Origin of the sequence: Falsirhodobacter sp. 20TX0035 (assembly GCF_028307215.1) — a bacterium.
In the GTDB taxonomy this organism is placed as follows: Bacteria; Pseudomonadota; Alphaproteobacteria; order Rhodobacterales; family Rhodobacteraceae; genus Falsirhodobacter.
In genome coordinates, this window is record NZ_JAQMHV010000007.1 from 1 (window position 1) to 108293 (window position 108293).

Below are 108293 nucleotides of genomic sequence, written 5' to 3' on the forward strand. Positions count from 1 at the left end.
CCCTGACGGTTCAGGGCGACACGATCCGCACCTTCGACAGCTCCGACTGGGGTGAACGTGCCTTTTGCGGCACCTGCCGCCGTCAGGGCGGCGTCGGCTTTGCCCTGATGGTGAAGGCCGGTGCCCTGACGGTTCAGGGCGACACGATCCGCACCTTCGACAGCTCCGACTGGGGTGAACGTGCCTTTTGCGGCACCTGCGGGACGGCGCTCTGGTTCCACGCCAAGGGGGCCGACGAATACGCCCTGTCGCCCGGCCTGCTGGACGACTGGACCGGGCTGCGGATCGCGGACGAGATCTTCATCGACCAGAAGCCCGACACCTATGATTTCGCCGGAAACAGGCCCCGCCTGACCGGCGACGAATTCTTTGCCACGCTTTCCGCTGGAGGCCAGCCATGACCATCTACGACGAACACTGGGTTGCCGCCGAGGAAGCCAAGCGCCAGTTCATGAACGACCACGGCCTGTTCCGTTTCGAGGACGAGAAGTCGTCCTGCGGCGTGGGGCTTGTGGTGTCGATGAACGGCCAGCCCGCGCGGCGGGTGGTGCAGGCCGGCATCGACGCGCTGAAGGCGATCTGGCACCGCGGCGCGGTCGACGCCGACGGCAAGACGGGCGACGGCGCGGGCATCCATGTGCAGATCCCGGTGCCCTTCTTCTACGATCAGGTGCGCCGCACGGGGCACGAACCGGACACGGCGAAGCGCATCGCCGTGGGACAGGTCTTCCTGCCGCGCACCGATTTCGCCGCGCAGGAGCGCTGCCGGACCATCGTGGAGACGGAAGTCCTGCGCATGGGCCACTACATCTACGGCTGGCGGCACGTGCCGGTGGACATCTCGGTCCTGGGCGACAAGGCCAACGCGACCCGCCCCGAGATCGAGCAGATCCTGATCCGCTGCGACAAGGACATCGACGAGGAGCAGTTCGAGCGCGAGCTGTACATCATCCGCCGCCGGATCGAGAAGGCGGCGCTGGAAGCCAACATCACCACCCTCTACATCTGCTCCTTGTCGTGCCGCTCGCTCATCTACAAGGGGATGATGCTGGCCGAACAGGTGGCCGTGTTCTATCCGGACCTGATGGACGACCGTTTTGAGTCGGCCTTCGCCATCTACCACCAGCGGTATTCCACCAACACCTTCCCGCAATGGTCGCTGGCCCAGCCCTTCCGCATGCTGGCCCACAACGGCGAGATCAACACGCTGAAGGGCAACGTCAACTGGATGAAGAGCCATGAGATCCGCATGGCCTCGTCCACCTTTGGCGACGCGGCGGGCGACATCAAGCCGATCATCCCGGCGGGCACGTCGGATTCTGGCGCGCTGGACGCCGTGTTCGAGGTTCTGGTGCGTGGCGGCCGCAACGCCCCCATGACCAAGACGATGCTGGTCCCCGAAGCGTGGTCCAAGCAGACCGGAGAGATGCCGAAGGCGTGGCAGGACATGTACGCCTATTGCAACGCGGTGATGGAGCCGTGGGACGGCCCCGCCGCGCTGGCCATGACCGATGGCCGCTGGGTGTGCGGCGGTCTGGACCGCAACGGGCTGCGTCCAATGCGCTATGTCGTGACGGGCGACGGGCTGCTGATCGCGGGCTCCGAAGCCGGCATGGTCCCGGTGGACGAGGCCACGATCCGCGAAAAAGGCGCGCTGGGGCCGGGGCAGATGATCGCCGTGGACATGGCCGAGGGGCGTCTTTACCACGATCAGGAACTGAAGGACAAACTGGCCGCCGACCGTCCCTTCGGCGACTGGATCGAAAAGGTCGTGGACCTGTCTGTCCTGCTGCACGACGTGCCGGAAACCCCGCGTTTCGCGGGCGCCGAGCTGCGCCGCCGCCAGATCGCCGCCGGCTATTCGCTGGAGGAGCTGGAGCAGGTTCTGGCCCCCATGGCCGAGGACGGCAAGGAAATGGTCGCCTCCATGGGCGACGACACGCCGGCGGCCGTTCTGTCGTCGGTGTATCGCCCGCTGTCGCACTTCTTCCGGCAGGCGTTCAGCCAGGTCACCAACCCGCCCATCGACTCGCTTCGCGAAGCGCGGGTGATGAGCCTGAAGACCCGGTTCGGCAACCTCAAAAACGTGCTGGACGAAAACTCGGGCCAGACCGAGATCCTGGTCCTGGAATCGCCCTTCGTCGCGAACGCCGAATTCGAGGTGATGCTGAAGCAGTTCGGCGATCAGGTCGCGGTGATCGACTGCACCTTCCCCGTGGGCGCCGACATGGCCGAGGCGTTGACCCGCATCCGGGCCGAGGCCGAGGATGCCGTGCGTTCGGGCGCGGGCCATCTGGTGCTGACGGACGAACACCAGTCCGGCAGCCGCGTGCCGCTGCCGATGATCCTGGCCACCAGCGCCGTGCATTCGTGGCTGACGCGCAAGGGGCTGCGCACCTTCTGTTCGGTCAACGTGCGCTCGGCCGAATGCATCGACCCGCATTACTTCGCGGTGCTGATCGGCTGCGGGGCCACCACGGTGAACGCCTATCTGGCGCAGGATTCCATCGCCGACCGGATCGACCGGGGCCTGATCGACGGCAGCCTGACCGACGCGATGCGCCGCTACCGCGACGCCATCGACGCGGGCCTGCTGAAGATCATGGCGAAGATGGGGATCTCCGTCGTCTCCTCGTATCGCGGGGGCCTGAACTTCGAGGCGGTGGGCCTGTCCCGCGCGCTGGTGGCCGAATTCTTCCCCGGCATGCAGTCGCGCATTTCCGGCATCGGCCTGCACGGCCTTCAGCGCAAGGTCGAAGAGGTGCACGCCCGCGGCTGGCTGACGGGCCATGACATCCTGCCCATCGGCGGCTTCTACAAGGCGCGCCGCGCCGGGGAAAAGCACGCCTGGGAAGCGCAGACGATGCACATGCTGCAAGCGGCCTGCGACCGCGCCAGCTTCGACATCTGGAAGCAGTATTCGGCCGCCCTTCAGGCGAACCCGCCGATCCACCTGCGCGACCTGCTGGCGATCAAGCCCCTGGGCAAGCCCGTGCCGATCGAGGAGGTGGAGAGCATCACCTCCATCCGCAAGCGCTTCATCACGCCGGGCATGTCGCTGGGGGCCCTGGGCCCGGAGGCGCACAAGACGCTGAACATTGCGATGAACCGGATCGGGGCCAAGTCCGACTCGGGCGAGGGTGGCGAGGATCCGGCGCACTTCCTGCCCGACGCCAACGGCGACAACCCGTCGGCGAAGATCAAGCAGGTCGCCTCGGGCCGCTTCGGCGTCACGGCCGAATACCTGAACGCCTGCGAGGAGCTGGAGATCAAGGTCGCCCAAGGTGCCAAACCCGGCGAGGGTGGCCAGCTTCCGGGCATGAAGGTGACCGAACTGATCGCGCGGCTGCGGCATTCCACGAAGGGCGTGACGCTGATCTCGCCCCCGCCGCATCACGACATCTATTCGATCGAAGACCTCGCGCAGCTGATCTACGACCTGAAGCAGATCAACCCGCGCGCCAAGGTGACGGTGAAGCTGGTGTCGTCCTCGGGCGTGGGCACGATTGCGGCCGGCGTGGCGAAGGCCAAGGCCGACATCATCCTGATCTCGGGCCACAACGGCGGCACGGGGGCCAGCCCCGGCACGTCCATCAAGTATGCGGGCCTGCCGTGGGAGATGGGCCTGACCGAGGCGCATCAGGTCCTTGCCATGAACAACCTGCGCGAGCGGGTGACGCTGCGGACCGACGGGGGCCTTCGCACGGGCCGCGACGTGGTGATGGCGGCGATGATGGGAGCCGAGGAATACGGCATCGGCACCGCCGCCCTGATCGCGATGGGCTGCATCATGGTGCGCCAGTGCCAGTCGAACACCTGCCCGGTGGGCGTCTGCACGCAGGACGAGGCGTTGCGCCAGAAGTTCACGGGCACGGCCGACAAGGTCGTGAACCTGATCACCTTCTATGCGCAGGAGGTGCGGGAAATCCTCGCCTCCATCGGGGCGCGGTCCATCGACGAGATCATCGGGCGCGCGGACCTGCTGAGCCAGGTCAGCCGCGGTTCGGCGCATCTGGACGATCTGGACCTGAACCCCCTCCTCATCACCGTGGACGGGGCCAGCCGGATCACCTACGACCGGTCGAAGCCCCGAAACCACGCGATGGACACGCTGGATGCGGAGATCGTGAAGGACGGCGCCCGCTTCTTCGAGGAGGGGGAGAAGATGCAGCTCTCCTACGCGGTGCGGAACACGCTGCGGACCATCGGGACGCGCGCGTCGAGCCACATCGTGAAGAAGTTCGGGATGCGCAACAACCTTCAGGCGGACCACCTGTCGCTGAAGCTGTCGGGCAGCGCCGGGCAGTCCTTGGGCGCCTTCGCGGTGCGCGGGTTGAAGATCGAGGTGCAGGGCGACGCCAACGACTACGTCGGCAAGGGCCTGTCGGGCGGCACCATTGTGGTGCGTCCGGCGATGGGCAGCCCGCTGGTGGCCGAGAACAACACCATCATCGGCAACACGGTCCTTTACGGCGCCACGGACGGCTTCCTGTTCGCGGCCGGCCGTGCGGGTGAACGCTTCGCGGTCCGCAACTCGGGCGCGACGGTGGTGATCGAGGGCTGCGGCACCAACGGCTGCGAATACATGACCGGCGGCGTGGCGGTGATCCTCGGCTCCATTGGCGCGAACTTCGGCGCGGGGATGACGGGCGGGATGGCCTATCTTTACGATCCCGACGGCGTGGCCGAGGATGTGATGAACTTGGAAACGCTGGTGACCTGCGCCGTGTCGCATCCGCACTGGGAAGCGCAGCTGCGCGGTCTGGTCGAACAGCACGCGCGCGAAACCGGCAGCCAGAAGGCCAACCGCATCCTGCGCCACTGGGAGGCGGAGCGGTCGAACTTCCTTCAGGTCTGCCCGAAGGAGATGCTGATCCATCTGAAGCATCCCCTGTCCGAAGAACCGCAGGCGATGCCCGCCGAATAAGGAAAGGCCCGCGAAAGCGGGCCTTTTTCATTGACCGGCGGCGGGGCTTCGTGGCTAAAGGCCCGCATGGCCAGAAAGCGTTCCACTTCCCGATCCCGCTTCCCGGCGCTGCCCCCCATGCGCCCATGGCTGCGCCGGATCGGCGTGGGGCTGCTGGCGGCGCTGGCCGCGCTGATCCTGCTCTACAGCGCCGTCACCCCGCCCTTCACGCCCTACATGCTGGCCGAACGCGCGCGTCTGGGCGGCATCGCCCACCAGACGGTGGACATGGACGACATAGCCCCCGTGATGGCCCGCAGCGTCGTCGCGGCCGAGGATGCGAATTTCTGCCGCCACTGGGGTTTCGACATGCGGGCCATCCGGTCGGCGGTGGCGGCGGGTTCGAATCGCGGTGCCTCCACCCTGTCGCAGCAGGTGGCCAAGAACGTGTTCCTGTGGCAGGGGCGCAGCTGGGTGCGCAAGGCGCTGGAGGCCGTGCTGACCCCGGCCGTGGAACTGGTCTGGACCAAGCGGCACCTTCTGGAAGTCTATCTGAACGTGGCCGAATTCGGCGAAGGCGTGTTCGGGGTGCAGGCGGCGGCGCAGCATTATTTCGGCGTGGACGCGGCGGACCTGACATCGCGTCAGGCCGCGCGGCTGGCGGCCATCCTGCCCGATCCGAAGCGGCGCGACCCGGTGCGGCCCACGGCCTTCGTGGACGGGCGCGCCCGTGCGGCGGCCTCGGGGGCGGCGACGATCCGCGCAGACGGACGTTCCGACTGTTTCGAGGGTTGAGCGGGTTGCATCAACCCGCCCTTCGCGGCATGTCATGGGGCACACCAAACCGGATGCCACGATGAATCGCCTGTATCATTTCCCGCTGTCGCCCTTTTGCCGCAAGGTCCGCCTGACGCTGGCGGAAAAGAGGATCGAGGTGGAGCTGGTGGAGGAGCGTTTCTGGGAGCAGAACCCCGACTTCCTGCGCCGCAACCCGGCCGGGAAGGTGCCGGTCCTGCGCGTGGACGGCCGTTTCCTGTCGGAAAGCCAGGCGATCTGCGAATGGCTGGAGGAAACAGTGCCGACCCCGCCGCTGATGCCCCGCGACGCGGAAGGCCGCTACGAGGTGCGCCGCCTGTGCGCCTGGTTCGACGGCAAGTTCCACGAGGAGGTCACCTCCAAGCTGGTCTATGAACGCCTGAAGATCGGCGGCCGGGTGCCGGAGGCCAAGAACATCAAGTTCGGTTCCCAGCGCATCAAGTTCCACCTGGATTACATGGCGTGGCTTCTGGACCAGCGCCGCTGGCTGGCGGGCGACAGCCTGACGCTGGCCGATTTCGCGGCCGCGGCCCACATCTCGGCGCTGGATTACGTGTCGGACGTGGATTGGAACCGCCACGCGGTGCTGAAGGACTGGTACGCCAAGATCAAGTCGCGCCCGGCCTTCCGGGGCATCCTGTCGGATCAGATTCCCGGCCAGTCCCCCGCGCGGCATTATTCGGATCTGGACTTCTAGGGCTTCCCTTCCGGCCCCGTCGCCCTATGTTGCGGTCCAGTCGAGGGAGGGCCGCGCCATGAGCGATGACAGCCGACTGAAACGCTACACCGAGATCGCGAAGACCCAGGGGGAGGAGGGAAGCCACCCTTCCACCGTGGCCGTGCACCGCCGGCCGGCGGAACGGGGCGACGGCACCCGCCGCACCGAACATTTCGCCCGCATCGAACGCGGACGCGAGGCATGAAGAAGGGGGCCGAAGCCCCCTTTTCGCGTCAGGCGCGGACCAGCGCCTCATAGGCCGTGGTGACGTCCTTCGTCAGCTGGCCCACTTCGAAGCTGTACTCCCCGATCTGGCTGACGGGGGTGCATTCGGCCGCCGTGCCGGTCAGCCAGCACTGCTCGAAGCCTTCCAGCTCCTCGGGCAGGATGTGGCGCTCGTGGACGGTCACACCCTTGTCCTTCAGCATCGCGATCACGGTCTGACGGGTCAGGCCGTTCAGGAAGCAGTCGGCCAGCGGCGTGTGCACTTCCCCGTTCTTCACGAAGAAGACGTTCGCGCCCGTGGCTTCGGCCACATAGCCGCGGTAATCCATCATCAGCGCGTCCGAGAAGCCCTTGGCCTCGGCCTCGTGCTTGGACATCGTGCAGATCATGTAAAGGCCGGCGGCCTTGGCCTGCGACGGGATCGTTTCGGGCGACGGACGCTTCCACTTGGAGATGCCGAGCTTCGCGCCCTTCATCTTGGCGTCGCCGTAGTAGTTGCCCCATTCCCAGCCCGCGACGACCAGCTGCACCTTGTTGCGCGCGGCGGACACGCCCATGTCCTCGCCCGCGCCGCGGAAGGCGACGGCGCGGACATAGGCGTCCGTCCAGCCATTGGCCTTCAGCATGGCGTATTTCGCCTCCTCGATCTGGTCGACCGTGTAGGGGATCGGCATGTCCAGAAGCTCGCCCGATTTCAGCAGGCGTTCGGAATGTTCCCGGCTCTTGAAGATCTTGCCGTTGTAGCAGCGTTCGCCTTCGAAGACGGAGGACGCGTAGTGCAGCGCATGCGTCAGGACGTGAACCTTCGCGTCGCGCCAGTCCACCAGCGTGCCATCCATCCAGATCTTGCCGTCGCGGTCGTCATAGGACCCAGCCATTTTCGCTCTCCTTAGCGATATTGCTTTCAATCTTCCTGTTCGGACATAAAATTGCGCCAAACGTGACTTTTCGCTAACGGTTGCATATTGGAATGTCAACGACCCTGCCGTAAAATGTGATCAGGACAAGGGAGTGGGCATGGCAAGCGGACCTGTGGGCGGCGAACAGCTGCTGTTTCTGACGGACGACCAGGTGCGCAAGGGCATCGAGGCGATGTTCTTCGCCTATCGCGGGTTCACCGCCGATCCCGACCGGATCCTTGAGGAATACGGCTATGGCCGCGCCCATCACCGGGCGATCCACTTCATCCACCGCGCGCCGGGAATCACCGTCACGCGTCTGCTGACGGTGCTGGGCGTGACGAAGCAAAGCCTGAACCGCATCCTGCGCGTGTTGCTGGAGGACGGGCTGGTGGAGGCGCGCGTGGGCCGCAAGGACAAGCGCGAACGCCTGCTGCACCTGACCGAAACCGGTGAGGCGCTGGAGCGGGAGCTGTCGGACGCCCAGCGGGCGCGGATGCGCGCGGCCTATCGCGCCGCCGGTCCCGCCGCCGTGCAGGGCTTCCGCCAGGTGCTGGAGGCGATGATGGACCCCGAACTTCTTCGCCAGTATCACGACCTGAAGGAGAAGAGATGATGAACGACGCACCGCATCTTCTGGTCGTGGACGACGACGAACGCATCCGCGGGCTGCTGAAGAAGTTCCTTGTCCGCAACGGCTTCCTCGTCTCCACCGCCCGGGACGCGGCGCAGGCCCGCAAGCTGTTGTCGGGGCTGGAATTCGACATGCTGGTCCTGGATGTGATGATGCCGGGGGAGGATGGCGTGTCCCTGACCCGGTCCCTGCGCGACCACATGATGACGCCGATCCTGCTGCTGACCGCGCGGAGCGAGACGCAAAGCCGGATCGAGGGGCTGGAGGCGGGGGCCGACGACTATCTGCCGAAACCGTTCGAGCCGAAGGAGCTCTTGCTGCGGATCAACGCCATCCTGCGCCGCGTGCCGCATGTGAAGCCGCAGGCCGGGCCCAAGATGCTGCATCTGGGCGACGTGCGCTACGATATGGAGCGGGGGGAGCTGTGGCGCGGCCCCGACCTTGTTCGGCTGACGGCGACGGAGGCCGCGCTGATGCGCGTCTTCGCCGCGGCCCCCCACGAACCCGTGGGCCGCGACCGCCTGATCGGCGATCTGTCCGAAGAGGCGACGGACACGCAGGAACGCGCCGTGGACGTGCAGATCACCCGCCTGCGCCGCAAGATCGAGGCCGATCCCCGCCAGCCGCGCTATCTTCAGACGGTGCGCGGCTCGGGCTACATGCTGGCGCCCGACTAGACTTTCCTTGGCCCCGACGTGCCGCTATGGTCGCCGGGACATACGAAAGGAAGGCCGCATGCAGATCGCCGAGATGAGCTTTGAAGACGCCATGGCCGAGCTGGAGCGTGTCGTGGCCGCGCTGGAAAAGGGCGACGTGCCGCTGGAACAGTCAATCGCACTGTATGAACGCGGGGCGGCGCTGAAGGCCCATTGCGCCACGAAACTGAAGGCCGCCGAGGAGAAGGTGGAGATGATCCGCGCGCAGGAAGGCCGCGCCACCGGCACCACCCCGGCGGAGGGGCTGTGACCTTTCCCGACCAACTGGCCCGCGCCGCCCGCGACACCGAACAGCACCTGATGGCCACCCTTGCCGCGCGCGCCGACGTGCCCGTGGTGGAGGCGATGCGCTACGCCCTGCGGGGCGGCAAGCGCCTTCGAGCGTTCCTTGTGCTGGAATCGGCGCGGCTGCACGGCGTGGGCGAGCGTGCCATGCCCGTCGCCGCGGCGGTGGAGGCGCTGCACGCCTATTCGCTGGTGCACGACGACCTGCCTTGCATGGACGACGACGACCTGCGCCGTGGCCAGCCCACCGTGCATGTGAAGTGGGACGAGGCGACGGCGGTTCTGGCGGGGGACGCCCTGCAGACGCTGGCTTTCGAATGCCTGGCCGATCCCGTCATCGGCGCGGCCGACCGTCGGATCGCGCTGGTGCTGGCCCTGGCCAAGGCTTCGGGGGCCGAAGGGATGGTTCTGGGGCAGGCGTTGGACATCGCCGCCGAAACCGCCGCCGCCCCCCTGACGCTGGAGGAGATCACCCGCCTTCAGGCCGGAAAAACCGGCGCCCTGATCGGCTTTTCCGCCGAAGCGGGGGCCTTGATCGCCGGGGCCGATCCCGCGCCCCTGCGCGCTTATGCCCGCGCGCTGGGCCTTGCCTTCCAGATCGCCGACGACATCTTGGACGTGGAAGGCGACGCGACCAAGGCGGGTAAGCGGCTGAACAAGGACGCCGAAGCGGGCAAGGCCACCTTTGTCAGCCTTCTGGGCCTGCAGGGCGCCAAGACCCGCGCCGCCGATCTGGTGGGGGAGGCCTGCGCCGCCCTTGCCCCCTACGGTGACGACGCCGCCATCCTGTGCGAAGCCGCGCGCTTCGTCATCTCGCGGGAAAGCTGAGAAGAACATGACACGACCCGAGACCCCGATCCTTGACCGCGTGACGATCCCTGCCGACATGAAGCGGCTGACCGATCGCGAACTGCGCCAACTGGCCGACGAATTGCGGGCCGAGACGATCGATGCCGTGTCCACCACCGGCGGGCATCTGGGCGCGGGGCTGGGCGTGGTCGAGCTGACCGTGGCGCTGCACGCCGTGTTCGACACGCCGAAGGACAAGCTGGTCTGGGACGTGGGCCACCAGTGCTATCCCCACAAGATCCTGACCGGGCGGCGCGACCGCATCCGCACCCTGCGCATGGAAAACGGCCTGTCGGGCTTCACCAAGCGGAGCGAGAGCGAATACGACCCCTTCGGTGCGGCGCATTCCTCCACCTCCATCAGCGCGGCGCTGGGCTTCGCGGCGGCGCGGGATCTGGGCGGCCAGCCGGGCGATGCGATCGCCGTGATCGGCGACGGATCGATGTCCGCCGGCATGGCGTTTGAGGCGATGAACAACGCGGGCCATCTGGACAAGCGTCTGTTCGTGATCCTGAACGACAACGAGATGTCGATCGCGCCCCCCGTCGGCGCCCTGTCGGCCTATCTGTCGCGCCTGTATGGCAACGCGAAGTTCCACGAGTTGAAATCGGCCGCCAAGGGGGCCGTCAGCCTGCTGCCCGAACCGCTTCAGGAAGGCGCCCGCCGCGCGAAGGAGATGCTGAAGGGCATGGCCTTCGGCGGCACCCTGTTTGAGGAGTTGGGCTTTTCCTACATCGGCCCGGTGGACGGGCACGATCTGGACGCGCTGCTGCCCGTGCTGCGCACGGTGAAGGCCAAGGCGACCGGTCCCGTCCTGATCCACGTGATCACCAAGAAGGGCAAGGGTTACGCCCCCGCCGAACGCGCCGTCGACAAGGGGCATGCAACATCGAAGTTCGACGTGCAGACCTTCGCGCAGGCCAAGGCGTCGTCGAACCTGCCCAGCTACACCAAGGTGTTCGCGCAGGCCCTGGTGGACGAGGCGGAGCGGGATTCGAAGATTGTCGCCGTCACGGCCGCCATGCCCGACGGCACCGGCCTGAACCTGTTCAACGGCCGCTTCCCCGACCGCTGCTTCGACGTGGGCATCGCCGAACAGCACGCCGTCACCTTTGCCGCCGGGATGGCGGCGGGCGGGCTGAAGCCCTTCTGCGCGATCTATTCCACCTTCCTGCAACGCGGCTACGACCAGGTGGTGCATGACGTGGCGATCCAGCGCCTGCCCGTGCGCTTTGCCATCGACCGGGCGGGGCTGGTCGGCGCCGATGGCGCGACCCATGCGGGCAGCTTCGACGTGGCGTTCCTTGCGAACCTTCCCGGCTTTGTCGTGATGGCCGCCGCGGACGAGGCGGAACTGGTCCACATGGTGGCGACAGCGGCCGCCCATGACGACGGCCCCATCGCCTTCCGCTATCCGCGCGGCGAAGGCACGGGCGCGCCGCTGCCCCTGCACGGCACCCCGCTGGAGATCGGCAAGGGCCGCGTGATCCGCGACGGCAGCCGCGTCGCCCTTCTGTCCTTCGGCACGCGCCTGTTCGAAGCGGAAAAGGCGGCCGAGGCGCTGGACGCGCGCGGCATCTCCACCACCGTGGCGGATGCGCGCTTTGCAAAGCCCCTGGACCGCGACCTGATCCTGACGCTTGCCCGCACGCATGAGGCGCTGATCACGCTGGAAGAAGGCGCGGTGGGGGGCTTCGGCTCCCACGTCGCGCAGCTTCTGGCCGAGGAGGGGGCCTTCGACACCGGCCTCAGGTTCCGGTCGATGGTGCTGCCCGACACCTTCATCGATCAGGCGAGCCCGGCCGCGATGTATCACATCGCGGGTCTCGACGCCGCCCAGATCGAGGCGAAGGCGCTGGAAGCGCTGGGCATCTCCACCCTGCAGAAACGGGCCTGAACCGCTTCAGCCATGCACATTGTGCATGGCTGCCATGGTCGGACCATCAGGGGCTTGGCTTCCCCGCCGCTTTGTGGCGCATGGATGCAAACCACGCCAGGAAAGAGAACGACCTTGTCGGACACCAGCACCCTCCGCCGGGCGGAAACGCATCCCGGGATCGTCCATTTTGCCTTGGCGGTGGGCGGCTTTGCCATCGGCACCTCGGAATTCGCGGCTATGGCGCTGATTCCCTACTTCTCGCCCTCGCTCGGCATCGCGGAAACGACGGCCAGCCACGTGATCTCGGCCTATGCGCTGGGCGTGGTGGTGGGCGCGCCGGTGCTGGCGGTGCTGGGCGCGCGCTGGCCGCGCCGCACGCTTCTGGTGGCGCTGATGATCGTCTACGCGCTGGCCCATGTCGCCTCGGCCTTCGCGCAGACCTATCACGGGATGCTCGTCTACCGCTTCATCTCGGGCCTGCCGCATGGCGCGTATTTCGGCGTGGCGGCGCTGGTCGCGGCCAGCGTCGTCCCGCGCGAGGACCGGTCCAAGGCCGTGGCCCGCGTGATGACGGGCCTGACCGTGGCCACGGTTCTGGGCGTGCCCTTCGCCAACGTGCTGGGCCAGACGGTGGGCTGGCGCTGGGGCTTTGGCATCGTGGCGGTGCTGGCGCTGTTGTGCGTGACGCTGGTCTGGACCTATGCCCCGAAGGACGAGGTGCGGTCCCAAGGCTCGCCCCTGCGGGAACTGTCGGCGCTGGGCAACCGGCAGGTGCTGCTGACCCTTCTGACGGGCGCGGTGGGCTTTGGCGGCTTCTTTGCCGTCTACAGCTATGTCGCCTCCACCGTCATCAACGTCACGCAGGCCGGAGAGGCGGCGGTGCCCTTTGTGCTGGCGGCCATGGGCGTCGGCATGGTGGTCGGCACGCTGGTCGTGGGCCGGATCGCGGACCGCCGGCCCACCGCGGCGCCCTTTGTCATCATGGCCATCGGCGGCCTTCTGATGCTGTGCTACGGGCCCGCGACGGCGTCGCTGGTCACGCTGATCCCGCTGGTCTTCCTGATCGGCATGTCGGGGGCGCTGTCCATTCCGCTGCAGTCGCGCCTGATGGACGTGGCCGGTGAGGCGCAAACCCTTGCCGCTGCCCTGAACCATTCCGCCTTCAACATCGCCAACGCCATCGGGCCGGCCGTGGCGGCGGCGGCGATCTCGGCGGGCTACGGCTTCCAGGCGTCGGGCTATGTGGGGGCGCTGTTGTCGGTGGCGGGGATCGTCTGCTTCGCCGTCACCGTGGCCGACGCCAGAAGGTCGGCCAACCCGGCACGGTAATCGGGAAAGGCAAGGCGTACGCCCAGCGCCTTGATCCGGTCGTTCCGCACGCGTTTCGATTCGGCATAGAAGCTGCGCGCCATCGGCGACAGGTCCGCCTGATCGAAGGGGATCGCGGGCGGCACGGGCAGGCCCAGAAGGCGCGCGGCCTCAGCGATCACATCCTCGGGCGGGGCGGGATCGTCGTCGCAGACGTTGTAGATCCCGGGCGCGGGCCGGCGGATGGACGCCTCCAGAACCTGCGCGATGTCCTCCACATGGATGCGGCTGAAGACCTGCCCCGGCTTGATGATCCGCCGCGCCGTGCCGTCCTTCACCTTTTCGAACGGCCCGCGTCCGGGGCCGTAGATCCCGGCCAGCCGGAAGATGTGGACGGGCCGGCAGGCTTGCCATTGCCGCTCTGCCAGCAGGCGCCACGTGCCGCGTCGGGTGGTGGGGGCGGGGGGCGTGTCCTCATCCACCCAGCCGCCGGCATGGTCGCCATAAACCCCGGTGGTGGACAGATACCCGGCCCATTCCAGCGGAAGGGCCGCGATCGCGTCGGCATGGGTCGCCAGGAACGGATCCCCTTCTTCGTCCGGCGCGGCCGAGACCAGAAGATGCGTCACGCCTTCCGGCAGGGGGGCGGGCCAGACAAGGCGTTCCACCCCCGGCAAATCCTTGGCGGGATCGCGCGTGGTGCCGATGATGCGCCAGCCCTGCGGCCGAAGCCTGCGGGCCAGCGCCTGCGCCGAATATCCATGACCGAGGGAAAGCAGTGTGGGCATGGCCGAAGGGTGGGCCAGCCGCGCCCGCGTGTCAACGCAGCCCGGCTACCAGCGCGGCGGTCAGAATGTCATCGGCGGGTGCCATGTCCATCCGCATCCCCGGAGCGACGAGGGCGGCGGCCCATGGTTCGGCCAAACCCTCCACCTGCCCCTCGGTCGGCATCCCGGCCCAGACCGGCAGGACCGTCCCGACCGAGGCGGTCTGGATCCGCTGCCCCGTGATGCGGTCCAGCGGCAGATACCGCCCGCCCTGCATCAGCCCGTCCATCGCCGCGCGGGCCCGTTCCGCGATCAGGCGGTTGCCGTCCGCCAGCTCGGGTTCGTCCAGCGCGTCGGCGAGGGTGGCCAGATCCTCGCAGCTGCGGATCAGAAGCGCGTTCGCGCCCGGGTCCACCACGCGGAAGGGGGAATTGTCGTGCAACTCCGGCGTTTCCCAGCCCAGCGAGCGGAAGCGTTCGATCAGCCACACCGTCCGCGCCTGCGCGGGGGACGCCCCGGCGGGAAGGTAGGCGTCCACCCCTTCGGTCGGCACGCGGGCAAAGGCGGCCGCCCATTCCGGCGCGCCGGGGCGTCCCGACTCCCACGGATGCAGAAGGGCGAACAGGCCCGTGCCCTTCGGATCGCGATGCGTGCCGAACCAGCCGTGCCAGCGGTCGATCACCCGCAATGCGGCGCGGGCGCGGGCGGCGTCGGGCGCCGTGTCGTGCAGCCGCCGCAGCACATGCCCCAGGATCGGCAGCGCCGTCAGGCCGGAGGTGGTGACGGGCCGCCCCGTGACCCAAAGCCCGCTGGCGGGAAAGACGTCCGTGGGCTGATGATAGACCAGATGCGGCACCATCCCGTCCGGCCATTGCGCCGCCAGCAGCGACTCCAGTTCCGTCCACGCCCGGTCGGGATGCGCCACCGACAGCGCCAGCGCCACAAAGGCGGAGGTCAGCGCCTCTTGCGGTGCGCCCTCCGCGGCCGTCCACGCGCCCTGGTCGGCGGCGGACAGGACGTCCATGGCTTGAGCGATGTTCAGGGTCATGACAACCTCCGCATTCCGTGTCGGGATCAATTCGTGAAAAAGGCGGGGGTTCCGCGACGGAGGTGGCGCGCGCCGCCGTATCACCCCATATAGCCGGCATGAAAACGGATGGACGAATGGCACGACGCAGGTTGTGGATGCCCGCGCTGGCGGTGGCGGCTGCGCTGGGCGGGGCGGTGTATCTTTGGCAGGACGGATCGGGCGACGCCGCGATCCCGCCCGCGACCTATGCGGTGAAGCGCGGCGACGTGTCGGTGAACGTGCTGGCCTCGGGGCAGATCGAAAGCTCCTCGCTCGTCAGCGTGGGCGCGCGCGTGTCGGGCGAGGTGGAGGAGCTGGCCGTGACGCTGGGCCAGACCGTTCAGGCCGGCGACCTGATCGCCCGCATCGACAGCCGCGACCAACAGAACGCCGTGGCGCGGGCCAAGGCCACGCTGGCGGGGATCGAGGCGCAGATCGCCTCGGCCGAGGCGACGCTGGTGCAGGCCCAGCAGACCTATGACCGCAGCGCCCGCCTGTCGCGCGGCGGCAGCCTGACGGTGGAAACGTTTGAACAGGCCTCGGCTGATCTGGCGATCGCGAAGGCGTCGCTGGACCAGTTGCAGGCCAGCCGCGACGACGCGGCCATTGCCGTGTCCGACGCCGAGGTGGAGCTGGAACGCACCCGCATCACCGCCCCCATGGCCGGAACCGTGGTCGCCGTGGTCACCAAGGCCGGCCAGACGGTGAACGCCAACCAGTCCACCCCCACCATCGTGAAGCTGGCCGATCTGGAGAACATGGTCGTCAACGCCGAGATCTCGGAGGCGGACGTGGTCCGCGTAGCGCCGGGGCAGGACGTGACCTTCACCATCCTCGGCGCGCCGGACCGGACGTTTCAGGCCACCGTGCGCCAGATCGAACCCGCCCCCGCGGGGATCGAGGAGAGCGACACCATCTCCTCGGACGAGGCGATCTATTACAACGGGCTGTTCGACGTGGAAAACCCCGACGGCGTGCTGCGCATCGGCATGACGGCCGAGGTGCGGATCGCCCTGCAGGGCGTGCAGGACGTGCTGACCCTGCCGTCGGCAGCTCTTGGCCAGCGTGCTCAGGATGGAACTTACACCGTTCAGGTGCAGGACGGGCCGGGCTTTGTCCCGCGTCCGGTGACGGTGGGCCTGAACGACAACGTCACGGCCGAGATCACGGGCGGCGTGAAGGAAGGCGACCGCATCCTCGCCTCCGGCGCGGCGGAAGGGCTGTCGCGCGGCACGGGCGGCGGGCGTCGCGGGCCGATGGGCTTCTGATGGAGCCGCTGATCCGCATCCGGGGCATCCGGCGCGAATACGCGGCGGGCGACCAGCGCATCGCCGTTCTGAAGGACGTGGATCTGGACATCCACGCCGGAGAGATGCTGGCCATCGTCGGCCAGTCCGGTTCCGGCAAGTCGACGCTGATGAACATCCTCGGCTTCCTCGACCGTCCGAACGCCGGCACCTACACGTTCGCGGGGCGAAAGATCGGCGATCTGGCCCCCGACGACCTGGCGGAACTGCGGCGCGAGCATTTCGGCTTCATCTTCCAGCGCTACCAGCTTCTGGGCGATCTGGACGCGGTGGGCAACGTGGAGGTTCCGGCCATCTACAAGGGCGTGGCGCGTGGCGCCCGCCGCGACCGGGCGCGGGCCCTGCTGACGCGGCTGGGCCTGGGCGAACGTCTGGACCATCGGCCCGGAGAGCTGTCGGGCGGCCAGCAGCAGCGGGTGTCCGTCGCCCGCGCCCTGATGAACGGAGGCGAGGTGATCCTTGCCGACGAACCCACGGGCGCACTCGACACCGCCTCGGGGGCGGAACTGATGCGGCTGTTGCAGGAACTGCACGCCGAAGGGCACACCATCGTCATCGTGACCCACGATCCCGGCATCGCCGCCCAATGCGACCGGATCGTGGAGATGCGGGACGGCGTGATCGTGTCGGACAGCGCGGCGGGCGCCACGGCCGCCCCGCGCGCCGCCGCCCCGTCGCGCCGCGCGCTGGCCCCCGGCCTTGACCGTTTGCGCGAGGCGTTCGGCATGGCGGTGAAGGCCATGGCCGCCCACCGGATGCGCAGCTTCCTGACCATGCTGGGCATCATCATCGGCATCGCCTCGGTTGTGTCGGTGGTGGCGCTGGGCTCGGGCAGCCAGCAGCAAGTGCTGGCCAACATCTCCAACATCGGGTCGAACACGATCGACATCCGCAACGGGTCGGGCTTCGGGGACCGCAGCGCCAACCGCATCCGCGCCCTGACGGCTGAGGATGCGGAGGCGCTGGCCGTCCAGCCCTACGCCGCGGGCGTGTCGCCGACCGTGTCGGCCAGCGCCACGATCCGGTTCGGCGCCACGGAACTGTCGGCCAGCGTGACGGGCGTGGGCGTGGAATACTTCGCCGCCCGCGCCTTCCGGACGGTGGGCGGCGCCACCTTCGACACGGCCGCCGTGCGCAATCACGCGCAAGAGGCGGTGATCGACACCGACGGCGCCACCGCCCTGTTCGGCGCGGCCGATCCCGTGGGGCAGGTCGTGATGATGGGTCGCGTGCCGGTGCGGATCCTCGGCGTGGTGGAAGCCTCGGGCACCAGTTTCGGCCCCCAGTCGGCGCTGAACCTGTTCATCCCCTACACCACCGCCATGGCACGCCTGTCGGGGCAGGATTACGTCAACTCCATCTCGGTCCGCGTGGCGGACGATTTCGACATGGACACGGCCGAGGCGCTGATCACCCAGCTTCTGACCACGCGGCACGGCAAGCAGGACTTTTTCCTGACCAACACCGACACGATCCGCGAGGCCATCACCTCCACCACCCGGACGCTGACGATGCTGATCGCGGGGATCGCCGTCATCTCGCTGTTCGTGGGCGGGGTGGGGGTGATGAACATCATGCTGGTGTCCGTCACCGAACGCACGAAGGAGATCGGCGTCCGCATCGCGGTAGGGGCGCGGCGGGCCGACATCATCACCCAGTTCCTGATCGAGGCGGTGCTGGTCTGCCTTCTGGGCGGCGTGCTGGGCATCGCGCTGGCGCTGGGCCTTGGCTGGGCCCTTCAGGCCGCCATCCCACAAATGAGCCTGATCTACTCCTCCACCTCCATCATCGCGGCGGTGGTGTCGTCCAGCGTGATCGGCGTGACCTTCGGCTTCCTGCCGGCGCGCGCCGCGTCGCGCCTTGATCCGGTGGAGGCGCTGACGCGGGAATGAGGCTGGCCAATTCCCCACCAAAACCGTAGGGGAAGGGGGTCAGACCGGAGGCCCCCATGCTGCGCGAATTCTTCTCCTACTACCGGCCATGGATGCCGCTGTTCTTTCTGGATTTCGGCTGCGCGATCCTGTCGGGCGTGCTGGAGCTGGCCTTCCCGCTGGCCATCAAGGGCTTCATCGACATCCTGCTGCCGCGGGGCGACCTGGCGCTGACGATCTTCGCGGCCGTGGGGCTGCTGGTCGTCTACCTCTTCAACTCGGGCCTGATGGCGATCGTGACCTATTGGGGCCACATGCTGGGCATCAACATCGAGACGGAGATGCGCCGCCGCGCGTTCGAGCATCTGCAGAAGCTGTCCTTCAGCTATTACGACAACCAGCGCACCGGCAAGCTGGTGGCCCGCGTCACCCGTGACCTGGAGGAGATCGGAGAGGTCGCCCATCACGGCCCCGAGGATCTGGTCATCGCCATCATGACCTTTGTCGGCGCCTTCGCCCTGATGGCGATGATCCATCTGGAACTGGCGCTGCTGACGGCGGTGATCGTGCCGGTCACGGTCGGCCTCGTGATCTATTTCGGCGGGCGGATGACGAAGACTTTCCGCGCCATCTATTCCCGCGTGGCCGACTTCAACGTCCGGCTGGAGGAGAACGTGGGCGGCATCCGCGTGGTGAAGGCCTTCGCCAACGAGGAGCACGAGAAGACGCTTTTCGCGCGCGACAACTCGGCCTATCGCGACACGAAGCTGGCGGCCTACCGCGTGATGGCGCAGACGGTGTCGCTGAACTACATGGGGATGCGCGCGGTGCAGGTCATCGCGATGGTGTCGGGCGCGTGGTTCGTGCTGGGGGGAGAGTTGTCGGCCGGGGGTTTCGTGGCCTTCCTGCTGCTGGTCGGGGTGTTCTTCCGCCCCCTAGAGAAGATCGCCTCGGTGATCGAGATCTATCCCCGCGGCATCGCGGGCTTTGCCCGTTACAAGGAACTGATGGACATCGAGCCGGAGATCGCGGACGCGCCCCACGCCCGTCCCGCCGGCACCCTGTCGGGCGCGATCCGGTTCGAGGGGCTGGAGTTCGGCTATGACAAGGGCCGCCAGATCCTGAAGGGCGTGGACATCGCGGTGCGGCCGGGCGAGACGCTGGCCTTCGTCGGCCCCTCGGGCGCGGGCAAGACAACGCTTCTGGCGCTGGTGCCGCGCTTCTACGACCCCACGGCGGGCCGCATCACCATCGACGGCACCGACATCCGCGATCTGACGATCGACAGCCTGCGCCGCCAGATCGGCATCGTCAGCCAAGACGTGTTCCTGTTTGGCGGCACGCTGCGCGAGAACATCGCCTATGGCGACCTGACCGCGACCGAGGAGCAGATCGTGGAAGCCGCCCGCCGCGCGCAGCTGGCCCCCATGATCGCGGCCCTTCCGGCCGGGCTCGACACGGTGGTGGGCGAACGCGGCGTGATGCTGTCGGGCGGGCAGAAGCAGCGCGTGGCCATCGCCCGCGCCTTTCTGAAGAACCCGCCGATCCTGATCCTGGACGAGGCGACCTCCGCCCTCGACACCGAAACCGAACGCGAGATCCAGGCCGCGCTGGACGCCCTGTCCGTCGGACGCACCACGCTGATCATCGCGCACCGTCTGGCCACAATCCGCCACGCCGACCGGATCGTGGTGATGGAAGAAGGGCGCGTGACCGAAACCGGCACCCATGCGCAGCTGGAAGCCTCGGGCGGCCGCTACGCCCGCCTGTCGGCGGCATGACGCCCTTCGGGGCCTATGACATCCGGGGGCGGCTGGGCGTCGATCTGGACGCGGACTTTGCCGCCCGGCTGGGGCGCGCCTTTGTGCGGCATCTGGGGGCGCGCTGCCTCGTGGTGGGGCGGGACAACCGGCCCTCCTCCCCCGCGCTGGCGCAGGCGGTGATCGGGGCCGCCACGGCCGAAGGCGCGGAGGTTCTGGACCTTGGACTTTGCGGGACTGAGGAGATGTATCACGCCACCGCCCATTCCGGGGCCGGGGGTGGGATCATGGTCACCGCCTCGCACAATCCGGCGGATTACAACGGGATGAAGTTGGTGGGGCCGGGGGCCGCGCCGCTGGCTAATCTGGAGCCGATCCACGCGCTGATGGATGTGGCGCCCTCCAACCGCGACGCCCCGGTCCGCGATGTTGCGGCCAAGGCGCGGGCGGCGTGGGTCCGGACGGTTCTGGGCTTCGTGGACCGGAACGCGCTGCGCCCGCTGACCATCCTTGTGAACGCGGGGCATGGCGCGGCGGGGCCCAGCTTCGACGCCGTCGCGCAGGGGCTGGAGGGGACGGGGCTGCGCTTCCTGCGCCTGCATCACGATCCGGACGAACGCTTCCCGCAGGGGATCCCGAACCCCCTGCTGCCGCAGAACCGCGCCGTGACGGCGGACGCCGTGCGCGCGGCGGGGGCCGATCTGGGCGTGGCGTGGGACGGCGATTTTGACCGCTGCTTCCTGTTCGACGGCACCGGCGCCTTTGTGGACGGCGAATACGTGGTGGGCCTGCTGGCCGAGGCGTTCCTGCAAAAGGAACCGGGGGCGACCATCGTGCACGACCCCCGCGTGATCTGGAACACGCAGGACGTGGTGACGCGCGCCGGGGGCCGCGCGGTCGCGTCCCGCACGGGCCATGCCTTCCTGAAACGGACCATGCGCGACACCGGCGCCGTCTATGGAGGGGAAATGTCGGCCCATCACTACTTCCGCGACTTCCATCACTGCGACAGCGGGATGATCCCCTGGCTTCTGGTGGCCGAGGTCATGGGCCGCACCGGACGCAGCCTTGCCGATCTGGTGGCGGCGCGGCGGGCGGCCTTCCCCTCCTCGGGCGAGGTCAACTTCCGCGTCGCCGACGTTCCGGCGGCCTTGTCCCGCGTCCGCGCCGCGTTCGACGGGGTGGAGGATGATCTGGACGGCCTCAGCCTCGACATGGGAAACTGGCGGTTCAACCTGCGCGCCTCCAACACCGAACCGCTGGTGCGGCTGAATGTGGAATCGCGGGGGGACGCGGGTCTTGTGGCGCGGCAGGTGGCGGCGATCGCCGCCCACATTTGCCCAAAGGGCTGACGCGTCCCATATCCCCCTCAAAGGATACCGCCAACATGCCAGACCTCATCGTCGCCTCCTACAACATCCACAAGGGGATCGGGATCGATCGCCGCCGCGATCTGGGCCGCATCGCCCATGTGATCGAGGAGCTGGACGCCGACGTCGTCGCCCTGCAGGAGGCCGACGCCCGGTTTGGCGCGCGTCAGGGCCTTCTGGATCTGGACCGGCTGGCCGCCATGGGCCTGAAGCGGGTGGAGGTGCGGGGCCTGCGCGAACGTTCGCACGGGTGGCACGGCAACGTGATGCTGGTGCGCCGCGACACCGAGGTGGAGGGGGTGGAGCGTCTGGCCCTTCCGGGGCTGGAACCGCGCGGCGCCATCGTGGCGGATCTGGTGGTGAAGAGTGCACCGGTGCGGGTGATCGGCACGCATCTGGCCCTGCTGGGGCAGTCGCGCATCAAGCAGGTGGCCATGGTTCTGGACCGGCTGGCGGCCTTGTCCGACCGCCCGACCGTCCTGATGGGCGACACCAACGAATGGCGGCGGGGCGAGGCGACGCTGAAAGGCTTCCTGCCGCATTTCCCGCACGGCGCCCGCGCCCCCAGCTTTCCGGCACCCTTTCCCATCCTTCCCTTGGACCGCGTGATGCTGAGCCATGGGCGGATCGAGGAGTTCACGGTCCACGTCTCCGCCCTGTCGCGGCGGGCGTCGGACCACCTGCCGGTGCGGGCGCGGCTGGTTCTGCCGGAATGAAGAACGCCGGCCCAAAAGGGGCCGGCGCTGTTATATCAAAAGAGGCCGACCTCAGTTCGGCAGGTTGTCCACCACGGCGGCGGCGAAGGTCTTCACGACCGCCTGATAAACCGCGTCGCTGGACACGTCGACCACGGTGATGTCCTGGTTGCCCGGAACGTAGGGCATGATCTGGTTCATCGCGACGGCCAGGTCGAACTTGCGCTGGCTGCCCGCGCTGCCCTGATCGGCGACGCTGACCGTGCCGGCCATCACGCCTGTGGTCGGGCCGGGGGTTCCGGCGAAGGGTGCGGCCAGCGCCACCTCGTCCAGATCCACCGTGATCTTGGCCCCGCCCTTGGCATTGTCCGGCTTCGCGGCCAGTGCTTCGGCGATCGCGGCGGTCAGGTCGGCGTCCACCGTGGCATAGCGCTGGGCGGCGGCGGCGCTGGTGATCTCGCTGGCCGTGACGCCCACGTCGATCGAATCGGCCCACTGCTGGGCGTGGACGGGCAGGGCGAAGGGCATCGCCAGAACGGTGGCCAGGGTGACGGAGGGCAGGAATTTCGAAGGCATGGACATCTTCTCCTGAAAAGGGTCGCGAAAGATCGCGACGATGCCCCCAGAACGTGGGGAAAGGGCGCCAGGTTCCCCTGACGCCCTTGTGGAACATGCGCGGCGCCTTGGGGTTAGACCTGCATGACACAAGACATCACCCCATCCCCATCAGGCGAGAAGCGTCTCGGTCGAGGAGAAGAACATCGCCTGGCTCACCGCCGAGCGTACCTGATCCTCGTGGTACGGCTTGGTGATCAGGAAGGCCGGCTCGTGCTTCTGGCCCGTCAGGAGCCGTTCGGGGAAAGCCGTGATGAAGATCACCGGCACGTCGTCGAACTGCTTGAGGATGTCGTTCACCGCGTCGATCCCCGACGAGTTGTCGGCCAGCTGGATATCAGCCAGGATCAGGTCGGGGCGTTCCGAGGAGGCGAGGGCCACGGCCTCGGTCCGGGTGCGGGCGATGCCGGTGATGGTGTGTCCCATCTCCTTGACGATGGCCGAGATGTCCATGGCAATGATGGCCTCGTCCTCGATGATCATGACCTTGCCGGCGATGGCATTGGCCATTTCGCGCTGCGCGATCTCGATCAGTTCGGAAGCCTCGCCCGCCTCGATCTGCATGATTGCGCCAATCTCTTCCTGCGTGAAGCCTTCGATGGCGTGCAGAAGAAGAGCCTCGCGCGTGTTCGGCGTCAGATGCGCCATGTGGTTCTGGGCCTTCTCGGACAACCGGTTGTCCGGCTCTCCCAGGGGGGCGCCGGCGCTGGCCCAGACCAGGTGGAAGGCGTGGAACAGGGCCACCTTGGCGTTGCCCGTCCGGTTGAAGATCGAGGTGTCTTCTAGGATGGCTTCAAGCGTGGCCGCCGCAAAGGCGTCGCCCGTCGACTGGCTGCCGGTCAACGCCCGGGCATAGCGGCGAAGGTACGGAAGGTTCGCCGCTATGACGGAAGACAGGTCGGCAGTGGCGTCTGACGGCATTGAATGTTCCCTTCAAGCTCATTTTCTCGGGAACCAAACTCTTGTCCTCGCGTTCGGTTCCCAACAAGATTGCAAAATCGGAAGTGGCGAGATTTGGACCAGATGGCAAAAGAGCGCGATCGACCCGTACCCTACAAGCAGATCGACGACAATTTGAAGCGGGTGTATGAGGAAGCGCTGGAACAGGATGTGCCTGACCGGTTCACGCAGTTGCTGGCGCAGCTGCGCGAGAAAGGCCCCCAAACATGACCAGCCCGCAGGTTCTGCCCAAAGGTGTCCGCGATCCGCGCGACGAATTGCCCGATCATCTTCCGGCCTTGCGGGCCTTTGCCATTTCCCTGACCCGCAACGTGTCGGTGGCGGACGATCTGGTGCAGGACACCATCGTGAAGGCATGGACGAATTTCGACAAGTTCACCGCGGGCACCAACCTGCGGGCGTGGCTGTTCACGATCCTGCGCAACACCTTCTATTCCGACAAGCGCAAGACGCGTCGCGAGGTGCCCGATCCCGAAGGCGCCCACGCCGCGACGCTGTTCGTGAAGCCCGACCATGACGGCCGCATGGCCTTCACCGAATTCAGCGCCGCCTTCGACAAGTTGACGCCCGAACACCGCGAGGTCCTGATCCTTGTCGGCGCCTCGGGCTTTTCCTATGAGGATGCGGCCGACATGATGGGCGTTGCGGTGGGCACGGTGAAAAGCCGCGCAAACCGCGCCCGCACGCGTCTGGCCGAGCTTCTTCATCTTGACGACGGCGAGCAAGTGTTCTCCGGTGTGGACGGGGCCACGATGGCCGTGATGTCGAAATCGGGTGTGAACGCCGCATGACCACTTGGAAGGCCAGGTTCGGGAACCTGACGGGAACGTTGGGTTTCAGGCTGGCCTTTCTTCTGGCCATCGCCCTGCTGCCCCTTGGCGTCGTGTCGGCGTTGCAATCGGCCGAGATGCTGAAGGAAAGCCGCGCCCGCTCCGAAGCCGCGCTTCTGGGCGAGACGATGCGCGCCGCCCAATCGGATCTTCTGGTGGTCCAGCAGGCGCGGGGGGCGGTGTCCGCCTTGGCCGACGTGATCCGCCCGCTGCTTCAGGATCCCGCCGCCTGTTCCGTCGCCCTTGAAGCGCTGGTGGAGGAGTCGGACTTCTACACGCTGGCGGGCTTCACCGACACGCAGGGCCGGATGATCTGCGCCTCTTCCTCCACCGGCGCCGATGTCAGCAAGAGCTTGTCCTTCCGCCGCGCCATCGCCAATGTCCGGCCCTGGATCCTTCTGGTGCCCCGGGGAATGCTGTCGGGGCAGCCCGTCATCATCGTGGGCCAGCCGGTGCTGGAGGACGACGGGTCGCTGCGCGGCTTCATCTCCCTGTCCCTGGCGCATGACGCGCTGGCCGACCGGTCGGTCACGGGTGGCGGCAGCGGACCTCGGCCGGAACTGCTGACCTTCAACAATGAGGGGAGCGTCCTGACCTCCACCGTGCCGCCCGAACAGCGTGACACGGTTCTGCCCAAATCCTATCCGCTGAAGGATCTGGCCACGGAGGAACGGGACCTGTCCTTCACGGCGCGGACGATGGACGGGGCGCAGCGCGCCTATGCGGTGATCCCGATCGTGCCGGGCATGCTGTATGCCTTGGGCAGCTGGCCGTCCGAAGGGCAGGCGGTGTGGTATCTGCGGGCGCTGCCGTCGATCACGCTGCCGCTGGTGATGTGGATCTGCTGCCTTCTGGTGGCCTTCCTGTCGGTGGAACGGCTGGTCACGCGGCATGTGCGGGTGCTGCGGTCGGCCATGCTGGGCTTTGGCGACGGCAAGCGCATCATCGGCAAGATGGACATGACCACCGCCCCGACCGAGATCCGCGATCTGGCCGAGACGTTCGAGCACATGACCGATACCATCCTGCACGACGAGGCGGAGATGGAGGACATGATCCACCAGAAGGAGGTTCTTCTGCGCGAGGTGCATCACCGCGTGAAGAACAACCTTCAGCTGATCGCGTCCATCATGAACATGCAGATGCGGCAGGCCCGTTCGGCCGAGGCGAAGACCCTGATGAAGGGCCTTCAAGAACGGGTCATGAGCCTGGCGACCATCCATCGCGGCCTGTACCAGACCAGCGGCCTGACCGACATCCGCGCGGACGAACTGCTGGTGGAGATCACGCGCCAGGTGGTCCAGATCGCCACGGGGCCGGGGCGGCAGATCGGGCTGGAGCACAGCTTCGCCGATGTCCGTCTGACCCCGGACCAGGCTGTGCCCCTGTCCCTGCTGCTGACCGAGGCGCTGGCGAATGCGCTGAAATACGCAGGCTCCCACGATGGCAACCCGCGGCTTTGGGTGTCGATGTGGCGCGAAGGCGGCACACAGGCGGTGCTGGAGGTGAAGAATACCATGGGTCCGCGCCCCGTTTCGGCCCATCCGGTCGAAGGCACCGGCCTTGGCGCCCAATTGCTGAGCGCGTTTTCACAACAGGTCGGCGGACGAGTCGACATTTCCCAGAACGACGATAATTATACCCTGCGCGTGACCTTCGATGTGCGCCCCCTGAACGAGGGGGAGGCCCGCATCTCCGGAGGGGCCGTACGATAGAAGTCGGGCCGCCGGACACAAGGCGCGGTGTTCGGAAAGGCAAGGCGGGCAGGGACCGTGAGGGACATCAGGCGAACCTCGACGCAGGTTTTCATCACCGGGTCGGAAGCGTTCCCGGCGCTGGAACGCGCGTTCCTGGACGCGCGGGTGGAAATCCGGGCCAGCTTCCGCATCTTCGACCTGCGCACCCGCCTGCGATCCCCCGAGGGGCTGGCCGTGGGTCAGACCTGGTTCGACCTGATCGTCCATATTTTGCGCAAGGGCATCGCCCTGCACATCTGCATCACGGATTTCGACCCGATCGCCCGGTCGGCCCTGCACCGCGGCACGTGGCGTAGCGTCCGCATGCTGCACGCCGCCGCCGAACTGGCCGGTCCCGGTGCACGGCTCGAGGCGATCGCCGCCATGCATCCGGCGCGGACGGGGCTTTTGGTCCGGCTGGCCTTCTGGCCTGTGGTTCAACGCCGGATGGACCGCATCTGCCGCTGGCTGAACCGTTTGGATCCGGCCACCCGCGCCGCCGCCATGCGGGACATGCCCGGTCTGGGGCGCCGGCTGTGGCAGAAGGCCGACGGCACGTTCCACACCCGCCGCTTCCGCGTGCCGCGCCTGTATCCCGCGACGCATCACCAGAAGCTGGCCGTGTTCGACCGCAAGACGCTGTATATCGGCGGGCTGGATCTGGACGAACGGCGCTACGACACCCCCCAGCACGACCGCCCCGCGAACGAGACGTGGCACGACGTGCAGGTGATGATGGAAGGCCCCGTCGTGGCCGAGGCGCAGAATCATCTGGAAACCTTCCGCGCGGTGACGGAGGGGCGGATGACGCCGTCGCCCCAGCGCCGGCTGCTGCGCACCTTGTCGCGGCGCAAGCGGCTGAAGATCTGGAACTATGGGCCCGAAACGGTGGCCCATGAACTTCAGCAGGGGCATGAGGCGCTGGCTGACCGGGCGCAGCGGCTGATCTATCTGGAAACGCAGTTCTTCCGCAGCCTGTCCCTGGCCCGCCGGCTGGCACGCGCGGCGCAGGCCAATCCGAAGCTGACGCTGATCCTGATCCTGCCCGCCGCCCCCGAGGATGTAGCCTTCGAGAATCATTCGGGGCTGGACGCGCGATACGGCGAATATCTTCAGGCCCGCGCGCTGCGGATCCTGCGCAAGGGGTTCGGGTCACGCATGTTCGTCGGCGGGGCCGCCCAGCCCTGCCGGGCCAAACGGCGCACGAAGCTGGACCGGGACCGCTTGAAGGACGCGCCCATCATCTACATCCACGCCAAGGTGTCGGTTTTCGACGACACGGCGGCCATCGTGTCCTCGGCCAACCTGAACGGCCGCAGCCTGCGCTGGGACACCGAGGCGGGTGTCTACCTGAACGTTCCGCGGGACGTGGAGGAGTTGCGCCGCCGCGCCATGGCCCACTGGCTGCCGCTGAACGCCGGGGCCCGCTTCTTCCACCCCGACACGGCGGCACAAGCCTGGGCACGCCTTGCGGTGCAGAACCTGAATCTCCCGCCTGAGGAACGGCAGGGCTTCATCCTGCCCTATGACCTGCGCATCCCCGAGGATTTCGGCCAGCAGGTGCCGCTGCCCGAAGAAATGGTCTGACCGAAAGAAAAGGCCCGCGCGATGGCGGGCCTTTCGGGTGTCAGCCGCGACGGGCCTTGTGGCGGCGCCAGCGGGTGCGGGCCTCGTCCTCCACGGCGTCCGCCGCATCCTCCAGATCGTCGGCCACACGGTCCGCCGTGCTGCGGCGCCCGCGATAGACGGCCGTTCCGATGGCGGTGCCCAGTGCCAGCACCACGGCGGCGGAGACCATCGGGTGATCCTCCACCACGCGCTTGGCTTCACGGCCGCTTTTGCCAAGGGCTTCCTGCGCCTTCAGGCGGGCGGCATAGGCCTCTTCCCGTGCCCTGATGATGCGTTCCCGCGCCGTGGCCGAGAATTCGTCCAGACCGTCAGCGAAACGCTCGCGCAGATCTTCGGCCAGATCGGACAGAATGGCCGCGCGTTCGGCCACGAAATCGCGCATCTCGTCGGCCTTCCCGCTCAGTCCGGCGGCCAGATCGTCCTTGTAGGCGGCGGCGTCTTCTTCCAGTTCCCGCAGGTGGATGGAGGCGCGGGCGCGCAGACGGTCCATGGCGTCGGCCCAGGCGCTGTCCTCCACGGCCTCGACCTCTTCCTCGGCAAAGCGGCGGGCGCGGCGGCCGGTGCGGCGCAGGTCGTCCTTCACCTCCTCGACGTCATCCTCCACCTTGGTCTTGCGGGTGCTGCCGAACAGCATCCAGGCCAGACCCAGACCGACCACGCCCACGGCCATCGGGTTGCGACGGATCACGGCCTCGGCCGTCTCACGCGCGCCGCCGTTGGCGCGCATGGTGTGCATCGCCTCGCGCATCAGCAGGTCCATGGTGGAACGGTTGAAGAGGTTGTCGAAGATCGATCCCAACTGGGCGCGGTCCTGGTCCAGATCGTCCTCGATGTCGCGGAAGTTACGTTTGCGGGTCATGGGTCATCATCTCCTTGATCATGTGAAGGTCGCGGCGCAGGCGCGCGGCGGTTCGGATGGGCATCAGATGCGCGGTGCGCAGGGACAGCACGGCCCAGAGGATCAGCCCCGCCGCCAGAAGCAGAAGAACGCCCCCCACCAGCGCGGGCGCCAGAACCGGGTGCACCCCGGCCAAGGCCAGCGCCGCCGCGGCCGATCCGGCCAGCATGTGCAGCGCCACAAGCAGCAGCACCGCCGCCGCCATCAGGAACACGACGCCCCCCACCAGCCTGCGGAAGCCCTGCGCCATCTCGGCCCGGGCCAAGGCCACCTCGTCCCCGACCATGCGGCCCAGAACGGTGGCCAGATCGGCAAGGGAGGCGGCGGTCTGCGGGGGGCGTCCGGGTGTCATTTTCCGCGCCGCAGGGCGGTGGCCAGCACGGCCCCGGTCACCAGCGCCCCCGCGACCACCGACAGCGGATGGCGGCGGGTGAAGTCACGGGCCTCGTCCAGATAGGTTTCGGCCTTTTTCGGCGGAAGGTCGTCCTTCACGCGCGCGGCGCTGCGGCGCGCGCGCTGGCGCAGCCGGTCGGCCGCGTCCGAGGCGTGACGGCGGGCGTCCCGGCCGGCCCGGGCGATCGCCTCGTCCATCTCGCAGACATGCTTTTTGCGGGTGAAGGGCATCGTGATCTCCGTCGTCATCCTGTTGTGCCGGGAAAACGAGGGAGCGGCGGGGCCGGTTCCGCCACGGTGCGACCTTGGCTGGAACAAACGCGTGAAACGGCGGTTTTCAGGGATGGAGTCTGCGCTTTGCGCGGCACGGAAACGGGAGACGTTCATGCTCGGTTGGCCCCTGACCTTTGTCATAAGCGCCATGCTGGCGGCCGCTTTCGGCTTCACCGGCATCGACGGCATGGCCGAAACCATAGGTCAGGTCCTGTTCGCCGTCTTCCTGACGCTGTTCCTGCTGGCGGTGTGCCTGCGGACCGCCAAGGGAAAACCGCCCGTTTGAACGGGCGGCCCGGTTTACCTAGTCCAGCTCCATCTCGATGTCGAAGGGATAGCTGCCTTCTGTCAAGCCGGCCGGCGCGGCCGGGAAGCCTGAAGCCGCCGAGCGTGTCGCCTGCAGGATGCGCTGATCTACGGCGGGATTACCGGACGAGCGCACCAGAGTCACGTTCGTCATCTGCCCTGACAGGGTGACGTTCAGTCTGATAAACGCGACGCCTTTGCCCTTCGCGCCTTTTAAACGCCGCTCTATCCGCGATCTGATCTGCGCGCCCCACCGTTGCCGGAGGTTCTCAGCCGCACCGGCCGAGATCTGCCGCTGCGCCTGACCTTGCGTCCGGGACGGGGCGGGCGGAGCCGCGTTCTGCGGCGGCGGGGCCGCGCGTTCGCGCTTCGGCTCCTCGCGCACCACACGTTCGGGACGCTCCGGGCGTTGCGCCGGGCGGACCTTCGGCGGCGGCGGGGGCGGAGGCGCATCCGGCAGGGCGATCTCGTCCGGCTCCGGGGGCGGCAGCTCCTCCAGCGGTTCCGGCTCCGGCAAAGGCGTGTCTGCGGCCAGCAACTCCGGCGGCGGAGCGGTTTCTTCGATCAGTTCCGGCGCCTCGGGGGCGTCGGTCTGCGGCACTTCGGGCGCGGGGGTGGACACGGCCTGCGCCGGGGGGGCAGGGGGCGGCGGTTCGAGGTTGACGAGGATCGCCTTGGCGTCCCGTTGGCCATCGCGGTCGGTGTGCATCGCGATGGCCGTCGTGGCCGCCACAGCCATGGCCACGGCCGCCGCGGCACCCACCCAGCCCAGACGTTCGCGTCGCTGTTCGGCGCGCGTCATCTGGGACAGCCAGTCGGCGCCGTTCGCGGTCATGGCGCGCCCCCTTCCAGCCCCACAAGGGCGACCTTCAGATAGCCTGCATCGCGCAGCTGGTTCATCACGCCCATCAGCTGGCCGTAGGGCACCGCCTCGTCCGCGCGCAGGAAGATGCGCTGTTCCTTGTCGCCCCCTGTCCGACCGTCCAGCGTGGCGGCCAGCGCCCCCGCCGGCACCGGCGCATTGCCGAGATTCAATGTCAGGTCCTGCTGCACGGTCAGATAGACCGGTTCCTGCGGGCGCTGCTGCGGAGCGGCGTTGGAACTGGGAAGGTCCACCGCCACATCCACGGTGGAGATTGGGGCCGCCACCATGAAGATGATCAGCAGCACCAGCATCACGTCGATGAAGGGCGTGACGTTGATCTCGTGCGATTCTTCCAGGTCGTCGTCGTCGCGGATGCCGCCGGCCATGAGGTTACTCCGTCGCGGGGGAAGGGTGGGGGGCGTGGCGGAAGTCCAGATCGCGGCTCAGCAACCGCTCCACCCCCGCGCCGGCGTCGCCCAGCGCCTGCTTGTAGCCAGCGATGCGGCGGGCGAAGGTGTTGTAGATCACCACCGCCGGGATGGCCGCCACAAGGCCGATGGCCGTGGCCAGAAGCGCCTCGGCGATGCCGGGGGCCACGACGGCCAGGTTCGTGGTGTTGCTTTCCGCAATCCCGATGAACGCGTTCATGATGCCCCAGACCGTGCCGAACAGGCCGACGAACGGCCCGACGGACCCGACGGAGGCGAGAATCCCCGTGCCCTTGCGCATCCGGCGCCCGGCCTGCGCCTCGATCCGCTCCACGATCGACCGGACGCGTTCCTTCACGCCTGCGACGCCCGCCACGTCTAGCGCGGCGTCAGAGCGGCGCAGTTCGTCCAGCGCGGCGTGCACCATGAAGCTGGCGGGATCGCGCCGCCCGTCCAGCGCCTTGGCGACGGAGGCAAGGGTCACCCCCTCGCGGATCTGGCGGGAGGAGTGGCGCAGCCGGCTTTTCGCGCCCGCAAACAGCACTGTCTTGAACAGGAACACCGTCCATGTGGCAAAGCAGGCCGCCAGAAGCAGCAGCATCACGGCCTTCACCACCCAGTCGGCCTGCCGGTACATGCCCATGACCGACAGGTCATGCGCGGGCAGGATCGGTTCGGCCGCAGGCACCGGCGCTTCGGCTGCGGGGGCCGGGGCGTTCTGCGCCTGCGCCTCGGGTGTGGGGGTGGCTTCGGCCGCCGGCGCATCGACGGGGGTTTCAGCCGCTGGGACCGAAGCGGGTTCGGTCACCGGCACGGACGGGGCCGCGGGTGCGGTCTGCGCGGCGGGGGCTTCGGGGGCAACGGGCGGCGGTGCGTCCTGCGCCCCGGCCGCTGTCGCCAGAAGCAAGCCTGCCCATACCACGGCGCCAGCGCGAACCCTCATGTCACCATCCTTTTTCATGACCCTCCCAGCGGCCTTAGGATTATTGACTGAAACAGTCAAGTTTCAATCCCTCGTAGAATGGTCAACAAATAGGGCGTGCGGTCATTAAACCCCCCTTCAGGATTGTCCTTTACCCGTGATGAACAAAGGAGCCGCGCCATGACCGACCGAAACCGCCCCATCATCATCAAACGCAAGAAGGTGGTCGCGGGCGGGGGCCATCATGGCGGCGCGTGGAAGGTCGCCTATGCCGACTTCGTCACGGCGATGATGGCGTTCTTCCTGCTGATGTGGCTGCTGAACGCCACCACGGAAAAGCAGCGCAAGGGCCTGGCCGACTTCTTCAACCCCACGATCCCGATCAACCGCATTTCAGGCGGCGGGGCGGGGATGTTCGGCGGCGACAGCGTCTATTCCGAGGAGGAGATGGCCCAGAACGGGGCCGGCGCCTCGCAGGTCCTGCCGACGGAGGTGAACCGCGCGCGGGGCGACGCGGGCCGCGGCGACAAGGGGATGGAAGAGCAGCAGAACGACATCGAAAGCCTTCTGCGCGCCCGGGGCGGCGAAAGCATGACGATGCAGAACGCGCTGCGCCATGTGGTCACCCGTGTCACCGACGAAGGCCTGGTGATCGAGGTGTTCGACCTGCCGGAGGTGCCGCTGTTCGACGGCGACACGGCCCTGCCGCGCCCGGTGATGCGCGACATCGCCTGGGTGCTGGCCGACGTGCTGGCGCTGACCAAAAATGGCCTGTCGGTGTCGGGGCATGTGCGAACCTATCCCGTGACGCTGAAGAACAACCCGGTCTGGGATCTTTCGGCCGACCGGGCGCAGGTGCTGCGCGGGCTTCTGGCCGATCTGGGCCTGCCGCAAGCGCGGATCGACCGGGTCGAAGGGCATGCCGACCGCGACCCCGTCACCGCCAATCCCATGGCCGTGCGCAACAACCGCATCGAAGTGACCCTGCTGCGGGACAACCGTTAGGGCGATGTTAAGCCGACTCGGCGACTCTGCTGGGGTTGCATCAGAAAGGCGCGATTTTCCATGTCGATCACCTCTTCCATGAATGCCGGCGTGGCGGGACTGAACGCCAACTCCTCGCGTCTGGCCACGATTTCCGACAACATCGCCAACTCCGGCACCTACGGGTACAAGCGGGTCGACACCTCCTTCTTCGAGATGGTGAACGCCGGCAGTTCCAGCGGCGGCAACTACGCGGCCGGGGGCGTGCGCACCACCTCCTCGCGCGATATCGGGCAAAGCGGGGCGCTGATCGGCACCTCCAACGCCACCGACATCGCGGTCAGCGGCCGCGGCTTCATTCCCGTGACGGCGGACGGCAACAGCACGGTCCTGACCACGACCGGATCCTTCAGCACGGACGCCAACGGCTTTCTGGTCACCGATTCGGGGCTGACGCTTATGGGCTGGGCGGCGGGGGCGGACGGAAAGATCCCGGGCGTGGCGCGCGAATCCATGGCCGCGTTGCAGCCGGTCCAGATCAGCCTGAACCAGGCCATGTCCAACCCCACGACGGAAATGTCCATGGCGGTGAACCTGCCCGCCACCTCCACCCGCCCCGGCGCAACGGGGGAGGCGCTGACCCAGACGATGGAATATTTCGACACGATGGGCACGTCCCAGTCGCTGACCGCCACCTTCACCCCGGTGGAGGCGACGGGCACCGACGCATCGAACCAGTGGACGATGGAACTGCGCGACGACGCCTCGGGCGAGGTGATGGGCACCTACCAGCTGACCTTCGACACCACGCAGGCGGCGGGTGGCACCCTGTCGAACGTCCAGACGCTGTCCGGCGGGGCCTATGACACCGAAAGCGGCGCGATCGGCCTGACGCTGGGCGGCACATCGGTCAGCTTCGACATCGGCACCTATGGCGCCCGCGACGGCATGACGCAGCTGTCGGACACCTACACACCCTCCGCGATCCAGAAGAACGGCTCCGCCATCGGCAGCCTGAAATCGGTGGAGATCGACCAGAACGGCTATGTGATCGCGATCTACAACCAGGGCTTCAGCCGCACGATCTATCAGGTGCCAGTGGTAGACGTGCCCAATCCCGAAGGGCTGAAGACGCTGAACAATCAGACCTATCAGCTGACGAACGAGGCGGGTGCCTTCTATCTGTGGGACGCGGGCACGGGCCCCGTGGGCACGACCGAGGGCTACACGCTGGAGGAATCGACCACGGATGTCGCGCATGAGCTGACGACCCTGATCCAGACACAGCACGCCTATTCCTCCAACGCCAAGATCATCCAGACGGTGGACGAGATGTTGCAGGAAACCACCGATCTGAAGCGTTGAGGACAGCATGTCGCTTGGTTCCGCCCTTTCCATCGCGCAGTCCGGCCTGAACGCGGCGTCGCGGTCGGCCGATCTGACCTCGCAGAACATCGCGAACGCCCTGAACGAAGGGTATGCGCGGCGCGAGATGTCGCTGACCACGCGCGCCACCGGCGGCGTGGTGGTGACGGGCGTCACGCGCTTCGTGGACCAAGCGGTGACGGCGGATCGCCGGACGGCCGAGGCGGGCAGTGCGGGCAGCACCGCCCGCGCGGGGTTTCTGGGCGATCTTGAAGGCGCCATCGGGGTGGCGGGGGCGACAGGATCGCTTGGCTCGCTGGTGGCAGGGCTGGAAGGGGCGCTGATCGATGCGGCGAGCCAGCCGCAATCCCCCACGGCGCTGGGCACGGCGGTGCGGGCGGCGGACACGCTGGCGGAACGGGTCAACACCTTGGGCGACACGGTTCAGGCCGCCCGGCTGAAGGCCGACGGCCAGATCGCGACCACCGTTCGCGGCCTGAACACGGCCCTGAAGCAGGTGGAAGCGCTGAACACCCAGATCGCCGGTCTGGGCGGGTCGGGCACCGACGTCACGACCCTGCAGGACCAGCGTCAGGCCCTGGTGGACACCATCGCCCGCCAGATCCCCGTGCGCGAGGTGACGCGGGACGATGGCCGCATCGCCCTCGTGACGCAGAACGGTGCCACGCTTCTGGACGGCAAGGCCGCGACGCTGTCCTTTTCCCCGGCCAACGCGATGACGGCCGGGATGACGAGGGAGTCGGGCGCCCTGTCCGGGCTGACGCTGAACGGTCATCCCCTGACCAAGCTGGGCGACGGGGAGCTGGCGGCCCAGTTCGACATCCGCGACACGCTGGGGGTGGCGGCGCAGGCCGATCTGGACGCGGTGGCGCAGGATCTGACCGCCCGCTTCGCCGACAGCGGCCTGATGGAGGCAGGGGCGGACGGGCTTCAGGTCAACGCCGCGCTGGCCGACGAGCCTTGGCGCCTGCGCGACGGGCTGGATGCGGTGGCGGAAGGGGCAAAGGGCGACGCCACCCGCCTCAGCGCGCTCGTGGCGTCCATGGGCGACGGTCGGGGTGCCGAAGGTGTGGCGAAGGATCTCCTGTCCTCCGTCTCCTCGGCCCGCATCGCGACCGAGGACGAGGCCAGCTTCCGCACCGCTCAGTACGACACCCTGCGCACCGCCGAACTGGCGAACGGCGTCGACACGGACACCGAGATGACGAACCTGCTGGTGATCCAGCAGGCCTATTCCGCCAACGCAAAGGTCATCCAGGCCGTGGATGCGATGATGAACACCCTGCTGGAGTTGTGACATGGCTTCCATAACGCTGGCCGACATGGCCCAGAATTTCGCCCTGCGCCGCCACAACACCTCGCTTCAATCCGATCTCCAGCGTCTGTCGCAGGAAACGGTCACGGGGCTGGCCGCCGACACCGGGCGCGCGGTGGGGGGCGACTTCACCGAACTTTCTGCGATCACCGGCAGCCTGTCGCGGCTGGAGGCTTATGGCACCGCGGTCACGCTGGCGGCCACGCTGACCGCCGGCACGCAAGGTGCCTTGGCGGCGATCGACAACGCCATCGGCGGCCTAGGAACCGAAATGTCGAACCCGACGATGACGGGCACCGCCTCCTCGGTCGACACGCTGGGCAAGACGGCCCTGCACGCGTTTCAGGCCACCGTCTCCGCACTGAACACCGGGGTGAGCGGGCAGAGCCTGTTCGGGGGCACGGAGGTGAATCGGCCCGCGCTGGCCGACGCGGAGACCATCCTGTCGGCCCTGCAGAACGCAACCGCCACAGCCGGCACGGCCGAGGAACTGGAGGCGGCGGTGAACGACTGGTTCGCCTCCGATTTCACCATGGTCGCCTACAAGGGCGGCGCGGAACGCGCGCCCTATACGGTGGGGGAAAACGACCGGGTTCAGGCGTCGGTCACCGCGACCGATCCCGCGCTTGTGCAGACGCTGAAGGGTCTGGCCATGGGCGCGCTTCTGTCGCGGGGCGCGCTGGCGGGGCAGACGGAGGAACGTCAGGATCTGGCGCAACGCGCGGGCGGCGCGATCCTGAAGGGCGGGGACGAGCGGACGGACCTGATGGCCCGCATCGGCGCGGGCGAAGCGCGGCTGTCCAACATCCAGACACGCAACACGGCGCAGATCGCGGCGCTGGAACTGGCCCGCACCGACATCCTGTCGGTGGACAACTACGAAAGCGCCGTCCGGCTGGAGGCGACGCAGACGCAGATCGAGACGCTGTATTCCGTGACGGCGCGGCTGTCGCAGATGTCGCTGGCGGACTTCCTGTGATGTGGCGGCTGGTCCTGTTCCTGATCTGCTTCGCGCTTCCCGTGGCGGCGGCCCCGATCCGCATCAAGGATCTGGTGGATTACGACGGCGTGCGGGGCAACGACCTTGTGGGTTACGGCCTTGTGGTGGGTCTGAACGGCACGGGCGACAGCCTGCGCAATTCCCCCTTCACCGAAGAGATCATGGCCAACCTGCTGGAACGGCTGGGCGTGAACGTCACGGGCGAGATGCTGCGCCCTAAGAACGTGGCGGCCGTGTTCGTGACGGCCAGCCTGCCGGCCTTCGCACGGTCGGGCAGCCAGATCGACGTCACCATCTCGGCCATCGGGGATGCCAAAAGCCTTCTGGGCGGCACGCTGGTGATGACCCCCCTGAACGGCGCGGACGGAGAGATCTATGCCGTCGCGCAGGGCACCATCATCGCGGCCGGCATCTCGGCCGAAGGGCAGGCGGCGCGGGTGGTGCAGGGGGTTCCCACCTCGGGCAGCATTCCCCGTGGGGCCCGGGTGGAGCGGGAGGTGGAGTTCGACTTCAACGGGCTGCAAACCCTGCGTCTGGCCCTGCGCAATCCCGATTTCACCACCGCCGCGCGGATTGAGGCGACGGTGAACCAGGCCTTCGGGCGCATCGCCACGCTGCAGGATTCAGGCACGGTGCAGCTGAACCTGCGGGGGCAATCGCCCGCCCACCTTCTGGCCAACCTTGAAAACCTGCTGGTGGAGCCGGAAACCCGCGCCCGCGTGGTGGTCGACCAGCGGTCGGGCACCATCGTCATGGGCGAGGACGTGCGCATCAGCCGCGTGGCCGTGGCGCAGGGCAACCTGACCCTGCGGATCGAGGAAGCGCCGCAGGTCGTGCAGCCCAACCCCTTCTCCCCGGGGGAATCGATCGTGGTGCCGCGCACGGGGGTGCGGATGCAGCAGGACCCAGGCACCGGACTGGCCGAGGTGGAAGGCTCCACCAGCCTGTCGCAGGTGGTGGCGGGCCTGAACGCGCTGGGCGTGGCGCCCTACGACATGATCGACATCCTGAAAAGCATCGACGCCGCAGGTGCGCTGCACGCGGAATTCCTGGTGCGCTAGCGCCGCCCGAACAGCCGCTCGATGTCGTGCAGGGCCAGTTCCACATAGGTGGGGCGGCCATGGTTGCACTGGCCGGACCGGGGCGTCGCCTCCATCTCGCGAAGAAGGGCGTTCATCTCCTCGGCCCGCATCTGGCGGCCGGACCGCACCGATCCATGGCAGGCCATGCGTGACAGGATGGCGTCCATCCGCGCCTGAAGCGTGGTGCTGTCGCCTTCGGCCAGTTCGTCCAGGATGTCGCGCAGCAGGGCCGCCGCGTCGACACGGCCCAGGATGGCGGGCGTTTCCCGCACCGCCACCGCCCCCGGGCCGAACCCTTCCAGCGTCAGGCCCAGCCGGGCCAGATCCTCGGCCATGTCCAGAAGCTGCGCGGCGTCGGGCGGAGACAGTTCCACGATCTCGGGGATCAGCAGGGCCTGGGCGGCCACGCCCGCCGCGTCGCGCTGCGTCTTCAGGCGTTCGTAGACCAGCCGTTCATGCGCCGCGTGCTGGTCCACGATGACCATGCCGCGCGCGGTCTGGGCGATGATGTAGTTGCCGTGCACCTGCCCGCGCGCCGCGCCCAGGGGAAGGCTTTCATTCGCCGCGACCGCTTCCTCCACCCGGGCCGAGGGGGCTTCGGCAAAGCCCAGCGGCGCCTGCCACGTCGTGCTGCGCGCCAGCACCGGCTGCGAGGGGCGGTCCATCTGGTAGACGCGCGGCGGCTCCGGCCGCATCGCCTCCAGCGTCTCGCTCGCCACGGTGGTGGAGGCGCGGTGCCCCGCGCCCGCCAGCACCTGCCGCAGCCCCGACACGATCAGCGCGCGAGCGGCGGCGGGGTCGCGAAAGCGCACCTCGGTCTTGGCAGGATGCACGTTCACGTCCACCAGTTGCGGATCGCAGGTGATCCCCAGCACCGCCGCCGCGTGCCGGTCGCGCGACAGCACGTCCATGTAGGCCGCGCGCAAGGCGCCGGTCAGCATCCGGTCCAGCACCGGACGCCCGTTCACGAACAGGAACTGCTGCGTCCCGGACCCGCGCGAATAGGTGGGCAGGGCGGCATAGCCCGTCAGCCGCAGCCCGTCGCGTTCCAGATCCACGGGCAGGGCGTTGGTCACGAAATCGGGGCCGAGGATGCGGCCCAGCCGTCCCGCCAGCGCGTCGAAGAAGTCCCCCGGCTCCGGGTCGGTGCGGAAGATCACCCGCACGCTGCCCGCATCCGTCAGGGTGAAGCCCACGGTTGGTTCGGCCATGGCGAGGCGGCGGATCACGTCGGCAATCGCCTGCGCCTCGGCCCGGTCTGACCGCAGGAACTTCAGCCGGGCGGGCGTGGCGAAGAACAGATCGCGCAGCTCCACCACGGTGCCGTTGCGCGCGGCGGCGGGACGCACGGGTTCGGCCCGCCCGCCCGCCACGGCGATGACCGCGCCTTCCGTCCCTTCGCAGCGCGAGGTGATGGACAGGCGCCCCACCGCGCCCAGCGAGGGCAGCGCCTCGCCCCGGAAGCCAAAGGTGTGGATGGCCAGAAGGTCGCTGCCGTCGATCTTCGACGTGGCGTGCCGCGTCAGGGCCAGCGGCAGGTCGTCCGGGCCCATGCCGCAACCGTCATCCGTCACGCGGATCAGGGTCTTGCCGCCGTCCACGTAATCCACCGCGATGCGGCGCGCGCCGGCGTCCAGCGCATTTTCCACCAGCTCCTTCACGGCCGAGGCGGGACGCTCCACAACCTCGCCCGCGGCGATGCGGTTGATGGCGGATTCGTCCAGCTGGCGGATGACGGGGCGGGGCGGGAGTGTGTGGGGCATGATGGCCCCGGAATAGCATGGATACGGGGCGGCTGACCACCGCCCCGTCCGGGGGTCAGTGCGCGTCCAGCCCGGTGGGGCGGCCCACCACGACGAAGTGCAGCTTCGCCGGATCGTAAAGCTCCGCGGCCACGCGGTTCACATCGTCCAGCGTCAGCGCCTCGATCAGGGCGTTGCGGTTCTTGGGATAGTCGATGGGGAAGCCCTGCATCTGCATTCCGACCAGAATGCTCGCGATCGGGCCGTTGCCGTCGAACCGCAGCGGATAGGCCCCGGTCAGGTAGGTCTTTGCCGCATCCAGCTCGGGCTGCGTCACGCCGTCCTTCGCGATCTTCGCCCACTGGTCGCGCACGAGGCCCACCGCCTCGGCCGTCTTGTCGTTGTCCGAGGCGAACTGGCCCGCCACGAAATCGGCCAGATCCATCGTGGCCAGCTGGCTGTAGGCGCCATAGGTCAGGCCGCGCTTGCTGCGCAACTCGTCCATCAGGCGGGCGGTGAAGCGGCCGCCGCCCAGGATCTCGTTCGCGACAAAGGCGGCCATGAAGTCGGGGTCCTGCACGTCCAGCCCCGGCTGGCCGAAGCGCACCACGGCCTGCGGCGTGGGGAAGTCCACCACATGCGTGCCGCGATCGGCCTGCCATGTCGCGGCGCCGGGCGGGGCGGTCGCGGTGGCGGGCAGGTCGCCCAGCAGCGTGTCCAGAAGTGCGCCCAGCTGTTCGGGCGTGATGTCGCCCGCGGCCGCCACATAGACGTTGTCGCGGGCCATCGCCGCCTTGTGCACGGCGGCCAGCTGTTCCGGCGTCAGCGCCTTCACGCTGTCCAGGGTGCCCGACGAATCGGTGCCGTAGGGATGATCGCCATAGGCGTCGTGCTGGAAGGTCAGCGCCGCGATGCTTTCGGGATCCTGCGCCGCCGAGGCGAGGTTCGACAGCACCTGCCCCCGCACCCGGTTCACGGCGTTCGGATCGAACGTCGGGTCCACCAGCGCGCTGCGCAGAAGGTCCACCGCCTGATCGCGGTTTTCCGTCAGCATCTGCGCCGACACGGCGATGGCGTCGGCCGAGGAGTCGAAGCCGAAGCGCGCCGCCAACGCATCGCGGGCCTGCGCGAAGCCTTGCGCGTCCAGATCGCCCGCGCCTTCCTCCAGCGTGGCGGTCATCAGGTTCACGGCGCCGCGCTGGCCTTCGGGGTCCAGCGCCGTACCGCCGCGGAACCGCAGTTCCAGCGCGGTGAAGGGGATGTTGTGATCCTCCACCAGCCAGGCGGTGATCCCGCCGGGGGAGGTGACCTCGTGGATGTCGGTGGCGGCGTGGGCCGGAAGCGCCAGGGCGATCAGGGCGGCGGTAGTACGCAGGATCTTCATGGCGTCGTCTCCTCTTGCTCCAGCCAGCCCGTAACGGACTGACGGCGGTCCAGAACCTTGCGGGCGGCGGCCAGGACCTGTTCGGCCGTCACGTCCTGAAGGGCGCGGGGCCAGTCCTGCACGTCCTGCACGGTCAGCCCCACGGCCAGGGCCGCGCCGTATTCGTTGGCAAGGCCGCCGGAATCGTCCCGGTTGTAGATGTCGCTGGCGCGCAGCTGGGTCTTGATCCGGTCCAGCTGCGCGGCGTCCACGCCGTCCTTCAGGAAGTCGGCAAGAACCTTGTCCATCGCATCCTCCGCCTCCTGAAGCGTGACGCCATCGGCCGGGACCACGCCCAGCGTGAAGGTGGACGGATCGACCGAGGTCCCGTCATACCCGGCCATGGTGTAGATCGCGGTCGGATTTTCCCCGAACTGCATCTTCTGCGCCAGGACCGAGGTGGTGGGATCCCCGCCCAGAAGGGCGGCCAGAACCGCCAGCGCCGCAGCCTCGGACTGATCGCCGGCGTTGCGTTCGGGGGCAAGGTAGGACCGGGTCACGTAGGGCTGCGCCACCCGTTCGTCGTGGAAGGTCAGGCGGCGTTCGGCCAGTTGCGGCGGTTCCTGCGGGCGGGCGCGGGGCGGCAGGGTGTCGGACGGCTTCAGCGGGCCGAAATGCTCCTCCGCCATGGCGCGCACGGCGTCGGGTTCCACGTCGCCCGCCACCACCAAGATGGCGTTGTTGGGCGCATAGAAGGTGCGGTAGTGGTCCAGCGCGTCCTCGCGGCTCAGCGCCTCCATCTCGGCCCGCCAGCCGATCACGGGGCGGCGGTAGGGGCTGTTCATGTATTGCGCGGCGTTCATCTGTTCCTGGAACTGGGCCTGCGGATTGGAATCGGTCCGCTGGCTGCGTTCTTCCAGGATCACGTTGCGTTCGTTGTCCACGATGGGCTGCGACAGATCAAGGTTGACCATCCGGTCCGCCTCCATCGACAGCATCAGGTCCAGCTTGTCGGCCGCCACCCGTTCGTAATAGGCGGTGTAGTCGTACGAGGTGAAGGCGTTGTTGGATCCGCCCAGCGCCGACACGGTGGCCGCGAAGTCGCCGGGTTCGGTGGTGGCGGTCCCCTGGAACATCAGGTGCTCCAGAAAATGCGCGACGCCGGATTCGCCGGTCTTTTCGTCCGCCGATCCGGTGCGGTACCAGACCATGCTGGTGACGACGGGGGCGCGGTGATCCTCGATCACGACGATGTCGAGGCCGTTGTCCAGCCGGAACTCCGTCACGTCCTGGGCCAGGGCGGGGGTGGCGCACAGGCACAGGGCCAGCGCGGCTGGCAAGCGGTGGGGCATGGGGATCCTCCTTGCGGTTCGGGGCAAGGTGACCTCAGCCCCGCCCGAAGGGCAAGCCGTCCTACGCGGTTGTGATCGTCAGTTGGCGGGCGGTGCCGCCGGCGTGCGCAGGCCCTGCTGCTGCCAGCGGGCCGCTTCGCTGCGCGGATCCAGCGTCTGGCCCGAATAGGCCTGGTAATAGGTCGTGTTGCTGAACACGCGGTTCAGCAGGCGGCCGCGGTTGTCGTCGCGGAAGGATTCGTCGGCCACGGCCAGTTCGCCCCGCACGTTCGGCTGGGTGCCGTAGCGGTTCGTGGCGGTCAGAAGCGCGCGGTCCCCGGCGGTTCCGGCGTTGGGATTGCCGCCCAGCGCCACGATCGCCTGCGCCTGCGGGTTCGGTTCGGTCCGGTTGGTGCCGCCCGGCGTCGGGGGCGGCAGGTCGTTCAGCGACGGGGGCATTTCCAGCGGACGTTGCGGCACAACGGAAAATTCGTCCGGACCGTTGCCCGTGGACCGAAGGCGGATCAGGTTCGGGTCATCGCTTCCCCCGCAGGCCGAGAGCGTGAGGAACGCCGCGCCCGCGATTGCCAGTGCTGCCCGCATGTCCAACTCCTTCGTCGTTCGGGTTTCGTTTAGCGCAAAGGCCCCGTCACGTCACGCGGTCTTTGACGGAGCGTCCTTCGGGGGGCTTCGGCTCCCCCGTGAACAGCACGAGGCCGATGGCGCCGGCGAAGATCGCGATGTCGGCCACGTTGAACGCATAGGGATTGTCGAACCCGCAGCAGGACATGTTCAGGAAATCCGCCACCGCGCCATACAGGATCCGGTCGATGACGTTGCCCATCGCGCCGCCGATCAGCAGCCCGCCCGACACCTGCGCCAGCCGCGAATGGCCGGGCCGGCGCATCCACCACACGACCCAGCCCGAGATGGCGACCGCCACCACGATCAGCAGCCATTTCGTGGTCACGGCGTCGCCCGCGAAAAGGCCGAAGTTCATCCCTTGGTTCCAAGCCATCTGGAAGGTCAGAAAGGGGGGGATCACCTCGATCCGGCCCAGATGGATCAGGCCCAGACCGTGCACCACGGCCAGCTTGGTCATCTGGTCCAGCGCGAAGGTCAGGGCGGCGGTCAGGGCGACGGCGCGCATGTCAGTGCCGGAAATGGCGCTGGCCGGTGAAGATCATGGCCAGACCCAGACGGTCGGCGGCCTCGATCACCTCGGCGTCGCGCATGGAGCCGCCGGGCTGGATCACGCAGGTCGCGCCCACGGATGCCAGAACCTCCACCCCGTCCGCGAAGGGGAAGAACGCGTCCGAGGCGGCGGCGCAGCCCTTGGTCAGCGGGGCGGACAGGCCCATGGCCTCGGCCGCGTCCTCGGCCTTGCGGGCGGCGATGCGGGTGCTGTCCACACGGCTCATCTGGCCCGCGCCGATGCCGACGGTGGCGGCGTCCTTGACATAGACGATGGCGTTGGACTTCACGTGCTTGGCCACCTTCCACGCGATCAGGGCGTCGGCCATCTCGGCCTCGGTCGGCTGGCGCTTGGTCACCACGCGCAACTCGGGCAGGGCCGCCGTGTCCTTGTCCTGCACCAGGAAACCACCCGACACCTGCTTGAACGCAAGGCCGGGGGCCTTCGGGTCGGGCAGGTTCAGCGTGGTCAGAAGGCGCAGGTTCTTCTTGGCCGCGAACACGGCCTTGGCCGCGTCGTCCGCGCCGGGGGCAATCACCACCTCGGTGAAGATCTCGGCGATTTTTTCGGCGGTGGGGCCGTCCAGCGGCTGGTTCAGCGCCACAATCCCCCCGAAGGCCGAGGTGCGGTCGCAGTCGAAGGCCCGGGCATAGGCCTCGGCCAGCGTGGCACCGCGGGCCACGCCGCAGGGGTTGGCGTGCTTGATGATCGCGACGGCGGGGCCGCCCTCAGGCGCGAACTCGGCCACCAGCTCGAACGCGGCGTCGGTGTCGTTGATGTTGTTGTAGGACAGTTCCTTGCCCTGCCACTGCTTGGCCGTGGCCACGCCGGCGCGGGCCGTCCCGTCGGTGTAGAAGGCCGCGTTCTGGTGCGGATTTTCGCCATAGCGCAACGACGACGCCAGCGTGCCCGCGAAGGTGCGGTAGCGCGGCGTTTCGCCCAGCGTCTGCGCCATCCAGCCCGACACGGCAGCGTCATAGGCGGCGGTGCGGGCATAGGCGGTCAGCGCCAGCTTCTGACGGAACGCGAGGCTGGTGGCCCCGTCATGCGCGTCCAGTTCGGCCAGCAGCGTCGGATAATCCTGCACATCCGTCACCACGTTCACGAAGCGGTGGTTCTTCGACGCGGCGCGGATCATGGCCGGGCCGCCGATGTCGATGTTCTCGATGCAGTCGTCGTAATCGCCGCCGCGGGCCACCGTCGCCTCGAACGGATACAGGTTCACGACCAGCAGGTCGATCGGCTCGATCCCGTGGGCGGCCATGGCCACCAGATGTTCGTCGTCGTCGCGCAGGGCCAGAAGGCCGCCATGGACGTTGGGATGCAGCGTCTTCACGCGGCCGTCCATCATTTCCGGGAAGCCCGTGATCTCGGCCACGTCCCGGACCGGAAGGCCGTCGCCGCGCAGCGCGCTGGCCGTGCCGCCGGTGGAGATCAGCTCGATCCCCCGGCCATGCAGCGCGCGGGCGAGGTCGAGAAGCCCCGTCTTGTCCGAAACGGACAGCAGCGCGCGTCCGATATACACGAGGTCGGTCATGGTCAGGCTCCTGTCGGCAGATCGCGGATGGTCAGCGGAGTAGCGTCGGATTTGGCAAAGGTCCAGTCGATGCGCGCGGGAAAGCGCGGAACCGCGTGGGGAAGGACGATGGTGTGGCCCCCGTGCAAACGGGCACCGTCCGCCGTGAACCGCCAGACCGTTCCGTCGGGCAGTGTCAGGCGCAACGCGTCCGGTTCCTGTTCGGCGCGGATGTCGGGATGCAGGGGAAAGGTCAGCATCATCTCCACCGGGCGGGGGCGGCGGGCACGGGGTTCCAGCCGGTCGCTGCCCGTCAGGCCGTGGCCGTCGGGCGTCAGCGACAGGCTGCGGGTGCAGAGCATCCCCTTCCACCCGTCATGCCCCGCCACCAGATCCGTCGGCCCGTGCTGGGCCGTGATGTGCGGGCGGGCGGCCTTGGCCCCCAACACCTGAAGCCCCGCGCGGCGGTTGGTCGCCGCGATCACAATGGGGCAACGGCCCGCCGTCAGTTCGAAGGCGAAGTCCGGCGCCGACACGTCCATCAGGACGGAGCTTCGGCCCCGCATCAGCCGCATCAGCCCCATCCCCTGCGGCGGCACCGGCCCGCGCACCCTCGACGCCACGAGCGCCGCGTCCAGCTGCACGGGATCGCTGTCCGCACCGCTCCGAAGCCCCGTCACCCGGCCATCCGCATGCCGCATCATCCGCAGAGTGCCGGTGGCGTCCTCGATCACCGACAGTGCGGCCTCGGGCCACGTGTCGCGCAGGGCCACCAGCAGGATCAGCGCCTGCAACAGGTCATCCGGGCGGCGCGGCAGCGGGGGCAGCGGGGGCAGGGCGGGCCGGATCCCCGGCCGTTCCAAAGCGAGTGCGGCGGCTGACAGGCCCGCCAGCGCCGCGATCCGCGGCCAGCCGGGCGCTGCGCCCTGCCAGCGGTCCGCGAGATAGGCGGACTGACGGCACAGCGCGTCCATCACGGGGGCGGGCACGCCCCGGGGATACAGGAAGCGGGCATGGGTCAGCCAACGCAGAAGGCGCAGGCCCGTCGCCTCGGGCGTCCAGCCGCGGCCCGTGCCGAAGGTGGTGACCCAGTCGCCGGCCATGCGGGCGGCAAAGCGGCCGGTGCGTTCGTCGCCCAGCGCGGCCAGGTCGTCCAGCCAGCCGAAGGCCATCGCGTCGGGCGCGCCCCAGACCGTATCCTGCGCCAGAAGCGCCTCGGCCCGGTCGGGGTTGCCGGTCAGGGGCAGGGGGGGCATGGGCAGCAGACGCTCGGCCGGAACGGTGTTCTTGCTGCGCCATGCGGCAATCCGGTCGCCCAGCCTTGTGCCTGTCATCGTGTCCCCGTCCCTTTGGCCAAGGATAACCGACGCTTGGCGTCCTGTCATCGGCGACGATGACAGGATCGTGACCTATTTGCGCAAGGACACCATGAAGAAGCCGTCCATGCCGCCGATGTCGGCCCAGTGGTCGGGGCGCAGGCGCAGGCCGCCGCCCTCCGTCACCCAAGTCGGGTCCACGCCCTCCAGCTGCGGCGGCAGGACGGTCAGGCCGGGATGACGCTCCAGCGCGGCGGCCAGTTGCGCCTCCCCTTCCTCGGGGAAAAGCGAGCAGGTGCAGAACACCAGCCGTCCGCCGGGTTTCAGAAGGCCCAGCGCGTGATCCAGCATCTTCGCCTGAAGGTCGACAAGGCCCGCGACCTCCTCTCCCGTCTTGACGAAGGGCAGGTCGGGGTGGCGGCGAACCGTGCCCGTGGCGGAACAGGGGGCGTCCAGCAGGATCGCGTCGAAGGGTTCGTCCGTCCAGGTCAGCACGTCGGCGGTGACCACGGTCGCCGTCAGCCCGGTGCGGGCCAGATTCTCGGCCAGCCGCTTCAGCCGGGGGGCGGAGATGTCGACGGCCGTGACCTTGGCCCCGGCATCGGCCAGTTGCAGCGTCTTGCCGCCGGGGGCCGCGCACAGATCGGCGATCCGTTCGCCCGCCTGCGGGGCCAGAAGCCGCACGGCCAGCGCCGCGGCGGCGTCCTGCACCCACCACTGCCCTTCGGCAAAGCCGGGCAGGGCGGAGATCTGGGTCCCTTCGGTCAGGCGCAGGCTGCCCGTGGGCAGGGCCGTGGCGTCGGGCAGGGTGGTGGCGTCGCGGCGGGGCGTCAGGTCCACGGGCGGGGTGCGGGCCTGCACCTCCTCCATCGCGGCCACGGCCTCGCGCCCATAAGTGCGGACCAGCGGTTGGCGCAGCCAGCGCGGCAGGCGCTGGGGGGGAAGGTCGGCAAAGGCGTCGGGCGTGTCGGCCACCTTGCGCAGCACGGCGTTGACGAAGCCCGCCTGATGCGCCGTCTTGCGGCCATGGCGTACGATGTCCACGGCGGCGTTCACGGCCCCATAGGCGGCGGTGCCGCCCACGGCCATTTCCACCACCGCCAGACGCAGAGCGTTCTGGACCAGCCGCGGCGGGGCGCGGCGGACATGGGGCTCCAGCACCCGGTCGGCTTGTTCCAGGTGCCGCAGCACCATGGACACCAGCCGCTGCGCGCGGGCGCGTTCCGCGGGGGGCAGGCCGTCCAGCGGACCGTTCGGCTGAACCGTCAGTTGCGCCAAAAGCTGCCCTTCGGACAGGATCGCCCCCAGCGAATGAACGGCGGCAAGCCGTGTGCGAAACCCCTCGACCGCCATGCAGCCCCCTTGTTACTTTGGCTTCCAGCGGTATATCAGCCGCACCCCTTTCACAAGGAGACGCCCATGACCGAGCGTTCCGAACTGCCCCCCGCCGCCCTGCGCGCCTTGGCCGAAGCCGAAGAACGCCGCCAGCAGGCCGCGCAGGACCTGCCGACCGAATTGGGCGGCCGCGACGGGCCCGAACCCGTGCGCTATGGCGACTGGGAGAAGAAGGGCCTCGCCATCGACTTCTAGGGGCGTCTACAGCCCCAGCACGTCCATCATGGAATAAACGCCGGGCTTCTTGTCCTGCCCCCAGAGCGCGGCCTTCAAGCCGCCGCGCGCGAAGATCCCGCGATCGCTGGCGATGTGGGAGAGGGTGATGCGCTCGCCCTCGCCGGCGAAGATCACGTCATGTTCGCCTACGATGGACCCGCCACGGATGGACGAAAATCCGATGTCGCCCGGCTTCCGTTCGCCGGTGATGCCGTCGCGGCCGGAATCGCGCACATCGGCCAGTGTCACGCCGCGCCCTTGGGCGGCGGCCTCGCCCAGCATCAGCGCGGCGCCCGAGGGTGCGTCGACCTTCATGCGGTGATGGGCTTCCACGATCTCGATGTCCCAGTCGGCGTCCAGCGCGGCGGCGACCTTGCGCGTCAGCCCCAGCAGCAGGTTCAGCCCGAGGCTGGTGTTGCCCGACCGCACGATCACGGCGTGACGGGCGGCGGCTTCGATCTTGGCCAGATGATGCGGTTCGAACCCCGTCGATCCGCACACATGCACGGCGCGGGCCTGAGCGGCAAGGCCTGCGAACTCCACGGACGCGTCGGGGGTGGTGAAGTCCAGCACCCCTTGGGCGCGGGCGAACGCCTCCAAGGGATCGTCGGTGGCCACGCAGCCCACGGGCGCGCCGCCCATGGCCACGCCCACGTCCTGACCCACCCACGCATGCCCCGGCCGCACCACGCAGCCCGCCAGTCGCGCCTTGTCCGAGGCCAGCACCGCCCCGATCAGCAGCCGGCCCATGCGGCCCGCGGCGCCCGTCACGACCATTCCGGGAAGTTCCGTCATCGCATCCTCCGTTTTTCGGGGTGATAACGCGGAAAGGCCGGATTGCGAAGGGCACGCGAAACCACTACATCGCGCAACATGGCAAGCAACAGTTTCTCCGCGGGCAAAGGCCCATCGCAACGTCAGCTTCGCGTCGGCGAACTGATCCGCCGCGTCATGTCCGACGTCCTGAACCGGGGAGAGATCCACGATCCGGATCTGGAGAACGCCTCCATCACGGTGGGCGAGGTGGTTCTGTCCAACGATCTGAAGATCGCGACCGTCTACGTCATGCCGCTGGGCGGGGGCGACGTGCAGGCGATCATCGCCGCGCTGGCCCGCAACAAGGGCGAACTGCGCCACCGCGTCGCCAAGGAGATGACGCTGAAATACGCGCCCGACCTGCGCTTCCGCCCGGACGAGACGTTTGACCGTCTGGACGAGACGCGGCGCCTGTTTGCCGACGAAAAGGTGCAGCGCGACCTACGGGCCGATGACGCCGACGATGCGGAATAGCCTGCTGGGCGCGTTGGCCGCGCTGTTTCTGCCCGTCGCGGGCCAGGCCTGCGAGGCGATCAGCTATCGCGGTCAGGGCTATGTGCTGTGCGAGGCGACGTCCGCCGACGATCTGCGCATCTTCCAGACGGGGGCGGACGGCCGCACCTATGGCAGCTTCACCCGCGTGAACAACGCCCTGCGGGATGAGGGCAAGCGGCTGGGCTTTGCCATGAACGCCGGCATGTATCACCCCGACCGCAGCCCCGTGGGCCTGATGATCGAGGATGGGGTCACCCGCAAGGATCTGGTCGTGGGCCCTTCCGAAGGCAATTTCGGGCTGGAGCCGAACGGCGTCTTCTGCATCGGCGAGCGTTTCCGCGTGGTGGAAACCCGCGCCTTTGCCGCCGATCCGCCGTCCTGCCGCTTTGCCACCCAGTCCGGGCCGATGCTGGTCATCGACGGAGAGCTGCATCCGCGCTTTCTGGTGAACAGCGACAGCCGCTACATCCGCAACGGTGTGGGCGTGTCCGGGGACGGGGCGACGGCGTATTTCGTGATTTCCACCGATCCGGTGACGTTTCACGAGTTCGGCAGCCTGTTCCGCGACGCGCTGAAGGTGCCGGACGCGCTGTTCTTCGACGGCTCCATCTCGCGTCTCCATGCGCCGGAACTGGGGCGGGACGACATCGGGTTTCCGCTGGGGCCGATCGTCGGGACGGTCGTGGACCGCTGACCCGCAGGCGCACGGGGATGTTGACCCGAAGGGCCTGCGCGGTGTAGCAGGCCGCTTCTTCAACGGAGGTGACGTGATGGGACGCAAGCGCAAAGGCCGTGCGGTATCGGGCTGGCTGGTCGTGGACAAGCCGGCGGGCATCACCTCCACCTCGGTCGTGAACAAGGTGCGCTGGGCGTTCGACGCGCAGAAGGCGGGCCATGCGGGCACGCTGGACCCGGCCGCGACGGGCGTTCTGGCCATCGCGCTGGGCGAGGCGACGAAGACCGTGCCCTACATCACCGACGCGCTGAAATGCTACCGCTTCATGGTGCGGTTGGGGCAGGCCACGACGACCGATGACGCCGAAGGGACGGTGATCGCCGAATCCCCCGACCGTCCGGACGACGCGGCCATCACCGCCGCGCTGGCGCCGTTCCGGGGCGACATCATGCAGGTCCCGCCGCAGTTTTCCGCCGTGAAGGTGGACGGCGAACGCGCCTACGACATCGCCCGCGCGGGCGAGGAGATGGATCTGGCCGCCCGCCCCCTGTTCGTGGAGAGCCTGATCCTGCTGTCGCGTCCCGACGCCGACCATGTTGAGTTAGAGATGGTGTGCGGAAAGGGCGGCTATGTCCGCTCCATCGCGCGGGATCTGGGCGCGGCCTTGGGCTGCCACGGCCATGTGCAATGGCTGCGCCGCACCTGGTCCGGCCCCTTCACCGCCGAGGAAGGGATCAGCGTCGAGGAGATTGACCGGATGGCCAAAACGGAAGAACTGGACACCCATCTGAAACCGCTGGAGATGGGGCTGGCCGACCTGCCCGAACTTCAGGCGACGCCCGAAGGCGCGGCGCGGCTGAAGAACGGCAATCCCGGCATGGTGCTGACCGGTGCCGATTATGGTGACGAAGCGTGGGCTTCGTATCAGGGGCGCGCCGTGGCCGTCGGCGTCTACAAGGGCGGCGAGCTGCACCCGAGCCGCGTGTTCGTCGAATGATCGAACGCACGCATGTGAAGGGGGACGCCCCCTCCACCGCCGTCTATTCGGACGATGAGCGGTACCGTTTCCTGCTGACCCGGACGTGGGACCCAGCGGGAAAGAAGGCGCTGTTCATCATGCTGAACCCTTCCACCGCGACCGAATACCAGAACGACCCCACGGTGGAGCGGTGCGAGCGGCGGGCGCGGACGCTGGGCTTTGGCGCGTTCCGCGTGTGCAACATCTTCGCTTGGCGCGACACGGACCCGAAGAAGATGCGCGCCGCCCCCGAACCCGTGGGGGCCGAGAACGACGCCGCCATCGTGGACAGCGCCTTCTGGGCCGACACCATCGTCTGCGCCTGGGGCACGCATGGTGCCTTTCTGAAGCGCGGCCCGCGGGTGGAGGCGCTGCTGCGCGCCACGGGCCGGCCGCTGCACCATCTGGGCCTGTCAAACGGGGGGCATCCGAAGCACCCGCTTTACATCGGCTATGCCGTTCAGCCGGTGCTGTGGGCCCCCACCACCATGTGAGTCGTGACGGCGGCGAAGAACACCCCGCTGGCCGTCAGGACGAAGACGTGCCAGATCGTGCGGTGGAACGGCATCCGGTGGCGCAGGTAGAACAGCGTCCCGATCATGTAGATGCCCCCGCCCACCCCGATCATCGTCAGGACGGGCGCGGACATGGTGGCGAACAGCGGCCAGCCCACGACAAGGCCCATCCAGCCCATGGCGATGTAAAGCCCGAAGCCCACCCATTCGAACCGGTTCGGCGCCAGAACCCGCAGGGCGATCCCCGCCAGTGCGGCGGTCCACAGCAGGATGATGACCGGCACCTCCGTTGCGCCGGACAGCATGACAAAGGCGGTGTAAGTGCCCGCGATCTTGATGTAGATGGCCGAATGGTCCAGCCGCCGCAGGATGGCGTTCCAGCCCGGGATCGACACCATGTTGTAGAGCGCGGAACAGACCAGCATCGCGATCAGCGTCGCGCCATAGACCCCGATGCCCACAAGGGCGGCGGTCTGCGGGCGCAGAAAGGCCGTCAGGGTGATCAGGACGGGCACGGCCGCCACGGCCAGCACCGTGCCCAGCACATGCACGCCAGCATCGCTGAGCCGTTCGGATCTGGAATAAACGGTGCGGCGCATGGTGATGGACATGGTTGCAACCTAGGAACCGGACGATGATCCGTAAACCTTTGTCTTGGGGCAGGCGGCGCATTGCCGCAGAAGGCTACCTTGCGCAATAAAATAACGCCTTGAGGCTGTGTATCTTGTGCATTATGACGCTCCTTAGCCAAAAGCCGGAGGATTCCCGATGCAGAATGCGCGTTTCGACAAGTCGAAGCTTCCCAGCCGCCACGTGACCGAAGGGCCCTCGCGCGCCCCGCACCGCAGCTACTTCTACGCCATGGGCATTTCCGAGGAAGAGATTCACCAGCCCTGGGTCGGCGTCGCCACCTGCTGGAACGAGGCCGCGCCCTGCAACATCGCCCTGAACCGTCAGGCGCAGTCGGTGAAGATGGGCGTGAAGAAGGGTGGCGGCACCCCGCGCGAATTCACCACGATCACCGTGACCGACGGCATCGCCATGGGGCATGAGGGGATGCGCTCCTCGCTCGCCTCACGCGACGCCATCGCCGACACGGTGGAACTGACGATGCGCGGCCACTGCTATGACGCGCTGGTGGGCCTTGCGGGCTGCGACAAGTCGCTGCCAGGGATGATGATGGCGATGGTGCGGCTGAACGTGCCGTCGGTCTTCGTCTATGGCGGGTCGATCCTGCCGGGCAAGCTGAACGGCAAGGACGTCGTGGTGCAGGACGTGTTCGAGGCGGTGGGCAAGCACGCCGCGGGCACCATGTCGGACGCCGAGCTTCAGATTCTGGAACGCGTGGCCTGCCCTTCGGCCGGCGCGTGCGGCGGGCAGTATACCGCCAACACCATGGCTTGCGTGTCCGAAGCCATCGGGCTGGCGCTGCTGAATTCCTCCGGCGCGCCGGCGCCTTACGAATCGCGCGACCAGTATGGCGACTTCTCGGGTCAGGCCGTCATGAACCTGCTGGAAAAGAACATCCGCGCGCGGGACGTGGTGACGCGCAAGGCGCTGGAAAACGCGGCGCGCGTCGTGGCCTGCACCGGCGGCTCCACCAATGGCGGCTTGCACCTGCCCGCCATCGCGCATGAGGCGGGGATCGACTTCGACCTGTTCGACGTCTGCGACATCTTCCGCGACACGCCTTACTTCGTGAACCTGCGTCCGGGCGGCGATTACGTGGCCAAGGACCTGTTCGAAGCGGGCGGCGTGCCGGTCGTGATGAAGGAACTGGCGCGGGCGGGGCTGCTGCATCTGGACTGCCTCACCGCCTCGGGCGAGGAGCTGGGCGAAAGCCTGGGCCGCATCACGCATGAACCCGACGGCAAGGTCATCCACTTCATCGACGCGCCGATCACCAAGACGGGCGGCGTGGTGGGCCTGAAGGGCAACCTCGCGCCCGAGGGCGCTATCGTGAAGGTCGCCGGCATGTCCGAGGCCGAGCAGGTCTTCCGCGGCCCGGCCCGCGTCTTCGAATGCGAGGAAGAAGCGTTCGAGGCCGTGCAGAACCGCGGCTATGCCGAGGGTGACGTGATCGTCATCCGCAACGAAGGCCCCGCCGGCGGCCCCGGCATGCGCGAGATGCTGTCGACCACCGCCGCCTTGTCGGGGCAGGGGATGGGTAAGAAGGTGGCGCTGATCACCGACGGTCGCTTCTCGGGCGCGACGCGCGGGTTCTGCGTGGGCCATGTGGGCCCCGAGGCGGCGCATGGCGGCCCGATCGCCCTGCTGCAGAACGGCGACATGATCACGCTGAACGCCGTCACGGGCGAATTGTCGGTCGATCTGACGCCCGAGGAGATGGACCGGCGCCGTCAGGCCTGGAAGGGCCCGCGTCCGACAGAATACGAGTCGGGCGCGCTGTGGAAATACGCCCGTCTGGTGGGCGGCGCGCGCCATGGCGCCACAACCCATCCGGGTGCGGCGGCGGAAAAACACGTCTACATGGATCAGTGATCCTTCCGGCCCCGCGCGCGATCTTCCGTGCGCGGGACCCGGCCGGAGGAGGGGTTCATCCTCCAAATCTTTGATTGCATGGAAGATGATTCCGCGCGACAACAACGCAAGCATCAACCGGCAGGGTATTGCTCGTGGGACAGGACCAGGGAAGCTGGATCGAGCGCAGGCTCTTTCGGCACAGCATGGCCCATTGGGCCCAGGAGGCGGAGCGGGCCGAAACAACGGAACTGCCCCGCCTGAAGACGTTGCGACGCCGCGCCTGGTCGCTGCGCACGCATCTGGACCAGCTGATCGCGCACAGCGAAAAGCGTCTGCGCGTGCCGCCGGCCATTCCGCGTCCGCTGGGCACGGACTGGATCTGGCGTCCGGGCCTGTTTACGCAGGCGCAGCGCATGGGCTTCGCCTCCTCCGACCGATCGACCATCTGTCAGGACGTGACGCTGTTCCACGACTGTTCCCTGAACGAGATCGGGGTGAAGCAGGTCGCCAACCGGGACCCGTCCTCGGAAACGCCCTATGCCCTTCAGATCGACGTGTTCGAGTTTCGGGGCGGCTTCCTGTCGCTGGCGATCGAGCTGCCGGACGACGCCGTGGCCAGCCTGCGCCGCAAGCATCTGGTGGCCCTGACGCTGACGGCCGATTCCGAACGTCCGGGCCGGATCTTCGCGCGGCTGAACGTGCGCCACGGCCCCAACACCGAACAGATCCTGGCCGAGATCGACGAGGATCGGACGGCCGAGTTCGACCTGTCCTATTCCAAGCTGAACGAGGCGCGGGCCGAGAAGATGTGGCTGGACCTGATCTTCGAGAACCCGCGGATGAACCGGATCGTCCTGCGCGATCTGACCATGACGCGCAGACCGCGGGCGGAGATGTAGAATGGCGCAGCTGATACGCGAAGGACTTCGGGCGGGTGTCTGGCACGGGATGGTGCTGGGGGCGGCCGAGCCGCGGATCGAGGTTCTGCTGAACGGTGCCCCCGTGCCGGAGGTGACCGTTGCCGACGAGGGCGACGGGCGCCACCGCCTTTCGGTCCCCATCCCCGCCGAGGCGCTGGAGGACGGGCTGCAGACCTTCGTCATCCGCGACGGCGAGGAGGTTCTGGGCCACTTCACCATCGGTGCGGGCGAGGGGATGGAGGCCGACCTGCGGGCCGAGATCGACCTGCTGCGGGCCGAACTGGAACTGCTGAAACGGGCCTTCCGCCGCCACTGCACCGAAACCTCCGCGTGACGAGTGCCCTCCTGCGTGCTAGCTGCAGGATATGGACCAGTTGCCCTCAAAAGAGCAGATCCTTCAGTGGATCACCGATCACCCCGCCCAGGCCGCCAAGCGTGACATCGCCAAGGCCTTCGGGATCAAGGGGGGTGCGCTGCGCATCGAGCTGAAGCGCCTTCTGAAGGAGATGGAGGCGGACGGGCAGCTGTCGAAGAAGTCGCGCAGCTATCGCGACGCCTCCGTCCTGCCGCCCGTGTCGATCCTGAAGATCCTGGGTCCGGACGAAGCGGGCGATCTTTTTGCCGAGCCGATGGAATGGGAAGGCGCGGGCGACGCGCCCCGCATCCTGATGCGCGCCGCCCCCTCGGACGCCTTGGGCGCGGGGGACCGCGTGCTGGCCCGCCTTGCGGCGGTGGAGGATGAGGATCACGACTACGAGGCGCGGCTGATCCGCAAGATCGGGTCGAACCCGCTGCGGGTGCTGGGCATCTTCCGCAAGACGTCCGAAGGCGGGCGGATCGTGCCGGTGGACAAGGGTCAGGACAAGGAGTGGATCGTCGGCCGCGACGACACGGACGACGCCCGCGACGGCGAGTTGGTGGAGGGCGAAGCGACCTCGAAGCGCATGGGCCTGCCCCGCGCGCGCGTCGTGGCGCGGCTGGGCGACCCTTCGGCGCCCCGCGCGATTTCGCTGATCGCGATCCACCAGCACGGCATCCCCGACCATTTCCCCGACAAGGTCGTGGCCGAGGCGGAGGCGGCGAAGCCCGCCCCGAAGGGCGACCGCGAGGATCTGCGCGACCTGGCGCTGGTCACGATCGACCCCGCCGACGCGCGCGACCATGACGATGCGGTGTTTGCCGAAACCCTGCCCGACGGGGGCCACATCGTCTGGGTCGCCATCGCGGACGTCGCTTATTACGTGACCCCCGGATCGGCGCTGGACCGCGAGGCGCGGCTGCGCGGAAACTCCACCTACTTCCCCGACCGGGTGGTGCCGATGCTTCCCGACGTGCTGTCGGGCGATCTGTGTTCGCTGCACGAACATGTGGACCGCCCCTGCCTGGCCGTGCGCATGCATCTGGACGCGGAGGGCGAGAAGATCGGCCACCGTTTCGTGCGCGGCATCATGCGGTCCGCGGCCAGCCTGACCTATGGTCAGGTGCAGGCGGCGCAGGACGGCACGCCGGACGACAAGACGGCGCCCCTGATGGATCACGTCATTGCGCCGCTTTACGCCGCGTATGAGGCGACAAAGGCCGCCCGGGCCCGCCGTCAGCCGCTGGAACTGGACCTGCCCGAACGCAAGATCGAGCTGACGGAGGACGGCAAGGTCGCCTCTGTCGCGTTCCGCGAGCGTCTGGACGCGCACAAGCTGATCGAGGAGTTCATGATCCTCGCCAACGTCGCGGCGGCCGAAGAACTGATCCGCCTGCGCCGCCCCCTTCTGTTCCGCGTGCACGAGGAACCGAACGCCCAGAAGCTGGACGCGCTGCGCGAGGTGGCCGAGGCGTCGGGCTTCACGCTGGCCAAGGGGCAGGTGCTGCGCACGAGCCACCTGAACCGGCTGCTGGCGCAGGCCGAGGGCACGGATTTTGACGAGCTGATGAACATCACGACCCTGCGGTCTATGACGCAGGCTTACTACTACCCCGAGAACTTCGGCCATTTCGGGCTGGCGCTGAAGAACTACGCGCATTTCACCTCGCCCATCCGCCGCTATTCGGACCTGATCGTGCACCGGGCGCTGATCTCCGGCCACGGCTGGGGCAAGGACGGGCTGTCGGCCTTCGACATCGACAACCTTGGGGACACGGCGAAGCAGATCTCGGACACCGAACGCCGGTCGATGATGGCCGAACGGGACACGAACGACCGTTATCTGGCGGCGTGGTTGTCGGACCGGGTGGGCGCGGAATTCACCGGCCGCGTGTCGGGCGTGCAGCGGTTCGGCCTGTTCGTGAAGCTGGATGAATCGGGCGCCGACGGGCTGATCCCGATCCGCAGCCTAGGGCACGAGTTCTTCCATTTCGACGCCGACGCGCAGGTCCTGACTGGCGCCGACAGCGGCCTGACCCTTGGCATCGGCCAGCGCGTCCTGGTGCGGCTGGTGGAGGCGACCCCCGTCACCGGCGGCCTGATGCTGGAGCTGCTGGAGCTGGAAGGCGACGCGCTTCCCCGCAAGGCGGTGCGGCGCGGCCGGGGCGGCCCGCGAAAACCCGCCAAGCTGGAGCGGAAGCGCCGCGTCATCCGGTCGCGTCGTTAAGCAGTTCTTTGCCCCGTGGGTCGTTGCCGCTACACTGGCGGCAACGAAAAAAAAATCGAGCGGTGACGACCCATGCGGAACATTCTTCTGACAGCTTCGGTGCTGACCCTTCTGGGTGCCTGCGCCAGTCCCGGCAACGTGACATCCTCCCCCCGGCCGCGGCCGGGCCCGGTCAACGGCGTGGGGACGGAAGCCGGGATGCAGGCCTGGATCGCGGACTTCCGGCCGCGCGCCGAACGGGCGGGCATCAGCCCGGCGACGCTGAACCTCGCCTTTGCCGACGTGCATTACAACGCCGAGGTGGTGAGCCTTGACGGTCGTCAGTCCGAGTTCACGAAGACCGTGTGGCAGTATCTGGACGGCGCGGTGTCGGCGGACCGGATCGCGCAGGGGCGCGCGATGCTGTCCCGCCACGCTGCCACGCTGAACGCGATCGAGGCGCGCTATGGCGTCGACAAGGAGATCGTGGTCGCCATCTGGGGGATGGAATCGAACTTCGGCGGCAACCGCGGCCGCACCCACCTAATCGAGAGCCTGACCACGCTGGCCTATCACGGGCGGCGGGCGGAGTTCTTCGAGACGCAGCTTCTGGACGCGCTGAAGATCGTGCAGGCGGGCGACGTGACGCCCGCGAACATGGTGGGCAGCTGGGCGGGCGCCATGGGGCACACGCAGTTCATGCCGTCGTCGTTCCTGGAATCGGCGGTGGATTTCAACGGCGACGGGCGGCGGGACATCTGGTCGGACGATCCGACGGACGCGCTGGCTTCCACCGCGAACTATCTGGCCAAGGCCGGCTGGCAGCGCGGCGGGATCTGGGGGATGGAGGTGACCCTGCCGCCGGGCTTCAACTATTCCGGCATCGGCAAGGGGAACCGCCTGTCTTCGTCCGCATGGGCGGCGCAGGGGGTGCGGTCGGCGGATGGACGCGCCTTCCCGCAGGGCGAGGCGTCGATCCTGCTGCCGGGCGGGGCCAAGGGCGCGGCCTTCCTGATCTTCCAGAACTTCCGGGCCATCGAACGCTACAACGCGGCCGACAGCTACGTCATCGGCGTGGGCCATCTGGCCGACCGCCTGAAGGGCCTTGGCCCGATCCGCAACATCCCCGCCAACGCCGAACCGCCGCTGAGCCGCAGCCAGACGCAGGAGTTGCAGGAGCGTCTGACCCGGCGCGGCTATGACACGCAGGGCACGGACGGTCGCGTGGGGCCGAACACCGTATCCGCGATCACCGCCTATCAGCGTTCGGCCGGTCTCATTCCCGACGGCTATGCCAGCGCGTCACTCCTGGCGAGCCTTCGTTAGCCGCAGCGGACGGCCGTGATCACGCCGCGCTGGTTCGTTTCCACGTTCAGGCGCGACGGGTCGTGATCCATGGTCACCGCCGTGTCCGGACGGATCACGCGCATGTTGTCGGGCGTGTTGATGTTGACCAGCGTGGCGGAATCCTTGCCGACCCACTGCTGGTAGGGCGCCGCGTCGCAGGTGGCGGCGGGCGTGATGATGGTGGTGCGGGTGGTGGGCTGGCAGGCGGCCAGCGTCAGTCCGGCGACGGCGATTGCGATGTATTTCATGATACGTCCTCCTATGCCGGAGGAAGCTAGTGCGGGCGCTGGCGTCGGCCACAGGCTCTGCTACAACAGCGAAAAGAGGAGCCGTCATGGACAGCCGCACCCCCCGCCTTTGCGTCCTGATCGACGCCGACAACGTGCCCGCCCATTACGCCGAGGCGATCTTCGAGGAGATCGCGTCGCTGGGCGAGGCGTCGGTCCGGCGCATCTATGGTGACTGGTCTGCGCTGCGCCTGAAGAACTGGGCCGAAAAGGTGGCGCATCTGGGGCTGGTCGCCGACCAGCAGTTTTCGAACACGCGCGGCAAGAACGCGTCCGACATCGGCCTCGTGATCGCGGCGATGGACTTCCTGCATTCGGGCCTGTTCGACGGCTTCGTGCTGGTCAGTTCCGACAGCGACTTCACCCGGCTGGCCGCCCGGGTGCGCGAGCAGGGGCTGGACGTCTACGGCATCGGGGAAAAGAAGACGCCCGAGGCCTTCCGCATGGCGTGCAAGCGCTTCATCTACGTGGAGAACCTGACCGCGCGTGAGGATGCGCCGGCAGAGCCTGAGGCCCCCGTGGCCCCGCGTTCCACGAAGGAGGCGCCTGCCAACGCCATCCCGCTGATCGCCGCCGCAATGCGCGCCATCGATCCGGAGGGGGAGTGGTATTCACTGGGCCAGATCGGCCAGTACATCACGCAGGCCAATCCCGACTTCGACACGCGCACCTATGGTGCGGCGAAATTGTCGGACCTGATCCGCAAGGTCAGCCGGTTCGAGGTGGTGCTGGGCGAGGGCGGTCAGCTTCTGGCCCGCGACCTCGCCTGACCCCTCAGGCGAAATAGTCGTTCAGGATGCGGGTGTAGATCGCCTTCAGCTGCGTGATGTCGTCCACCCGCACCCGTTCGTCCACCGCGTGCATCCGGTGGCCCACCAGCCCGAACTCCACCACGGCGCAATGATCCTTCACGAACCGCGCGTCCGACGTCCCGCCCGAGGTGGAGGCTTCGGGCACGCGTCCCGTCTGCGCCTGCACGGCCCCGGCCACCAGCCGCGTCAGATCACCGGGCGGCGTCACGAAGCTGTCGCCGTTGATCTTGGACGACAGGGTGATGACCACGCCCGTCTCCTCCTCGATCTTCGCGGCCTCGGCGGCCAGATGCGCGATCAGGCTTTGGCCGGTGTGGATGTCGTTGAACCGGATGTTGACGGTCGCCCGCGCCTCGGCCGGAACGACGTTCGACGCCGGGTTGCCCACGTCGAACGTCACGGTCGCCAAGGTCGTTGCGTCGAAATGCGCGTTGCCCTGGTCCAGCGGCGTCTCCTCCAGCCGCGCGATCAGGCGTGCAAGGGCGGCGACGGGGTTCTTCGTGCGGTGCAGATAGGCGGAATGGCCCTGCACGCCCTTGGCCGTGAACTTCACGGTGACCGACCCGCGACGGCCGATCTTCATGATGTCGCCCATTTCCGCGACCGAGGTCGGCTCGCCCACAAGGCAGACGTCCATCTTCTCGCCCCGTTCGGCTATCCAGTCCAGCAGGGCCACAGTGCCGTGTTCGGCCTCCGCCTCCTCGTCCCCGGTCAGGGTCAGGATGATCGCGCCGTCGGGCGGGGTCGCGGTCACGAAATCCACGGCGGCGGCGGCAAAGGCGGCCACACCGGATTTCATGTCGGTGGAGCCGCGGCCGTACAGCCACCCATCCTCGATCACGGCGCCGAAGGGATCGTGCGTCCAGTCGGCCACGTTGCCCACCGGCACCACGTCCACATGGCCGTTGAAGCCGAAGGTGCGGTTCGCGCCCGGCCGGCCCCAGCGGGCGAACAGGTTGGAGATGCCGCCCCGATCCACGCGGATGCAGTCGAAGCCCGCCTCGGACAGCACGCGTTCCATCAGGACCAGCGCGCCCCCTTCGTTCGGGGTGACGGAGGGGCAGCGGACCAAGTCGGCGGTCAGGGCAACGGGATCGGTCATGGCATCACTCGTAGAAAGGGGTCATCTGTGCGACGATGACGGAGTTTTCGGCCAGCGCCCGCTCCATCAGCGCGCGCTCCTCGTCGTCGATCTCGTCGCCGTTCTTCAGCCGCTCCTCCAGCGTGCCGTAGCCGGAGACGTCCAGCGGCGCGAGGTCGGCCTGCTTCAGGATCGCGACGGTTTCGCGCACGGCCTCCGCCTCATCCACGCCCGAGGCGTAACAGATCAGGCCCGCGCCCGTGGCCTTGTCAGGCAGGCCGTCGCCGGGCTTGCGCCCCACCTCGATCGCCAAGGTGTAGACCTGTTGGGGACGCTTCTCGCTCATGGATCCATTCCCTGCCGTGTTGCACCGGGTGTCGCAGGTTCGGGGGCGCTTCGCAAGATCGGGGCACCCGGACATGAAAAAGGGCGACCCGAAAGCCGCCCGAAAATCGTTACGAAAAACAGCTTGGAAATCAGGTCTTGCGACGCAGCAGACGGCCCAGGGCGATCAGGATGCAGGCACCGATCACGCCGACCACCAGCTGGCCCAGCCAACCGCCCAGCGTCGCGTCGAACAGCTGGATCAGGATGAAGTTCAGCAGAACGGCACCCAAGATGCCGAGGATGATGTTCATGAGGATGCCCTGATCGGACTTCATCAGCTTTTCGGCGATCCAGCCCGCGAGCGCGCCCACGATGATCGCGGCAATCCAACCCATACCAGCCATGTTTCTGTTCCCCTTGAAAATATTGACTTCGTGGGGGTAACGCGGGGAACAGAAGCGGGGTTCCGCCGATCAGTCGCGCAAAAGCTCGTTGATCGACGTTTTGGACCGGGTTTTCGCGTCCACCTTCTTCACGATAACCGCGCAGTAAAGATGCACGCCGTTCTTCGACGGAAGCGAGCCGGACACGACCACGGATCCGGCCGGCACCTCGCCATAGCTGACGGTGCCCGTGTCGCGGTCGAAGATCTTGGTCGACTGGCCCAGATAGACCCCCATGCCAAGGACCGAGCCTTCACGCACGATGACGCCTTCCACCACCTCGGACCGGGCGCCGATGAAGCAGTTGTCCTCGATGATGGTGGGGCCGGCCTGCATCGGTTCCAGCACCCCGCCGATGCCGACGCCGCCCGACAGGTGGACGTTCTTGCCGATCTGCGCGCAGGACCCGACCGTGGCCCAGGTGTCGACCATGGTGCCTTCGTCCACGAACGCGCCGAGGTTCACGAAGGACGGCATCAGCACCACGCCCTTGGCGATGAAGGCCGACCGGCGCACGACCGCGTTCGGCACGGCGCGGAAGCCGGCGGCGCGCCATTCGGCCTCACCCCAGCCTGCGAACTTGCTGTCGACCTTGTCCCACCAGCCGCCGCCCTGCGGGCCGCCGGACTGCATCTCCATGTCCTTCAGGCGGAAGCCCAGAAGCACGGCCTTCTTCGCCCACTGGTTGACGTGCCAGTCGCCGCCATCACGCTTTTCGGCCACGCGCAGGGTGCCTGCGTCCAGCGCCTGCAGCGTCGATTCGATCGCGTCGCGGGCCTCCCCCTTCGTGGCGGGGGTGATGGTGTCGCGCGCCTCCCAGGCGGCTTCGATGGCGGTTTCCAGCGCGGCGTTCGACATGGGGCATCCTTTCTTTCGGGGTTGGAACGGCTATAAACGCGGGGGGCGCGCCCCGCAACAAAGGACGGCAGATGAACGAAGAGACCCGCAAGCACCCGCTGCGCCATTCGGAGCAGGACCTTGAAACCGCGGACCGCGTGCCGGACACCCCGCAAAGCCGTTCCCCCGCCTATCGCCTCGCCTTTGCCGATCAGGACTTCCTGACGCGCGAGGAGTTGCGCCCGATCCGCCTGCAACTGGAACTGCTGAAGGTGCAGATGTCCTTGGACGAGGAAGGGGTGGACAGCACCATCGTCCTGTTCGGGGGCGCCCGCATCCCCGAACCCGCGAAGAAGGACACGGCCCGCACCCCGGCGCTGGCCGAACTGTCGCACTTCTATGACGAGGCGCGCCGCTTCGCCCATCTGATGACCGAGCGGTGCCTGGCGGATGGCGGCCGCAAGGGCGTGATCTGCACCGGCGGCGGCCCCGGCGTGATGGAGGCGGGCAACCGCGGCGCGCAGGAGGCCGGCGGCCGGTCCGTCGGGCTGAACATCGTCCTGCCCTTCGAACAGGCCCCGAACGCCTATGTGACGCCGGAACTGTCGTTCAACTTCCACTATTTCGCGTTGCGGAAGATGCATTTCCTGATGCGGGCGGAAGCGCTCTGCGTCTTCCCCGGCGGCTTCGGCACCATGGACGAGATGTTCGAGACGCTGACCCTGATCCAGACCCGCCGGATGAAGCGCATCCCCGTGCTGCTGTTCGGTCGCGCCTTCTGGGATTCGATCATCAATTGGGCGGCGCTGGAAGCCTCGGGCACCATCTCCTCCACGGATCTGGAGCTGTTCCAGTACGTGGAAACGGCGGAGGAGGCAGTGGCGGCGCTGGAAGCCTGGACGCCGCCGCCCTTGGGTCCGCTGGTCCGCTAGGCTTTCGAAAGTTCGGATTCCAGCTTCAGCACCTTTGTTCCGTCTTCCTGCGTCAGCAGGTAGGCGGGGCGCTGCTTCGACCCCTTGCGCGTGACCTTCTTGCCCTTCAGCGTCCGCTGCACCTTGCGGGTGAAGACCTCGGTCACCTTGGCCTCGGCCGTGCTGCCGCCCCAGTTCCACTGAACCGGGTCGCCCTTGTGAAATTGCGCCATCTATTTTCTCCCTTTCGCAGGTGAACCGCGAAAGGGGGCGGGCGTTCCCGTCAGACGCCCGCTTCGGCAGCGATCTGCGCGCGGGACTTGCGGGCGCGTTCCGTCGCGGACTTCAGCTGCCCGCAGGCGGCCATGATATCCTCGCCCCGCGGCTTTCGGATGGGGGAGGCGTAGCCCGCTTGGTAGATGATGTCCGCGAACTTCGCGATCCGGTCCGCATCCGACCGCTGATAGGCGCTGCCCGGCCACTCGTTGAACGGGATCAGGTTGATCTTGGCCGGAATGCCCGAGATCAGCTTCACCAGCCGCTTGGCGTCGGCGTCCGTGTCGTTCACGTCCTTCAGCATCACGTATTCGAAGGTGATGCGTTCGGAATTCGACAGGCGCGGGTAATCGCGCAGCGCGTCCAGCAGCGTCTGGATGTTCCAGCGCTTGTTGATCGGCACCAGCTTGTCGCGCACCTCGTCCGTCGTCGCGTGGAACGACACGGCCAGAAGGCAGCCGATCTCCTCGGCGGTCTTCGCGATTTCGGGCACCACGCCCGAGGTGGAGAGCGTGATCCGGCGGCGCGACAGGGTCAGCCCTTCGCCGTCCATCACGACCTTCATCGCGTCCCGCACGTTATCGAAGTTGTAAAGCGGCTCCCCCATGCCCATCAGAACAAGGTTCGACACAAGGCGCGTTTCGTCCTTGGGCGCGCCCTGTTCCGGCCATTCGCCCAGATCGTCGCGCGCCAGCATCAGCTGGCCCACGATTTCCCCGGCCGTCAGGTTGCGGACCAGCTTCTGCGTGCCCGTGTGGCAGAACGAACAGGTCAGCGTGCAGCCCACCTGAGACGACACGCACAAGGTGCCGCGGCCTTCCTCGGGGATGTAGACAGTTTCCACCTCATGCCCGCCGGCGATGCGCACCAGATATTTCCGCGTGCCATCGGCCGAGATCTGGCGGCTGACCACTTCGGGGATGACGATCTCGAAATGCTCCGCCAGTTTCAGGCGATAGTCTTTCGCAAGGTTGGTCATCGCCGCGAAATCGCGCACGCCCCAGTGATACAGCCACTGCCAGACCTGCCCCACGCGCATCTTGGCCTGCTTTTCCGGCGTCCCCATCTCGACCAGCGCCGCGTGAAGCTGCGGGCGGGTCAGGCCGATGATGTTGGTCTTGCCGCCTTCCGGCAGTTTGCGCGGAAGGGTCAGCACGTCCTGCGTGATGGGGGCGGTGGCGTTCATGGCGTCCTCGGGGCGGGGCATGATGTGGGGAAGGCCGTCATATAAGCGATCCCGACGGAAATTTAAATGCAAAAACGCCCCGACACGATGCCGGGGCGCCTTGCAGAAGCCGCATGGCTTACTTGCAGCGGTTCTCGGCTTCCGTCATCGCGGCCGAGAAGCCCATGAGCGAGAAGGTGTCGGCCGTCCGCGTGTCGCGGGCCGAACGGGCGGTCAGCACCGCCTCGGACCCGGCCTTCATCGCGGCCAGGATCGTGGCGTCAGCCGCCTTGTCCGTCGGCCAGGCCCATTCGCCGTCCGTGGCCATGGAATAGGTCTTGCCGTTGATCGCCATGTCCACGGTCGAGCCGCTGGCAAAGGGATAGCCGCCTGTGAAGGACACCTCGCCCGCCGCGCCGGCGCCGGGACGGAAGGTCACGAACAGCAGGATGTCGCCGCGCGACACGTCGGCCGGCTTGCCGTCCTTGGTGTTCACGGTGCTTTTCGGGCTGGAAACGCCCCAGCATTCCTTAGGGCTGTTCTCGGTGAACACGCTCCAGTCGGTCTTGGTCGCCACGCGGTTCGTCGATTCCTGCGCGAACAGCCCGGTCCCCGCCAGGGACAGCATGGCGGCGCCGATCAGGCGCGTGGTCGAAGAATTCATGTCCAGCCTCTCTGCTTCGGCCCGGCCTGCCGCCTGCGTGCGCTTTTCTGTGGCGCGGACCTGTCCAACTCGATTACCGTTCTTACTGTGAAACGCGCGCGAATTCAAAGGCCATATGCCCCGGAATCGCGCATCTGTGAGAGGGATGCGGCGATGACGGAACCTGTGGCGATGGCCGAGTTGTGGCGCGGTGGGATGCTGGAAAGCGTTCATGCCGGCCATGCCGTGATCTGCGGGCCGGGCGGCCAGATCGTGCAGGCCTGGGGCGATCCGACGGCCGTGATCTTCCCCCGGTCGTCGTGCAAGATGCTCCAAGCGCTGCCCCTGGTGGAATCAGGCGCCGCCGAGGCCTTCGGCCTGACCGAGGCGCAATTGGCGCTGGCCTGCGCCAGTCATTCGGGATCGTCGCAGCACGTGCGGATGGTCGAACGCTGGCTGGCCGATCTGGGCACGGACCATCACGCTCTGCGCTGCGGCAGCCACATGCCCGGCGACACCGCCGAACGCGACCGCCTGATCCGCGCCGAGGAGGAGCCCTGCCCCCTGCACAACAACTGTTCGGGCAAGCATGCGGGCTTTCTGACCCTGAACCACCATCTGGGCGGCGACAGCGAGTATGTGGAGATCGACCATCCCGTGCAGCGCGCCGTAAAGGCCGTGTTCGAGGACGTGACCGAGGAAACCTCCACCGGCGTCGGGATCGACGGCTGTTCGGCCCCGAACTTCACCACCTCGGTGCAGGGGCTGGCCCGCGCGATGGCCTTCTTCGCCGAGGCGCGGGAGGGCGGGAACGCGCGCGAACGGGCGGCCCACCAGCTGACCCGCGCGATGGCCGCCCATCCCGATCTGATCGCGGGCGAAGGGCGGGCCGACACCGAACTGATGCGCGCCATGGACGGCGTGGCCATGAAGGTCGGGGCCGAGGCGGTCTATGTCGCCATCCTGCCCGAACAGCGTCTGGGCGTGGCGCTGAAGATCACCGATGGCAGCGTCCGCGCGGCCGAGGCGGCGATCGCCCGCCTCCTCGTGAAGCTGGGGGTTCTGGACTACGAACATCCTGCGACGCGCAAGCGGCTGGACACGGTGCAGACGAACTGGCGCGGTCTGGAAACCGGCGTCTTCCGCACGTCGGCGGGCTTTGGCGCTTGAAACCGGGCACGGGCGTCGCAACATGTGAAGGATGGACGCCCCGATACCGTTTTCGCCGCACATCCCCGATCAGGTCAGCTTCGACCGAAGGGAACTGAACACCATCCTTTCGGTCTATGGCCGCATGGTGGCGATGGGCGAATGGCGCGACTACGGCATCTCCTCGTTGCGGGAACTGGCCGTGTTCTCGGTCTTCCGGCGCACGGCGGAACATCCCCTTTACCGGATCGAGAAGCGTCCGAAGATGCGCCAGCGTCAGGGCATGTATTCGGTCGTGGGGATGGACGGCCAGATCCTGCGCCGGGGGCACGATCTGGCGCAGGTGCTGCGGGTGCTGGAAAAGAAGACGATCCGCGTGATCGACTAGGACCCGTTGACTAGGGCCGGCGGCGCGCCACCAGCGGGAAGCCCGCGGCGGCGATGCGCGCGATGGCGGCCTCCGTCTCCTCGATCACGACGGACATAAAGGCGCCGGTCGCGTGGATGATGCGGCGTTCGTCCATGGCCATCGCCACATGGCCCTTCCAGAACAGAAGATCGCCCCGTTGCAGCGGGCCCTCCACATCCACGCCTAGGGCCTGCTGCTGGTCGCTGTCGCCGGGGCAGGGCCGCCCGCAGGCCAGCTGCGAGATCTGGACAAGGCCCGAGCAGTCGATCCCGTCGCGGCTGTTCCCGCCCCACAGATAAGGCGTTCCAAGGAAACGTTCGGCCACCGCCACCGGATCGGCCATCCATTCGCCCAAGGGGCGCAGATGGGCGGCCCAGATGAAGCCCTTGGTGGTTTCCGCCCAACCGTCCTGTTCGCCCAGAACCGTCAGGCGGGCGCCCATGGTCAGGGATTCGATGGCGCGGGCACGCACCTTCGGTTCGGGGTAAAGATGGCTGGCGGGAAAGGCGAGCCAGTGCGTCTGCGGCAGGGCCGGTTCCAGCGCGGTGGCGGGCAGCCAGCCGCAATATCCGTCCTTTTCCGACATCCCGAAGGCGAAATGGCTGTCGCGGTCGATGACGGTGAAGCCGTCGCCCATTGCAAGCTGCCGCTCGCGTGCGCCCTGCGGCGCGGCCAGAAGATCGACCAGCGCAACGGACACCTGCCGCGCCTCCCCCTTCGTGAAGCGGGGGGCGTCGACAATGCCTTTCAGCGATTCATGCGCGACGGCGCGGGTGGCGGGGGTGCTGCGGCGGTCCATGTCAGAACCCCAGAAGGTCGGGCAGCGCCTGAAGGATGGCGCGCGCGCCCTGACCCACGCCGCCCTTGGGGCGCCCGGGCGCGTCGGCGGGCTGGTGGCCGTAGATGTCGAAATGCACGTAACGGTCGCCCGCGAAGCGGCGCAGGAACAGGGCGGCCGTGATGGCCCCCGCCATGCCGCCCGCGGGCGCGTTGTCGAGATCGGCAATGCCGGGTTCGATCATCGCCTCGTACGGTTCCCAGAAGGGCAGGCGCCAGACGGGGTCGCGCACCTGCGCCGCGGCCTTGTCCAGCGCTGCCGCCACGGTCCCATCATCGGTGAAATAGGGCGCGAGGTCCGGCCCCACGGCCACCCGCGCCGCCCCCGTCAGCGTCGCCATGGAGATGGTGAGATCGGCCCCCTCCTCGGCCGCGTAGGCCAGCGCGTCGGCCAGTACCAGCCGCCCTTCAGCGTCGGTGTTGTTCACCTCCACCGTCAGGCCCTTGCGCGAGGAAAGGATGTCCTTGGGCCGGAACGCGCGTCCCGAAACCGCATTCTCCACCGCCGGGATCAGCACGCGCAGACGGATCGGCAGGTTCAGCGCCATGATCGCATGCGCCAGCCCCAGCACGGTGGCCGCGCCGCCCATGTCCTTCTTCATCAGCAGCATGGAGGCCGAGGGCTTGATGTCCAGCCCGCCCGTGTCAAAGCAAACCCCCTTGCCCACCAGCGTCAGCGCAGGCCCGTCCGAGCCCCAGCGCAGGTCCAGAAGGCGGGGCGCGCGGTCGGACCCGTGGCCCACCGCGTGGATCATGGGAAAGCCGGTGCGCAGATCCTCACCCTTGGTGACGGCCAGCGTGGCGCCGTGGCGTTCCGCCAACGCAGCGGTCGCGGCCTCCAACTCGGCGGGGCCCATGTCGGCGGCGGGGGTGTTGATCAGGTCGCGGGTCAGCCATTCGCCTTCGGCCAAGGCCGCCAGCCGGTGTGATCCAGCGGGCAGCTTCAGGCGCGCGCCCGTGCCCGGCTGGGCGCGGTAGCGGTCGAAGCGGTAGGCGCCCAGCAGGAAGGCGAGAACGGCCTCGTCCCGTTCGGCGTCCGTCAGGTCGCCGTCCAGATGCCAGTCTCCTTCGGGCAGGCGGGCGGCGGCGGCCACGGCAAACCGGGTGCGGGCGCGCTGGGCGGGCGTCCCCTGACCGATCACGGCCGCCACGGGCGCCCCGTCGGGACCCGGCAGAAGGCGCAGATCCCCCGGGGCGGCGGCAAAGCCGGTGCCGCGCAGCCATGCGCCGACAGGGGCGGGCTGGCGGGACAGCCACGCCTCCAGCCCTTCGGGGGCGACGATGAATAGGGGGCGCGTGGTGGCGTCGGTGGCGGACAAGGGCAGGGTCATGGGCAGGCTCCGGACGGTCGTAGCGGGCAAAGCCTAGTCGCTTGGACCGCAGCCGCAACCCCCCAAGCGCGCCCGGCAGGCCGGCCCCCTGCGACACCGCGTGCCGGTTTCGTGACGCGAACGGTGTTCCCACCTGCGGCGTTCCGTGCAAAAATCATGGTGTTATCCAAAGGACTTGGCGCCCGAAGACGCGCAGAAAAGGAGAATCGATGAAGGAATCCCGTCCCCTTCCGCATTACCTGATCCAACGTTACCACGGCTGGCGCGCCACCACCTATGCCGCCAACCGCGCCTGGTACCGCCGCCTGGCCGGGGAAGGCCAGCACCCGCGCGCCATGGTCATCGCCTGCTGCGACAGCCGCGTGGACGTGGCCCAGATCTTCGGCGCCGACTCGGGCGAGCTGTTCATCCACCGCAACGTCGCGAACCTCGTGCCGCCCTATGATCCCGACGGCGATTATCACGGCACCTCGGCCGCGATCGAATACGCGGTGACGGCGCTGAAGGTGGCGCATCTGGTCGTGCTGGGCCATTCCAGCTGCGGCGGCGTGAAGGGCTGCCACGACATGTGCGAAGGCCGCGCGCCGGAGCTGGAGGCCTCCACCTCGTTCGTGGGGCGTTGGATGGACATCCTGAAGCCGGGCTACGAACGCGTGAAGGAAGCCCAGCCCGCCGACCCCCTGCGCGCGCTGGAGAACGAGGCCGTGCTGACCAGCCTTGCCAACCTGATGACCTTCCCCTTCATCCGCGAGGCGGTGTCCGAGGGCGTGCTGAGCCTGCACGGCTGCTGGAACGACATCGGCGAAGGCGGGCTGGAGCATTACGACTGGCGCGAACGGGCGTTCACGCCGGTCTGATCAGCGTGACATGTCCGCCGTCAGGCGGGCGCGCAGCCTGTTCTTGTCCCCGGTGATCATGCCGGGGACAAGAAACAGGTCCACCACCCACCAGATCAGCACGATCCCCGACGTGATGCCCACCGTCACGACGCCCAGCAGCATCAGCACCAGCATCGCCAGCCCCGTTTTCAGGCGGCCCAGATAGAAGCGGTGCACCCCGAAGGTGCCCAGGAAAAACCACAGAAGATAGGCGGCCGCCGTCGATTTCGCCTCGTTCGTGACGCGTTGTTCGATCAGGATCTGTTGTTGCGTGTCCAGCATGGTCGGCCTCCGGGGATGCGGGTTGGTCCGTGTTTCTGGACGCGGCCGCGGCGCGGCGCAATGAAAAAGGCGCCCCGCAGGGCGCCCCTTCCTCAGCCCTTCTTTAGGCAGCGCTTGCCCAGCACTTCGGCGATCTGCACCGCGTTCAGGGCCGCGCCCTTGCGCAGGTTGTCCGACACGCACCACAGGTTCAGGCCGTTGTCGATCGTCGAATCCTGACGGATGCGCGAGATGTAGGTCGCGTATTCGCCCACGCATTCGATCGGCGTGACGTAGCCGCCGGCCTCGCGCTTGTCGACGACCAGGATGCCCGGCGCCTCGCGCAGGATGTCGCGGGCCTCATGCTCGTCCAGGAAATCCTCGAACTCGATGTTGATGGATTCCGAATGGCCGACGAAGACGGGCACGCGCACGCAGGTGGCCGTCACGCGGATGTCCTTGTCGAGGATCTTCTTGGTTTCCGCGACCATCTTCCATTCTTCCTTGGTCGAACCATCGTCCAGGAAGACGTCGATGTGCGGGATCACGTTGAACGCGATCTGCTTGGAGAACTTGGACGGCGCCACTTCCTGACCGGGAACGTAAAGGCCCTTGGTCTGGTCCCACAACTCGTCGATGCCTTCTTTGCCCGCGCCCGACACGGACTGGTAGGTGGACACGACGACCCGCTTGATCTTCGCGCGGTCGTGCAGCGGCTTCAGCGCCACGACCATCTGCGCGGTGGAGCAGTTGGGGTTCGCGATGATCATCTTCTTGGTGTAGCCGTCGACCGCTTCGGCGTTCACCTCTGGCACGACCAGCGGCACGGCCGGGTCGTAGCGGTAGAGCGAGGAGTTGTCGATCACGACGCAGCCCGCCGCGGCGGCCTTGGGCGCGTAGGTCTTCGTGGCCTCGGAGCCCACGGCGAACAGCGCGATGTCCCAGCCCGTGAAGTCGAAGGTGTCGAGGTCCTTGGTCTTCAGTGTCTTTTCGCCGAAGCTGACCTCGGTTCCAATGGACTTGCGCGACGCCAGCGCCACGATCTCGTCAATCGGAAACTCGCGCTCGGCGAGGATGTTCAGCATTTCGCGACCCACGTTGCCCGTGGCACCCGCGACGACGACCCTGTAGCCCACGATGGACCTCCTTTTCGTCTGAGAGGGGCGTGCCCCTTCGGCCGAAGGGACGCGTTCCCTTACCCCGAAGGCCCTGCGGTTGAAAGGATTATCCGTGAGGATGCAGGACAAATCGCGAATCTTGCGCGATCAGGTCATGGACCCACGCCGCCTCGGTGGCAAAGTCGTGGGGCAGCCGGTCGGCCGTGCGATGGCCGGACAGCGACAGGGTGGCGAAGAAATCAAATCCGTAAAGGTCAATCCGGGCGGCGCGGGACCGGGCCAGAAGGTCGATCATCATCGCCCCCGTGGTGGGCGGGGCGCTCAGCCGGTCCTGCAGCGCCGCGTAATCCGTCAACGGATGCAGGTAGAAGCCGGGGCTGCGCGCAGTGGCGCAAGACAGCCGCTTGCGCTTGTGCGACATCCACAGGATGCGCCGGGGATGGATGCGCTCCAACTCCTCCCGATCCAGGCTGGTGGCCAAAGCCAGCATGTCCGTGCGCGTGCCATGGGACAGGGCGCCGGGCATGGGCGCACGGTTGATGCGGATCACCACCTCGGCCGCGTCGATGGCCGCACCATGGGTGGCGTTCGCCAGCCCGCGGGCATTGCCGACCAGCGCCACGCGGCGGCCGACGACGTCGTCCAGCACCTCCTGCTGCGGCACCGACAGCGATTCGAGCGCGCGTTCGTCGCGCATCTGGCGGGCGATGAAGAAGCGGAGGCGGTTCATGCCAGCATCCGTCGGTAGAGGGAGATCAGGGCCTCCGCCTCATCCTCGATCCGGAAGGCACTGTCCACCCGGATACGAGCAGCGCGGGCCATGGCATCGCGAAGGGCGGGATCGTCCAGCACCGGCGCAAGGGCGGCGGCCAGGGCGGGCACATCGTCGGGGGGCACCAGTGTGCCGCTCTCGGGGCTCAGCAGCTCCTCGAACGCGCCAGTGCGGGTGGCGACCACGGGCACACCGCAGGCCATCGCTTCCAGCGGGGTCAGCCCGAAGCCTTCCCACCGTTGGGGGGCCACATACAGATCCAGCGCGCCGTACCAGTCGGGCATTCGGTCCACCGTCACCTCGGGCAGGAACAGGATGCGCTCGGCCAGACCGGCCGCCGCCACGCGCGCCTTCAGATCGGCCAGGAAGGGCTGGTCCTTCTCCACCGCCCGCCCCATGACCACGGCCGTGACCCTCGGCCGCGTCGGCAGCAGGTCGATCATCGTCGCGACGAAGTTGTCCGTCCCCTTGGACGGCCGGATGCGCCCGTAGCAGCCCACCAGCACCCCCGGCGGCAAGCCCAACCGGGCGCGCAGGGTGTCGCGGTCCGCAGGTGGCGCAAATGTCTCCGTATCGATCCCGTGCAGGATAACCTCGGCCTCCCGCTCCAGATAGGCGGCCCCCTTGGCCGAGGTGGCGACCACCCGGTCCATCCGTTCGATCAGCCACTTCGTCCACCCCGTGTGCCGCCGCTGCGAGGCGGAGGTGAACAAAAGCCGGTAGCGCCGTCGCAGCCCGTGCACCAGGATCAGGCCCAGCAGCATTTCCGTGTTGCGCCGGGCATGCCAGACGCGCCAGCGGTCGCGGGGCAGGGTGGCCGCCCGCCACAACGGAATGTGCGGCACCCCCGCCGGCAGGCCGGGCCCCGTGGCCACGATGCCAATCCGGCGTGCCTGCACCGGAACAAGGCGGGCGATGGTGGCGGTAACGCCGGACAGGCGCCGCTTCAGGTTGGGGGCAACGACAAGGATCTCCATGCCCCGCATCCTATGCAAGGCGGGGCGCGTTGAACAGGTCGCTTCCCCTTCACCCCGCATCTGCTAGCTATGGGGCGGCAACAGGAAGGAAGCCTCATGCGGGATTGGTGGCGCGGCTCGGTGACGTATCAGATCTATCCCCGGTCCTTTCAGGATTCGAACGGGGACGGGATCGGGGACCTTCCGGGCATCACGCGGCGGCTGCCGCATGTGGCAAGCCTTGGGGTGGACGCGATCTGGCTGTCGCCCTTCTTCCCCTCGCCCATGCTGGACATGGGATACGACGTGTCCGACTATAGCGACGTCGATCCGCAGTTCGGCACGCTGGCCGAACTCGACACGCTTCTGCGCACCGCGCACGACCTGGGGCTGAAGGTCATCATCGACCAGGTCATCAGCCATTGCGCCAGCACCCATCCGCTGTTCATCGAAAGCCGCCGCGACCGCACGAACAGCAAGGCCGACTGGTTCATCTGGGCCGATCCGAAGCCCGACGGCGGGCCGCCCAACAACTGGCTGGCGATCTTCGGCGGCCCGGCCTGGACCTGGGACGCCGGCCGCCGCCAGTACTACATGCACAACTTCCTGGCCGAACAGCCGACCTTCAACTTCCACAATCCGGCGGTGCAGGACTATTTCCTGGATGTGCTGCGCTTCTGGCTGGACCGCGGGGTGGACGGCTTCCGGCTGGACACCGTGAACTACTACTTCCACGACCCGAAGCTGCGGTCGAACCCCGCGCTGCCCTTCGACCGTCCACCCATCAACCCCTATGACATGCAGGACCAGATCTACACCAAGTCCCGGCCGGAAAACATCGCCTGGCTAGAACGGATGCGCGCGCTGACCGACCAGTATCCCGATCGCATGATGATCGGAGAGGTGGGCGACGCCCTCCGCGGCATTCCCCTGATGGGCCAGTACACCAAGGGCGAAAAGCGCCTCCACATGGCCTACAGCTTCGAGATGCTGGACGACCGCTTCTCGGCCCACTTCTTCCGTTCCACGGTGGAGCGGTTCTTCGAAGGCGCGCCCGACGGCTGGCCCTGCTGGGCGTTTTCCAACCACGACGTGCCGCGCCACGCCGGGCGCTGGTCCGACCATGGCCGCCCCGCCGACGTGGCGCGGCTGTCGGCGGCGATTCTCGCCTCCCTCGAAGGGTCCGTGTGTCTTTATCAGGGGGAGGAGCTGGGCCAGACCGACACGGAGCTGGAGTATCGCGAGCTGACCGACCCCAAGGGCCTGCGCTTCTGGCCCGACGAAAAAGGCCGGGACGGCTGCCGCACCCCAATGGTCTGGGACGGCACAGCGCAGGGCGGCTTTTCCACCGGCACGCCCTGGCTTCCGGTGAAGCCGCCGCAGGCCGCCCGCAACGCCGCCGGGCAGGAGGGGCAGGCGGATTCGGTCCTGAGCGCCTATCGCGACATCTTCGCCTTCCGGAAGGGGCACAAGCTGCTGCGGCGCGGGCGGACGCGGTTCTTCGACCTGCCCGAACCGATCCTCGCGTTCACCCGCTGGCTGGGCGGGGACCATCTGCTGTGCGTCTTCAACCTGGGCCCCGCCCCGGTGGCGCTGACCCTGACGGGGGCCGAGGGCACGCTGGGGCCGGGCCATGACGCCGTTCTAGACGTGAACGAGCTGCGTCTGGGCCCGAACGGCTATGCCTGGCTGTCGGTGGGCAAGGATGTGACCGTCGCGCCGGCCTGAGCGCCGCAGCCGTGTCCGTCCGTTACGCAGATCAGCGTGCCGGTCGGCGCGACGCGGACGAGCCTCATCCCGCCGCTCCGGTCGTCCCCCACCTCATGAATACGGTTGATGCGGCCGAGGTTCAGGCGCGGTGATAGGGTGCGCCGGACAGGATGGAGGCCGCGCGATACAGCTGTTCGGTCAGCATGACCCGCACCAGCATGTGCGGCCAGACCATCTGGCCGAAGGACAGGGCGAAATCGGCAAGGTTGCGGAAGGCGGGCGCCAACCCGTCCGCGCCACCGATGACAAAGGCCACGTCCTGCCGCCCGCCGTCGCGCCAGCGCGCCAACTGATCCGCGAAATCCGGGCTGGACAGCGTGCGGCCGCGTTCGTCCATCACGCAGACCAGCGCGCCGGACGGCACGGCGCGGGCCAGAAGCTCGGCCTCCGCCTCCATCCCGCCATTCTTGCGGTCCTCCACCTCGTGAACGCTCAACGGGCCAAGGCTCAGCGCCCGGCCCGTGCGGTCGAAACGGGTGGTGTAGTCGTCGACAAGGTCACGCTCGGGGCCCTGCCGGAGTCGGCCCACCGCGCACAGATGCACCCGCATCAGATCAGCGGGGATTGCTGGTCCGAAGGAAGCCACATCTTTTCAAGCTGGTAGAACTCGCGCACCTCGGGACGGAAGACGTGGACGATGACGTCGCCCGTGTCGATCAGCACCCAGTCGCCGGTGTCCTTGCCTTCAACCTTGGAAATGCGGCCGAAGTCCTGCTTGACGCTGTCCATCAGCTTTTCCGCGATGGACGCCACCTGGCGCGACGAGCGGCCCGAGCAGATGACCATGTAGTCGGCCATGTCGGAACGTCCGCGCAGGTCGATCTGCACGACCTCTTCGGCCTTGTCGTCGTCCAGCGATTGCAGGACGCGGGCCAGGATTGCCTCGCTTTGCGAGGTGTCGGGGGAAGCCGCGTTCATGTCAGGGCGCGGCCCGACCGGCAGACCGGTCGATGGATCGGAATGAGACAGGACATCGTCCTCCAGCTGTCGCGCGCGGGACAACCCGCGCAAATCCCGTTCATGTTAACATCAAGGGCCCGCAACCTCAACGGGCGGTTCGGGGGCGGAGCAGGGACGGTTCAGGAGGCGGGGCAGGGGCGCAGGTCAGGAAGGATCGTGCGCAGTTTCTCGGGGCCCATCTCCTGTGTCGCGGTGCTGCCGAAACCGGGGCGGTAGAGGCGATAGGATATGCGTTCCTGCCCACCTGTTCCGGCGTTCCGACAAAGAGGGAGACGCGGGACGAACGACGGCACCTGTCCATGCCGATCCCAGAAATCCATGGCGCGGGACTGGGATTCGGCGTCCCGGACGATGAACCGGTAGGTGATCCTGCTTCCATCAGCTTGGCTGCGGGTCAGGATCAGGGGGATCTCCTCTTCCTGAGAACGCCGTGCGGGCCTTTCCTTGCTGAAATTTCGAAAGTCGACGGTCGCGTCAGGCCGGTAGAGGCCAAGGCCGGGGGTCAACGTGACGTCCAGCTGGATGCCGCCCAGCGCCGCGCCCTGGTCCACCCGCGTGCCTTCCGCCCACGCCGCCACCGGCAGGCAAACCAACAGCGCCCGCAACAACCACGTCATAACCCGTGCCCTTTCGAAAACCTTGCCTGCCGCGACAGTGCTGGTATGATATACACCATGCAAGGGTTCATCTATTTCAACATCACCGACCATGCCCGCCTTCCGGCGCGGTTCCACGGTGCCACCCGGAACGTCCTCGCGCGGCTTTGACGCGGCGGGATGCCTCGCGCATCCCAGACGCCGCTGATCCTTTCCTTCAAAGCCATCCGCATCACAGGACGAGCCATGACCGCTCCGCACACCCCCCGCACCCTTTACGACAAGATCTGGGACGACCACGTGATCCAGCAGGACGCCGACGGCACCTGCCTGCTGTATATCGACCGCCATCTGGTGCACGAGGTGACCAGCCCGCAGGCCTTCGAGGGGCTGCGCATGACGGGCCGCAAGGTCCACGCCCCCGACAAGACCATCGCCGTGCCGGACCACAACGTGCCGACCACGACGGGCCGCGAAACGCATATCGAGAACGAGGAGGGGCGCATCCAGGTCGCCGCCCTCGACACCAACGCGCGGGCGTCGGGCGTGCACTATTATCCGATCGACGACATCCGTCAGGGCATCGTGCACATCGTCGGCCCCGAACAGGGCTGGACCCTGCCGGGCATGACCGTGGTCTGCGGCGACAGCCACACGGCGACGCATGGCGCCTTCGGCGCGCTCGCCCACGGCATCGGCACGTCGGAGGTGGAGCATGTGCTGGCCACCCAGACGCTGATCCAGAAGAAATCGAAGAACATGAAGGTGGAGATCACCGGCTCGCTCCCTCCGGGCGTGACGGCGAAGGACATCACCCTGACCGTGATCGGGCTGACCGGCACGGCGGGCGGCAACGGCCATGTCATCGAATATTGCGGGCAGGCGATCCGCGAACTGTCGATGGAAGGCCGCATGACCGTCTGCAACATGGCGATCGAGGGTGGGGCGCGTGCGGGCCTCGTGGCACCCGACGAGACGACCTTCGCCTATTGCAAGGGCCGCCCCAACGCGCCGAAGGGCGAACAATGGGACGCGGCCGTCGCCTACTGGAAGACGCTGTTCTCCGATGAAGGCGCGCATTACGACAAGGTCGTCACCATCCGGGCCGAGGACATCGCCCCCGTGGTCACCTGGGGCACCAGTCCCGAGGATGTGCTGCCGATCACCGGCGTGGTGCCCGAACCCGCCAGCTTCGCGGGCGGCAAGGTCGCGGCGGCGCAGCGCTCGCTCGACTACATGGGTCTGACGGCGGGCACGAAGCTGGACGAGATCGCGATCAACACGGTCTTCATCGGGTCCTGCACCAACGGCCGGATCGAGGATCTGCGGGCGGCGGCCGAGGTTCTGCGGGGCCGCAAGGTGAAGGACGGCATCCGTGCGATGGTCGTGCCGGGCTCGGGCCTCGTGCGCGCGCAGGCCGAGGCCGAGGGGATCGCGCAGGTCTTCCTCGATGCGGGATTCGAGTGGCGTCTGGCGGGATGCTCCATGTGCCTCGGGATGAACGACGACCAGCTGTCGCCGGGCGACCGCTGCGCCGCCACCTCCAACCGCAACTTTGAGGGCCGTCAGGGCCGGGGCGGGCGCACCCACCTGATGTCGCCCGCCATGGCGGCGGCGGCGGCCGTCACGGGCCGTCTGACCGACGTGCGCGAACTGGTGCGGGAGGCCGTGTGATGGACAAGTTCACCCAACTGACGGGCGTCGCCGCTCCCATGCCGCTGGTCAACATCGACACGGACATGATCATCCCCAAGCAGTTCCTGAAGACCATCCAGCGGTCGGGCCTTGGCAAGAACCTGTTCGACGAACTGCGCTATGACGCGCAGGGCAACGAGAACCCGGACTTCGTGCTGAACCAGCCCGCGTATCGCAACGCCGAGATCATCATCGCGGGCGACAATTTTGGCTGCGGATCCTCGCGCGAGCATGCCCCTTGGGCGCTCCTTGATTTCGGGGTGCGCTGCGTGATCTCCACCTCCTTTGCCGACATCTTCTTCAACAACTGCTTCAAGAACGGCATCCTGCCCATCGTGATGCCGCAAGAGGTGGTGGACGTGCTGATGGAGGACGCGACCCGCGGCGCCAACGCCCGCATCACCGTGGATCTGGAGCGGGAGGTGGTCACCACCTCCGACGGGAAGGAGTTCACCTTTTCCATCGACCCGTTCCGCCGCCACTGCCTTCTGAACGGGTTGGACGACATCGGCCTGACGATGGAAAAGGCCCCCGCGATTCAGGGGTTCGAGGCGAAGATGGCCACCGCGCGCCCTTGGATTTAACGCGCCGTTAACCGTGATCTGCGAAGCCCGGTGCCATGCGCGCCGGGCTTTTCCTTGTTCTTCTTCTGACGCCGCTGGCGGCGATGGCCGATCCGGTGCGGGTCGCCACCTTCCACACCGACCTGTCGGCCAAGGGGCCGGGCCTGATGCTGCGCGACATCCTGCGGGGCGACGCGGCGGGCGCGGTGGCGGCGGTGGACGCCACGCGGGCCGACATCCTTGTGCTTCAGGATGTGGATTACGACCTGCACGGCGTGGGGCTGAGCGCCTTCGCGGACCTTCTGGCCACCGACTACCCCTTCCGCCTTGCCTTGCGCCCGAACACGGGGATGGGCACCGGGCTGGATCTGGACGGCGACGGGCGACTGGGCGGCGCGGCGGACGCGCAGGGCTTCGGCTTCTTTTCGGGCGATGGCGGGATGGCGGTTCTGTCGCGCTTTCCCATTCTGGCCGACCAGATGCGCGACTTCTCGGCCATGCTCTGGGCCGATCTGCCAGACGCCTTGCTGTTCGAGGGGATGGGCGAGGAGGCCCGCGCCGTGCAGCGCCTGTCCTCCGTCGGGCATTGGGAGGTGCCGGTGCAATTGCCCTCGGGCGCCGTGCTGCGGCTTTTGACCTTTCACGCCACGACCCCGGTCTTCGACGGGCCCGAGGATCGCAACGGCCGCCGCAACGCGGACGAGATCGCGTTCTGGCCTGCCCTGATCGACGGCCGGCTGCCCTTCGCCCCGACGCAGGGGCCGTGGGTGCTTCTGGGCAGCGCCAACGCCGATCCGCAGGCCGGCGACGGGCGGCGCGACGCGATCGCGGCGCTTCTGGCCCATCCCGCCCTGACCGACCCGCTGCCCGGCACCGTCACCGCCGAGTACCCGCAGACCGGTCCCCTGCGGCTGGATTACGTGCTGCCGCAGGCCGGCATTGCCGTCACGGGCACGGGCGTGGGGGAAGGTGTCCCGCACCGTCCGGTGTGGGTCGATCTGGATCTCTAGTTGTCGGAAACGCGGAAGCCGCCCGGGATCGCATCGCGCCCGTCCAGCACCAGATCGACCATGACCTGCGCCACCTTGGGCGCCATGCCGAAGCCGATCTTGAAGCCGCCATTGGCGATGAAATGCCCCGGACGGTCGGGCCAAGGCCCCAGCATCGGGGCGCGCGATTTCGGCCGCGGCCGCAGCCCGGCCCAGCGTTCCACCACGGGTGCTGCGGCCAGAACCGGCACCGCCGCGACCGCCTTGGCGTGCAGGGCGTCCAGTTGCGCGTCGGTCGACAGGTCCTGCGTGTCCCGTTCGGTCGTGGAGCCGATGGCCACGGTGCCGTCGGCATGGGGGATGATGTGCAGCCCATCCACGAACAGCTGCGGCATGTCCCGCGCGTCATGCCGCAGCACCAGCGCCTGCCCTTTGACCCCGGTGCCGATGTTGCGGCCCAAGGCCCGCGACAGGTCCGCCAGCCCCGCCGCGCCCGTGGCCCAGACGACAGGCGCGCCCTGCGCTTCCGGCCCTATGGTGCCGCCCTTCACGCGGACCGCCTCTGCCAGCGCCGCCAGCGCCATGCGGGGATGGATGCGGCCGGACAGCGTGTCCACGATCAAGAGGCCGGTGGGAGAGGGCGGTTCCCACCCGCCCTGCGCCGGGCGCACGCGCCACTGGGCGCGGCCTTGCCACAAGGTCGCGGCCTCCAGCCCCCGCGCCTCGGCCATCGCCACCGCGGCGGCGTCGGCCAAAGGTTGCAGGCGGCCGGTGCGGGCGTGGCCGGAAGGCAGGCCCGACGCCTCCTCCACCCCGCGCCAGAAGGTGTCGGCCATCAGCAGGCTGTCGAGCTGGAACGCCTTCTTGGGGTTCCAGTTCTCCGGCACATGCGGCGCCAGCGCCCCCACCACCCCGCCCGAGGATCCGGCCCCCACGCCGTGCGGATCGACGACGGCCACGCGCGCGCCGCGGCGCGCCGCCTCCCATGCGATGGACAGGCCGAAGATTCCGGCGCCGTGGATGATCAGGTCGGGTGTCATGCGCCTTTCCATACGGGATGCGGACCCCGACCGCCAGAACGGGTGTTGCGCTTGGCGCGGGGCAAGAGCATGGAGGGGGCGACGGAGATTCCCATGCAGGCAGAGCTTGATTGGCGGGACGGGGCGATTCCGGTCTCTTCCCGCTTCGACGATCCCTACTTCTCGCTCACGGGCGGGCTGTCGGAAACGCGGCACGTGTTTCTGGACGGAAACAACCTCCCCGCGCGCTTCCGCGACGGGTTCCACATCGCGGAACTGGGCTTCGGCACGGGGCTGAACCTTCTGGCGGCCCTGATCGCATGGCGGGCCGCCGGGGCGGCGGGCCAACTGCACTTCACCTCGTTCGAAGCGTTTCCGATGGCCGCGCCCGACATGGCCCGCGCCCTGTCCGCCTTCCCCGAGGTGGCGGGGGTCGCCGCCCCGATCCTTGCGCAATACGCCAATGGCGCCCGCCACATCCGCCTGCCGGATCTGGAGGCGCGGATCGTGATCGGCGACGCGCGCGACACGCTGCCCACCTGGGACGGGGCCGCGGACGCCTGGTTCCTTGACGGCTTTTCCCCGGCCAAGAACCCCGAGATGTGGGCGGACGACCTGCTGGCCCAAGTGGGCGCCCACACGGCGCCGGACGGAACCTTCGCCACCTACACCGCGGCCGGCCACGTGCGCCGGGCGCTTCAGGCCGCCGGGTTCGCGGTGGAACGCCGCGCGGGATTCGGAACGAAACGGCACATGACGGTCGGGCACCGGCCGAAGGAGACGCAATGACCGAGGCCAACACCCGCAAGGGCATCGCCTTCATGATCGCGGCGACGATGATCTTTTCCCTGCAGGACGCCCTGTCCCGCCATCTGGGGGAAACGAACAACGTCTTTGTCATCGTCATGATCCGCTACTGGGTCTTCGCCGCCTTCGTGGTGGCGCTGGCCTTGCGATCCTCGGGCGGGCTGCGGCGGATGCTGCGGCCGCGCTATCCGCTGATCCAGGGGCTGCGCGGCGTGCTTCTGGTGGCCGAGATCTGCGTCATGGTCGTGGCCTTCGTGAAGTTGGGGCTGGTGGGCACCCACGCCATCTTCACCTGCTTCCCGCTCTTGGTGGCGGCGCTGTCGGGGCCGGTCCTGGGCGAATATGTCGGCTGGCGGCGCTGGCTGGCGGTGGCCGTGGGCTGCGTCGGCGTCTTCGTCATCCTGCAGCCGGGGTCGGGGGTGCTGTCGGTCTGGTCGGTCCTGCCCTTCGCCGCCGCCCTGATGTTCGCGCTCTACGGCCTTCTGACCCGCTTCGTCGCAGCCGAGGATGGGGCCGAGGTCAGCTTCTTCTGGGCGGGCATCGCGGGGGCGGCCGCGATCACCGTGCTGGGCCTGTGGTTCTGGGAACCCCTCAGCGCCGGAAGCGGGCCGTGGATGGCCGCGTTGGCCTGCTCGGGCATCCTGGGCCACTGGTGCATGATCCGCGCCTACGACTTCGCCGAGGCGAGCGCCGTGCAGCCCTTTTCCTTCCTGCAACTGGTCTGGGTGACGATCATCGGCGTCGCCTTTCTGGGCGAGGCCTTGACCCCCAACATCGTCATCGGTGCCTTCATCGTCGTGGCCGCCGGCCTCTTCACCCTGTGGCGGGCCGAGAAGAAGGGCGAGAAGCCTACCCCCGTAACTCGTCCGTGACGCGGACGGGCACGGGCACCCCGGCCAGCCGCGCGCGGTAGATCACCAGTGATTCGACGACCCGCTGCACATAGCTGCGGGTTTCGGCATAAGGGATGTCCTCCACCCAATCCACCACGTCCACGGCCGGATCGCGCGGATCGCCCATGGCCGCGATCCACTGGCGCGGCCGCCCCGGCCCGGCATTGTAGCCCGAAGCCACCAGGGACACGGCGGGCCCGAACTCCTCGATCATCTGGGCAAGGTAGGTGGAGCCGAGGCGCACGTTGAACGCGGGATCGGCCGTCAGCCGCGCCGTGCTGAAATCCGCACCCAGCCCGTTGGCCAGCTTCTTCGCGGTTTCGGGCATCACCTGCATCAGGCCCCGCGCGCCTGCGGGGCTGACCACCGCCGGGTCGAATTCGCTTTCCCGGCGCGAGATGGCGAGCGCGAAGGCCCGCGTCACCGGCAGCCCGTCCGGCACGAGGTCGGGGATGGGGTAATAGGCGGCGGGCAGGATGATCCCGCGCCCGGCCCCCATCTTGGCCAGGTTCAGCGCGATGTTCGGCTGGTCGATGGCCAGCGCCATGTCCGACAGCTGCGCCAGCCCCGTTGCGTCCTGCGATTCGGCCAGATGCAGGATAAAGCGGCGGCCCTGCTGAAAATCCCCCGCCTCCAGCAGTAGGCGCGCGGCCTGCATCACCGATCCGGTCATGAACGGGGCCGTGCGCCAGTCGGGCGTGGCGTTGCCCGCCAGAAGAAGGGGGTCGGTCTTCAGCCCCAGCCGTTCGGCCGCCAGAAGCCCGTAATAGGCCGAGGAATGGGTGGCCGCCTTCTGGAACGTCGCCATCGCGGCGTCGTACTGGCCCATCGCCTCCTGCGCGCGGCCCTGCCAATACAGCGCACGCGACAGGCTGATCGCGGTGCCCACGCCCTGTTCCAGATGGCGGAAATGCTCCAGCGCGTCGGCGGGGCGGTTCAGGCGGCGCAGGGCGATGTGGCCGGCCAGAAACTCCAGATCCGCGAAGTCCCCGCCTTCCGTCAACCCATGCGAGGACGCGAGGCGATAAGCGAGCTCCGGATCCGTCTCCTCGAACTCCCGCACCAGATAGATGCGGCGGGGGGCCCACATGTCCGGGTGCCCCAGCGCGTCGGGGCTGTGGGACAGGATCAGCTCCGCCGCGTCCGGGTAAAGCCCCTTGCGCATCCGCCACGCGAATCGCTCATAGGCAAGGCCCGGCTGGTCGGCCAGCTGGGCGGGCACGGCGGCGATCAGCTCGTTCACGCCGCTTTCGTCGGCCCGCAGGGCGATGCGGGCCCGGACCAGCGCCTGCCAGCCGGCCGACAGGCGAGGGATCATCCGCTCCGCCTCGGCCCGCCGGCCGTCCCACAACAGCCGGTCGGTGCGGGGGATGTCCTCTCCGGCGATGGGGACGGGATACATGCGCGACAGCTCGTCCTGTTCGTCGGCCGACAGGGACAGGTTCCGCCAGGCGCGCAACGCTTCGGCCTGCGCTTCGGGGGCGCGGTCCAGCGCCAGATAGGCGCGCGACAGGGCGATCGCGCCCTTGGCCGTCTGCGGCGCCTGCGCGGCGAAATACGCAAGGATGCGGTCGGCGTCGCCCGACACCGCAATCTCCGCCTCGCCCTTCTGGCGCAGCAGGGCAAGGCCCGGCCAGTCGGGGCGGCGGGCCAGGAACGCTTCGTAGTCGCGGGCCTTGCCCTCGCCCTCGCGCAGGCGCTGCCATTCGATGATGTCGCGGGCCACGTCGCTTTGCACGGCGTTGCGCGCGCCCGCCCAGTCGTGCCGGGCCGACAGTTGCAGGGCCGTCTGCAATCCGTCCGCCCATGCGGGGACGGGAAGCATCAGGCAGGCGGACAGAAGAAGGGCTTTCATGCCGCGCATCCTGCCAAAGGGCGGCCCCCGGGGCAACACACGACCGCGCCAGCTTGGCAAAGGCCGCGGCGCGGCGTAAGGAAGTCGCGTTTCACAGCGGGCGAATCCGCACCAAAGGGGGAGAAGCGTGTCATGATCAAGGGTTCCATTCCTGCCCTCGTGACGCCGTTCAAGGACGGCGCACTGGATCTGGACACGCTGAAGAAGCTGGTTGACTGGCAGATCGCCGAAGGCTCGTCCGCGCTGGTGCCGGTGGGCACCACGGGCGAAAGCCCCACCCTGACGCATGAAGAACACCGCACCGTGGTTGCCAAGGTGGTGGAATACGCCGCGGGCCGCGTGCCGGTCATCGCCGGGGCGGGCTCCAACTCCACCGTGGAAGGCATCGGCCTGATCCGCTTCGCGCAAGAGGCGGGGGCGGACGCGGCGCTGGTCGTGACCCCCTATTACAACAAGCCCACGCAGGCGGGCCTGATCGCGCATTACCGCGCGCTGCACGACGCCAGCGACCTGCCGATCATCATCTACAACATTCCCGGCCGTTCGGTCGTGGACATGTCGCCCGACACGATGGGCGAACTGGCGAAGCTCCCCCGCATCGTCGGCGTGAAGGACGCGACCGGCAAGCTGGAACGCGTCAGCCAGCAGCGCATCACCTGCGGCCCCGACTTCGTGCAGCTTTCGGGCGAGGATGCGACCGCGCTGGGCTTCAACGCGCATGGCGGGGTGGGCTGCATCTCGGTCACGGCGAACGTGGCCCCGCGCCTGTGCGCCGAATTCCAGGCCGCGACACTGGCGGGCGATTACGCCAAGGCGCTGGCCTATCAGGACCGCCTGATGCCCCTGCACGAGGCGATCTTCCTGGAACCGGGCCTTGCGGGCGCGAAATACGCGCTGTCCCGTCTGGGCCTGTGCGAGGCGGAGGTGCGCCTGCCGCTGGTGGGCGTCAGCGACGGGGTGAAGGCGCGGATCGACGCGGCCATGCGCCATGCGGGCCTCCTGAACTGACATCTGGACGGGGGCGCCCGCGCCCCCTATCTCTCCCCCATGAAAAAATCCGATCCCAACAGCAAGCTGATCGCCGAAAACCGCCGCGCGCGGTTCGACTATGCCATCGAGGACGACATCGAGGCGGGGATCATGCTTCTCGGCTCCGAGGTGAAGTCGCTGCGTCAGGGCGGATCGAACATCGCCGAAAGCTATGCGAGCGTGGAGGATGGGGAGCTGTGGCTGATCAACGGCTATGTCGCGCCCTATCTTCAGGCCAAGACCTGGGGGCACGAGGAGCGTCGGAAGCGCAAGCTGCTGGTCAACCGCAAGGAGCTGTCGCGTCTGTGGAACGCCACGAAGCGCGAAGGCATGACGCTGGTCCCGCTGCGGATGTATTTCAATGACCGCGGCGTGGTGAAGGTGAAGATCGGCATCGCAAAGGGCAAGAAGCTGGCCGACAAGCGCGAAACCTCGGCCAAGCGCGACTGGCAGCGCCAGCAGGCCCGCCTCTTGAAGCAGGGCTGACCGGCGCGTAACCAAGGGGGCGGAGGTGCCCCCATGACAGATGATCCCCATACCCTTGTTTCCACCGACTGGCTGGCCGCTCGGCTGGAGGAGGTGGTCGTGCTGGACGCCTCGTGGCACATGTCGGCGGACGGGCGCGACGCGGCGGCCGAATACGCGGGGGCGCACATTCCGGGTGCGCGCTTCTTCGATATCGACCGGATCAGCGATCCGGACAGCGACCTGCCCCACATGGCCCCCACGGCCGAGGCGTTCGGGCAGGCCATCGGCGCCATGGGCATCGGCGGCGCGACGCAGGTCGTGGTCTATGACAGCAAGGGCCTCTTTTCCGCCGCCCGCGCCTGGTGGATGTTCCGCCTGATGGGCCACGACGCCGTGGCCGTGCTGGACGGCGGCCTGCCGAAATGGCGGGCCGAGGGTCGGCCCCTGACCGCCGATGTCCCCGAACCGCTGGCCGAGGCCGTGCTGCCCGTCCTGCAACCGGCCCGCATCCGCACCGCCGAACAGGTGGCCACGGGTCGCGCGCAGGTGGTGGACGCCCGCGCCGCCCCCCGCTTCCGCGGCGAGGTGCCCGAACCGCGTCCCGGTTTGCGGTCGGGCCACATCCCCGGCGCCCGCAACCTGCCGTTCGGAGAGGTGCTGAACCCCGACGGCACGATGAAGCCCGTGGAGGCGCTGGCCGAGGCGTTCCGGGGCGCGGGCGTCGATCTGGACACGCCCGTCGTCACCTCCTGCGGGTCGGGCGTCACGGCCGCGATCCTGAGCCTGGCGCTGGAACGTCTGGGACATCCCGATCACGCGCTGTATGACGGGTCCTGGACGGAATGGGGCGGCCGCGCCGACCTGCCGGTGGAGAAGGGCTGATGTTCGACACGTTGAAACCACAACCCGCGGATTCGATCCTGCACCTGATGCAGATGTTCCGCGACGACCCGCGCCCCGTGAAGGTGGATCTGGGCGTGGGCGTCTACAAGGACGCCGAGGGCCGCACCCCCGTCATGCGCGCCGTGCGCGAGGCCGAGCGCCTGATCTGGGAGCGGCAGGAGACGAAGGTCTACACCGCGATGCCGGGCGATCCCATGTTCCTGGCTGCGATGCAGCGCCTGATCCTGGGCGCCGAAGGGGGCGCGGCCATCGCCACGCCCGGCGGCACGGGGGCCGTGCGGCAGGCGCTGGAACTGGTGCGGATGATGAACCCCGACGCCACGATCTGGCTGTCGAACCCGACCTGGCCGAACCACCCGGCGATCATCGACTATCTGGGCCTGCGCCGCGCCGAGTACCGCTATTTCAACGCGGCCACCGGCGGTCTGGACCTCGAGGGGATGCTGGAGGATCTGACCCGCGTGCGGCCCGGCGACGTGGTCCTGCTGCACGGCTGCTGCCACAACCCAACGGGGGCGAACCCCTCGCTCATGCAATGGGCCGAGGTGGCGCGGATCCTGACGGGGGCGGGCGCCCTGGCGCTGATCGATCTGGCCTATCAGGGCTTCGGCGACGGGCTGGAGGAGGACGCGCTTCCCACGCGGTTTCTCGTGCAGCGTCTGCCGGAGGTTCTGGTGGCGGCCTCCTGTTCCAAGAATTTCGGGATCTACCGCGAACGCACGGGGGTCCTGCTGGCCGCGGGCGGCGATCCCGCGCGGGTGCAGGGCAACCTTGCCGCGCTGAACCGGCTGTCGATCTCCTTCCCACCGGATCACGGGGCACGGGTGGTCAGCACGATCCTGACCGATCCCGCGCTGGGCGCCGACTGGCGGGCGGAACTGGAGGACATCCGCACCGGCATGATCGGCCTGCGCGAAGGGCTGGCGATGGCCCTGCGCGACGCCTGCCGGACCGACCGCTTCGGTTTCGTGGCAGAACACCGCGGTATGTTCTCGCGCCTCGGCCTGTCGCCCGAACAGGCGGAACGGGTGCGGGTGGAGCATGGGATCTACATGCTGGGGGACAGCCGGATCAACGTCGCCGGCCTCAGCCACGCCAACATCCCGGTCGTGGCGGCCGCCATCGCCGCCGTGATGTGAAAAAGGGCGGAGCCGCGGCTCCGCCCTTTTCCCTTTGCCCGTGGGGGCAATCAGTAGTGATACGCGCTTTCGCCATGCGAGGTGGTGTCGAGGCCTTCGCGTTCCTGATCGGCCGTGACGCGCAGGCCCATGACCATGTCCACGATCTTGTAGAGGATCGCCGAAACCACGCCGCACCACACGATCGTCACCAGCACCGCGAGGATCTGCGTCCAGATCTGGGCGCCCATCGTGACGCCCTCGGCATAGCCGATGCCGCCCAGCGAGGTGGAGGTGAAGATCCCGGTGCCGATGGCGCCGACGATGCCGCCCACGCCGTGGATGCCGAAGACGTCGAGGCTGTCGTCATAGCCGAACTTGTTCTTCACCGTGGCCACGAAGAAGTAGCAGATGGCGGAGGCGATGGCGCCCAGCACGATCGCGCCCACCGGGCCGATCAGACCGGCCGCCGGGGTGACCGCCACAAGGCCCGTCACCATGCCCGACACCGCGCCCAGCATGGAGGCCTTGCCCCGAGCCGCCCCCTCGATCGCGACCCAGGCCAGCGTGGCCCCGGCCGTGGCCGTAAAGGTGTTGATCATGGCCAGTGCCGCACCGCCATTGGCTTCCAGGTTTGATCCGGCGTTGAAGCCGAACCAGCCCACGAACAGCAGGCAAGCCCCGACCATGGTCAGCGTCATCGAATGCGGCGCCAGCATGTCGCGGCCAAGGCCGATGCGCTTGCCGATGATCAGGCAACCCACGAGGCCCGCGATCCCGGCGTTGATGTGCACCACCGTGCCGCCGGCGAAGTCCAGCGCGCCCCAGCCGAACAGCAGGCCGTTCGCGTCCCACACCATGTGGGCGATGGGGAAGTAGACGAAGGTGACCCACAGCAGGATGAACAGCATCAGTGCGCCGAACCTGATCCGCTCGGCGAAGGCGCCGACGATCAGGGCGGGGGTGATGCAGGCGAAGGTCATCTGGAAGCAGATGAACACGTATTCCGGGATCACGTATTCGGCTGAGAAGGTGGCCGCCATGCTGTCGGGCGTGACGCCGGCCAGGAACATCTTGGCAAAGCCGCCGAAGAACGGGCCAGTGTTGCCGCCAAAGGCGAAGGAATAGCCATAAAGCACCCAGACCACGATCACCATCGCGGTGATCATCGTGCACTGCATCAGCACCGACAGCATGTTCTTGGACCGCACGAGGCCGCCATAGAACAGCGCCAGCCCCGGCAGCACCATGAACAGCACGAGGACGGTGGACACGAGCATCCACGCCACGTCGCCCTTGTCCATCACCGGCTCCACGGCCGCCTCCTGCGCCAGTGCGGGCAGGGCGGCCATCGCGGCCAACGCGGCCAGACCGGCGGTTTTCATCAGTTGTGTCATCGTCCCCTGTCCCCTCGCACGCTCAAAGCGCATCGTCGTTGATCTCGCCCGTGCGCACACGGACGGCCTGTTCCACATCCAGCACGAAGATCTTGCCATCGCCGATCTTGTCCGTCTTGGCCGTGACGCGGATGGCGTCCACGACCGATTCCGCCAGCGCGTCCGCCACCACGATCTCCAGCCGGACCTTTGGCACGAAGTTCACGGCGTATTCGGCGCCGCGATAGATCTCGGTATGGCCGGACTGCGATCCGAAACCCTTGATTTCCGTGACCATCATCCCGCGCACGCCGATGGCGGTCAGGGCTTCGCGGACCTCCTCCAGCTTGAACGGCTTGATGGCTGCAATGATCAGTTTCACCGTGCATCCCCTCGTGATTGCGGCCTTGGCCAGTTGGGGGCAGAAAGCGGCCTTTTTGGGCGTCCGGCAATCATCCGCCGAACCTGCGGGCGCGGGAAAGCAGGGCAATCGGGGGATACGCCTGATATTTCGGCACATAGCGCAAAAACTTTGCGGCGGGGTAACGGGGCGGAAACAAACAGCCCTCAACAAAGCCGGCAGGAAACGTTATTCTGCTGCGACAGAAAAAGAAGGGCAGACAGGCATGAGTGGACCGACCAGGCGCACGCCTCTCGTGGCGGAAAAGCGCTATGCGGCGAACGGAAACGGACGGGGGACGGCGGGCGGCGGCAATGGCGGCGGCGGGCAGGGCGGTGGCGGTGGGGGCGGCGGTCCCCGCAAGCCCGCCCCGCGCAAGCCCGCGCCCAAACGCCCGCCGCGCAACCCGCTGGTCGCGCTGGTCCTGGGCCTGCTGACCCTGCTGCGCCGGGTGGTGTGGGGCGTCTTCTGGCGGTCCGCGCTTGTTGTGGCGCTGGTGGTGGGGGCGGCGACGTTCTACTTCGCCTCCACCCTGCCGCAGGTGTCGGACCTGCTGGACGCCCGCGTGCGCGGCTCGGTCACCATGCTGGACAACAACGGCGAAACCTTCGCCTGGCGGGGGGAGGTGTATGGCGGCTCCCTCCGGTCCGAGGATGCGTCGGCCAACCTGCGCAACGCGGTTGTGGCCACCGAGGATCGCCGCTTCTACCGTCACTTCGGCGTCAGCCCGCGGGGCATCGCCTCGGCCGTGGCGATCAACCTGCGCGCGGGCCGCGGCCCGTTTGACGGCAACGGCGGGTCCACCATCACGCAGCAGGTGGCGAAGCTTCTGTGCCTGGGCGTGCAGTACGATCCCGAAAAGTGGAAGTCGGAGGCGGAATACGAGGCCGACTGCCGCACCACCACCCTGTGGCGCAAGATCAAGGAAGTGCCGTATGCCTTGGCGATGGAGGCCAAGTATTCCAAGGCCGACATCCTGACCATCTACTTCAACCGCGTCTATCTGGGCGCCGGCGCCCGCGGGTTCGAGGCTGCGGCCGAGCGTTACTTTGGCAAGTCCGCCAAGGCGGTGGAGCCGGCGGAGGCCGCGATGCTGGCGGGCCTGCTGCGTGCGCCGTCCTATTACGCGCCGACGAACAACCTGCAGCGCGCCATCGACCGGGCCAACGTGATCGTCGGCCTGATGGAGGAGCAGGGCTACCTGACGCCCGAACAGGCGCGCTACGCCATGGCCAACCCGGCCCAGCTGTCGGGCGCGGCCGAGGATCGGTCCGGCGGCTTCTTCGCTGACTGGGTGATGGAATCGGGCCCCGACTTCCTGACCCGCGACACGACCGAGGATGTGGTGATCCAGACCACCATGGACCAGCGTCTTCAGCGCGCCACGCAGGCCGCCGTGACGCAGGTGTTCAAGGACAAGGTCAGCGAAGGGTCCAAGGCCCAGACGGCCGTGATCGTCATGTCCCCCGACGGGGCGGTGCGCGCCATGGTCGGCGGCCGCACGGTGGAGCCTGCGGGATCGTTCAACCGCGCCACGCAGGCGCTGCGGCAGACGGGATCGTCCTTCAAACCCTTCGTCTATGCCGCCGCGATGGACGCGGGCTTCAGCCCCGCCGACTTCGTGGAGGACAAACCCTTTACGCTGAACATCCCCGGATCGGGGCCGTGGACGCCGTCGAACTACGACCACACCTTCAGCGGCGTGGTGACGCTGACGCACGCGCTGGCGCATTCGCTGAACATCCCCGCCGTGCGCGTGTCCGAGGCGGTGGGCCGGCAGAAGGTGATCGACGTCGCTTCGCGCTTCGGGATCCATTCGAACCTGGTGGACAGCCCCTCGCTGGCGCTGGGCGTGTCCGAGGCGACGCTGCTGGAGATGACGGGTGCCTATGCCGGCATCCTGAACGGCGGCATGGCGGTCAGCCCCTACGGTCTGACCAGCCTGCGCCTGCGCGGCGACGACACGCCCCTGATCGGCCAGACCGGGGGCATCGGGGAACGCGTGATCTCGGACGAGGCGGCGCAGCTTCTGACCTACATGATGACGCAGGTGATTGAGACGGGAACGGGCCGGCGCGCCAAGCTTCCTTCGGGGCGCGAGGCGGCGGGCAAGACCGGCACCACGCAGGCCGCGCGTGACGCGTGGTTCATGGGCTTCACAGCCGATTACGTGGTGGGCGTCTGGATGGGCTATGATGACAACACCCCGCTGAAGGGCGTCACGGGCGGCGGCCTTCCCGCCGACATCTGGCGCGAGGTCATGTCCCGGATCGAGGATGGCCAGCCGCTGGTGCCCCTGCGCAAGATCGTGCCGGAACCCCGCGTTCCCCCCTCGGCCCCCACCAACGCCCCGGTGGCAGAGGTTCAGCCGGTGCCGCAGGCCCAGCCGCAGCCGAGCGGAGAGCCGAACGTGGCCGAACGCATCCTGAACGACGTGCGCCGCGCCTTTGGCGGATGAACGAAAAAGGCCCCGCCAATGGCGGGGCCTTTTTCTGTTCTCGGAGCGCTCAGGCGCGGCGCAGGGCCTGCGTCAGGCGGTCGATGCTGCCGCCCTGCTGGTCCAGGATCGCCTGAACCTCCGTCCGTTCGGAGGCGAGCATGTTCACGCCCTGAATGATGATGTTGAAGAACCGCGGGCTGCCGCTGTTCGTCGACACGTGCCAGCGCACGTCGGCCGGGGAGCTGCCGCGCGTGTAGGCGGTGGAGCGCACCTCGTAGTAGCTCTTGATCGGGTTGACGCCCGTCACCTCGATCCGGCCGCCGATGAATTCGCGGAACCGGCGACCGTACTTGCGCGACACGTAGCCCTGATAGGCCTGCGTGTAGGCCTGAAGCTGGGCCGGCGTCGCCTGACGCGCGGCCACGCCCAGCGTCGAACGGGCGATGGTCGGCACGTCGGCATAGGTCGCGAAGACCCGCTCGAAATCGTCGTACATCTGCTGTTCGGACTGGCCCGAGGCAATGATCTGGTTGACGGAGGCGACGGCCTGTTCGACCGCGCGGCGCGCGGCGTCGGCCGCACCCTGGGCGCGGGCAAAGCCGGGCAGCGTCAGGGCAAGGCCACCGACGACCAGACCACCGGCCAGGGCGCGGCGGGTCAGAACGGGGGCGAAGGAAACGTTATTGGGCATTGGCATCCTCGTAGGGATCTATGAAATCTGCGGACGCTGCGGCGGGTGCCGCACCATCGGGTGCATCGGCATACGGGTCTATAAACCCGTCAGCGGCCTGTGCGGTTCCCGTGCCGGCGTTCTGCTCCAGCGTGAAGCGCCGGTTCTGCAGGTAGGCCAGCCGCGCCTGCGAGTAGCTGTCGGCGCTGTCGTAAAGGACATCGTCGATCGTGTCGGTGTAGGTGTAGCGGGTGTCCAGGATCTCACCACCCTTGGCCACGGTGGCGTAGGTGCTTTCGGGCTGCTCGATCAGGAAGTTCAGCGGGTTGGTGATCGTGTCGACGATCTGGCCCCAGGTGTCGCGGGTGGTGGACGGGCCGAAGACCGGGTTCTCCACGTAGGCCCCTTCGCCCACGCCCCAGGTGTACAGCGTCTCGCCGAAGTCAGAGTCCTTTTCCGGCAGGCCAAGGGGCGTGGCCGGATCGAAGATCCCCAGCACCCCGATGGTGGAGTTCACGAGAAAGCGGCCCGTGTTCGACAGCGCGCGGACCGGACGGCCCTGCAGCACGCCGTTCAGCACGTCGCCCGGCAGTTCCAGGTTTTCGGCCACGTTGGACACGCTGGTGCGCACCGGGCCGGGCAGGTGGCCATAGGTGTGCGAGACGGGACGCAGGACGCGGCGGTCCAACCCCTTGTTGAACGCGTGGAAGCTGCGGTTCACGCCTTCGTTGGGATCGTTCACGCCCGTCGCCTGAGGCGCGGGGCCGCAGGCGGCCAGCAAGGCCAGTCCCGACACAGCGGCCAGGGCCGCAACCCGTGACAAAGCTTTGTTAACCACCATCATCGTACCATCCCCATGAAATCGTGACTGACCGTCACCGCCCCGGGTTCTCGCCATATTCGGCCAGACCGGCGATGACAACGCCGACCGAAACGGGACGAAGGGCATCGTGGCAAAAATGACGAAAGAATCCTCAGTACCAGAATTGCGCTGCGCCTTGCGGCTTTCAAGGGGCGGGCTTGTGGCGGTCGGGGCTTTCTCGTTCTTCTGCAACCTGCTGATGCTGACGGGGCCGCTTTACATGATGCAGGTCTATGACCGCGTGCTGGCGGCGCGGTCGGTGGAAACGCTGGTGGCGCTGTCGATCCTCGCAGGCGGGCTGTTCGCGGTGATGGGCTTTCTGGACGCGGTGCGGGGCCAGATCCTTGTGCGGCTGGGCGCGGGGTTTCAGGACGGGCTGGACCTGCGGGTGTTCCGCGCCGCCTTGGCGCGCCTGTCGCGCCGGCCCGAGGATGCGGCCGCCCTCTCCGCCTCGCGCGATCTGGAGGCGGTGCAGAAGGTCTTCGCCTCGCCCGTGACGGCGTCGCTGTTCGACCTGCCGTGGACGCCGCTGTTTCTGGGGCTGATCTTCCTGTTCCACCCGGCGCTGGGATGGCTGGCGCTGGGGGGCGGGGCGGTGCTGGTCGCGCTGACGGCCCTGAACCGCCACCTGTCCGCCGCCCCCTTGGCCGAAGCGTCCCGGCTGGGGGCCGAGGCGGAGCGGTCCCAGCAGATCCTGCTGGCCGAATCCGAAACCGTCAGCGCGCTGGGCATGTCGGACGCGGCCTTCCGCCGCTGGCACGCCCTGCGGCGGAAGGGGCTGGTCCGCGGGACGGAGGCGGCGGGCCTGAACGGCGGCATGGGGGCCGTCACGCGCGTGCTGCGGCTGGTCCTGCAATCGGCCATGCTGGGCCTTGGGGCGTGGCTGGTCCTTCATCAGGCGATCGGGGCGGGGGTGATGATCGCGGCCTCCATCCTCATGGGGCGGGCGCTGGCCCCGGTGGAAGGCATCATCGCCCATTGGGCCACGCTGGTCCGGGGCCGTCAGGGCTGGACGCGGCTGAACCGCTTCCTGACCGAAGAACCGGCCCCCGCCGCCCCCTTGTCCCTTCCCCGCCCCGCCGCCCGGCTGGAGGTGGAGGGGCTGACCGTCCTGCCGCCCGCCGGCGGCCCGCCCGTGCTGCGGGGCATCGGCTTCACCGTGGCCCCGGGGCAGGCAGTGGGGGTGATCGGGCCGTCGGGGGCGGGGAAAAGCTCTCTCGCCCGCGCGGTCACGGGGGTCTGGGCGGCGCAGGCGGGGCATGTCCGTCTGGGCGGCGCGGCGCTGGATCAGTATGGCGGCGACGCGCTGGGGGCGTGGCTGGGCTATCTGCCGCAGCGGGTGACCCTGTTCGACGGCACGGTGGCCGAAAACATCGCCCGCCTGGGCACGCCCGACACGGCCCGCGTTCTGGCCGCCGCCGAACAGGCCGCCGCGCATGAGATGATCCTGTCCCTTCCCCACGGCTACGACACCCGCGTCACGGCGCTGGGCGCGCAGCTGTCGGGCGGGCAGATCCAGCGCATCGGCCTCGCCCGCGCGTTCTATGGCGATCCCGTCCTTCTGGTGCTGGACGAACCCGACGCCAGCCTGGACGCCGAGGGGACGGAAGCCCTGCGCGCCGCTCTGCGCGACCACAAGGCCCGCGGGGGTGCGGCGGTGATCGTGGCACATCGTCCTTCGGCCATTCAGGATTGCGACCGCCTTCTGGTGCTGGAGGCGGGGATGCGCCGCGCCTTCGGCCCGCGGGACGAGATCCTGCGCCAGATGGTGCGCAACCACGCCGACATCCTGCGCGAAAGGGGCGCCGCATGAACTTCGGGATCAAGGGGCAGGTGATCGCCGGCGGCGTCGCGCTGGCCGTTCTGGTGGGGGGCTTCGGCAGCTGGTCGGTGCTGGCGCGGGTCGACGGGGCGGTGATCGCCGCGGCCAGCCTTCAGGTGCCGGGCAACCGGCGCGCGGTGCAGCATCCCGATGGCGGCGTCGTCGCGGCGGTGCAGGTGGCCGAAGGGCAGGTGGTCCGCGCGGGCGAGGTGCTGCTGCGGCTGGACGGCAGCGCCCTGCGCTCCGAACTCGCCATCGTTGAAGGGCAGGTGTTCGAGGTGACGGCCCGCCACGCCCGTCTGGCGGCGGAACGCGACGGGCGGGCGACGATCGCCTTTCCCCCCGACCTTCCCGCCGACCGGCCCGAGGTGGCGCTTCAGATGGACGGCCAGCGCACCCTGTTCGCGGCCCGCGCGGCGACGCTGACGGCCCAGCAGGACCAGCTGCGCCAGCGCGAGGCGCAGGTCCGCAGCCAGATCGACGGGCTGAACGCGCAGGCCACCGCCAACGCCACCCAGCTGCGGCTGGCCGAGGAGGAGCTGGCCGACGAACGCCTTCTTCTGTCCAAGGGCCTGACCCAGCGCGCCCAGGTCCGCGCACTGGAACGGGAAAGTGCCCGGCTTCAGGGCCAGGCCGGCGCCCTTGTGGCCGATCTGGCCGAAGCGGGGGACCGGATCACCGAATACCGCATGCAGGCCTTGTCGCTGGTCGCCGAACGGCGCGAGGAGGCGATCACCCAGCTGCGCGACTTCTCCTATCAGCTGGCCGAACTGTCGGAACGCCGCGCAGCGCTGCGCCAGCAGATCGACCGGCTGGACATGCGCGCCCCCGTCGGCGGGCGCGTTCTGGGTCTGACGGTGACCACCCCCGGCGCCGTGATCCGCGCGGCGGACGCCGTGCTGTGGATCGTGCCACAGGACGAACCCCTGCTGGCCGAGGCGCGGATCCCCCCCGTCAACATCGACGAGGTGCGCGAAGGCCAGTCCGTGCGCCTGACCCTTCCGGCCTTTCCCGGTCGCACCGCGCCCGAGGTGGAGGGGGTCGTGCAGCAGGTGTCAGCCGACACCCTGCAGGACAAGGAGGGCGCGAGCTTCTATGTCGCCCGCATCGCCTTGACCGCTCCGCCGGGGCTGGTTCTGACCCCGGGCATGCCGGCAGACGCCTTCATCCGCACGGGCGCGCGATCCCCTCTGGGTTATCTGCTGCACCCCTTCACCAGCTATTTCGACCGGGCCTTCCGGGAAAGCTGACTTGCCAGCCGGCGGCCCGCCCCCTAGCCTTCGGCCGAACCCAAAGGAGCCTGCCATGACCATCGAATCCCGCCTGTCCGACCTCGGCCTGACCCTGCCGGAGGCGCCGCTTCCGGTGGCCAACTACGTCCCCTTCGTCATGACGGGATCGCAGCTGTTCGTGTCGGGCCAGATCAGCCGGGGGATCACGGGCAAGCTGGGCGCCGACCTGACGCCCGAGGAGGGGGCCGAGGCTGCGAAGGTCTGCGCGCTGAGCCTGATCGCGCAGGCCAAGGCCGCGCTGGGCGGCGATCTGGAGCGGATCGTGCGGGTGGTGAAGCTGGTGGGCTTCGTGAACTCCGTCCCCGATTTCATCGACCAGCCGAAGGTGATCAACGGCGCGTCGGACCTGATGGTGGCGGTGTTCGGCGACGCCGGACGCCACGCGCGGTCCGCCGTGTCGGCGCTGTCGCTGCCCGGCGGCGTGGCGGTGGAGATCGAAGCCATCTTCGAGATCCGCTGATGCTGCCCCCCGACTTCCTGCGCCTTCCCGTGGCCCACCGTGCGCTGCACGACCGCGCGGCCGGCCGGATCGAGAATTCGCGCGCCGCGATCCGCGCGGCCATCGCCGCCGGCTACGCGATCGAGATCGACCTGCAATTGTCGTCTGACGGCGTGCCGGTGGTGTTTCACGACGATGATCTGGATCGGCTGACGGACCGGACCGGCCCCGTCGCGGCGCGCACCGCGCAGGACCTGTCGGCCATCCCCCTGATCGGCGGGGACGAAACCATCCCGACCTTTGCCGAGGTGCTGGAAATCGTGGCCGGGCAGGTTCCCCTGCTGGTGGAGATCAAGGACCAGACCCCGTTCACCGGCGATCTGGAACGGGCGACGGCGGCCCTGCTGAAGGGGTATGACGGCCCCGTGGCGGTGATGGGCTTCAACCCCGAAACCGTGGTGCGGATGGCCGAACTGGCCCCCGGTATCCCCCGCGGCCTGACCACCTGCGACTACTCCGCCGAGGATTGGCCCCATCTGGACGAGGCGGAACGCGCCCGCCTGCGCGACATCCCGGATTACGACCGGGCGGGGGCGTCCTTCCTTTCGCATTATCACCGGGATCTGGACCGGCCCCGCGTGGCGGAGCTGAAGGCGCAGGGGGCGGCGATCCTGTGCTGGACCATCCGCACCCCCGAGGAGGAACGCGAGGCGCGGCGCGTTGCCGCGAATGTGACCTTCGAATCCTATCCGGCCCCGATCCCGGCTTGACCTTGCGTGTTCCTGCGCCAGCATCGGCGCATGGACACACAGATCGAAGTGACGGCGCAGGACGGGTTCGGCGGCATCGACGCCGCCGAATGGGACGCGTTGGCCAATCCCGAGGGCGGCGTGCCGCCGGACCCCTTCACGACGCACCGCTTCCTGCGGGCGCTGGAAATCTCACGCTCCACCGGTGGGCGCAGCGGGTGGGAGGCGCGGCCCCTGACGGCGCATGTGGACGGGCGCCTGATCGCGGCCGCCCCCTTGTATCTGAAGTCCCACAGTCAGGGCGAATACATCTTCGATTTCAACTGGGCCGACGCCTATGAACGCGCGGGCGGCCAGTATTACCCGAAGATCCAGATCGCCGTGCCCTTCACCCCGGCCACCGGCCGCCGCTTCCTGACCCTTCCGGGGTTCGAGGCGACGGGCCGCAGCGCGCTGATGCAGGGCGCAGTGGCGCTGGCGGAACAGAACGGCCTGTCCTCGGTCCACGCGACCTTTTGCACGGAAGACGAGGCGGAGGCGGGCGCGGAACTGGGCCTGATGGCCCGCGCCAGCCAGCAGTTCCACTGGCAGAACCGGAACTATGCGGATTTCGAGGCCTTCCTGGCCGACCTGTCGTCGCGCAAGCGCAAGAACATCCGCAAGGAACGAGAAGGCGCGCAGGCCTTCGGCGGCACAATCCACGCCCTAACGGGGCCGGATCTGAAGCCCGAACACTGGGACGCGTTCTGGCGCTTCTATCAGGACACGGGGCGCCGGAAGTGGGGCAGCCCCTACCTGACCCGCGCCTTTTTCGACGAGATCCACCGCACCATGGCCGACGACATCCTGCTGGTGATGGCCGAACGGGAAGGGCGCTGGGTGGCGGGCGCGCTGAACTTCATCGGGCGCGACACGCTGTTCGGGCGCTATTGGGGCAGCACCGAACACCACCCCTTCCTGCATTTCGAGCTGTGCTATTACCAGGCGATGGACTTCGCCATCGCCCGCGGCATCCCGCATGTGGAGGCGGGGGCGCAGGGCGAACACAAGCTGGCCCGCGGCTATCTGCCGACGGAAACCCATTCGCTGCACTGGATCGCTGATCCGGCCTTCCGCCGCGCCGTGGCGCAGTATCTGGAGGCCGAGCGCGCGGCGGTGGACGAGGAGATCGAGGTCCTGACCTCCTACGGTCCGTTCCGCCGCGACACGGGCGAGGCCGAGGACTAGAGCGCCTTCAGCATCGCCTCGCCGCCCGAAATCTCGCAGCCCGGGCCTTCTTCCAGGTGCAGGATCTGCACGGTGCCGTCCACGACCTGCATGGCATAGCGGCGCGAACGGCCCATCAGGCCCGGACCCGGCACGTCGAAGGACAGGCCCAGCGCCTGCGTCAGTTCGCCCTTGGGATCGCCCAGAAGGGTGATGCCGGCGTCGGTGGCGCCCGTCGCCTCGCCCCAGGCCTTCATCACGAAGGGATCGTTGACGGACACGCAGAGGATCTCGTCCACGCCCTTGGCGCGCAGGGCGTCGGCGTTGCGCAGGAAGCTGGGCATGTGCGCGGAATGGCAGGTGGGCGTGAAGGCGCCCGGCACGGCGAAGATCACGACGTTGCGGCCCTTCAGGCGGGCGGCCAGATCGACCTGCTCCACCCCGTCCTCGCCGATCCTGACAAGTTGCGCGGCGGGCAGTCGGTCCCCTTTGGCGATCATGGTGCAATCCTCCCTCGTGTTGCGTTTCGCTGCGGGCCAGATATAGGCTTCGGCCAAGGGCGTGGGAATGGAAAAGATGACGGACATCGTGGTGGTCGGGGCCGGGCAGGCGGGGGCGGCGCTGGCGGCGAAGCTGCGCGCGCTGGGCGCCACGGGCCGCATCACCCTGCTGGGCGACGAACCGGTCGCCCCATATCAGCGCCCCCCCCTGTCCAAGGCCTACCTGACCGGAGAGATGGGCGTGGACCGCCTGACCCTGCGCGCCGACGGCTTCTGGGCCGCCCACGGGATTGACCTGCGGACGGGGGCGCGCGTGACGGCGATCGACCGCGCCGCCCGCGTGGTGCGGGTCGGGGCGGAGGCCGTGCCTTATGACGCGCTGGCGCTGACCACGGGATCGGTCGCGCGGCGGCTGCCCACGGATCTGGGCGGCGTCTTCGCGGTGCGGACGCTGGCCGACGTGGACGCGATGAAGGACCGCTTCGTGCCGAGGGCGCGGGTGGTGATCGTCGGGGGCGGCTATGTGGGGCTGGAGGCGGCGGCGGTGGCGGCAAAGCTGGGGCTGGAGGTGACAGTTCTGGAAGCCGCGCCCCGCATCCTCGCCCGCGTCGCCAGCGCCGAAACGGCCGCCTTCTTCCGCGACCTGCACCGCGTCCATGGCGTGACCCTGCTGGAGGGCGCGGCCCTGTCGGGGCTGGAGGGGGAAGGGGAGGTCGAGGCCGCGGTTCTGGCCGACGGCACCCGCATTCCCTGCGAGTTCGTGATCGCGGGTATCGGCATCGCGCCCGCCACGGCGCTGGCCGAAGCGGCGGGGCTGGCACTGGACAACGGGATCGCGGTGGACGCGTTCGGCCGCACCTCGGATCCGGCGATCTGGGCGGCGGGGGATTGCGCGTCCTTTCCGCACGGGGCGGGGCGGCTGCGGCTGGAATCCGTCCCCCACGCCATCGACCATGCCGAGGCCGTGGCCGCCAACATGCTGGGGGCGGAACGGCCCTATGCGGCCAGGCCGTGGTTCTGGTCGGACCAGTTCGATGTGAAGCTGCAGATCGCGGGCCTGAACACGGGCCACGACCGCGTGGTGACGCGGGCCGAGGGCGGAACCTCGTTCTGGTATTTCGCGGGGGGCCGGCTGCTGGCGGTGGACGCCGCCAATGACCCCCGCGCCTACATGGTGGGCAAGCGCCTGATCGAGGCGGGGCGTTCGCCCACGCCCGAGGCCGTGGCCACCGCCGCGCACGTAAAGGACCTGCTATGAGGATCGTGGGCGGCCGCATGCGCGGCACCCGTCTGGCCGAGGTGGGCGCGGGCGATCCCGCGGCGCATCTGCGCCCCACCTCGGACCGGGTGCGGGAAGCGATCTTCAACCTGCTGATCAACGGCGGCTATGGCGATCCCCTGAACGGGGCCCGGGTGCTGGACCTGTTCGCCGGCACCGGCGCGCTGGGGCTGGAGGCGATCAGCCGGGGCGCGGTCCACGCCACGTTCGTGGACGACGGAAACGCGTCCCGCACGCTTCTGCGCCGCAACATCGAGATCACGCGCGCCGAGGGTGCGACCGACATCCTGCGCCGCGATGCGACGCGGCTGGGGGCATCCGCGGGCGATCCCTTCACGCTGGTGTTCCTTGATCCGCCCTACAGCAAGGGGCTGGGGGAAAAGGCGCTCGCCTCCGCCCTTTCGGGGGGCTGGCTCGCCCCCGACGCGCTGGTGGTGTGGGAGGAGGGCACCGCCCCCGTGGCGCCCCCGGGCTTTGCCTGGCTGGACCAGCGCCGCTATGGCGAGACGCATGTGACGATACTGGAAAGGACGGAATGATGGTCAGGGCGGTGATCTTCGACTGCGACGGCGTGCTGGTGGACAGCGAGCATCAGACCATGTCCCTCGTGCTGGACGACATGCGCGCGCATGGTCTGGATCTGGACCATGCCGCGGGCGAACGGCTGTTCATGGGCAGCACCATCCCGCTGGTGTTCCGCGACGCGCGCGCGCTGGGCGCGGACCTTCCGGACAACTGGGTGCAGGACATCTACGCCCGCATCTATGCCGGTCTGCGCCAGCATACCCCGCTAATGGAGGGGGTGGCGGAGGTGCTGGACCGGCTGGACGCAGCGGGCATCCCCTATGCCGTAGGATCGAACGGCACCACGGAAAAGATGATGATCACGCTGGGCCAGCACCCCGACATCTGGCGCCGGCTGGAAGGGCGGGTCTTTTCGGGGCAGGAGCTGAACATGCCCAAGCCCGATCCGCGCCTGTTCCGCCATTGCGCGCGGTTCCTGAACGCGGACCCCGCCGATTGCGCCGTGATCGAGGACAGCGTCCCCGGCGCGAAGGCCGCCCGCGCGGCGGGCATCCCCTGCTTCGGCCTTGCCCCCGCCGCCCATCCGGGGCTGGAGGCGGAGGGCGCGACGGTCTTCCACCGCATGGCCGACCTGCCGGCGCTGCTGGGGCTTTAGGCCTTCGTCGGGTGGAAGCGGCCGGCGGGCGACAGGGTGAAGATCTCGCACCCGTCGGCCGTGACGCCCACCGAATGCTCGAACTGGGCCGACAGCGACTTGTCGCGGGTCACGGCGGTCCAGTCGTCGGCCAGCACCTTGGTTTCGGGGCGGCCAAGGTTCACCATCGGCTCGATCGTGAAGATCATGCCTTCCTCCAGCACCTCCTTGGTGCCGGGGCGGCCGTAATGCAGCACGTTCGGCGGCGCGTGGAACACCCGGCCCAGACCGTGGCCGCAGAAGTCGCGCACGACCGACATGCGCTGGGCTTCGACGAAGGTCTGGATGGCGTGACCGATGTCGCCGAAGGTGTTGCCGGGCTTCACCGCCGCGATCCCGATCATCAGCGAATCGTGCGTCACCTCGATCAGGCGTTCGGCCTTGCGCGACGGGGTGCCCGCCACGTACATCCGGCTGCTGTCGCCGAACCAGCCGTCCACGATCACGGTGACGTCGATGTTCATGATGTCGCCGTCCTTGATCACCTTCGGCCCGGGGATCCCGTGGCAGACGACATGGTTGATCGAGATGCAGGACGCGTGCTGGTAGCCCTTGTAGCCGATGGTGGCCGAGGTGACGCCCATGCGCCGGATCTCATCCTCGATGAAGGCGTCGATGGCGGCGGTGGTGGTGCCGGGAACGACATGGGGGGCCACGGTGTCCAGGATCTCGGCCGCGGCGCGACCCGCTTTGCGCATGCCTTCGAAATCCGCCGGATCATAGATGCGGATGCCCTGACGCGTGACGCGGCCTTGAATGTCTTCCACCGGATGTCCTTTCCCACTTGCGCGTCTACATAATCCCGCTTGGCGCGAAGTGCCAGACCTTGCCCTTGCCGCGCGGCTGCGCCAAGCCTTGGGCATCACCCGAAAGGAAAGGACCGTCCCATGCCCAATCCCACCGCCGCGATGCTGGTCATCGGGGACGAGATCCTGTCGGGCCGCACGCGCGACAGCAATTCCCACCATCTGGCGCAGGAACTGACGGTGGCGGGGATCGACCTGCGCGAGGTGCGGTTCGTGGCCGACGACCACGCCGTGATCGTGGAGGCGCTGGACGCGCTGCGGGGCCGCTACGACCACGTCTTCACCTCGGGCGGGATCGGGCCCACGCATGACGACATCACCGCCGACGCCGTGGCCGCGGCCTTTGGCGACCGGATCGACGTGCGCGCCGACGCCGCCGCTCTTCTGGGCGCGCATTACGAACGCACGGGGCGCGAGTTCAACGAGGCGCGCCAGCGCATGGCCCGCATTCCCGACACGGCAACGCTGATCGACAACCCGGTGTCCATCGCGCCGGGCTTCACCATCGGCAACGTGCACGTGATGGCGGGCGTGCCGGACGTGTTCCACGCGATGCTGGCTGACGTCCTCAGCCGTCTGACCCGCGGCCAGCCGCTGCTGAGCCAGTCCCTGCGCGTGGACCGGGGCGAGGGCGAAATCGCGGCCCCCTTCCGCGCGCTGGCCGCCGACTATCCCGACCTGCAGATGGGCAGCTATCCCTTCGTGCAGAACGGGGCGATGGGCACGAACCTCGTGATCCGCGGCACGGATGCCGGACGGTTGAACGAGGCGATGACCCGTCTGGCGGGCCTTTTTGAATGAGCCGGACGCTTCTGGACCGGATGGAGCCGACCTGGCCCCCCGCCCGCCTGTGGCGCGAGGGGTCCTGGACCCTGCGCGACGGGGCCGGGGGTGGCGGGCGCGTGTCGGCGGCGACGCTGGACGGTCCGGATGACGGTGCGACACCCCCCTTCGTGATGCTGCGCGAGGGGGAGGAGGCGCTGGACGCTCGTCTGGCCGCCGCGGGCCACGCGATCGACGATGTGGTGGTGATCTATGAAGGGCCGGTGGCGGCGCTGGCAGGCGACAGCCCGGCCGCGCCCGAATGGCCCCCATCCAACGACACGGTGGAGATGTGGGCGCGGTCGGGCAAGGTCGGGCCGCCGCGGCTGGCCGTGATGGAACGCTGCCTGTGCCCCAAGACGGTGATCGCCTGCGAAGGCGGGGCCGGCTTCGTCGCGGTGAACGGCGATCTGGCGGTGCTGCACGCGCTGGAGGTGGCGGAAACCCATCGCCGCCGGGGCCTTGCGCGGGATCTGCTGCGCGGTGCTGCGACATGGGCCGCAACGCAGGGTGCGGACCGGCTGGCGCTGGTCGTGTCCGAAGGGAACGCCCCCGCCCGCGCGCTGTATGACGGTGCCGGGATGCGGACCTCCGGACGCTATTACTACAGGAAAGCCCCTTGATCCGCTGGTTCTGCCTGGCCCTTCTGGCGGCGTCGCCGGCCTCGGCCTTCACCCCGCCCGTGGCCGGAACCGCCGAGGTGGCGCGCAGCGCCGACGTCGCGCTGAACAGCGTGACCCTGCCGCTGGGGCCGTGGACGCCCGAAGGCTTTCCCACCGAAACGGTGGAAGGTCACGTCACCCGCACCGCGTGGCAGACCACGCCGCCCGACGGTTTCACCACCCTGTCGATCCTGCGCCCCATCCGCGAGGCGCTTCTGGCCGAAGGCTGGACCCTGCGGCTGGATTGCGAGACGGACGCCTGCGGCGGTTACGATTTCCGCTACGGGGTGGAGGTGTTTCCCGAACCGCAGATGCATGTGGATCTGGGCGATTTCCGCTACATCTCGGCCGCGAAGGGGGAGGCGCGGCTGGGCCTGATGGTCAGCCGCACCGCCGATCTGGGCTTCGTGGAGGTGGTGGAGGTGGCCCCGCCGGGCCCCGAGGCCCCCACGCGCCCGGCACCCCTGCCCGAAACCGGCGGCGATTTCGACCGTCCCCGCGTGCTGGAAGGGCTGGAGTTCGCGACCGGCGGCGCCACGCTGGACGGTGCGCAGCCGGTGCTGGAGCCGCTTCTGGACTGGCTGAAGGCGAACCCGGACCGCCGCGTCCAGCTTGTCGGGCACACCGACAACGAAGGATCGGCCGACACCAACATCGCCCTGTCCCGCGCCCGGGCCGAGGCGGTGCGGGACTGGCTGGTGGGCCGGGGCGTCGACGCCGCGCGCCTTTCGGCCGAAGGCGCGGGCTTCGTGTCCCCGCGCGACACCAACGCCACCGCCGAAGGGCGCGCCCGCAACCGCCGGGTGGAGGTGATCCCGGACTAAGCGTTCGGCCGGGTCAACGGCGCCCTATCCGGACGGCAGGCCCTGGCGCCCTGCACCATGTGGGCGAAGGGGATCCCGGACGGAGGGTTGCATCCCGGCCCCGCGCGTGAAAAGCCCGAAACCATGCTGGCCATCCTGTCGCAACTTCTGCCCTTCTTCGCCCTGATCGGTCTGGGATATGCCGCCGTGCGACGCGGGTTCTTTTCCGAAGACGCCATCGACGCGCTGACCCGCTTCGTCTTCTGGTTCGCGCTGACGGCGATGCTGTTCCACTTCTCCTCCGAACTCTCGCTTGGGCAGATCTTCGACTGGCCGCTGGCGGGGGCGTATCTGGTGGCGACGGGTGCCGTGAACCTGCTGGCGCTGACCGTGGCCCGCCTGCGCGGCGAGCCTTTGGGCGTGGCGGTGGTGGAAGCCCAGACCGCCGTCATCGGCAACACGGGCTTTCTGGGCATTCCCCTGCTGGTCGCGCTTCTGGGGCGCGAGGCGGTGGCCCCGATGCTGATGATGCTGACGATCGACCTTGCGGTGTTCGGCAGCCTGTTCACCATCCTGATCACCCTGTCGCGCAGCGGGCGGATGTCGGCGGGTCTGCCCCGGCGGATCGGGCGCGGGCTGGTGACGAACCCGATGCTGGTGGCGCTGGCGCTGGGTCTGGCGTGGTCCGCCACAGGCTGGACGGTGCCGGGGCCGGCCGACCGCACCCTGACCCTTCTGTCCGCCGCGGCCACCCCCGGCGCGCTGTTCGCCATCGGCGGATCGTTGGCCGCGCGCGGGCTGGACCGGGTGGCTGTGGGCGGCTGGCTGTCCTTTGCCAAGCTTGTGCTGCATCCGGCGGCGGTGGCGCTGGCCCTTCTGGCCGTGGGCCGGGCGGACGGGTTTGCGGCGCAGGTGATGATCGCCACGGCCGCCTTGCCGGTGGCGGGGAATGTCTACATGCTGGCGCAGCATTACGGCGTGGCGCCGTACCGCGTGTCCACGGCGATCCTGATGTCCACCCTGGGAAGTCTGGTCACGCTGACCGCCACGCTGGTCTGGACGAAATGACGGAGGTCACATGAAAACCCTATCCGAAAGCCGCGCCTTTGGTGGCGTGCAGGGCGTCTACGCCCACACCTCCGCCGCGACCGGGGGCGACATGACCTTCGGGCTGTTCCTGCCGGCCGAGGCGGAGCATGACCCCGTTCCCGTTCTGTGGTTCCTGTCGGGCCTGACCTGCACGCATGAAAACGCCATGGTGAAAGCGGGCGCGCAGAAATGGGCGGCCGAGGAGGGGCTGGCGCTGGTCTTTCCCGACACTTCGCCGCGAGGCACAGGGGTGGCGGACGATGCCGCCTATGATCTGGGGCAGGGTGCGGGCTTCTACGTCAACGCGACGCAGGCCCCTTGGGCACCGCATTTCCGCATGTGGGACTATGTGACAAAGGAACTGCCGGACCTTCTGTTCAAGGCGTTCCCGCTGGATGAAGGGCGTCAGGGCATCACCGGCCATTCCATGGGCGGCCACGGCGCCCTGACCATCGCGATGAGCTTTCCGGGACGCTTCCGCTCTGTTTCTGCCTTTGCGCCCATTGCTAATCCCTCGGCCTCGGACTGGGGGCGCAAGCAGTTCACGGCCTATCTGGGCAAGGATGAGGGTGCTTGGGCCCCGCATGACGCCACGCTGCTGATGCGGAAGCGCGGCTTCGACGGGCCGGTTCTGGTGGATCAGGGCGCGTCGGACCAGTTCCTCGACCTGCTGCGCCCCGAGGCGCTGGCCGAGGCGATGGCCGCCCGCCGGCAGGAAGGCACCTTCCGGATGCAGCGCGGTTACGATCACAGCTACTTCTTCGTGTCGAGCTTCATGGAGGAGCATGTGACCTTCCACGCGCAGGCCCTGTATGACTGAGGTCTATGTCGATGCCGACGCCTGCCCCGTGAAGGCCGAGGTGGAGCGGGTCGCCACGCGCCACGGGGTGCGCGTCCTGATGGTGTCGAACGGCGGCATCCGCCCGTCGGCCAACCCGCTGGTCGAAAGCGTCTTCGTGTCCGAAGGGCCGGACGTGGCGGACATGTGGATCGCGGAACGGGCCGGGGCGGCGGATGTGGTGATCACCAACGACATCCCGCTGGCCGCGAAATGCGTGGCGGCGGGGGCGCAGGTGCTGCGACCCGACGGTGACGCGCTGACGGCGGCCAACATCGGCAACGTGCTGGCGACGCGCGACCTGATGGCCGATCTGCGGTCGGCCGACCCGTTCCGCCAGGGCGGGGGACGGGCGTTTTCCAAAACCGACCGCTCGCGCTTTCTGGACGCGCTGGACCGGGCGATCCGCAAGGCGAAGGCCGCGGCGGGGGAATGATCTTCCCCGGCGGGCGGCAACTTCGCCGAATCCGTTGCCCGGCCGCATCGGCAGACCGCCTTCACCACGGGCGCGAAATGCGCCACAGTGCCCCCAACAGGAGGACACCATGAGCAGAACCCTTTCATCCCCGCTGGCGCTGGCCGCCCTGCTGGCCACCGTCGCGACGGGCGCCGCCGCGCAGGATCCGGCCGCGTGCCAAACCATTCGCACCTTTGACCCCGGCTGGACGGACATCACCGCCACCAACGCCGTGGCCACGGTCGTGCTGGAGGCGCTGGGCTACAAGGTCGACATCAAGACTCTGGCCGTGCCCGTGGGCTACGAGGCGTTGAAGAGCGACCAGATCGACGCCTTCCTGGGCAACTGGATGCCGGCGCAGCAGGCCTTCATCGACGATCTGACCAAGGCCGGAAAGGTCGAGGTTCTGGGCACCAACCTGACGGGCGCGAAGTTCACGCTGGCCGTGCCGAAAGCCACGGCGGATCTGGGCATCACGTCCTTTGCGGACCTTCAGGCCCATGCGGACGAACTGGACCGCACCATCTACGGGATCGAGCCGGGGGCCCCCGCCAACCAGAACATCCAGCGCATGATCGAGGCGGGCGATTTCGGTCTGAAGGACTGGAAACTGGTTGAATCGAGCGAGCAGGGCATGCTCGCGCAGGTGCAGCGCGCCGACCGCGCGGGCGATCCGGTGGTGTTCCTGGCCTGGGCGCCGCATCCGATGAACAACCAGATCGACATCACCTATCTGGAAGGGGGCGACGCCTATTTCGGGCCGGACTTCGGCGGGGCCGAGGTGCGCACCATCGCCCGC

113 protein-coding genes (1 of these 113 running past the window's edge) are annotated in these 108293 nt (G+C 68.3%); 67 read left to right on the forward strand and 46 right to left on the reverse strand.

Annotation, left to right across the window (positions count from 1 at the left end; genetic code table 11):
* From PIJ50_RS09610 to PIJ50_RS09630, 5 genes are all read left to right on the forward strand, one after another.
* The coding region (locus tag PIJ50_RS09610; protein ID WP_271974774.1) for a GFA family protein at positions 1-401 on the forward strand (401 nt) is incomplete at its 5' end.
* On the forward strand, positions 398-4927 hold the full coding sequence (gene gltB / locus PIJ50_RS09615) for a glutamate synthase large subunit (protein WP_271974775.1): 4530 nt from the start codon (positions 398-400) through the stop codon (positions 4925-4927). The genes PIJ50_RS09610 and gltB, both read left to right, overlap by 4 nt.
* 66 nt (positions 4928-4993) lie before the next feature.
* Positions 4994-5701, forward strand: coding sequence for a monofunctional biosynthetic peptidoglycan transglycosylase (gene mtgA / locus PIJ50_RS09620; RefSeq protein ID WP_442900728.1), 708 nt, complete (start codon positions 4994-4996; stop codon positions 5699-5701).
* A gap of 61 nt (positions 5702-5762) precedes the next feature.
* Complete coding sequence (fzlA, locus tag PIJ50_RS09625; protein WP_271974776.1) at positions 5763-6419, forward strand: FtsZ-binding protein FzlA; 657 nt, start codon at positions 5763-5765, stop codon at positions 6417-6419.
* Between the two features lie 58 nt (positions 6420-6477).
* The gene (locus PIJ50_RS09630; protein WP_271974778.1) at positions 6478-6645 is read left to right on the forward strand and encodes a hypothetical protein; all 168 of its coding nucleotides are present in this window, start codon (positions 6478-6480) and stop codon (positions 6643-6645) included.
* Positions 6646-6673: 28 nt separating this feature from the next.
* On the opposite strand, the gene PIJ50_RS09635 is transcribed toward PIJ50_RS09630, so the two are convergent.
* Positions 6674-7543, reverse strand: a complete 870-nt coding sequence (locus PIJ50_RS09635; RefSeq protein WP_271974779.1) for a branched-chain amino acid aminotransferase — start codon at positions 7541-7543, stop codon at positions 6674-6676.
* 139 nt (positions 7544-7682) lie between these two features.
* On the opposite strand from PIJ50_RS09635, the gene PIJ50_RS09640 reads away from it, so the two are divergent.
* The 6 genes from PIJ50_RS09640 (at position 7683) to PIJ50_RS09665 (ending at position 13256) form a co-directional block, all read left to right on the forward strand.
* Positions 7683-8180, forward strand: coding sequence for a MarR family winged helix-turn-helix transcriptional regulator (locus tag PIJ50_RS09640; protein ID WP_271974781.1), 498 nt, complete (start codon positions 7683-7685; stop codon positions 8178-8180).
* Entirely contained in the window at positions 8177-8875 is a 699-nt protein-coding gene (locus tag PIJ50_RS09645) for a response regulator (RefSeq protein ID WP_442900729.1), read from the forward strand. Before PIJ50_RS09640 ends, PIJ50_RS09645 begins: the two co-directional genes overlap by 4 nt.
* A gap of 58 nt (positions 8876-8933) precedes the next feature.
* Positions 8934-9164: an exodeoxyribonuclease VII small subunit gene (locus PIJ50_RS09650; protein WP_271974783.1), complete on the forward strand. Its 231-nt coding sequence runs from the start codon at positions 8934-8936 to the stop codon at positions 9162-9164.
* Complete coding sequence (locus tag PIJ50_RS09655) at positions 9161-10027, forward strand: polyprenyl synthetase family protein (RefSeq protein WP_442900730.1); 867 nt, start codon at positions 9161-9163, stop codon at positions 10025-10027. The genes PIJ50_RS09650 and PIJ50_RS09655 overlap by 4 nt, the downstream gene beginning before the upstream one ends.
* A 7-nt stretch (positions 10028-10034) precedes the next feature.
* A complete protein-coding gene (gene dxs, locus PIJ50_RS09660; RefSeq protein WP_271974785.1) occupies positions 10035-11945 on the forward strand; it encodes a 1-deoxy-D-xylulose-5-phosphate synthase in 1911 nt (636 codons plus the stop codon).
* Positions 11946-12059: 114 nt separating this feature from the next.
* On the forward strand, positions 12060-13256 hold the full coding sequence (locus PIJ50_RS09665) for an MFS transporter (protein WP_271974787.1): 1197 nt from the start codon (positions 12060-12062) through the stop codon (positions 13254-13256).
* On the opposite strand, the gene PIJ50_RS09670 is transcribed toward PIJ50_RS09665, so the two are convergent.
* Both PIJ50_RS09670 and PIJ50_RS09675 read right to left on the reverse strand, forming a co-directional pair.
* Complete coding sequence (locus PIJ50_RS09670) at positions 13166-14023, reverse strand: SDR family oxidoreductase (RefSeq protein WP_271974789.1); 858 nt, start codon at positions 14021-14023, stop codon at positions 13166-13168. The genes PIJ50_RS09665 and PIJ50_RS09670 overlap by 91 nt on opposite strands.
* 31 nt (positions 14024-14054) lie before the next feature.
* Positions 14055-15050, reverse strand: coding sequence for an MGH1-like glycoside hydrolase domain-containing protein (locus PIJ50_RS09675; RefSeq protein ID WP_271974790.1), 996 nt, complete (start codon positions 15048-15050; stop codon positions 14055-14057).
* A gap of 116 nt (positions 15051-15166) precedes the next feature.
* On the opposite strand from PIJ50_RS09675, the gene PIJ50_RS09680 reads away from it, so the two are divergent.
* Genes PIJ50_RS09680 through PIJ50_RS09700 form a run of 5 tightly spaced genes read left to right on the forward strand, consistent with a single transcriptional unit; the run spans position 15167 to position 22095 of the window.
* Complete coding sequence (locus tag PIJ50_RS09680; RefSeq protein WP_271974792.1) at positions 15167-16339, forward strand: efflux RND transporter periplasmic adaptor subunit; 1173 nt, start codon at positions 15167-15169, stop codon at positions 16337-16339.
* The gene (locus PIJ50_RS09685) at positions 16339-18270 is read left to right on the forward strand and encodes a MacB family efflux pump subunit (RefSeq protein WP_271974794.1); all 1932 of its coding nucleotides are present in this window, start codon (positions 16339-16341) and stop codon (positions 18268-18270) included. Before PIJ50_RS09680 ends, PIJ50_RS09685 begins: the two co-directional genes overlap by 1 nt.
* Before the next feature lie 56 nt (positions 18271-18326).
* Complete coding sequence (locus tag PIJ50_RS09690) at positions 18327-20030, forward strand: ABC transporter ATP-binding protein (protein WP_271974796.1); 1704 nt, start codon at positions 18327-18329, stop codon at positions 20028-20030.
* A complete protein-coding gene (locus PIJ50_RS09695; protein WP_271974798.1) occupies positions 20027-21361 on the forward strand; it encodes a phosphohexomutase domain-containing protein in 1335 nt (444 codons plus the stop codon). Before PIJ50_RS09690 ends, PIJ50_RS09695 begins: the two co-directional genes overlap by 4 nt.
* Positions 21362-21396: 35 nt before the next feature.
* Complete coding sequence (locus tag PIJ50_RS09700; protein ID WP_271974799.1) at positions 21397-22095, forward strand: endonuclease/exonuclease/phosphatase family protein; 699 nt, start codon at positions 21397-21399, stop codon at positions 22093-22095.
* Between the two features lie 51 nt (positions 22096-22146).
* Here the strand turns inward: PIJ50_RS09700 and PIJ50_RS09705 are convergent, their stop codons facing one another.
* Together PIJ50_RS09705 and PIJ50_RS09710 are read right to left on the reverse strand one after the other, a co-directional pair.
* Positions 22147-22650: a hypothetical protein gene (locus PIJ50_RS09705; RefSeq protein ID WP_271974800.1), complete on the reverse strand. Its 504-nt coding sequence runs from the start codon at positions 22648-22650 to the stop codon at positions 22147-22149.
* Between the two features lie 150 nt (positions 22651-22800).
* Positions 22801-23610, reverse strand: a complete 810-nt coding sequence (locus tag PIJ50_RS09710) for a response regulator (protein ID WP_271974801.1) — start codon at positions 23608-23610, stop codon at positions 22801-22803.
* Positions 23611-23712: 102 nt separating this feature from the next.
* On the opposite strand from PIJ50_RS09710, the gene PIJ50_RS09715 reads away from it, so the two are divergent.
* Genes PIJ50_RS09715 through PIJ50_RS09730 form a run of 4 tightly spaced genes read left to right on the forward strand, consistent with a single transcriptional unit; the run spans position 23713 to position 27802 of the window.
* Positions 23713-23859, forward strand: a complete 147-nt coding sequence (locus PIJ50_RS09715; protein WP_271974802.1) for a NepR family anti-sigma factor — start codon at positions 23713-23715, stop codon at positions 23857-23859.
* Positions 23856-24440 carry an RNA polymerase sigma factor gene (locus PIJ50_RS09720; RefSeq protein WP_271974804.1) on the forward strand — a complete coding sequence of 195 codons (585 nt, stop codon included), beginning with the start codon at positions 23856-23858 and terminating at the stop codon, positions 24438-24440. The genes PIJ50_RS09715 and PIJ50_RS09720 overlap by 4 nt, the downstream gene beginning before the upstream one ends.
* Positions 24437-26194 carry a sensor histidine kinase gene (locus tag PIJ50_RS09725; protein WP_271974805.1) on the forward strand — a complete coding sequence of 586 codons (1758 nt, stop codon included), beginning with the start codon at positions 24437-24439 and terminating at the stop codon, positions 26192-26194. The genes PIJ50_RS09720 and PIJ50_RS09725 overlap by 4 nt, the downstream gene beginning before the upstream one ends.
* Positions 26195-26251: 57 nt before the next feature.
* On the forward strand, positions 26252-27802 hold the full coding sequence (locus PIJ50_RS09730) for a phospholipase D-like domain-containing protein (protein WP_271974808.1): 1551 nt from the start codon (positions 26252-26254) through the stop codon (positions 27800-27802).
* 40 nt (positions 27803-27842) lie between these two features.
* On the opposite strand, the gene PIJ50_RS09735 is transcribed toward PIJ50_RS09730, so the two are convergent.
* From PIJ50_RS09735 to PIJ50_RS09745, 3 genes are read right to left on the reverse strand one after another with little or no spacing between them, the layout of a single operon-like run.
* Entirely contained in the window at positions 27843-28703 is an 861-nt protein-coding gene (locus PIJ50_RS09735) for a hypothetical protein (protein ID WP_271974810.1), read from the reverse strand.
* The gene (locus PIJ50_RS09740; RefSeq protein ID WP_271974812.1) at positions 28687-29094 is read right to left on the reverse strand and encodes a phage holin family protein; all 408 of its coding nucleotides are present in this window, start codon (positions 29092-29094) and stop codon (positions 28687-28689) included. The genes PIJ50_RS09735 and PIJ50_RS09740 overlap by 17 nt, the downstream gene beginning before the upstream one ends.
* Positions 29091-29366, reverse strand: coding sequence for a hypothetical protein (locus PIJ50_RS09745; RefSeq protein WP_271974813.1), 276 nt, complete (start codon positions 29364-29366; stop codon positions 29091-29093). The genes PIJ50_RS09740 and PIJ50_RS09745 overlap by 4 nt, the downstream gene beginning before the upstream one ends.
* 154 nt (positions 29367-29520) lie before the next feature.
* On the opposite strand from PIJ50_RS09745, the gene PIJ50_RS09750 reads away from it, so the two are divergent.
* On the forward strand, positions 29521-29694 hold the full coding sequence (locus tag PIJ50_RS09750) for a DUF1328 domain-containing protein (RefSeq protein ID WP_271974815.1): 174 nt from the start codon (positions 29521-29523) through the stop codon (positions 29692-29694).
* A gap of 18 nt (positions 29695-29712) precedes the next feature.
* On the opposite strand, the gene PIJ50_RS09755 is transcribed toward PIJ50_RS09750, so the two are convergent.
* The 3 genes from PIJ50_RS09755 to exbB are packed head-to-tail and all read right to left on the reverse strand — an operon-like array spanning position 29713 to position 31950.
* Complete coding sequence (locus PIJ50_RS09755; protein WP_271974816.1) at positions 29713-30549, reverse strand: TonB family protein; 837 nt, start codon at positions 30547-30549, stop codon at positions 29713-29715.
* Positions 30546-30965, reverse strand: coding sequence for a TonB system transport protein ExbD (gene exbD, locus PIJ50_RS09760; RefSeq protein ID WP_271974818.1), 420 nt, complete (start codon positions 30963-30965; stop codon positions 30546-30548). The genes PIJ50_RS09755 and exbD overlap by 4 nt, the downstream gene beginning before the upstream one ends.
* A 4-nt stretch (positions 30966-30969) precedes the next feature.
* Positions 30970-31950: a tonB-system energizer ExbB gene (exbB, locus tag PIJ50_RS09765; protein ID WP_271974819.1), complete on the reverse strand. Its 981-nt coding sequence runs from the start codon at positions 31948-31950 to the stop codon at positions 30970-30972.
* Between the two features lie 159 nt (positions 31951-32109).
* Here exbB and PIJ50_RS09770 point away from each other — a divergent pair, with 159 nt between their 5' ends.
* From PIJ50_RS09770 to PIJ50_RS09790, 5 genes are read left to right on the forward strand one after another with little or no spacing between them, the layout of a single operon-like run.
* The gene (locus PIJ50_RS09770) at positions 32110-32934 is read left to right on the forward strand and encodes a flagellar motor protein MotB (RefSeq protein WP_271974821.1); all 825 of its coding nucleotides are present in this window, start codon (positions 32110-32112) and stop codon (positions 32932-32934) included.
* Between the two features lie 60 nt (positions 32935-32994).
* On the forward strand, positions 32995-34278 hold the full coding sequence (locus PIJ50_RS09775) for a flagellar hook protein FlgE (RefSeq protein ID WP_271974822.1): 1284 nt from the start codon (positions 32995-32997) through the stop codon (positions 34276-34278).
* Between the two features lie 7 nt (positions 34279-34285).
* The gene (flgK, locus tag PIJ50_RS09780; protein WP_271974824.1) at positions 34286-35596 is read left to right on the forward strand and encodes a flagellar hook-associated protein FlgK; all 1311 of its coding nucleotides are present in this window, start codon (positions 34286-34288) and stop codon (positions 35594-35596) included.
* 1 nt (position 35597) lies between these two features.
* Positions 35598-36593: a flagellin gene (locus tag PIJ50_RS09785; RefSeq protein ID WP_271974825.1), complete on the forward strand. Its 996-nt coding sequence runs from the start codon at positions 35598-35600 to the stop codon at positions 36591-36593.
* Positions 36590-37675, forward strand: coding sequence for a flagellar basal body P-ring protein FlgI (locus PIJ50_RS09790; protein ID WP_271974827.1), 1086 nt, complete (start codon positions 36590-36592; stop codon positions 37673-37675). Before PIJ50_RS09785 ends, PIJ50_RS09790 begins: the two co-directional genes overlap by 4 nt.
* On the opposite strand, the gene mutL is transcribed toward PIJ50_RS09790, so the two are convergent.
* The 8 genes from mutL to PIJ50_RS09830 all read right to left on the reverse strand — a co-directional run bounded on the left by mutL (position 37672) and on the right by PIJ50_RS09830 (position 47512).
* The gene (mutL, locus tag PIJ50_RS09795) at positions 37672-39459 is read right to left on the reverse strand and encodes a DNA mismatch repair endonuclease MutL (protein ID WP_271974828.1); all 1788 of its coding nucleotides are present in this window, start codon (positions 39457-39459) and stop codon (positions 37672-37674) included. The two genes, PIJ50_RS09790 and mutL, sit on opposite strands and share 4 nt — an antisense overlap.
* Before the next feature lie 55 nt (positions 39460-39514).
* Positions 39515-40822 (reverse strand): M16 family metallopeptidase, encoded by a 1308-nt coding sequence (locus PIJ50_RS09800; RefSeq protein ID WP_271974829.1) that lies wholly within the window; start codon positions 40820-40822, stop codon positions 39515-39517.
* A complete protein-coding gene (locus tag PIJ50_RS09805) occupies positions 40819-42153 on the reverse strand; it encodes a M16 family metallopeptidase (protein WP_271974831.1) in 1335 nt (444 codons plus the stop codon). Before PIJ50_RS09805 ends, PIJ50_RS09800 begins: the two co-directional genes overlap by 4 nt.
* A 78-nt stretch (positions 42154-42231) precedes the next feature.
* Positions 42232-42735: a DUF3035 domain-containing protein gene (locus tag PIJ50_RS09810; protein ID WP_271974833.1), complete on the reverse strand. Its 504-nt coding sequence runs from the start codon at positions 42733-42735 to the stop codon at positions 42232-42234.
* Positions 42736-42781: 46 nt separating this feature from the next.
* Positions 42782-43282 carry a signal peptidase II gene (lspA, locus tag PIJ50_RS09815; protein ID WP_271974834.1) on the reverse strand — a complete coding sequence of 167 codons (501 nt, stop codon included), beginning with the start codon at positions 43280-43282 and terminating at the stop codon, positions 42782-42784.
* Between the two features lies 1 nt (position 43283).
* Positions 43284-44864: a bifunctional phosphoribosylaminoimidazolecarboxamide formyltransferase/IMP cyclohydrolase gene (purH, locus tag PIJ50_RS09820; protein ID WP_271974835.1), complete on the reverse strand. Its 1581-nt coding sequence runs from the start codon at positions 44862-44864 to the stop codon at positions 43284-43286.
* Positions 44865-44866: 2 nt separating this feature from the next.
* A complete protein-coding gene (locus PIJ50_RS09825; RefSeq protein ID WP_271974836.1) occupies positions 44867-46177 on the reverse strand; it encodes a heparinase II/III domain-containing protein in 1311 nt (436 codons plus the stop codon).
* Between the two features lie 75 nt (positions 46178-46252).
* Positions 46253-47512 (reverse strand): RsmB/NOP family class I SAM-dependent RNA methyltransferase, encoded by a 1260-nt coding sequence (locus PIJ50_RS09830; RefSeq protein ID WP_271974838.1) that lies wholly within the window; start codon positions 47510-47512, stop codon positions 46253-46255.
* Between the two features lie 66 nt (positions 47513-47578).
* Here PIJ50_RS09830 and PIJ50_RS09835 point away from each other — a divergent pair, with 66 nt between their 5' ends.
* Positions 47579-47749 carry a DUF1674 domain-containing protein gene (locus PIJ50_RS09835; protein WP_271974839.1) on the forward strand — a complete coding sequence of 57 codons (171 nt, stop codon included), beginning with the start codon at positions 47579-47581 and terminating at the stop codon, positions 47747-47749.
* Between the two features lie 6 nt (positions 47750-47755).
* Here the strand turns inward: PIJ50_RS09835 and dapB are convergent, their stop codons facing one another.
* The gene (gene dapB, locus PIJ50_RS09840) at positions 47756-48565 is read right to left on the reverse strand and encodes a 4-hydroxy-tetrahydrodipicolinate reductase (RefSeq protein WP_271974841.1); all 810 of its coding nucleotides are present in this window, start codon (positions 48563-48565) and stop codon (positions 47756-47758) included.
* A 78-nt stretch (positions 48566-48643) separates the two neighbouring features.
* Here dapB and rbfA point away from each other — a divergent pair, with 78 nt between their 5' ends.
* From rbfA to PIJ50_RS09860, 4 genes are all read left to right on the forward strand, one after another.
* On the forward strand, positions 48644-49060 hold the full coding sequence (gene rbfA / locus PIJ50_RS09845; RefSeq protein ID WP_271974843.1) for a 30S ribosome-binding factor RbfA: 417 nt from the start codon (positions 48644-48646) through the stop codon (positions 49058-49060).
* Positions 49050-49775 carry a phosphodiester glycosidase family protein gene (locus tag PIJ50_RS09850; protein ID WP_271974844.1) on the forward strand — a complete coding sequence of 242 codons (726 nt, stop codon included), beginning with the start codon at positions 49050-49052 and terminating at the stop codon, positions 49773-49775. Before rbfA ends, PIJ50_RS09850 begins: the two co-directional genes overlap by 11 nt.
* 76 nt (positions 49776-49851) lie before the next feature.
* Positions 49852-50754: a tRNA pseudouridine(55) synthase TruB gene (gene truB, locus PIJ50_RS09855; RefSeq protein ID WP_271974986.1), complete on the forward strand. Its 903-nt coding sequence runs from the start codon at positions 49852-49854 to the stop codon at positions 50752-50754.
* Positions 50751-51269 carry a DUF1643 domain-containing protein gene (locus tag PIJ50_RS09860; protein ID WP_271974846.1) on the forward strand — a complete coding sequence of 173 codons (519 nt, stop codon included), beginning with the start codon at positions 50751-50753 and terminating at the stop codon, positions 51267-51269. The genes truB and PIJ50_RS09860 overlap by 4 nt, the downstream gene beginning before the upstream one ends.
* On the opposite strand, the gene trhA is transcribed toward PIJ50_RS09860, so the two are convergent.
* Positions 51236-51901, reverse strand: coding sequence for a PAQR family membrane homeostasis protein TrhA (gene trhA / locus PIJ50_RS09865; RefSeq protein ID WP_271974848.1), 666 nt, complete (start codon positions 51899-51901; stop codon positions 51236-51238). The genes PIJ50_RS09860 and trhA overlap by 34 nt on opposite strands.
* Positions 51902-52058: 157 nt before the next feature.
* On the opposite strand from trhA, the gene ilvD reads away from it, so the two are divergent.
* The 5 genes from ilvD to PIJ50_RS09890 all read left to right on the forward strand — a co-directional run bounded on the left by ilvD (position 52059) and on the right by PIJ50_RS09890 (position 58584).
* Positions 52059-53792 (forward strand): dihydroxy-acid dehydratase, encoded by a 1734-nt coding sequence (ilvD, locus tag PIJ50_RS09870; protein WP_271974849.1) that lies wholly within the window; start codon positions 52059-52061, stop codon positions 53790-53792.
* Positions 53793-53977: 185 nt separating this feature from the next.
* Positions 53978-54673, forward strand: coding sequence for a DUF6478 family protein (locus tag PIJ50_RS09875; protein ID WP_442900731.1), 696 nt, complete (start codon positions 53978-53980; stop codon positions 54671-54673).
* Position 54674: 1 nt separating this feature from the next.
* Entirely contained in the window at positions 54675-55028 is a 354-nt protein-coding gene (locus PIJ50_RS09880; RefSeq protein ID WP_271974852.1) for a hypothetical protein, read from the forward strand.
* Between the two features lie 31 nt (positions 55029-55059).
* Positions 55060-57279 (forward strand): ribonuclease R, encoded by a 2220-nt coding sequence (rnr, locus tag PIJ50_RS09885; protein ID WP_271974854.1) that lies wholly within the window; start codon positions 55060-55062, stop codon positions 57277-57279.
* A 72-nt stretch (positions 57280-57351) separates the two neighbouring features.
* A complete protein-coding gene (locus PIJ50_RS09890) occupies positions 57352-58584 on the forward strand; it encodes a lytic murein transglycosylase (protein WP_271974855.1) in 1233 nt (410 codons plus the stop codon).
* On the opposite strand, the gene PIJ50_RS09895 is transcribed toward PIJ50_RS09890, so the two are convergent.
* The gene (locus tag PIJ50_RS09895) at positions 58581-58853 is read right to left on the reverse strand and encodes an I78 family peptidase inhibitor (protein WP_271974857.1); all 273 of its coding nucleotides are present in this window, start codon (positions 58851-58853) and stop codon (positions 58581-58583) included. The two genes, PIJ50_RS09890 and PIJ50_RS09895, sit on opposite strands and share 4 nt — an antisense overlap.
* An 86-nt stretch (positions 58854-58939) precedes the next feature.
* On the opposite strand from PIJ50_RS09895, the gene PIJ50_RS09900 reads away from it, so the two are divergent.
* Entirely contained in the window at positions 58940-59662 is a 723-nt protein-coding gene (locus PIJ50_RS09900) for an NYN domain-containing protein (protein ID WP_271974858.1), read from the forward strand.
* 4 nt (positions 59663-59666) lie between these two features.
* On the opposite strand, the gene dapE is transcribed toward PIJ50_RS09900, so the two are convergent.
* The 4 genes from dapE to dapD all read right to left on the reverse strand — a co-directional run bounded on the left by dapE (position 59667) and on the right by dapD (position 62413).
* Positions 59667-60806 (reverse strand): succinyl-diaminopimelate desuccinylase, encoded by a 1140-nt coding sequence (gene dapE, locus PIJ50_RS09905; RefSeq protein WP_271974860.1) that lies wholly within the window; start codon positions 60804-60806, stop codon positions 59667-59669.
* Between the two features lie 4 nt (positions 60807-60810).
* Complete coding sequence (locus PIJ50_RS09910) at positions 60811-61131, reverse strand: DUF8846 family protein (RefSeq protein WP_271974862.1); 321 nt, start codon at positions 61129-61131, stop codon at positions 60811-60813.
* 130 nt (positions 61132-61261) lie between these two features.
* The gene (locus PIJ50_RS09915; protein WP_271974864.1) at positions 61262-61516 is read right to left on the reverse strand and encodes a GlsB/YeaQ/YmgE family stress response membrane protein; all 255 of its coding nucleotides are present in this window, start codon (positions 61514-61516) and stop codon (positions 61262-61264) included.
* Between the two features lie 69 nt (positions 61517-61585).
* Positions 61586-62413 carry a 2,3,4,5-tetrahydropyridine-2,6-dicarboxylate N-succinyltransferase gene (gene dapD / locus PIJ50_RS09920; RefSeq protein ID WP_271974866.1) on the reverse strand — a complete coding sequence of 276 codons (828 nt, stop codon included), beginning with the start codon at positions 62411-62413 and terminating at the stop codon, positions 61586-61588.
* A gap of 71 nt (positions 62414-62484) precedes the next feature.
* Between dapD and PIJ50_RS09925 the strand changes: the two genes are divergently transcribed.
* Entirely contained in the window at positions 62485-63324 is an 840-nt protein-coding gene (locus tag PIJ50_RS09925) for an LOG family protein (RefSeq protein ID WP_271974867.1), read from the forward strand.
* Here PIJ50_RS09925 and PIJ50_RS09930 read toward each other — a convergent pair.
* From PIJ50_RS09930 to PIJ50_RS09940, 3 genes are all read right to left on the reverse strand, one after another.
* On the reverse strand, positions 63321-63536 hold the full coding sequence (locus tag PIJ50_RS09930) for a hypervirulence associated TUDOR domain-containing protein (protein WP_271974868.1): 216 nt from the start codon (positions 63534-63536) through the stop codon (positions 63321-63323). The two genes, PIJ50_RS09925 and PIJ50_RS09930, sit on opposite strands and share 4 nt — an antisense overlap.
* 50 nt (positions 63537-63586) lie before the next feature.
* Complete coding sequence (rlmN, locus tag PIJ50_RS09935) at positions 63587-64765, reverse strand: dual-specificity RNA methyltransferase RlmN (protein ID WP_271974870.1); 1179 nt, start codon at positions 64763-64765, stop codon at positions 63587-63589.
* A 118-nt stretch (positions 64766-64883) separates the two neighbouring features.
* Entirely contained in the window at positions 64884-65408 is a 525-nt protein-coding gene (locus PIJ50_RS09940) for an invasion associated locus B family protein (protein ID WP_271974872.1), read from the reverse strand.
* Positions 65409-65561: 153 nt separating this feature from the next.
* Here PIJ50_RS09940 and PIJ50_RS09945 point away from each other — a divergent pair, with 153 nt between their 5' ends.
* Both PIJ50_RS09945 and PIJ50_RS09950 read left to right on the forward strand, forming a co-directional pair.
* Positions 65562-66557: an asparaginase gene (locus PIJ50_RS09945; protein ID WP_271974874.1), complete on the forward strand. Its 996-nt coding sequence runs from the start codon at positions 65562-65564 to the stop codon at positions 66555-66557.
* A gap of 31 nt (positions 66558-66588) precedes the next feature.
* Entirely contained in the window at positions 66589-66924 is a 336-nt protein-coding gene (locus PIJ50_RS09950; protein WP_271974875.1) for a DUF2794 domain-containing protein, read from the forward strand.
* 10 nt (positions 66925-66934) lie between these two features.
* Here PIJ50_RS09950 and PIJ50_RS09955 read toward each other — a convergent pair whose 3' ends face one another.
* Entirely contained in the window at positions 66935-67744 is an 810-nt protein-coding gene (locus tag PIJ50_RS09955) for a C40 family peptidase (protein WP_271974877.1), read from the reverse strand.
* A gap of 1 nt (position 67745) precedes the next feature.
* A complete protein-coding gene (locus tag PIJ50_RS09960) occupies positions 67746-69107 on the reverse strand; it encodes a leucyl aminopeptidase family protein (protein WP_510182078.1) in 1362 nt (453 codons plus the stop codon).
* Between the two features lie 215 nt (positions 69108-69322).
* Here PIJ50_RS09960 and PIJ50_RS09965 point away from each other — a divergent pair, with 215 nt between their 5' ends.
* Positions 69323-69970 (forward strand): carbonic anhydrase, encoded by a 648-nt coding sequence (locus PIJ50_RS09965; protein ID WP_271974881.1) that lies wholly within the window; start codon positions 69323-69325, stop codon positions 69968-69970.
* On the opposite strand, the gene PIJ50_RS09970 is transcribed toward PIJ50_RS09965, so the two are convergent.
* The 4 genes from PIJ50_RS09970 to PIJ50_RS09985 form a co-directional block, all read right to left on the reverse strand.
* Entirely contained in the window at positions 69971-70273 is a 303-nt protein-coding gene (locus tag PIJ50_RS09970) for a TM2 domain-containing protein (RefSeq protein WP_271974882.1), read from the reverse strand. It lies immediately after the preceding gene.
* A 92-nt stretch (positions 70274-70365) separates the two neighbouring features.
* A complete protein-coding gene (locus tag PIJ50_RS09975; RefSeq protein ID WP_271974883.1) occupies positions 70366-71388 on the reverse strand; it encodes an aspartate-semialdehyde dehydrogenase in 1023 nt (340 codons plus the stop codon).
* A gap of 88 nt (positions 71389-71476) precedes the next feature.
* On the reverse strand, positions 71477-72100 hold the full coding sequence (locus PIJ50_RS09980; protein WP_271974885.1) for a glycosyltransferase family 29 protein: 624 nt from the start codon (positions 72098-72100) through the stop codon (positions 71477-71479).
* Positions 72097-73119: a glycosyltransferase family 4 protein gene (locus PIJ50_RS09985; RefSeq protein WP_271974887.1), complete on the reverse strand. Its 1023-nt coding sequence runs from the start codon at positions 73117-73119 to the stop codon at positions 72097-72099. Before PIJ50_RS09985 ends, PIJ50_RS09980 begins: the two co-directional genes overlap by 4 nt.
* 96 nt (positions 73120-73215) lie before the next feature.
* On the opposite strand from PIJ50_RS09985, the gene PIJ50_RS09990 reads away from it, so the two are divergent.
* A complete protein-coding gene (locus PIJ50_RS09990) occupies positions 73216-74826 on the forward strand; it encodes an alpha-glucosidase (protein ID WP_271974889.1) in 1611 nt (536 codons plus the stop codon).
* A 121-nt stretch (positions 74827-74947) separates the two neighbouring features.
* On the opposite strand, the gene rlmH is transcribed toward PIJ50_RS09990, so the two are convergent.
* The 3 genes from rlmH to PIJ50_RS10005 all read right to left on the reverse strand — a co-directional run bounded on the left by rlmH (position 74948) and on the right by PIJ50_RS10005 (position 76445).
* On the reverse strand, positions 74948-75418 hold the full coding sequence (gene rlmH, locus PIJ50_RS09995; RefSeq protein WP_271974890.1) for a 23S rRNA (pseudouridine(1915)-N(3))-methyltransferase RlmH: 471 nt from the start codon (positions 75416-75418) through the stop codon (positions 74948-74950).
* Positions 75418-75786, reverse strand: coding sequence for a ribosome silencing factor (gene rsfS / locus PIJ50_RS10000; RefSeq protein ID WP_271974892.1), 369 nt, complete (start codon positions 75784-75786; stop codon positions 75418-75420). Before rsfS ends, rlmH begins: the two co-directional genes overlap by 1 nt.
* A gap of 161 nt (positions 75787-75947) precedes the next feature.
* Complete coding sequence (locus PIJ50_RS10005; RefSeq protein WP_271974894.1) at positions 75948-76445, reverse strand: hypothetical protein; 498 nt, start codon at positions 76443-76445, stop codon at positions 75948-75950.
* Between the two features lie 225 nt (positions 76446-76670).
* Between PIJ50_RS10005 and leuC the strand changes: the two genes are divergently transcribed.
* From leuC to PIJ50_RS10020, 3 genes are read left to right on the forward strand one after another with little or no spacing between them, the layout of a single operon-like run.
* Positions 76671-78098: a 3-isopropylmalate dehydratase large subunit gene (gene leuC, locus PIJ50_RS10010; RefSeq protein WP_271974896.1), complete on the forward strand. Its 1428-nt coding sequence runs from the start codon at positions 76671-76673 to the stop codon at positions 78096-78098.
* The gene (leuD, locus tag PIJ50_RS10015; RefSeq protein WP_271974897.1) at positions 78098-78703 is read left to right on the forward strand and encodes a 3-isopropylmalate dehydratase small subunit; all 606 of its coding nucleotides are present in this window, start codon (positions 78098-78100) and stop codon (positions 78701-78703) included. Before leuC ends, leuD begins: the two co-directional genes overlap by 1 nt.
* Before the next feature lie 35 nt (positions 78704-78738).
* Positions 78739-79692 (forward strand): endonuclease/exonuclease/phosphatase family protein, encoded by a 954-nt coding sequence (locus PIJ50_RS10020; RefSeq protein ID WP_271974899.1) that lies wholly within the window; start codon positions 78739-78741, stop codon positions 79690-79692.
* Here PIJ50_RS10020 and PIJ50_RS10025 read toward each other — a convergent pair.
* Positions 79689-80711, reverse strand: coding sequence for an NAD(P)/FAD-dependent oxidoreductase (locus tag PIJ50_RS10025; RefSeq protein ID WP_271974900.1), 1023 nt, complete (start codon positions 80709-80711; stop codon positions 79689-79691). The two genes, PIJ50_RS10020 and PIJ50_RS10025, sit on opposite strands and share 4 nt — an antisense overlap.
* Before the next feature lie 93 nt (positions 80712-80804).
* Between PIJ50_RS10025 and mnmC2 the strand changes: the two genes are divergently transcribed.
* Both mnmC2 and PIJ50_RS10035 read left to right on the forward strand, forming a co-directional pair.
* Positions 80805-81479 carry a tRNA (5-methylaminomethyl-2-thiouridine)(34)-methyltransferase MnmC2 gene (mnmC2, locus tag PIJ50_RS10030; RefSeq protein WP_271974902.1) on the forward strand — a complete coding sequence of 225 codons (675 nt, stop codon included), beginning with the start codon at positions 80805-80807 and terminating at the stop codon, positions 81477-81479.
* The gene (locus tag PIJ50_RS10035) at positions 81476-82369 is read left to right on the forward strand and encodes a DMT family transporter (RefSeq protein ID WP_271974904.1); all 894 of its coding nucleotides are present in this window, start codon (positions 81476-81478) and stop codon (positions 82367-82369) included. The genes mnmC2 and PIJ50_RS10035 overlap by 4 nt, the downstream gene beginning before the upstream one ends.
* Here the strand turns inward: PIJ50_RS10035 and PIJ50_RS10040 are convergent.
* The gene (locus PIJ50_RS10040; protein ID WP_271974906.1) at positions 82347-84245 is read right to left on the reverse strand and encodes a lytic transglycosylase domain-containing protein; all 1899 of its coding nucleotides are present in this window, start codon (positions 84243-84245) and stop codon (positions 82347-82349) included. The genes PIJ50_RS10035 and PIJ50_RS10040 overlap by 23 nt on opposite strands.
* A gap of 132 nt (positions 84246-84377) precedes the next feature.
* On the opposite strand from PIJ50_RS10040, the gene dapA reads away from it, so the two are divergent.
* The 4 genes from dapA to PIJ50_RS10060 are packed head-to-tail and all read left to right on the forward strand — an operon-like array spanning position 84378 to position 87784.
* A complete protein-coding gene (gene dapA / locus PIJ50_RS10045; RefSeq protein WP_271974907.1) occupies positions 84378-85253 on the forward strand; it encodes a 4-hydroxy-tetrahydrodipicolinate synthase in 876 nt (291 codons plus the stop codon).
* Between the two features lie 39 nt (positions 85254-85292).
* Positions 85293-85760: an SsrA-binding protein SmpB gene (gene smpB / locus PIJ50_RS10050; protein ID WP_271974909.1), complete on the forward strand. Its 468-nt coding sequence runs from the start codon at positions 85293-85295 to the stop codon at positions 85758-85760.
* A 33-nt stretch (positions 85761-85793) separates the two neighbouring features.
* Positions 85794-86624 carry a 3-mercaptopyruvate sulfurtransferase gene (gene sseA / locus PIJ50_RS10055; RefSeq protein WP_271974911.1) on the forward strand — a complete coding sequence of 277 codons (831 nt, stop codon included), beginning with the start codon at positions 85794-85796 and terminating at the stop codon, positions 86622-86624.
* On the forward strand, positions 86624-87784 hold the full coding sequence (locus PIJ50_RS10060) for an amino acid aminotransferase (protein WP_271974912.1): 1161 nt from the start codon (positions 86624-86626) through the stop codon (positions 87782-87784). Before sseA ends, PIJ50_RS10060 begins: the two co-directional genes overlap by 1 nt.
* A 50-nt stretch (positions 87785-87834) precedes the next feature.
* Here PIJ50_RS10060 and PIJ50_RS10065 read toward each other — a convergent pair whose 3' ends face one another.
* Both PIJ50_RS10065 and PIJ50_RS10070 read right to left on the reverse strand, forming a co-directional pair.
* Positions 87835-89160 (reverse strand): ammonium transporter, encoded by a 1326-nt coding sequence (locus tag PIJ50_RS10065; RefSeq protein WP_271974914.1) that lies wholly within the window; start codon positions 89158-89160, stop codon positions 87835-87837.
* Positions 89161-89182: 22 nt separating this feature from the next.
* The gene (locus PIJ50_RS10070; RefSeq protein ID WP_271974916.1) at positions 89183-89521 is read right to left on the reverse strand and encodes a P-II family nitrogen regulator; all 339 of its coding nucleotides are present in this window, start codon (positions 89519-89521) and stop codon (positions 89183-89185) included.
* Positions 89522-89765: 244 nt separating this feature from the next.
* On the opposite strand from PIJ50_RS10070, the gene PIJ50_RS10075 reads away from it, so the two are divergent.
* On the forward strand, positions 89766-91997 hold the full coding sequence (locus tag PIJ50_RS10075) for a transglycosylase domain-containing protein (RefSeq protein ID WP_271974918.1): 2232 nt from the start codon (positions 89766-89768) through the stop codon (positions 91995-91997).
* 49 nt (positions 91998-92046) lie between these two features.
* On the opposite strand, the gene PIJ50_RS10080 is transcribed toward PIJ50_RS10075, so the two are convergent.
* Both PIJ50_RS10080 and PIJ50_RS10085 read right to left on the reverse strand, forming a co-directional pair.
* The gene (locus tag PIJ50_RS10080; protein WP_271974920.1) at positions 92047-92670 is read right to left on the reverse strand and encodes an MlaC/ttg2D family ABC transporter substrate-binding protein; all 624 of its coding nucleotides are present in this window, start codon (positions 92668-92670) and stop codon (positions 92047-92049) included.
* Complete coding sequence (locus tag PIJ50_RS10085; protein WP_271974922.1) at positions 92660-93493, reverse strand: MlaA family lipoprotein; 834 nt, start codon at positions 93491-93493, stop codon at positions 92660-92662. The genes PIJ50_RS10080 and PIJ50_RS10085 overlap by 11 nt, the downstream gene beginning before the upstream one ends.
* A gap of 106 nt (positions 93494-93599) precedes the next feature.
* On the opposite strand from PIJ50_RS10085, the gene PIJ50_RS10090 reads away from it, so the two are divergent.
* From PIJ50_RS10090 to PIJ50_RS10110, 5 genes are read left to right on the forward strand one after another with little or no spacing between them, the layout of a single operon-like run.
* On the forward strand, positions 93600-95324 hold the full coding sequence (locus PIJ50_RS10090; RefSeq protein WP_442900732.1) for a type I secretion system permease/ATPase: 1725 nt from the start codon (positions 93600-93602) through the stop codon (positions 95322-95324).
* Positions 95321-96583 carry an HlyD family type I secretion periplasmic adaptor subunit gene (locus PIJ50_RS10095; RefSeq protein ID WP_271974926.1) on the forward strand — a complete coding sequence of 421 codons (1263 nt, stop codon included), beginning with the start codon at positions 95321-95323 and terminating at the stop codon, positions 96581-96583. The genes PIJ50_RS10090 and PIJ50_RS10095 overlap by 4 nt, the downstream gene beginning before the upstream one ends.
* A gap of 55 nt (positions 96584-96638) precedes the next feature.
* Positions 96639-97085 (forward strand): RidA family protein, encoded by a 447-nt coding sequence (locus PIJ50_RS10100; protein ID WP_271974928.1) that lies wholly within the window; start codon positions 96639-96641, stop codon positions 97083-97085.
* Positions 97085-97834, forward strand: a complete 750-nt coding sequence (locus tag PIJ50_RS10105; protein WP_271974929.1) for a glycerophosphodiester phosphodiesterase family protein — start codon at positions 97085-97087, stop codon at positions 97832-97834. The genes PIJ50_RS10100 and PIJ50_RS10105 overlap by 1 nt, the downstream gene beginning before the upstream one ends.
* Positions 97835-97864: 30 nt before the next feature.
* Entirely contained in the window at positions 97865-99040 is a 1176-nt protein-coding gene (locus PIJ50_RS10110) for a GNAT family N-acetyltransferase (RefSeq protein ID WP_271974932.1), read from the forward strand.
* Here PIJ50_RS10110 and PIJ50_RS10115 read toward each other — a convergent pair.
* Positions 99037-99519: a peroxiredoxin gene (locus PIJ50_RS10115; RefSeq protein ID WP_271974934.1), complete on the reverse strand. Its 483-nt coding sequence runs from the start codon at positions 99517-99519 to the stop codon at positions 99037-99039. The genes PIJ50_RS10110 and PIJ50_RS10115 overlap by 4 nt on opposite strands.
* A 76-nt stretch (positions 99520-99595) precedes the next feature.
* Between PIJ50_RS10115 and PIJ50_RS10120 the strand changes: the two genes are divergently transcribed.
* From PIJ50_RS10120 to PIJ50_RS10130, 3 genes are read left to right on the forward strand one after another with little or no spacing between them, the layout of a single operon-like run.
* Positions 99596-100777: an NAD(P)/FAD-dependent oxidoreductase gene (locus tag PIJ50_RS10120; RefSeq protein WP_271974988.1), complete on the forward strand. Its 1182-nt coding sequence runs from the start codon at positions 99596-99598 to the stop codon at positions 100775-100777.
* The gene (gene rsmD, locus PIJ50_RS10125) at positions 100774-101337 is read left to right on the forward strand and encodes a 16S rRNA (guanine(966)-N(2))-methyltransferase RsmD (protein ID WP_271974935.1); all 564 of its coding nucleotides are present in this window, start codon (positions 100774-100776) and stop codon (positions 101335-101337) included. The genes PIJ50_RS10120 and rsmD overlap by 4 nt, the downstream gene beginning before the upstream one ends.
* Complete coding sequence (locus PIJ50_RS10130) at positions 101334-101978, forward strand: HAD family hydrolase (RefSeq protein ID WP_271974937.1); 645 nt, start codon at positions 101334-101336, stop codon at positions 101976-101978. Before rsmD ends, PIJ50_RS10130 begins: the two co-directional genes overlap by 4 nt.
* On the opposite strand, the gene map is transcribed toward PIJ50_RS10130, so the two are convergent.
* Positions 101975-102784 carry a type I methionyl aminopeptidase gene (gene map / locus PIJ50_RS10135; protein ID WP_271974939.1) on the reverse strand — a complete coding sequence of 270 codons (810 nt, stop codon included), beginning with the start codon at positions 102782-102784 and terminating at the stop codon, positions 101975-101977. The two genes, PIJ50_RS10130 and map, sit on opposite strands and share 4 nt — an antisense overlap.
* 120 nt (positions 102785-102904) lie before the next feature.
* On the opposite strand from map, the gene PIJ50_RS10140 reads away from it, so the two are divergent.
* The 7 genes from PIJ50_RS10140 to choX form a co-directional block, all read left to right on the forward strand.
* Positions 102905-103624, forward strand: a complete 720-nt coding sequence (locus tag PIJ50_RS10140; RefSeq protein WP_271974941.1) for a competence/damage-inducible protein A — start codon at positions 102905-102907, stop codon at positions 103622-103624.
* Positions 103621-104268: a GNAT family N-acetyltransferase gene (locus tag PIJ50_RS10145; protein ID WP_271974943.1), complete on the forward strand. Its 648-nt coding sequence runs from the start codon at positions 103621-103623 to the stop codon at positions 104266-104268. Before PIJ50_RS10140 ends, PIJ50_RS10145 begins: the two co-directional genes overlap by 4 nt.
* The gene (locus tag PIJ50_RS10150; RefSeq protein ID WP_271974944.1) at positions 104265-105131 is read left to right on the forward strand and encodes an OmpA family protein; all 867 of its coding nucleotides are present in this window, start codon (positions 104265-104267) and stop codon (positions 105129-105131) included. The genes PIJ50_RS10145 and PIJ50_RS10150 overlap by 4 nt, the downstream gene beginning before the upstream one ends.
* 123 nt (positions 105132-105254) lie before the next feature.
* Positions 105255-106178 carry an AEC family transporter gene (locus tag PIJ50_RS10155; RefSeq protein WP_271974989.1) on the forward strand — a complete coding sequence of 308 codons (924 nt, stop codon included), beginning with the start codon at positions 105255-105257 and terminating at the stop codon, positions 106176-106178.
* A gap of 10 nt (positions 106179-106188) precedes the next feature.
* Positions 106189-107019 carry an S-formylglutathione hydrolase gene (fghA, locus tag PIJ50_RS10160; RefSeq protein ID WP_271974946.1) on the forward strand — a complete coding sequence of 277 codons (831 nt, stop codon included), beginning with the start codon at positions 106189-106191 and terminating at the stop codon, positions 107017-107019.
* Positions 107012-107473, forward strand: a complete 462-nt coding sequence (locus tag PIJ50_RS10165) for a YaiI/YqxD family protein (protein WP_271974948.1) — start codon at positions 107012-107014, stop codon at positions 107471-107473. The genes fghA and PIJ50_RS10165 overlap by 8 nt, the downstream gene beginning before the upstream one ends.
* Positions 107474-107582: 109 nt before the next feature.
* Positions 107583-108293, forward strand: the 5' portion of a protein-coding gene (choX, locus tag PIJ50_RS10170) for a choline ABC transporter substrate-binding protein (protein WP_271974950.1). 234 nt of this gene lie beyond the right edge of the window; the window shows 711 of its 945 coding nt (coding positions 1-711); the start codon lies at positions 107583-107585; its stop codon lies off the right edge, out of view.

What these genes read in the sequence shown, in the direction of transcription:
- PIJ50_RS09785 (WP_271974825.1), top strand. Translation starts at nt 35,598, where the DNA reads ATGGCTTCCATAACGCTGGCCGACATGGCCCAGAATTTCGCCCTGCGC.
- smpB (WP_271974909.1), top strand. Translation starts at nt 85,293, where the DNA reads ATGAAAAAATCCGATCCCAACAGCAAGCTGATCGCCGAAAACCGCCGC.
- PIJ50_RS10145 (WP_271974943.1), top strand. Translation starts at nt 103,621, where the DNA reads ATGAGCCGGACGCTTCTGGACCGGATGGAGCCGACCTGGCCCCCCGCC.
- rbfA (WP_271974843.1), top strand. Translation starts at nt 48,644, where the DNA reads ATGGCAAGCAACAGTTTCTCCGCGGGCAAAGGCCCATCGCAACGTCAG.
- PIJ50_RS09830 (WP_271974838.1), bottom strand. Translation starts at nt 47,512, where the DNA reads ATGGCGGTCGAGGGGTTTCGCACACGGCTTGCCGCCGTTCATTCGCTG.
- PIJ50_RS09970 (WP_271974882.1), bottom strand. Translation starts at nt 70,273, where the DNA reads ATGCTGGACACGCAACAACAGATCCTGATCGAACAACGCGTCACGAAC.
- rsmD (WP_271974935.1), top strand. Translation starts at nt 100,774, where the DNA reads ATGAGGATCGTGGGCGGCCGCATGCGCGGCACCCGTCTGGCCGAGGTG.
- PIJ50_RS10025 (WP_271974900.1), bottom strand. Translation starts at nt 80,711, where the DNA reads ATGACACCCGACCTGATCATCCACGGCGCCGGAATCTTCGGCCTGTCC.
- rlmN (WP_271974870.1), bottom strand. Translation starts at nt 64,765, where the DNA reads ATGAACGCCACCGCCCCCATCACGCAGGACGTGCTGACCCTTCCGCGC.
- truB (WP_271974986.1), top strand. Translation starts at nt 49,852, where the DNA reads ATGGGACGCAAGCGCAAAGGCCGTGCGGTATCGGGCTGGCTGGTCGTG.
- PIJ50_RS10085 (WP_271974922.1), bottom strand. Translation starts at nt 93,493, where the DNA reads ATGATGGTGGTTAACAAAGCTTTGTCACGGGTTGCGGCCCTGGCCGCT.
- PIJ50_RS10040 (WP_271974906.1), bottom strand. Translation starts at nt 84,245, where the DNA reads ATGAAAGCCCTTCTTCTGTCCGCCTGCCTGATGCTTCCCGTCCCCGCA.
- PIJ50_RS09705 (WP_271974800.1), bottom strand. Translation starts at nt 22,650, where the DNA reads ATGCCTTCGAAATTCCTGCCCTCCGTCACCCTGGCCACCGTTCTGGCG.
- PIJ50_RS09890 (WP_271974855.1), top strand. Translation starts at nt 57,352, where the DNA reads ATGCGGAACATTCTTCTGACAGCTTCGGTGCTGACCCTTCTGGGTGCC.
- PIJ50_RS09755 (WP_271974816.1), bottom strand. Translation starts at nt 30,549, where the DNA reads ATGACCGCGAACGGCGCCGACTGGCTGTCCCAGATGACGCGCGCCGAA.
- PIJ50_RS09700 (WP_271974799.1), top strand. Translation starts at nt 21,397, where the DNA reads ATGCCAGACCTCATCGTCGCCTCCTACAACATCCACAAGGGGATCGGG.
- PIJ50_RS10155 (WP_271974989.1), top strand. Translation starts at nt 105,255, where the DNA reads ATGCTGGCCATCCTGTCGCAACTTCTGCCCTTCTTCGCCCTGATCGGT.
- rlmH (WP_271974890.1), bottom strand. Translation starts at nt 75,418, where the DNA reads ATGCGGGTGCATCTGTGCGCGGTGGGCCGACTCCGGCAGGGCCCCGAG.
- PIJ50_RS09910 (WP_271974862.1), bottom strand. Translation starts at nt 61,131, where the DNA reads ATGAGCGAGAAGCGTCCCCAACAGGTCTACACCTTGGCGATCGAGGTG.
- PIJ50_RS09640 (WP_271974781.1), top strand. Translation starts at nt 7,683, where the DNA reads ATGGCAAGCGGACCTGTGGGCGGCGAACAGCTGCTGTTTCTGACGGAC.
- PIJ50_RS10080 (WP_271974920.1), bottom strand. Translation starts at nt 92,670, where the DNA reads ATGCCCAATAACGTTTCCTTCGCCCCCGTTCTGACCCGCCGCGCCCTG.
- PIJ50_RS10065 (WP_271974914.1), bottom strand. Translation starts at nt 89,160, where the DNA reads ATGACACAACTGATGAAAACCGCCGGTCTGGCCGCGTTGGCCGCGATG.
- PIJ50_RS09990 (WP_271974889.1), top strand. Translation starts at nt 73,216, where the DNA reads ATGCGGGATTGGTGGCGCGGCTCGGTGACGTATCAGATCTATCCCCGG.
- PIJ50_RS09650 (WP_271974783.1), top strand. Translation starts at nt 8,934, where the DNA reads ATGCAGATCGCCGAGATGAGCTTTGAAGACGCCATGGCCGAGCTGGAG.
- PIJ50_RS09965 (WP_271974881.1), top strand. Translation starts at nt 69,323, where the DNA reads ATGAAGGAATCCCGTCCCCTTCCGCATTACCTGATCCAACGTTACCAC.
- PIJ50_RS09850 (WP_271974844.1), top strand. Translation starts at nt 49,050, where the DNA reads ATGCGGAATAGCCTGCTGGGCGCGTTGGCCGCGCTGTTTCTGCCCGTC.
- PIJ50_RS10035 (WP_271974904.1), top strand. Translation starts at nt 81,476, where the DNA reads ATGACCGAGGCCAACACCCGCAAGGGCATCGCCTTCATGATCGCGGCG.
- PIJ50_RS09735 (WP_271974810.1), bottom strand. Translation starts at nt 28,703, where the DNA reads ATGACCCGCAAACGTAACTTCCGCGACATCGAGGACGATCTGGACCAG.
- PIJ50_RS09710 (WP_271974801.1), bottom strand. Translation starts at nt 23,610, where the DNA reads ATGCCGTCAGACGCCACTGCCGACCTGTCTTCCGTCATAGCGGCGAAC.
- PIJ50_RS09670 (WP_271974789.1), bottom strand. Translation starts at nt 14,023, where the DNA reads ATGCCCACACTGCTTTCCCTCGGTCATGGATATTCGGCGCAGGCGCTG.
- PIJ50_RS09810 (WP_271974833.1), bottom strand. Translation starts at nt 42,735, where the DNA reads ATGCGGGCAGCACTGGCAATCGCGGGCGCGGCGTTCCTCACGCTCTCG.
- sseA (WP_271974911.1), top strand. Translation starts at nt 85,794, where the DNA reads ATGACAGATGATCCCCATACCCTTGTTTCCACCGACTGGCTGGCCGCT.
- PIJ50_RS10110 (WP_271974932.1), top strand. Translation starts at nt 97,865, where the DNA reads ATGGACACACAGATCGAAGTGACGGCGCAGGACGGGTTCGGCGGCATC.
- fzlA (WP_271974776.1), top strand. Translation starts at nt 5,763, where the DNA reads ATGAATCGCCTGTATCATTTCCCGCTGTCGCCCTTTTGCCGCAAGGTC.
- PIJ50_RS09740 (WP_271974812.1), bottom strand. Translation starts at nt 29,094, where the DNA reads ATGACACCCGGACGCCCCCCGCAGACCGCCGCCTCCCTTGCCGATCTG.
- rsfS (WP_271974892.1), bottom strand. Translation starts at nt 75,786, where the DNA reads ATGAACGCGGCTTCCCCCGACACCTCGCAAAGCGAGGCAATCCTGGCC.
- ilvD (WP_271974849.1), top strand. Translation starts at nt 52,059, where the DNA reads ATGCAGAATGCGCGTTTCGACAAGTCGAAGCTTCCCAGCCGCCACGTG.
- PIJ50_RS09955 (WP_271974877.1), bottom strand. Translation starts at nt 67,744, where the DNA reads ATGGACCGCCGCAGCACCCCCGCCACCCGCGCCGTCGCGCATGAATCG.
- rnr (WP_271974854.1), top strand. Translation starts at nt 55,060, where the DNA reads ATGGACCAGTTGCCCTCAAAAGAGCAGATCCTTCAGTGGATCACCGAT.
- PIJ50_RS09690 (WP_271974796.1), top strand. Translation starts at nt 18,327, where the DNA reads ATGCTGCGCGAATTCTTCTCCTACTACCGGCCATGGATGCCGCTGTTC.
- PIJ50_RS10005 (WP_271974894.1), bottom strand. Translation starts at nt 76,445, where the DNA reads ATGACGTGGTTGTTGCGGGCGCTGTTGGTTTGCCTGCCGGTGGCGGCG.
- PIJ50_RS09635 (WP_271974779.1), bottom strand. Translation starts at nt 7,543, where the DNA reads ATGGCTGGGTCCTATGACGACCGCGACGGCAAGATCTGGATGGATGGC.
- dxs (WP_271974785.1), top strand. Translation starts at nt 10,035, where the DNA reads ATGACACGACCCGAGACCCCGATCCTTGACCGCGTGACGATCCCTGCC.
- PIJ50_RS09770 (WP_271974821.1), top strand. Translation starts at nt 32,110, where the DNA reads ATGACCGACCGAAACCGCCCCATCATCATCAAACGCAAGAAGGTGGTC.
- dapE (WP_271974860.1), bottom strand. Translation starts at nt 60,806, where the DNA reads ATGACCGATCCCGTTGCCCTGACCGCCGACTTGGTCCGCTGCCCCTCC.
- PIJ50_RS09915 (WP_271974864.1), bottom strand. Translation starts at nt 61,516, where the DNA reads ATGGCTGGTATGGGTTGGATTGCCGCGATCATCGTGGGCGCGCTCGCG.
- PIJ50_RS09645 (WP_442900729.1), top strand. Translation starts at nt 8,177, where the DNA reads ATGATGAACGACGCACCGCATCTTCTGGTCGTGGACGACGACGAACGC.
- PIJ50_RS09930 (WP_271974868.1), bottom strand. Translation starts at nt 63,536, where the DNA reads ATGGCGCAATTTCACAAGGGCGACCCGGTTCAGTGGAACTGGGGCGGC.
- PIJ50_RS09745 (WP_271974813.1), bottom strand. Translation starts at nt 29,366, where the DNA reads ATGCCCTTCACCCGCAAAAAGCATGTCTGCGAGATGGACGAGGCGATC.
- PIJ50_RS09875 (WP_442900731.1), top strand. Translation starts at nt 53,978, where the DNA reads ATGGCCCATTGGGCCCAGGAGGCGGAGCGGGCCGAAACAACGGAACTG.
- fghA (WP_271974946.1), top strand. Translation starts at nt 106,189, where the DNA reads ATGAAAACCCTATCCGAAAGCCGCGCCTTTGGTGGCGTGCAGGGCGTC.
- PIJ50_RS09680 (WP_271974792.1), top strand. Translation starts at nt 15,167, where the DNA reads ATGGCACGACGCAGGTTGTGGATGCCCGCGCTGGCGGTGGCGGCTGCG.
- PIJ50_RS09720 (WP_271974804.1), top strand. Translation starts at nt 23,856, where the DNA reads ATGACCAGCCCGCAGGTTCTGCCCAAAGGTGTCCGCGATCCGCGCGAC.
- PIJ50_RS10020 (WP_271974899.1), top strand. Translation starts at nt 78,739, where the DNA reads ATGCGCGCCGGGCTTTTCCTTGTTCTTCTTCTGACGCCGCTGGCGGCG.
- trhA (WP_271974848.1), bottom strand. Translation starts at nt 51,901, where the DNA reads ATGTCCATCACCATGCGCCGCACCGTTTATTCCAGATCCGAACGGCTC.
- flgK (WP_271974824.1), top strand. Translation starts at nt 34,286, where the DNA reads ATGTCGCTTGGTTCCGCCCTTTCCATCGCGCAGTCCGGCCTGAACGCG.
- mutL (WP_271974828.1), bottom strand. Translation starts at nt 39,459, where the DNA reads ATGCCCCACACACTCCCGCCCCGCCCCGTCATCCGCCAGCTGGACGAA.
- PIJ50_RS09985 (WP_271974887.1), bottom strand. Translation starts at nt 73,119, where the DNA reads ATGGAGATCCTTGTCGTTGCCCCCAACCTGAAGCGGCGCCTGTCCGGC.
- PIJ50_RS10060 (WP_271974912.1), top strand. Translation starts at nt 86,624, where the DNA reads ATGTTCGACACGTTGAAACCACAACCCGCGGATTCGATCCTGCACCTG.
- PIJ50_RS09715 (WP_271974802.1), top strand. Translation starts at nt 23,713, where the DNA reads ATGGCAAAAGAGCGCGATCGACCCGTACCCTACAAGCAGATCGACGAC.
- PIJ50_RS09925 (WP_271974867.1), top strand. Translation starts at nt 62,485, where the DNA reads ATGAACGAAGAGACCCGCAAGCACCCGCTGCGCCATTCGGAGCAGGAC.
- PIJ50_RS09880 (WP_271974852.1), top strand. Translation starts at nt 54,675, where the DNA reads ATGGCGCAGCTGATACGCGAAGGACTTCGGGCGGGTGTCTGGCACGGG.
- exbB (WP_271974819.1), bottom strand. Translation starts at nt 31,950, where the DNA reads ATGAGGGTTCGCGCTGGCGCCGTGGTATGGGCAGGCTTGCTTCTGGCG.
- PIJ50_RS09940 (WP_271974872.1), bottom strand. Translation starts at nt 65,408, where the DNA reads ATGAATTCTTCGACCACGCGCCTGATCGGCGCCGCCATGCTGTCCCTG.
- PIJ50_RS10105 (WP_271974929.1), top strand. Translation starts at nt 97,085, where the DNA reads ATGCTGCCCCCCGACTTCCTGCGCCTTCCCGTGGCCCACCGTGCGCTG.
- PIJ50_RS09900 (WP_271974858.1), top strand. Translation starts at nt 58,940, where the DNA reads ATGGACAGCCGCACCCCCCGCCTTTGCGTCCTGATCGACGCCGACAAC.
- leuD (WP_271974897.1), top strand. Translation starts at nt 78,098, where the DNA reads ATGGACAAGTTCACCCAACTGACGGGCGTCGCCGCTCCCATGCCGCTG.
- PIJ50_RS10095 (WP_271974926.1), top strand. Translation starts at nt 95,321, where the DNA reads ATGAACTTCGGGATCAAGGGGCAGGTGATCGCCGGCGGCGTCGCGCTG.
- PIJ50_RS09725 (WP_271974805.1), top strand. Translation starts at nt 24,437, where the DNA reads ATGACCACTTGGAAGGCCAGGTTCGGGAACCTGACGGGAACGTTGGGT.
- PIJ50_RS10130 (WP_271974937.1), top strand. Translation starts at nt 101,334, where the DNA reads ATGATGGTCAGGGCGGTGATCTTCGACTGCGACGGCGTGCTGGTGGAC.
- lspA (WP_271974834.1), bottom strand. Translation starts at nt 43,282, where the DNA reads ATGCGCGCCGTCGCCCTGACCGCCGCCCTGACCTTCGCGCTGGACCAG.
- PIJ50_RS09685 (WP_271974794.1), top strand. Translation starts at nt 16,339, where the DNA reads ATGGAGCCGCTGATCCGCATCCGGGGCATCCGGCGCGAATACGCGGCG.
- PIJ50_RS09950 (WP_271974875.1), top strand. Translation starts at nt 66,589, where the DNA reads ATGGACGCCCCGATACCGTTTTCGCCGCACATCCCCGATCAGGTCAGC.
- PIJ50_RS09980 (WP_271974885.1), bottom strand. Translation starts at nt 72,100, where the DNA reads ATGAACCGCCTCCGCTTCTTCATCGCCCGCCAGATGCGCGACGAACGC.
- PIJ50_RS09835 (WP_271974839.1), top strand. Translation starts at nt 47,579, where the DNA reads ATGACCGAGCGTTCCGAACTGCCCCCCGCCGCCCTGCGCGCCTTGGCC.
- PIJ50_RS09800 (WP_271974829.1), bottom strand. Translation starts at nt 40,822, where the DNA reads ATGAAGATCCTGCGTACTACCGCCGCCCTGATCGCCCTGGCGCTTCCG.
- PIJ50_RS09945 (WP_271974874.1), top strand. Translation starts at nt 65,562, where the DNA reads ATGACGGAACCTGTGGCGATGGCCGAGTTGTGGCGCGGTGGGATGCTG.
- PIJ50_RS09860 (WP_271974846.1), top strand. Translation starts at nt 50,751, where the DNA reads ATGATCGAACGCACGCATGTGAAGGGGGACGCCCCCTCCACCGCCGTC.
- PIJ50_RS10120 (WP_271974988.1), top strand. Translation starts at nt 99,596, where the DNA reads ATGACGGACATCGTGGTGGTCGGGGCCGGGCAGGCGGGGGCGGCGCTG.
- dapA (WP_271974907.1), top strand. Translation starts at nt 84,378, where the DNA reads ATGATCAAGGGTTCCATTCCTGCCCTCGTGACGCCGTTCAAGGACGGC.
- PIJ50_RS10075 (WP_271974918.1), top strand. Translation starts at nt 89,766, where the DNA reads ATGAGTGGACCGACCAGGCGCACGCCTCTCGTGGCGGAAAAGCGCTAT.
- mnmC2 (WP_271974902.1), top strand. Translation starts at nt 80,805, where the DNA reads ATGCAGGCAGAGCTTGATTGGCGGGACGGGGCGATTCCGGTCTCTTCC.
- dapD (WP_271974866.1), bottom strand. Translation starts at nt 62,413, where the DNA reads ATGTCGAACGCCGCGCTGGAAACCGCCATCGAAGCCGCCTGGGAGGCG.
- dapB (WP_271974841.1), bottom strand. Translation starts at nt 48,565, where the DNA reads ATGACGGAACTTCCCGGAATGGTCGTGACGGGCGCCGCGGGCCGCATG.
- PIJ50_RS10165 (WP_271974948.1), top strand. Translation starts at nt 107,012, where the DNA reads ATGACTGAGGTCTATGTCGATGCCGACGCCTGCCCCGTGAAGGCCGAG.
- PIJ50_RS10140 (WP_271974941.1), top strand. Translation starts at nt 102,905, where the DNA reads ATGCCCAATCCCACCGCCGCGATGCTGGTCATCGGGGACGAGATCCTG.
- leuC (WP_271974896.1), top strand. Translation starts at nt 76,671, where the DNA reads ATGACCGCTCCGCACACCCCCCGCACCCTTTACGACAAGATCTGGGAC.
- PIJ50_RS09750 (WP_271974815.1), top strand. Translation starts at nt 29,521, where the DNA reads ATGCTCGGTTGGCCCCTGACCTTTGTCATAAGCGCCATGCTGGCGGCC.
- PIJ50_RS10115 (WP_271974934.1), bottom strand. Translation starts at nt 99,519, where the DNA reads ATGATCGCCAAAGGGGACCGACTGCCCGCCGCGCAACTTGTCAGGATC.
- mtgA (WP_442900728.1), top strand. Translation starts at nt 4,994, where the DNA reads ATGGCCAGAAAGCGTTCCACTTCCCGATCCCGCTTCCCGGCGCTGCCC.
- gltB (WP_271974775.1), top strand. Translation starts at nt 398, where the DNA reads ATGACCATCTACGACGAACACTGGGTTGCCGCCGAGGAAGCCAAGCGC.
- PIJ50_RS09775 (WP_271974822.1), top strand. Translation starts at nt 32,995, where the DNA reads ATGTCGATCACCTCTTCCATGAATGCCGGCGTGGCGGGACTGAACGCC.
- PIJ50_RS09805 (WP_271974831.1), bottom strand. Translation starts at nt 42,153, where the DNA reads ATGCCCCACCGCTTGCCAGCCGCGCTGGCCCTGTGCCTGTGCGCCACC.
- exbD (WP_271974818.1), bottom strand. Translation starts at nt 30,965, where the DNA reads ATGGCCGGCGGCATCCGCGACGACGACGACCTGGAAGAATCGCACGAG.
- purH (WP_271974835.1), bottom strand. Translation starts at nt 44,864, where the DNA reads ATGACCGACCTCGTGTATATCGGACGCGCGCTGCTGTCCGTTTCGGAC.
- PIJ50_RS10100 (WP_271974928.1), top strand. Translation starts at nt 96,639, where the DNA reads ATGACCATCGAATCCCGCCTGTCCGACCTCGGCCTGACCCTGCCGGAG.
- PIJ50_RS09695 (WP_271974798.1), top strand. Translation starts at nt 20,027, where the DNA reads ATGACGCCCTTCGGGGCCTATGACATCCGGGGGCGGCTGGGCGTCGAT.
- PIJ50_RS09825 (WP_271974836.1), bottom strand. Translation starts at nt 46,177, where the DNA reads ATGACAGGCACAAGGCTGGGCGACCGGATTGCCGCATGGCGCAGCAAG.
- PIJ50_RS09675 (WP_271974790.1), bottom strand. Translation starts at nt 15,050, where the DNA reads ATGACCCTGAACATCGCTCAAGCCATGGACGTCCTGTCCGCCGCCGAC.
- PIJ50_RS09895 (WP_271974857.1), bottom strand. Translation starts at nt 58,853, where the DNA reads ATGAAATACATCGCAATCGCCGTCGCCGGACTGACGCTGGCCGCCTGC.
- PIJ50_RS09630 (WP_271974778.1), top strand. Translation starts at nt 6,478, where the DNA reads ATGAGCGATGACAGCCGACTGAAACGCTACACCGAGATCGCGAAGACC.